The following is a 111,535-nucleotide window of genomic DNA, read 5'->3' as shown; positions in this document are numbered from 1 at the left end:
GGGGATCAGCTTCGATGGAAGGACCGCATCGTCGAAACCGTGCCGCTTCCATTGCCGGGCCAGAACGGCGCGGTCTGCATCGGGATGGGTGGTGACGAGAACGATCTGGTCATCGCCCGTAGTGCCTCTCAGCGCGACGGCGGCATGAATCGAATTCGGCCATATGGCCTCCGCAGCCTCCTCGACCAGCGCAAGCGAGACGGTCGTGCCGCCTATGACGGCAAGTCGGCCTGCACGTCCAAGCGTGGTCAGATAGCCTTCGCGATCGACCGAGACGATATCGCCCGTGTCGAACCAGCCATCCGTCGCCATGGCTTCATCCGCAGAAAGATAGCGAATTGCAATGTTCGGGCCGGCGATCTTCAGTCTGCCGCCCAACTCGAAGCCGTCGATCGGCTCGATGCGCATCCGCATCCCCGGCAACAGGCGACCGACCGTGCCCGCCCGGCCATGAGTGATCGAGTTGACTGCAACGACGGGCGATGCCTCGGTCAGCCCATAGCCTTCCATGATCGTCTTGCCGAAACGGTCGGCCCAAAGCTGGCGGGTGGCCGCGCGCAGGCGCTCGCCGCCGGAGACGATCAGGCGCAAACTGTCGAAATCATTGGTCTGTGCCGCTTTTGCATAGGCCGCGAGCAGGGCATCGGTGGCGAACAGGATTGTCGGATGCCGGGTTCCCGCAACCTGCGGGATCTGGCGCGTGTGCAGCGGCGAGGGATAGGCGAGCGCGCGCACGCCCTTCATCAACGGCAGTATAAGGCCGACCGTCAGTCCGAGCGCCGTATGGAGCGGCAGCACTGAGAGGATCGTGTCGCTGCGCGAAAGCACCAGCCGGGCCTCGATCTGCGCGGCATTGGCGATCAGATTGGCGTGGCTGAGGACGACGCCGCGCTGGCCGTTCGCCGTCTGCTTGAAGAGCACGACCGCGGCATCGTCCGCCTGGCGGGGCAGGCGTCGCGCGCGCCAGGCGATCCAGCCCAGAACCCGCTCGGACATCGTCACCGAGCTTTCCAGATCCTCGACATAGACGATGCGCCCGCCGGCAGCCGCGATGGCTTCGATGTCGCCGGCCAGCCGTGCTTTCTCGACATGGGCGCGCGATGTGACGACGATTCGGATCGTGCCGTCGCGCACGAGGTCGACCGGACCGACGCCCGCACCCATCATCGCGACCACCCGACCGGCGGACTGGAGCGCGAGGAACGTCGCGATGCTCTGCGCTGCGTTGGGCAGGAGAAGTCCGACAATGTCGCCGCTGGTGCCGATCTCGACAAGCTTGCCCGACAGGATTCTCGCTTTGGCGAACAGCGCGCGATAGACGAGTTTTTCGCCGGCGACATCCTCGGCGATCACGCGGCCGGGACCGTAGAGGAGCGCTGCGCTGCGCACTGCATGGAAAATGGTCTTCGGCCGCCCCTGGCTGAAGAAGCGTGCTTCCGCGACGCGGTCGAACAGGGCGTTCGACGTGGTGATGCCGACCGGCCCGGCGTCCTCGACCAGTTCGCCGATGGTGCGGGCCGGGAGTGCCATGATGCGCAGTTTCGGCAGAAGCTGGCGCGGCGTCTTGGCGGCGGGCTCGTAGGCGCCAGGCAGATGGCTCGATCCGCGAATATAGATCGGCACGACTTTGGCGTCGGCCGAAACCGCGATCTTGGCGACTGCCCGGTAGAGCCGGAAGCTCTTGACGTCCGGTTCGGCGTCGAAGGGAAAATAGACGGCGAGCCGGCCATTTCCCTTGAGGCGGCGGGTCAGCCGGCGATTGACGAAGACATGCTGCGCCTTGAAGGCGATCGTGCGCGCAAGTTCGCGCCATGGTTCGAGCCACATCGCACGCGACGACGCCTCGTCGAGGATATGCAGCGTGTCGTTGGGCAGGACCGACAGCATCAAGGCCGGGTCGAGGCGCGACTGGTGCGATATCGCGTAGATGACCGGGCCCGGCGTCTGCGCCGCGCGCAATGACGAATCATCGATCCGGAAGACAAGCTTCAGCGGCGCGTAAAGCAGCGCCTGGTGTATCGATATCCCCTGCCGATGCGACAGCCAGAGCGCAAATGCCGCCCATAGCGCCAGGACACCGGCGATGATCAAAACGGTCTGGAGCATTGCCGCACCTCCAACCTCTCGAGGCCAAGCGGCTCTTGTCGGCCGTTGGCGCGGAGGGTAGCCGAATGGCAGTCCACGTCAATCCGGATGCCGGCCCGCTTGTTCCGCTGGCAGCCTGACCGATGGGCAGTTAGCATTGAGAACATATTGGGAGATAGTCATGGATTCGACGGAACTGAAGACCTTGCAGGCGCCGCTCAAGGCCCGCTACAAGGACGATGCCAAGGCTGCCATCGTCACGCTGAAGGCCAGAGGCACGCTCGACGACCAGTCGATCGCCTGCAAGGTGGACACGGGGAGGGCGCTCGAAATGGCCGGCCTTCATCCCGCGACCGGCGGCTCGGGCGCCGAATTGTGCTCCGGCGACATGCTGCTCGAAGCACTCGTCGCCTGCGCCGGCGTCACGCTGAAGGCCGTCGCGACCGCACTCGAATTCCGGCTCGGCGATGCGAGGGTCGAAGCCGAAGGCGATCTCGATTTTCGCGGCACGCTCGGCGTTGCGAAGGACGCGCCGGTCGGCTTCCAGTCGATCCGTCTCAATTTCCATCTCGATACCGATGAACCGCAGGAGCGCATCGACGCGCTGTTGAAGCTGACCGAGCGCTACTGCGTCGTCTTCCAGACCATCAACACGAAACCGGAACTGACTGTCACCGCAGCCTAATCGAGGAAGCGGTTCTCGCGCACGGAGAACAGCCGCCCTGTCTCGCTGATCTTTGGTGAAACCGTCGCCGCGATCCGCGCGGCGATCTCGGAGGGGTGCGGGATGCTCGTCGGGTCCTCGCCGGGCATGGCGAGCGCGCGATGCGCGGTGCGCGTCGGGCCGGGGTCGACGAGATTGACGCGCAGCGCCGAGTTCTGCGTCTCCAGCGCCCAGCTTCGCACCATCGCCTCGACGGCGGCCTTGGACGCTGCGAACGGGCCCCAATAGGCGCGCGGATGCACCGCGAGGTCGGATGTCATCGCGATGGCACGGCCGGCATCGGATTTTCTCAGGAGCGGATCGACCGAACGGATGAGCCGCCATGTGCCGGTGACGTTCGTCGCCATCACCTTGTCGAACACCTTCGCCTCGACATGGCCGATCGGCGCGATGATGCCGAGAATGCCCGCATTGGCGACGAGGATGTCGAGTTTGCCCCAGCGATCGAAGATCGCGCCGCCGAGCCGGTCGATGCCGGACATGTCCATCAGGTCGAGCGGGACGAGCGTCGCCTGTCCGCCGGCCGCCTGGATTTCGTTGTCGAGTTCTTCGAGCCCGCCCACCGTGCGGGCGACCGCGATCACATGCGCGCCGGCCGCCGCCAGTTCCTTGGCGACATGATAGCCAATGCCGCGCGAGGCGCCGGTCACGAGCGCGACGCGCCCTTGAAGGTCGAGCTTTTCCGTCATTTTGTCCGTCTGTTATTGCCCGTTGTTCGCAAGCAGCGAGAGCGTGCGAACATTGTCGACGCCGTCGAGATCGGTCAGGCGCGTCGGGTATTGCGTGGTAAAGCAGGCGTCGCAGAATTGCGGCTGCTCGTTGTCGCGGGCAGGCTCGCCCACCGCGCGGTAAAGCCCGTCGATCGACAGGAAGCCGAGCGAATCGACCCGGATGAACTCAGCCATTTCCTCCACCGACATGCGGCTGGCGAGGAGCTTGGCCGTTTCCGGCGTGTCGACGCCGTAGAAGCAGGAGGCGCGCGTCGGTGGCGAGGCGATGCGCATGTGGACCTCGCGCGCGCCCGCATCGCGCACCATCTGCACGATTTTCTGGCTGGTCGTCCCGCGCACGATGGAATCGTCGACCAGCACGACGCGCTTGCCCTCGATCATGCGCCGGTTGGCATTGTGCTTCAGCTTGACGCCCATGTGGCGGATCGAGTCGGATGGCTGGATGAAGGTGCGGCCGACATAGTGGTTGCGGATGATGCCGAGCTCGAAGGGAAGCTTGGCCTCCTGCGCGAAGCCGATGGCGGCCGGCGTACCCGAATCGGGCACAGGCACGACGATATCGGCCTCGACCGGGCTTTCGCGCGCCAGTTCCGCGCCGATCTGCTTGCGCACGTCATAGACGTTGCGCCCCTCGACCGAGGAATCCGGCCGGGCGAAATAGACATATTCGAAGACGCAGAAGCGCGGCTTTACCTGTTCGAACGGGAAGAAACTTTCGAGCCCCTTGGTCGTCACGACGACCATCTCGCCGGGCTTGAGGTCGCGGACGAAACGCGCTCCCATGATGTCGAGCGCGCAGGTCTCCGACGCGAAGATATAGGCGCCGTCGAGGTCCCCGAGCACGAGAGGGCGGATGCCGAGCGGGTCGCGGCAACCGATCATCTTCTTCGAGGTCAGCGCGACCAGCGAGAAGGCGCCTTCGAGCTGGCGCGCCGCTTCGATGAAGCGCGCATTGGTATCGCGTTCCTTCGAGGTCGCGATCAGGTGCAGGATGGTTTCGGTGTCGGAGGTCGACGAGAAGATCGAGCCTTCCTTTTGTAGCCGGCGCTGCACGGTCATCGCATTGGTGATGTTGCCATTATGCGCGACGGCAAGCCCGCCATCGGCGAGTTCGGCGAAGAAGGGCTGCACGTTGCGCAGGCCCGAGCCGCCGGTCGTCGCATAGCGCGTATGGCCGATGGCGCGCGAGCCTTGCAGGCGGTCGATCACCGACTGCTTGGTGAAGGTGTCGCCGATCAGCCCGATATGGCGTTCGACATGGAACTGCGAGCCGTCATAGGAGACGATGCCCGCGGCTTCCTGCCCGCGATGCTGGAGCGCGTGCAGACCGAGCGTCACGATGGCCGACGCGTCCTGACGGCCGAAAATGCCGAAGACGCCGCATTCGTCGTGAAAGCGGTCGTCGCCCCCGGAGGAGAACGGGGTATCGTCTGCGTCTGCCATGGCGTCTCGCCTTTCAGAACGAAGGGAAGCGGCGCCAAAAGGCGCCGCGCGATCATCTAGTTGCCGGCCGGCGGCGGAGCCTCGTCGTCGCTCGAGCCGAGCCGGTCGATCAGCGAATTTTCGGGATCGTCCGGCAACACGCCCTCGAGCCAGGTGCCGATGCCTTCGAGCAGCGGCCGCGACTTGGCCTCGGCGACCCAGCCCGGCTGGTTGGAGCCAACGAGCCACGAGAAGAACAGGAAAGCGACGGCGACGACGAGAATACCACGCGCCGCGCCATAGACGAAGCCGAGCGTGCGGTCGAGCGCGCCGACGCGGCTGTCGATGATGAAATCCGCCACCTTCATCGTGATCACGGTGACGATGATCAGCGCGATGAAAAAGACGATGGCCGCTGCGGCGAACAGCGCGAGCTGCGCATTGTCGATATAGGGCGCGACATAGGGCACCAGGATCGGATGGAAGTAGAATGCCGCCGCCGCAGCCGCCACCCAGGACGCGATTGACAGCACTTCGCGCGAGAAGCCGCGGACCATGGCGAGCATCGCCGAAACGAGGGTGAAGCCGACGAGAATTCCGTCCAGCAGCGTAATCGGCATTGAAGCTCCGTTCACCTTCCGGCGGCTCTGCCTGCCGGCTCGTTCCTAATCCTGGCCGTCGTCCTGCGGCTTGCGCCTGCCGGCGATGCGCACGACGAGATCGGCGAGCTGCGAAAGTTGCGTGAAACGCCCGTCCGCTCCCTTGCTCGCCTCTTCGCTCGTCTGCGGCATGACTGCCTGAGCAAAGCCCAGCTTTTCGGCTTCCTTGAGGCGCTGCTGCGCGTGCGCGACAGGCCGGATCGCCCCCGAAAGGCTGATTTCGCCGAAATAGACGCAATCGGCAGGCAGGGCAAGTCCGGTGAGCGATGAAACGAGCGCGGCGGCAACCGCGAGGTCGGCCGCCGGCTCCGTAATGCGATAGCCGCCCGCGACGTTGAGATAGACGTCATGCTGGGCAAACCTGACGCCGCAATGCGCTTCCAGCACCGCGAGGATCATCGACAGGCGCGAATTGTCCCACCCTACCACGGCCCGGCGCGGCGTGCCGAGCGGCGAGGGGGCGACGAGCGCCTGGATTTCCACCAGAACCGGCCGCGTTCCCTCGATGCCGGCAAAGACGGCGGCGCCCGGCGCCTTGGTCGAGCGCTCGCCGAGAAACAATTCGGACGGGTTGGAAACCTCGCGCAGTCCCTTGTCGGACATCTCGAAGACGCCGATCTCGTCGGTCGGACCGAAACGGTTCTTCACGGTGCGCAGGATGCGGTAGTGGTGTCCGCCTTCGCCTTCGAAATAGAGGACGCCGTCGACCATGTGCTCGACGACGCGCGGCCCAGCGATCTGGCCATCCTTGGTGACGTGACCGACCAGCACGATCGCGCAACCTGTCGACTTGGCGTAGCGGATCATCGCCTGTGCCGCTGCGCGCACCTGCGTCACCGTGCCGGGCGCCGAATCGGCAAGGTCGGTCCACAATGTCTGGATCGAATCGAGAATGACGAGGTCGGGCCGTTTGCCTTCGGAGATCGTCGCGAGAATGTCCTCGACATTGGTTTCGGCGGCAAGTTCGACGCTGGTGTCGGCCGCGTGAAGCCGTTGCGCGCGCAGCCGGATCTGCGCCACCGCCTCTTCGCCCGAGACATAGACGATGCGATGGCCCCGACGCGCGAGCGCAGCCGCGGCCTGCGTCAGAAGCGTCGACTTGCCGATGCCCGGATCGCCACCGACGAGCAGCGCCGACCCACGCACGAACCCGCCACCCGTCGCCCGGTCGAGTTCGTCGATGCCGGTCGAAATGCGCGGCGCTTCCTCGATCTCGCCCGAAAGCGTCGTCAGCGCGACGATCCGGCCCTTGCGCGAGGAGCGCAGCGAGCCCGGTCCCGCGCCGATGCCTGAATTGGAACCTTCCTCGACGAGTGTGTTCCACTCGCCGCACGCATCGCACTTGCCTGCCCAGCGCGTATGGACGGTGCCGCAATTCTGGCAGATGAACTGGGTGCGGGATTTAGCCATGCGTACGGGCTCCATGCACCACCCGCCGCAAATACCGCCCTCCAAGCGACGTCAGCAATTCATATGCAATCGTCCCGGCCGCACTTGCCGCATAGTCGATCGAAACATTCGGCCCGAAAAGCTCGATCCAGTCGCCATGCCCGACTGCGCCGGGGCCGAGATCTGTCACGTCGAACAGGGTCAAATCCATCGTCACCCGCCCCAGGATCGGCACGCGCCGCCCGGCGATGAAGCCCTGACCGCCGGATGGCCGCGCATCGCGCAGTGGCACCCCCGAACCGGACAGCGCGCGATGCAGCCCGTCCGCATAACCGACCGCTGCAACCGCAATGATCGTATCGCGCGTCAGCGTCACCGCACCGCCATAGCTGACCGTCTCGCCGGCTTTCGCCTCGCGCACCTGCACGATCCGCGCCTCGACGCTGGCGACAGGCTGCATCGGGTTCGCGAGTCCTGCCTGCGGTGCGCCGCCATAAAGCGCGATGCCGGGCCGCACGATATCGAAGGCGTAATCGCGCGAAAGAAACGTGCCGGCGGAATTGGCAAGGCTTGATGCAACACCTTTGAAAAGTCGCTCAACCGACTGGAATGACTCAAGCTGTTGCGCGTTGGCCGGTGATGCGGGATCGTCGGCCGATGACAGATGGCTCATCACCAGACGGGGAGTCAGCGCCCGCGTCAGCTTGTTCTCGTGGAAAAACCGGGTGACCTGGTGGCCGGTCAGGCCAAGCCGGTTCATGCCGGTGTCGACATGCAGCGCGCAAGGGCGCGGCTCGGCCGGCGCGTCCCAGCCATAGGCTTCCCAAAGTGAAACATCCGCCTCGTCGTTGAGGACCGGGATCAGCCGCGCCTCGCGATAGGCTTGCGCCGCGTGCGGCTCGAACAGGCCGGCGAGGACGTAGATGTCGGCCTCCGGCAGGAGCTTGCGCAGCGCCATCCCTTCCTGTGGCAGCGCAACGAAAAAGACGCGGCAACCCTCGGCCCAGAGCACCGGCGCGACCACGTCGATGCCGAGCCCATAGGCGTTAGCCTTGACGATTCCGGCAACACGCGCAGGCCGTGCCTTCGCTGCGAGAAGGCGGTAGTTCGCCGCCAGAGCCTCGACGTCGATCGATAGCCGGCCGCCGCAGATGCGCGGATCGATCTCGGACGGGTTCGCTGCGAAGAACGCCAACTATTCGAACCGCTCGGGCAGGTGATGCTCCTCGGCGAGGTCGGCAAAGCGGGTGAATTCGCCGACGAAGGAGAGCGAGACGGTGCCTGTCGGGCCGTGACGCTGCTTGGCGATGATCACTTCGGCCTTGCCGCGAACCTCGTTCAGCTTCGTCTCCCATTCCTGATGCTCGAGCGTGTTGCGCTCGGGCTCCTTGTTCTTGAGGTAATATTCGTCGCGATAGACGAACAGCACCACGTCCGCATCCTGCTCGATCGAGCCCGATTCGCGAAGGTCGGAAAGCTGGGGCCGCTTGTCGTCGCGGCTTTCGACCTGACGCGAGAGCTGGGAAAGCGCGATGATCGGGACGTTGAGTTCCTTGGCCAGAGACTTCAGCCCGGTCGTGATCTCGGTGATTTCCTGCACGCGGTTCTGCGCCGACGCCTTCGACGAGCCCTGCATGAGTTGGACATAGTCGATGACGAGCACGTCGAGCCCGCGCTGGCGCTTCAGTCGCCGGGCGCGTGCGGAAAGCTGGGCGATCGAGATGCCGCCGGTCGCGTCGATGAAGAGAGGGATTTTTTGGAGCGTCTGCGTGCAGCCGACGAGCTTCTCGAAATCCGCTTCGGTCAGGTCGCCGCGCCGGATTTTGGAAGAGGGCACCTCGGCCTGCTCGGAAATGATACGCGTCGCAAGCTGCTCGGCCGACATTTCGAGCGAGAAGAAGCCGATCACGCCACCATTCTTCGCCTTGAACGAACCGTCCGCCTGCGGCTCAGGCTCATAGGCATGGGCGATGTTGAAGGCGATGTTGGTGGCGAGCGACGTCTTGCCCATACCGGGACGACCGGCGAGGATGATCAGGTCCGACGGTTGAAGCCCGCCCATCTTCGAATCCAGGTCGCGCAGTCCGGTCGAGACGCCCGACAGATGTCCGTCGCGCTGGTAGGCGGCGGCGGCCATGTCGATCGCGGTCTTGACCGCATCGGAAAAGCTTTCAAAGCCGCCATCGTAGCGTCCGGTTTCCGCCAGTTCGAACAGGCGCCGCTCTGCATCCTCGATCTGCGCGGCCGGCGACATGTCGACCGGCGCGTCATAGGCGATGTTGACCATGTCCTCGCCGACCGTGATCAGCGCGCGGCGCGTGGCAAGGTCGTAGATCGCGCGGCCGTAGTCTGCGGCGTTGATGACGTTGACGGCTTCGGCGGCCAGCCGCGCCAGATAGTGCGAGACGGTCATCTCGCCGACCTTCTCCTCGGCCGGCAGGAAAGTCTTCAACGTCACCGGATTGGCCATCTTGCCCATTCGGATCAGTTCACCCGCGACCTCGAAGATCTTGCGGTGCAGCGGCTCGTGGAAATGCTGCGCCTTCAGGAAGTCCGAGACCCGGTAAAAGGCATCGTTGTTGACGAGGATCGCGCCGAGCAGCGCCTGTTCCGCCTCGATATTGTTCGGGGCTTCGCGATAGAGCGGGGTCTCGACGGCTGCGAGTTTACGGGCGGCTTCGGCCATTCCATGTCCATCTGTCGGATGCGCCGGACGGGACGAGAAACGTGAATCGCGGCTGGGTGAAGAGTGTCTAGCGCGACTGCCCGAGCGGACCAACGGCGAATCGCAAGATCAACATTACTTCACAGCCATGATGCGGCAAAACATGATCGGTGATTGACTCGTGCAAGCCTGCAACACGCAACCAAAGTCTCAGGCTTTCCGGCGTCGGCGCTGCTTCGGGCGGGTGGGTTCGTGCGCCAGCAAGCGCTCGACCTCGACCATATAATCGCGGGTCAGCGGCAGCGTGTCGTTGCGCCTGGCGAGCTGGATCTGGAATACCATCAGATCCTGCCAACGGAACGCACCCTCGGACGCGGCAAGGTAGAATTCCCACATCCGGCAGAAGCGCTCGTCATAGAGCGCCTTGGCGCGCTCCCTGTTGGCGGCGAACCGCTCCCGCCAGTGCCGGATGGTCTCGGCATAATGGAGCCGCAGGATTTCGACGTCCGTCACCATCAGCCCCGAGCGCTCGATCGAGGGCAGAACCTCAGATAGTGCCGGGATATAGCCGCCGGGAAAGATGTGTTTGCGGATGAAGGGTGCCGTTGCTGCCGGCGGGCCGGACCGGCCGATCGCGTGCAGCACCATCACGCCGTCGGGTTTCAAGAGCTTTGCGCAGGTGTCAAAGAACGCGCGGTAATGATTGACGCCGACATGTTCGAACATGCCGACGGAGACGATCCGGTCAAACCTCTCCTGAAGGCTGCGATAGTCGCGGATTTCGAAATGGACGTGACGGTCGAGCCCGAGCCGGTGCGCGCGATCGGTCGCTACCTTGTGCTGCTCGTCCGACAGCGTGACGCCGAGGACGTTCGCCTCGAATTCCTGTGCCAGATAGATGCCGAGCCCGCCCCAGCCCGAACCGATGTCGAGCACGCTCAGGCCCGGCCGCATGGCGAGCTTGGCCGCCAGATGCCGCTTCTTGGCAAGCTGCGCCTCGTCGAGCGTCATGTCCGGCCGCTCGAAATAGGCGCAGGAATACTGCATGTCCGCGTCGAGGAAGAGCCGGTAGAGCTCGCCCGACAGATCGTAGTGATGCCTGACATTGGCCCGTGAGCGCGGGGCCGGGTTCCACTGGTGGAGGCGCTTGGCCAGTCGCCGCCCCGTCCCTGCCGCCTTCAGCGTCGCGAGCTTGGTATAGGCGACGTCGAGATTGGCGTAGGAAAGCCGCACGAAGTCTAGAAGGTCGCCTTCGACGAAATCGAGGTCGCCGGCCATGTAGGCTTCGGGCACGGCAAGCGACGGGTTGAGGGAGATGGCGCGTTCCGCAAGACGCGTGCGGATCGCGATCTGGATCGGCGTTCCCGAGCCGTCACCGAACCGGTGTTGCTCGCCACGCGCATCCGTTACGAGCAGGTTTCCGGTTCTGACGAGCCGGCGCCCGAGACGTTTCAGCAACCAGAACATCGCAGGACCAAGAGGTTCGACACGATTTTTCTACCGTAAGGGAAGAATGGTCGAATTTGAAGTCCGCGAATCGGTCCAGAAACGCGAAACGCCCGAACCAGGGGTCCGGGCGTTCCTGAATTCCGCGAGAAATGCGGGAGCTTAGCGCTCCTCGCCCTCGTTGCCGGCAGCTTCTTCGCCGTCGTCTTCGTAATCCGCTTCCGGATCGAAAAAGGCGTCGGGGCGGGCGTTCTCGTTGATGTCGTCGCCATAGATGGCTTCGGCCGAATCGAGCGTCTCGCCGCGGGCCTGACGCTCGGCCTCATCGGCGGAACGCGCGATGTTGAGCGTGATCGTCACTTCGACTTCCGGGTGGAGCGCGATGGCGACGTTGGTCAGGCCGATGGTCTTGATCGGCTGGTTCAACTCGACCTGGTTGCGGCCCACCGAGAAGCCCTCGGCGGTCACGATCTCCGAGATGTCGCGCGTCGAGACCGAACCGTAGAGCTGGCCGGTTTCGCCAGCCGAACGAACGACCACGAAGGTCTTGCCGTCGAGCTGGTCGGCGATCTTCTGGGCTTCGTTCTTGCGCTCCAGGTTGCGGGCTTCGAGCTGGGCGCGCTGGCCTTCGAACTTCTTCTTGTTGGCTTCGTTGGCGCGCAGCGCCTTGCCCTGCGGCAGAAGGAAGTTGCGGGCGAACCCGGCCTTCACCTTCACGGTCTCGCCCATCTGGCCGAGCTTGGAAATGCGTTCAAGCAGGATGACGTCCATGTCACTGTCCTTGTCTTCGCGCCGGTCGTCCGGCGGGCAGGAACAGGAAGGAAGAGCCGCGAGCGGCATCTTCGGGCGCTGTCCTGCCGGTTGGCAGTTAGGAGCGGCTGGCTCCAACTCGGAAATTCTCGTCTCGCGTCATGCCGAACATGACGGGAGGGGTGTCGGAGGCGGCAGGCCGCCTCCGACGAAGATGCTTACTTCACCACGTAGGGCAGGAGGCCCAGGAAGCGGGCGCGCTTGATCGCCTTGGCGAGTTCGCGCTGCTTCTTCTGGCTGACGGCCGTGATGCGGGACGGAACGATCTTGCCGCGCTCGGAAATGTAGCGTTGCAGGAGCTTGACGTCCTTGTAGTCGATCTTCGGCGCGTTGGCGCCGGAGAACGGACAGGTCTTGCGGCGGCGGTGGAACGGCCGGCGCGTCGGGATCTGGTTGATGTCGACCATTATGCGCCAGCTCCTTCAGCCTGGTTTTCGCGCGGACGGCGCGGGCCGCGATCGTCGCGGTCGCCCCCACGATCACTGCGCGGGCCACGGTCGCGGTCGCCGCCGAAACGGTCGCCGCGCGGACCGCGGTCGCCGCGATCGCCACGGTCGTCGCGCTTCTGCATCATCGCGGACGGGCCTTCCTCATGTGCCTCGACCTTGATGGTCATGAAGCGCAGGACGTCTTCCGACAGGCCCATCTGGCGTTCCATCTCCTGGATGGCGGCCGCCGGGGCGGTGATGTCCATCAGGGTGTAGTACGCCTTGCGGTTCTTGTTGATGCGGTAGGTGAGGGACTTGAGTCCCCAGTTCTCGATCCGGCCGACCGAACCTTCATGCGCTTCGATGACACCCTTGTACTGTTCGACGAGGGCATCGACCTGCTGCGCGGAGAGATCCTGGCGGGCAAGAAATACGTGTTCGTAAAGTGCCATGTATCCTTAGCCTTTCTTCGTTTCCCTGCGCGGCGCCAGCGGCTAAAGCCTCATCAACTTCTCTCACCCGCGAGGCGGGAAGAAAGGCTGTGGTCGAGACGGTCGAGAGCGGAGACACGGGAGGCCGAAGGCACCTGGCCTTCATTCATGTGCAATTTTCATCGAGAAACGCGCATGGCCCTCCGTTCAGCCCCCAGCTAGGACCGGCAGAGTGCGGCTCATATACACCATCTTCGCCGCGATGCAATGCTCAGGCACCGACGAGAGGCGATTTGCCCGCCAGCCTTGACTTTCCGGCCCCGCCTGCGCCACACGCTTTGCCACGTAGACGGACCGGACGACCAGAGGAGACGCGCCGTGGCGATTGCATTCACCTTTCCCGGACAGGGCAGCCAGTCGGTCGGCATGGGCAAGGACCTTGGCGACGCCTTTCCCGAGGCACGCGCGGTCTTCGACGAGGTCGATGCGGCGCTCGGTGAAAAGTTCTCCACCCTCATGTGGGAAGGGCCGGAGGAAAAGCTGACCCTGACCGCCAACGCCCAGCCGGCGCTGATGGCTGTGTCGATGGCGGCCATCCGCGCCATGGAAGCGCGCGGCTTCGACATGAAGTCGAAGGTCGCCTATGTCGCCGGCCATTCGCTCGGTGAATATTCGGCGCTGTGCGCGGCCGGCATGTTCTCGGTCGCAGACACCGCCCGCCTCTTGCGCACGCGCGGCAATGCCATGCAGGCGGCCGTGCCGGTCGGCGAGGGCGCCATGGCGGCGATCATCGGGCTGGAACAGGATGTCGTGCAGGCGGCCTGCGAGGAAGCCGGTTCAAAGGGCATCTGCCAGATCGCCAACGACAATGGCGGCGGCCAGTTCGTCATTTCCGGCTCGAAGGAAGCCGTCACCGAAGCCGCGCGCATCGCCACCGAAAAAGGCGCCAAGCGTGCGCTGATGCTGCCCGTTTCCGCCCCGTTCCACTCGGCCCTGATGTCGCCTGCCGCTGATGCGATGCGCGTCGCACTCGGCACGGTGGAGAAGAAGGCGCCCGTCGTGCCGGTCCTTGCCAACGTCACCGTCTCGCCGCTCACCGATCCCGATGAGATCGTCGACAGCCTCGTCGCGCAGGTCACCGGCCAGGTGCGCTGGCGCGAGACGATCGAATGGTTCGGCGCGAACGGCCTGACCACACTCTATGAAGTAGGCACCGGCAAAGTCCTCTCCGGGCTTGCCCGCCGCATTAACCGCGACCTGACCCCGGTGTCGATCACGACGCCGCAGGATATCGAGACCGCGCTCGCCAATCTGGCCTGACACATCCGAAAGGAAGCCAAATGTTCGACTTGACTGGAAAGAAGGCGCTCGTCACAGGCGCGACCGGCGGCATCGGCGAGGCGGTCGCCCGCGCCCTGCACAAGGCCGGCGCGATTGTCGGCATCCACGGCACGCGGGTCGAGAAGCTCGAGGCTTTGGCGGGCGAACTTGGCGATCGCGTCAAGGTTTTCCCGGCCAACCTGTCGGACCGCGACGCCGTCAAGGAACTCGGCAAGAAGGCCGAAGCCGAGCTCGAAGGCGTCGACATCCTCGTCAACAATGCCGGTATCACGCGCGACGGCCTCTTCGTGCGCATGTCGGACGAGGACTGGGATTCCGTGCTCGACGTCAATCTCGGCGCCGTCTTCCGTTTGACGCGTGAACTGACGCATCCGATGATGCGCCGCCGTTCTGGACGCATCATCAACATCACCTCCGTCGTCGGCGTGACCGGCAATCCCGGCCAGGCCAACTACTGCGCCTCCAAGGCCGGGCTGATCGGCTTTTCCAAGTCGCTGGCGCAGGAGATCGCGACGCGAAACGTCACCGTCAACTGCGTGGCCCCCGGCTTCATCGAATCGGCCATGACCGAAAAGCTGAACGACAAGCAGCGCGAGGCGATCATGGGCGCGATCCCGATGAAGAAGATGGGCAGGGGCGACGACATCGCGGCTGCCGTCATCTACCTGGCATCGGACGCCGGCGGCTACGTCACCGGCCAGACCCTGCACGTCAATGGCGGCATGGCGATGATCTGATTGCGGCAGCATCAATTCGGCTATCAACGGAAAAGCGCAGCCTTTCGCCTTGGAACCGGCCCGGAAGTCGTGTAATCGGGCCGCAATTGCCGTCCGCAGGGGGCAATGCAACCTCGTTCCCCAGAACAACGGAACAGTCTGCCGCCGCCGGATTTGAAGGCATCTTAAAGCTTGATTAGCCGCTATCGGGCGGCTAACGAAGACCGAACACCATACGCAAACCACAAACTCGAGGGTTTTTCGAAATGAGCGATACCGCAGAACGGGTCAAGAAGATCGTCGTCGAGCACCTGGGCGTCGAAGCCGACAAGGTCACCGAAGGCGCGAGCTTCATCGACGATCTGGGCGCAGACAGCCTGGACACGGTCGAACTCGTCATGGCCTTCGAGGAAGAATTCGGCGTCGAGATTCCCGACGATGCCGCCGAGACGATCCTGACGGTCGGCGATGCCGTCAAGTTCATCGAGAAGGCCACCGCCTGATCCGATTGCCGCGCAGCGGGCGCATGTTCACGATTTTGAGGGAGGACGGCCAATGAGACGCGTCGTCGTCACGGGCCTTGGCCTTCTGTCGCCATTCGGCGTCGGTGTTGAACATGGCTGGAAAGAGCTTCTTTCCGGCAAGAGCGCTGCGCGGCCCATCGACCAGTTCGAGACGAGCGATCTTCCCTGCAAGATCGCCATGCCGATCCCGCGCGACATGTCGCAGGAGGGCGCCTTCGATCCTGACGCGTTCATGGAGCCGAAGGAGCAGCGCAAGGTCGGCGACTTCATCCTCTACGGCGTCGCCGCGGCCGAACTCGCACTTGCCGATTCCGGCTGGAAACCGACCAGCACCGAGGACCAGAACGCCACCGGCGTCATGATCGGCTCGGGCATCGGCGGCATCGAGGGCATCGCGGAGAACGCGCTGATCCTGCACGAGCGCGGCCCGCGCCGCATCTCGCCCTTCTTCATTCCCGGCAACATCATCAACCTGGTCTCCGGCCAGGTGTCGATCCGCCACGGTCTCAAGGGGCCGAACCATGCGGTCGTGACCGCCTGCTCGACCGGTGCGCACGCCATCGGCGACGCGGCCCGCCTGATCGCCTTCGGCGACGCGGAGGTGATGCTGGCCGGCGGCGCGGAATCGCCGATCACCCGGCTTTCCATCGCCGGCTTCTCGGCCTGCAAGGCGCTTTCCACCGATTTCAACGACACGCCGCAAAAGGCTTCGCGCCCCTATGACACGGACCGTGACGGTTTCGTCATGGGCGAGGGCGCCGGCGTGGTCGTCCTGGAAGAACTCGAACACGCCAGGGCCCGCGGCGCCAAAATCTATGCCGAGATCGTCGGCTATGGCCTGTCGGGCGACGCCTATCACATCACCGCCCCCTCGGAAGACGGCGACGGCGCGTTCCGCTGCATGGCAATGGCGCTGAAGCGCGCCGGCCTGAAGCCATCCGATGTCGACTACATCAACGCCCACGGCACCTCGACCATGGCCGACACAATCGAGCTTGGTGCGGTCGAGCGTCTCGTCGGGGACGCGGCGTCGAAGATTTCGATGTCGTCCACCAAGTCGTCGATCGGCCATCTGCTCGGCGCGGCCGGCGCGGCCGAGGCGATCTTCTCAATTCTCGCCATCCGCGACAACATCGCCCCGGGGACGCTCAATCTCGACAATCCGTCGAAGGCAACGGAAATCGATCTCGTTCCGCACAAGCCGCGCGAGCGCGAGATCAATGTCGCCCTGTCGAATTCCTTCGGTTTCGGCGGCACCAACGCGTCGCTCGTCTTTCAGCGTTACAACGGCTGATCGCCTTCGGTCGGCCGTTCCGCCCGCGCAAAGATTTTGCCATATTGGCCGCTACCTTGCGTGGCGATTCCATTGCATCCGAGAGTTAGAGGCCAGATGACCACTGATCCTGCAGGCGGGAACCAGCCCGGCCAGCCGCCCATGCAATCGCGGCCCATTGTTGCGAAGTCGCGAAGCGAGGCACTGCGGTCGCAGGCCGGCACGCCCCCGCCCGCACGCTCGCGCCGCTCGCGCAGCCAGTTCGTCATCTTCATGAACTTCGTCATGTCCTGCATCGTCTTCGCAACGCTGGCGGCAGGCGCTGCGGTCTATTACGGCAAGGTGCAATTCGAGGGCCAGGGACCGTCGACGACGACACAGACCGTCCTCATCCGCCCGAACACCGGCACGGCCGAGATTGCCTCCACTCTCGAGCGCCAGGGGCTCATCTCGGATGCCCGTATCTTCCGCCTCGGCCTTCGCGCCTATGGCAGCGATGCGAATTTACGTGCCGGCGAATATGAAGTGAAGGCAGGCGCTTCCATGTACGAGATCATGGAACTCCTGAAGAGCGGCCGCTCGGTCCTGCACGCGCTGACCATTCCCGAGGGCTTCACCGTCCATCAGGCTTTCGCGCGAATCGCCGCAATGGAGGAACTGGAAGGCGAGATGCCGTCCGAACTGCCGCCGGAAGGCTCGATCGCCGCCGACACCATCCGCTTCACCCGCGGCATGAACCGTCAGGACCTGATCGACCGCCTTTCGGCCGATCAGCAGCGCATGATCGAAGAGATCTGGGCCCGCCGGGACGACGACCTGCCGATCGACACGATCGAGGAATTCGTCACCCTCGCCTCGATCGTCGAGAAGGAAACCGGCCGCGCCGACGAGCGCCCGCACGTCGCCTCCGTCTTCATCAACCGGCTCAACCAGGGAATGCGCCTCCAGTCGGACCCGACCTTCCTCTATGGCATCTTCGGCGGCGAGGGTAAGCCGGCCGACCGGCCGATCTATCGCTCCGACATCGAGAGCGACACGCCCTACAACACCTATCGCATCGCCGGCCTGCCGCCCGCGCCGATCGCCATACCCGGCCGGGCGTCTCTGGAGGCGGTCGCCAACCCGTCGCAGACGGACGATCTCTATTTCGTCGCCGACGGCACCGGCGGTCACGCCTTCGCGCAGACGTTGGACGAGCACAACCGCAATGTCGCCCGCTGGCGCCAGATCGAGCGCGAGCGCCGTGAAGCGGGTGCCGCGCCGACCGATGAAGATGCCGTTCTTGCGGACGAGATCGTGGAAGACGAATAGCCGGCGCGAATTGGGAGCGTGATGACAATCGAGAGCATGACGGGCTTTGCCCGCGCATCGGCTCAGGCCGGCGACGACCGGATCGTCTGGGAACTGAAATCGGTCAACGGCAAGGGGCTCGATGCGCGCCTGCGCCTGCCGCCGGGCTTCGAGAGCATAGAGCAGCCTGCGCGCCAGGCTTTGCAGAAGACTTTCCAGCGCGGCAACATCTATGCAAATCTTTCTGTGGCCCGCCTATCCGCGGCACCGGCTGCCGTAACCGTCAATGAAACCCTGCTCGTCGAGCTTGCCACGCTGGCCCAGCGCCTGGAGCACGATTTCGGCGTCGCCCCAGCGCGGGCGGACGGCCTCCTGGCCTTGCGCGGCGTGATCGAGATGCAGGAGAGCATTCTCGATGACGACGCGCGCGCCGCCCGCGACGCGGCCATTCTCATCGTCCTCGACGAGGCGCTTGCCGGGCTGACCGCGGCGCGGCGCGAGGAAGGGCGGGCGCTGAAGACGATCATGCTCGGCCAGATCGACCGCATCGAAAGCCTGACCGAGCGCGCCGCGGCAGATCCCTCCCGCGACCCCGCCGCGATCCGTTTGCGCCTTGCCGAGCAGGTCCGGCTGCTGCTTGAGACAGGTGCGCCGCTCGACGAGACACGGCTGAATGCCGAAGCCGCCTATCTCGCCACCAAGGCCGACATCCGCGAGGAGATCGACCGCCTGCGCACGCACATCGCCTCGGCGCGTACGCTTCTGGCCGGCGGCGGGGCGGTCGGGCGGCGGCTCGACTTCCTTTCGCAGGAATTTAACCGGGAATCGAATACGTTGTGCTCCAAGTCGAACGCGGCGGCCATCACCGCGATCGGGCTGGAACTGAAGGCGGTCATCGACCAGTTCCGCGAACAGGTCCAGAATCTGGAGTAGGAATGCAAAACGAACTCCCGTCTGCCGCCATTCGCCGGCGCGGCTTGATGCTCGTCATCTCTTCGCCTTCCGGCGCGGGCAAGTCGACCATCGCGCGCAATCTTCTCGAAAGCGACCAGGGTTTCCAGCTTTCGGTCAGCGTGACCACCCGTCCGCGCCGCCCCAGCGAGATCGACGGCGTCCACTATCATTTCCGCACCAAGCGCGAATTCGACCTGTTACGCGACAACGACGCCTTGCTCGAATGGGCCGAGGTTCACGGCAATTTCTATGCGACCCCGCGTGAGCCAGCCGAAGAGGCGATGGCCGCCGGCCGCGACATGTTGTTCGACATCGACTGGCAGGGTGCCCAGCAGCTACGCGAGAAGATGCGCGGCGACATCGTTTCCATCTTCATCCTGCCGCCGTCGATGCGCGAACTCAAATCGCGGCTGACGCGCCGCGCCGAGGACAATGCCGACGTCATCGAGGCACGGCTGAAGAATGCCCGCGTCGAGATCGAACACTGGCGTGAATATGACTATGTCGTCGTCAATGACGACCTTGACCGCGCCTTCCATGCCGTCGAGGCGATCGTCAGGGCCGAACGTCTGCGCCGCGACCGGCGTCCGGGGCTGTTCGAGTTCGTGTCCGGCCTTCTGGACGAGAAAATCTGAACGGTCAGTCGCAGTTGATCTGCCATGATACGCCGAAGCGGTCGCTCACCCAGGCAAAGCGTTTCGAAAAGCCGTAATCGCCGGCTGGCATCATCTCGGCGCCGCCGTCCTTCAACCTGTCCGCCAGCGCCGTCACTTCGTCCTCGCTTCCGCACTGGACGAAAAACGAGAAGGACGGCGTGAAGCCGAAGGCGTGCCGCACGAAGCTGTCGCTCGCAAGGACCTTCTGCCCGGCGATGGTGAACTCGGCGCGATGGATCGTGCCTTCGGGACCGGGTGAGCCTGGACCGTAGAGGTCGAGCCGTTCGACGGTCATTGCGGGAAAGACGTTACGGTAGAAATCCAGCGCGGCTGCGCCGTGGCCGTCCTGGAACATCAGGAAGGGATGAACGGTCTTCACGGTCATGAGAACCTCCTTCGCCGGAAAAGTTCAGAGAGCCTGTGCGATCGCGACGAATTCGGCAACCGACAATGTCTCGGCGCGCCGCGTCGGCTCGATTCCAACCGCGTCCAGCAGTTTTTCGCCGCCGAGCGGCTTCAGGCTCTGACGCAGCATCTTGCGGCGCTGTCCGAAGGCGAATTCCGTGACCTTCGAGAGTTTGGCGCCATCGACTGGCAGGGGATTTTCGCGCGGAACCAGATGAACCACCGCGGACGTCACCTTCGGCGGCGGCGTGAAAGCCTGCGGCGGCAGGTCGAACAGGATGTCGGCATGGCTGCGCCAGCCGGCGAGGACGGCGAGGCGGCCATAGGCATCGTCGTCCGGCGTCGCCACGATGCGCTGCGCGACCTCCTTCTGGAACATCAGAGTCAGCGACGTCCAGTAGGGCGGCCACGGCTCGGCCGAGAGCCAGCGGACCAGAAGCTCGGTGCCGATATTGTAGGGAAGATTGGCGACGATCCGCACACCCTCGCTGCCTTGCGCCAGAGCGGCGAAGTCGGTCGTCAGCGCGTCCCCCGAGATGACCGAGAGCTGGCCGGGATAATGCGCCGACACCTCTTCGAGCGCGGCGAGGCACCGCTCGTCGCGTTCGATCGCGATCACGCGCCTGGCACCGTTCAAGAGCAGCGCGCGCGTCAGCCCGCCGGGGCCGGGGCCGACCTCGATGACCGTCGCGTTGGTCAGGTCGCCGGCGCCGCGCGCAACCTTGGAAGTGATGTTGAGGTCGAGCAGGAAGTTCTGACCGAGCGACTTCCTGGCGCGCAGTTCGTGCCGCGCGATCACCTCGCGCAGCGGCGGCAGGCCGTCGATGCTCATGCGCGCAGGCTCATGCGGTCGGCCATGTCGATCGCCGCGAGCAGGCTGTCGGGGCGCGCAATGCCTTTACCCGCGATGTCGAAGGCGGTGCCGTGGTCGGGCGAGGTGCGCACGAAGGGAAGGCCGAGCGTGACGTTGACCGTTTCGTCGAAAGCCAGCGCCTTGGCCGGGATCAGCGCCTGATCGTGATACATGCAGATCGCCACGTCGTAGCTTTCCCGCGCCCGTGCATGGAACATGGTATCGGCGGGCAGGGGGCCGAAAGCGTCGATGCCTTCGCCGTTCAGATCCTCGATCGCCGGGCCGATCGTCTCGATCTCCTCGCGCCCCATCGCGCCGCCTTCGCCGGCATGGGGGTTGAGGCCCGAAACGGCAAGCCGCGGCCGCTTGATGTCGAAACGGGAGACGAGGTCGGCGGCGACAACCCGGCAGGTGGAAACGATCAGATCCCGCGTCAATGCGGCCGGAACCTCTGCGAGCGGAATGTGGATGGTGACGGGGACGGCGCGGACAGCCGGTCCGGCGAGCATCATGACGGGCTGGACGACGTGCCCGTAGCGGGCTGCGGCGAGATGGCCCAGATATTCGGTATGGCCGGGAAAGCGAAAACCGGCTTCGTAGAGCGGCCTCTTGGAAATCGGCGCCGTGACTATGGCGCGGGCGTCAGCGTTGGACACGAGCTCGACGGCGCGGTCGATGGCCTCGATGACGCCTGCGGCATTCGCCCGGTCCGGCGTTCCCGGCCGATCGACCAGACGGTTGAGGAGCGGGATGACCGGCAGTGCATCGGCGAAGAGAACGCCGTGCTTCATTCCATCAGCCACAGCGATCTCGACTTCGATCCCGAGCAGGCGCGCGCGATTGCGGAGAAGTTGCGGATCGGCGATCACGCCGAACGGCGTCACCGGCCGCTCATGTCGCGCGTTCCAGGCTTTGAGGATCAGTTCCGGTCCGATCCCGGACGGATCGCCGCAAGTGATGACCAGAGGTGCCGGCAAGACGACCTTTCAGCGACGCGAGGCGCCGGCGCTTGTTCTATCTCTGGACGATCTGCGCGCGTTCGCGAAGCTCGGCCGTATACTTCTTGCTCAGATCGTCGGAATCCGCGCTGTTGCCGAGGTTTTCCGCTTCGAAGACGGCCTGCGCGACCGTGTCGTCGGAGACCTGGCGCGCGCTGCAGATGCCGATAAACTCGACGCCGCGGTCGGTGTCACGCACGACCGTTGCATTTCCGGCAGTAGTCGACTTGATCGGGTCGGCCCATTCTGGGGGAAGCTGCGGCTCGAGAACGCGACCGAGATCGCGTACGGTCACGTCGATGAGGCCCTTGGCGAACTGGACGGTCGAATCGCAACCCTGAAACCGTGCGCGCATCGCTTCGGCCTCGCGTCGGCGTGTGGCAAGGCGCGCGCCGCGCTCTGCCGCCGGCACGACGAAGATCACCTGTTGCAGCATGTATTCGGTCGCCACGGGCTTTTCGCCGCCCTGCTGCAACATGCGCTGAACCGCGTCCTGCTCGCTGACGCGGCTGCCCTGGTCATGGCGCGCGCGTGCGGCGAGAGCCTGGCTCCAGCCCATCTGAGAGCGAATGAATTCGAGGAAATGCTGCTTCGTCACGCCCGTCTGCGACATGACCTGGTCCATCTGGGCGATGGACATGTTGTTGGAACTGGCGAAGCGCTGGTATGCCTGTGCCACGTCGTCGTCGGAGATGTTGATATTGAGGCGGCGGACCTCGTTGCGCCGCAGGGCCTGCTCGATCAGTTCGTCCGCCGCCGCTTGCTGGCCACCGCCGCGACGCTGCAACTGAAGGAAGGCGGCACGTCGCTGGATGTCGTAGCTCGTGATCGGCGTGTTGTTGACGACGTAGCGCACTTCGCTCGTCTGCGCGAATGCCGGTGCGGGTAGGACCGCGCAGCCGAGGGCGATTGCGATGCTGGCCGAGAGCAGCAATGTCTTCATGCGTCTAGCCTCCTGATCCGGGGTGCAAGCCTTTTGCGAATGGCAAGCCCCTGAAGTGCATCTTGGGCAAAACGATGTCAACGGCACACGCGTCGACCCGCAATGGTCAAAACGTCCTCGTGTCGGTACTGCTGGTGGTTCGGCCGAAATCGCCCAGCGTGCGCAACGAGATGTTGATGCCGAAGTCGCGCGAGAGAACTTCATTGTTGATGTTGCCGCGCGTTTCCGATGCCGTGAAATTGATCCCGAAGCAATCGTCGTCATAGGCGAAGCCGATGCCGCGCTGGACCATGTTGCTCGTGTTGAGGTCGAAGGTGGCGTTGCCGAAGACGCGCCAGTATTCGTGAACCTGCGCCGACCCGCCGACTCGCACTTCGTGACGATCATCGGTGAAACCGTAATCGGGCTGGGCATCGATGAAGGAATATTGCGTCGAGAGCGAAACGGCCGGCGTCGCATAGCTCGCCGCGACATCGGTGCGGCGCACTTCCAGATTGTCCTTGTCGAGCCGCGCCCCGGCTGCCAGCGACACGCCGACGGGTGTGCTCAGTCCGACCATTCCGACATAGTCGGAAACGTCGTCTTCGAGGCCGGAATAGGCGCCGGCATAGACCAGATCGGGCGAAGCGTAGGAGTTCGCGCCGGCCAGATGATAGGACTGGCCGAAGATCGCGCTGGCCCCCCAGCCGCCGCCGAGATCGCCTGTATAACGAATGCCGACATTGGCGCGGGTGCCGCCCTCGATTCGGTCGTAGCCGGAAAACTTGTCCCGCTCGAACAGGGTCGTCGCGTCGAAGACCAGGCTCTGCGCGTCTTCGTTCGGAATGCCCAGACTGCCGCCATAAGGCTCGTCGGGGCGAGCGAAGACCTGTGCCATCGGCTCGAAGACATGCGTCGAACTCGATGTCGAGAAGAGAACCGGCCAACGCGCTTCGAGCCCGGCAGTCGCCATGGAGCGGTAATAGGCCGAGCGAATGTCCGCGGCCACGCCCTGAGCGTTGGCAACATTCGCAATACCTTCGGCGGACAAGGCTCCGTCGCCGAAATGCACGCCGATCGCGTCCTGGCGCGCATGGAGCGAGGGCGTGATCAAAAGCCCGCCGCCGGTGATGAACGTCCGCTTCCATTCCGCTTCGGCGGTCAGTCGTCCGGAGCCGCCGTCGAGCCCGCGGCCGGTCGGCGACGGTGATTGCCTCGCGAAACCGCGACCATCGAAACGGTCGCGCCAAAGGGCCTGGCTGTTGACGTCGATCGTCAGTTCGCCACCGGCGATGGGTCCATCGGGTGTCAGGCTGTAATCGAAGGAGGGCAGGACGAAGGGTTGCAGCGGGGAAGCGGCACCAACGTTGCGTGTGCCGTCCGCATTGAAGTCGAGAACCGCTTCCTGCTTCGTGAAGTGATATGCGCGCAGGTCGAAGAAATTGCGCCCGTCGAGTCCCGTCAGATAGACCTGCGAGATCTGGTCGTAGGCGTTTGCCTGTTCGATATTGTAGGTATAGCCGAAATTCTTGTCGGTCTGGGCCATCACGTCCCAGCCGAACCTCCAGCGCGGATTGATCGTGAAATCGCCGCGCGAGGCGATGAGCCCGCGCCCGGTCTCCTGCGCATCGACCGTGCCGGCGCCGAATGCATCCGGGTCGCGCTGCGAGATGCCGGCAATGCGCAGATTGTATTGGCCATTGTCGAAGCGCTGGCGCCACTCCGCCTGGCCAAGGAAACCCTGCTGGGTGTAGCCGCCGGCCGTTACCGTCAGGTCATAGGTTGGCGAGAGCGCGAAATAATAGGGTATGTTGAGGAAGCTGCCGAGATTTTCCGAATTTCCGAAGGTCGGGAAGAGGAAACCGCTCTTGCGCTCCACCGTCGGGTCGGCGATTTCGAAGGCGGGCACCCATGCCAGGGGAACGCCGAGAAATTCGAACCGCGCGCGCTCGAAGCGGACGGTCTTCGTCTCGCCGTTCCAGATGATCTTCTGCGCCTTGATGTTCCAGACCGGCGGCTTGTCGGGATTTTCCTCGCACGGCTCGCACGCCGTATAAACGCCGCGCTCGAATTCCGTCACCGCGCCGCCGCGCCGTTCCGCGCTGTCGGCGCCGAAATAGACGCGTTCCGCCGTCTCGACCCTGAGCGTGCGCACGAAGGCGTCGGCGAAATCGTCGGTCACGTCGATCTCGTCGGACTGGAACCGCGTGCCGTCCGGGTCGATGATCTCGACGCCGCCGCTGGCGATCAGCCGCGAGGTCGCCCGATCATAGGTGACGCGCTGGGCGACGAGGCGGTTGCCGGCATATTCGATCTGGACGGAGCCGACGGCGGTGATGCGATTGCGGTCGTTGTCATAGACCAGCGTATCGGCTTCCAGCAGCATGTCGGCATTGGGATCGGTCTGGGCGGAAAGGTCGATGCTCTGCGCGATGACGGGCTGCATCGCGACGATCGAGCCGGTCGCGGCGAGCACGCCGGCGAGCGTCGTCGCTCCCAGAAGACGCCGGGTTCTGACTGCTCTGCTGAGGCCGGAAAGCACGCCCCTCACTAACCGTCCTCTCTGTATAGCAAGAAAGTCACTCCGAAAAAGCCGGCGACGACGACCGGCAACCAGGCGGCGGCGACGGGCGGCACGAATCCGGCGCTCCCGAACGCCTTCACCAGAACCGTCACGACATAAAGCAGAAAGCCTGCCATGACGCCACCCAGAATCATGGCCGATGACTGCCCCATTCTGGCAAACCGCATCGACACCGTCGCGGCGATCAGCGTCATCGCGACGAGCAGTGCCGGCATGGCCAGCATCGAGTGCATGTGCATGGCGAAATTGTTCGCCGGCAGCCCGAAGGAACGGGCCGCGGCGATCTTGCGCGGCAGTTGGAAGATCGGGATCGTCTCGGGGCTGGCCAGCCGCTCGAGCACGAATTCCGGCGTCAGATTCGTTGGGACCGAAACCGCTTCCATCAGTTCCGGCGGATTGCCGCGCGTGGTGCGCCGGGCGTTTTGAAGCTGCCATTCGCCTTCCCGCAGAAAGGCGCGCTCGGCATCGAGGCGCGCGATCGCGTCGGTGTCCGGTCCTACGGTGATGAAGGTCGCGTTGACGAGTTGCAGCCCTTCGTCGAGAACGCCCGCGGCGCCGATATAGGTTTCGGTTTCGCCCACGCGTTGCTTGATCCACGGCGCCTCGCCGCCGGCCGCAGGCGTGCTGTTGCCTCCGCGGATATTCGCTTCGAGGAATTGGGTGCGTTCATATCCGAAGGAAGCGATGGGATTGAGGACGAAAAGCGCCGCCAGACCGAACAGGAGCGCGCCGATGCAGATCGGCAGCAGGAACTGCCAGGCCGAGATGCCGGCGGCACGCGCAACGACCAGTTCATATTTCCGGTTGAGCGAGATCAGCGTGGCGATGCCGGAGACGAGCGCGATGAAGGGCACGGCCTGCTGCATGATGAAAGGCGTCTGGAGCCCGGCGAATGTCACGCCCCACCACAGCGAATAGTCGGGTAGGTCACCGACCCGGCGCGAGATCTCGGTGAAATTCACGATGAAGATCAGCCCGAAGATGCCGGTGAAGAACCAGAATGTGATGACGAGATAGCGCCTCATGAAATAGGCGCCGAGTGTGCGCCCGATCATGGCTTGCCCTCCGGGGCGGACCGGCGACGCAGGAACGGTTCGACGGCGCGCCGCGCCCAGAACTCCTGAATCCGCTCGGTCCAGCGGGTCGGAATTTCAAGCCGCTTGTTGGTGGCGATCACCCAGATGCACACGGCCATTGCGATCAGCGGAACGGCATACATGGCGGCGATGAATGCGGGACTGTCCGCTGCCGCATTGCCCACGATGAAGCCTTCCCACCGGATGAACAGCGCGATCAGCATCGTGGTGATCAGCGGATGGATGCGCGATTCACGGAACGAGCGCGAATCGCCGGCAACGGCAAGACCGACCAGCGCGAAGACCAGCGGATAGATCCAGTCGGTCAGGCGGCGATGCAGTTCTGCGGCAAAGGCCAGCGGCGCATTCTGGTAGACGGGATCGGCCGGATCGGGGTTCATCAGGAATCCGAGCGTGCGGTCCTTCGGCAGATAGTTGATCTGCGATGTCGCAGGCGCAAACTCTGCCAGGTCGAACGCGTAGGACTGGTAGCGGATGATCGAGACGTTTCCGGTCTTGTTGCGCCGGTGGACGACCCCGTCCTGCATGACCAGAACGTGCTCGCCGTCGAGTTGGACCGTCGCGCCGGTATCGGCGTAGTAGATCAGTTCGGTTGCCTCTTCGCGCGTGTCGGAGAGGAAGATGCCGGCAAAGCGCCCGTCCGGCAGACGCTCGCTGATCTGGATGACGAGGCCGTCGTCGATGGTCTGGAACGTGCCTTCCTGGACGACCGAGGTGATGAGATCGGCCCGTGCTTCCGAGACGAGCGCGCGCAGCCTCTCGCGCGCGAAGGGCTCGACGCCATTCTCGATCGCGAAGGAAGCGATCGAGGCGATGGCGGCGATCAGGAGGATCGGCCGAACGACGGTCGTCTTCGGGCTGCCGGATGCGGTGATCACGATCAGCTCCGAATCGGTGTTCATCGCGCTGAGCGTCTGCGCGACCGCGATGCCGAGCGCGAACGGGATTACGATCGGAATGACCGCGGGCAGGACCAGCGCGGCGATTTCGAAGAAAGTTGCGGCCGATTGCCCGCTGCTGGTCACGATATTGATGCGGGTCAGGACCTGGGTCGTCCAGACGATGGCGAGAACCCAAAGCAGCGTCACCGCGAAGATCGCGAAGGTGCGCCGCATGATGTAGGTTTCGAGCACTCTCATGCAGGCTGAATGATCCGTTCAATGGGGCAAGTCTGCGGCGGGAGATGCTGCCGCTGCGTCGCCCCCTGGGGCTTCGCTCGATCGTGGACCATACAATCCGTTACCTTGGCAAACAAATGCCAAACACGCATGGTTAACGATTGATTGACTGCTTCTTTCCGCGCCGGCCCGGACTTCCGTCCTTGAAATGCGGTGCCCTATTCTCTACCGCAAAGGCAACGGCCTCAGATTTTTCCACCCGAAGGATACCCAATGTCTCCACGTCCCGTCATCAGCTTCGCCAAGCCGTCATTGCAGTCCGAGGGCGTTCTGGTGCTCTTGAGCGGCGAGGAAACCGGCCTGGCCGGCTCTGCGGGAAGCCACGATCCGCAAGGAATTCTTGCGCGTGCGATCGACGTCGCGTCCTTCAAGGGCAAGATGGGTGGCTCGGTCGATATTCTCGCGCCGCACGGCACCACGCTCGACCGGCTCGTGGTCCTGGGTGTCGGCAAGCCGGCAGCGCTCGACGAGCAGGGTTGGCTCAAGATCGGCGGCGCTGTGCAGGCAGCGGCCCGCAAGGCGAAGAAGGTGACGGTCGTCGTGGACGTGGCCGGAGCGGAGGCGAGTGCGACCGACGCCGCGCAGCTTGCGATGGGCATCCTTTTGCGCGCCTACACATTCGACAAGTACAAGACCCGCAAGGACGAGGCCAATGGCGAAAGCGAAAAAGAGACCGCCTTCGTCATCACCTGTGCCGATCATCCGGCAGCGAAGAAGAAGTTTGCCGAGCTGGAGGGCATCGCCGGCGGCGTGCTCCTGGCCCGCGACCTCGTCAATGAACCCGCCAACATTCTCGGCCCGGTCGAGTTCGCTGCCAAGGCCAAGGAACTCGAATCCCTTGGCGTCGAGGTAGAGATTCTCGAAGACGCGGACATGAAGAAGCTCGGCATGGGCGCGCTTCTCGGCGTCGCCCAGGGCTCCGAACGCCCTGCGCGCCTCGTCGTTATGAAATGGAACGGCGGCAAGGCCAAGGAAAAGCCCGTCGCTTTCGTCGGCAAGGGCGTGGTGTTCGATTCGGGCGGCATCTCGATCAAGCCGGCCGCCGGCATGGAGGACATGAAGGGCGACATGGGCGGAGCAGCTGCCGTGACCGGCCTGATGCACGCGCTCGCCGCCCGCAAGGCCAAGGCGAATGTCGTCGGCATCATCGGCCTCGTCGAGAACATGCTCGACGGCAAGGCGCAGCGCCCCGGCGATATCGTCACCTCGATGTCGGGCCAGACGATCGAGGTGCTGAATACCGATGCGGAAGGCCGGCTCGTGCTCGCGGATGCCCTCTGGTACTGCAACGACCGGTTCGAGCCGCGTTTCATGGTCAATCTGGCGACGCTGACCGGCGCGATCCTGATCGCGCTCGGCCAGCATCATGCCGGCCTGTTCTCCAACAATGACGAGCTTGCCGGTCGCCTGTTCGAGGCCGGGCAGGCGACGGGCGAACGCGTCTGGCGGATGCCGATGGGCCCCGATTACGACAAGCTGATCGACTCGAAGAATGCCGACATGAAGAATATCGGCGGTCGTCATGCCGGTGCGATCACCGCCGCGCAGTTCCTTCAGCGTTTCGTCAAGGAAACGCCCTGGGCGCATCTCGACGTCGCGGGAACGGCGATGGGCTCGCCCACCAACGAGATCAGCCAGACCTGGGCATCGGGCTATGGCGTGCGCCTTCTCGACCGTCTCGTCCGTGACCACTACGAAGGCTGAGGCGCGCTTGACGGAAATCCTCTTCTATCACCTGACCGAATCGACGCTTGAGGAGGCGCTTCCGGCACTTCTCGAAAAATCGGTCGAGCGGGGATGGAAAGCCGTCGTCCAGGCGGGAAGCGAGGAGCGCCGCGATGCGCTCGACGCGGCCCTGTGGACCTTTCGCGACGACTCGTTCCTGGCCCACGCCACGGACGCCGAGCCCCATGCGCCGGAAAATCCCGTTCTCCTCACGACCGGACCGCAAAACGGGAATGACGCGCAGATACGCTTTCTGGTCGATGGCGCCGACGCGCCCGACCTCGCCGGATACGAGCGCGCGGTTTTCATGTTCGACGGGCATGACGAGGAGCAGCTTCGCAAGGCGCGCGAGAGCTGGAAGCGACTGCGGCAAGAAAGCCACACCGTCACCTATTGGCAGCAATCGGCGGATCGGCGCTGGGAACGCAAGGCCTGATCAAGAGTTCTGGCGTCCATGAATAGAACTTTATCAGCCCTTTTTCTTATTGCATCAGGCGTCTTGGTTGCCGGTTGCGGTAGCGAAGCGCCGATCGCGCAAACGGCCGAGGCCGCTGCGCCTGTTGTGGAGACGAAACCGGGCGTCGGCCACATATATGGCCGCTGGGCTCTTGATCCGGCATTCTGCTCGGCTGATGGGGCAAGCCGCGTGATCACCATCGGCGAAGCCCAACTCACGTCACGCAACTATTCCTGCGCCATGACGACGCCCGAGGTGAACGGGGAGGGATGGCTGGTCACGCTCGAATGCACCGGCGAGAACGACGTCACGGAGCGCGTGCGTTTCGTCCCTGACGAGGAAAAACTCAAGCTGAACTATATCGACCGCACCGAACGCAATGACGAGCGGCTGGTGCGCTGCCCGTAGTCGATCAGGCTGCGAGCGCTTCCTCATACTCGCTGGACAGGGAAAGCCACGTCTCCTCGTGCCTGTCGAGGGCGGCGACATTGTCGGAACGCTCCTTCGCAAGCTTGGCCGCCTTGCCAGGATCGCGTTCGTAAAGAGACGGGGCTGCAAGTTCGGCGTCGAGGGCTTCTATGCGTTTGCGCGTGCGCTCGATCAGCCCTTCCGTTGCCTTGATCTGTTTGGCAAGCGGCTCGAGTGCCGCACGCCTTTGTGCGGCCTCACGTCGTTTGTCGGCCTTCGACGCCCTGTCCGATTCGCGCTTTTCGCGCCGGTCGGACGCGCCACCCGTCACGAGTTGGCGGTAGTCGGCCATGTCGCCGTCGAAGGGGCCGACCTGCCCGTCCTTGACGAGCCAGAGCCGATCGGCGGACGCTTCGATCAGATGCCGGTCATGGCTGATCACCATGACCGCGCCGGAGTATTCGTTGAGCGCGTGGATCAGCGCCTCGCGGCTGTCGATGTCGAGATGGTTGGTCGGCTCGTCGAGGATGAGCAGGTTCGGGCCGTCAAAGGCGGCGATGCCCATCAGGAGCCGGGCCTTCTCACCGCCTGACAGATCCTTGGCGGGCGTCAGCATCTTTTCCGTCACGAGCCCCATTTGCGCGACGCGCGCGCGCACCTTCGCCTCGGGCGCATCCGGCATCAGGCGGCGAACATGCTCGATGGCGTTTTCCTCCGGCCGCAGATCGTCGAGCTGGTGCTGGGCAAAGATCGCGACCTTGAGGCCGGGTGCGATGGTCATCGTACCGGTATCGAGTTGCAGCCGGCCCGAGAGCAGCTTGGCGAAGGTCGACTTGCCGTTGCCGTTGGCCCCGAGGAGTGCGATGCGATCGTCGTCGTCGATCCGCAGAGACATGCGCGACAGGACCGGCTTGCCCGGCGCATAGCCGACCGAGCCGCCCGAGATGGCGATGATCGGCGCCGCGACGGTCTTTGCCGGCTCGGTGAACGTGAATGGCCTTACGCTCTCGCCCATGAAGCTGTCGATCGGCTTCAGCTTCTCCAGCGCCTTCAGCCGTGACTGCGCCTGGCGCGCCTTCGACGCCTTGTAGCGGAAGCGCTCGACGAAGGCTTCCATATGCTTGCGGTGTGCTTCCTGCTTGACGCGCGACTTTTCCTGCAATTCGGCCTGCTCGGCATATTGACGCGCGAACTGGTCGTAGCCGCCGCGCCAGAAGGTCAGCTTCTTGTTCTCCAGATGCACGATGGAACTGACCGCGCGGTTGAGAAGGTCGCGGTCGTGGCTGATCAGCAGCACCGTGTGCGGGTAGCGCGACAGGTAGTTCTCGAGCCAGAGCGTTCCTTCGAGATCGAGATAGTTGGTCGGCTCGTCGAGGAGCAGAAGGTCCGGCTCGGCGAACAGTACCGAGGCGAGCGCCACGCGCATCCGCCAGCCGCCGGAAAAGGACGATGCCGGGCGTCGTTGCGCCGCCTCGTCGAAGCCGAGGCCGGCAAGGATGGTCGCGGCGCGTGCTTCGGCCGAGTGGGCGTCGATGTCGGCAAGCCGCATCTGGATTTCCGCGATCCGGTGCGCATCCTGCGCGCTCTCTGCCTCGTGAAGCAGGGCGGCGCGTTCCGTGTCGGCCTTGAGCACGATCGAGATCAGCGATTCTTCCGTGCCCGGGGCCTCCTGGGCCACCTGGCCGATCCGCGTGTTCCTCGGCAGGTTGATCGAACCGCCTTCGGTCGGCAATTCGCCGGTGATCGCCTTGAACAGCGTCGTCTTGCCGGTGCCGTTGCGACCAACGAGGCCGGCCTTGGCGCCTGCGGGAAGGGAGAGCGTGGCATGGTCGATCAGGAGCCGACCGGCGATGCGCAGCGAGATGTCGTCGAGAACCAGCATAATGCTGCGCTGTTTGGACCGCCGTCGCATTGCGCGCAAGAGGGAGGCGCATTGGAGAGCTAGATCGCAAGGAGCGATGACGATGCGATCACGAATGTGTTATTCTTCGCTTCGTCAAGAGGACTAAATATTCAAAGAGGGGACAATTGCAATGCCACAGGTTTCGCAACTCTTCTTCAAGGCCGCAATTCTGTTTCTTTTGCTCGGCATCGGCATGGGACTGCAAATGTCGATCTCCGGCAATCACAATGTCATCGGCGCACATGCGCATACCAACCTTCTGGGCTGGGTGACGAGCGCGCTTTTCGGTACATATTATGCGCTGAACAAGGAGAAGGCGGCGCAACGCCTCGCCATGATCCAGTTCGGCGTCTACACCCTCGGCGTCGTGATCATGGTGCCGTCGCTCTATCTGCTGTTGCAGGGCAATGCCGGCGCCGAACCGTTCGTGGCGATCTCGTCGCTGATCGCGTTTCTCGGGGTTGCGATCTTCGCCTTCATCGTCTTCGCACCGGCGCCCGCGCGCGAAATGCCGCGGGGTCCCCTGGCTGTGAACTGAAAACGAAGGGCGCCGGTTCGAACCGGCGCCCCGAATGTGACGGCACGTCAGAGCGCGCCATCTATCGCGTCGCCGTCTGCACCAGACCGCAAAGATCGACGAGACTGCGATCATAGACGCCGGGAGAGGCCAGAACGTCGACGCAACGGCGGCTGAGACGCGAAAGTTCGGCCGAGTTCATGCCGGCGAGGCCGGGCGCGATGCTGCTCGTTTCAGTGTCGTCGATACCAGGGCCCATGCCTCCGCCGGAGCCGCCGCCAGCCATGCCGCCTCCGCCATTGCCGCCGCCTCCGGTGCCACCGCCACCGCCGATCCCGACGCCGACCCCGACATCGATCCCGCTGCCACCGCCGATTCCGACCCCTACACCGGCATTGACGCCGCCAGAACCGCCAATGCTGGCGCCAACACCCGCATCGACGCCCGTGCCACCGCCGACACTCGCGCCAGCGCCGACGCCGACACCATCCGCTCCGCCAACGCTGGCACCGACTCCGGCATCGACGCCGGAACCACCGCCAACGGATGCGCCTGCGCCGACGCCCACGCCGTCCGCCCCGCCGACGCTGGCGCCAGCCCCGACGCCGACGCCATCACTGCCGACCGACGCGCCGACGCCTGCGTCGACCCCGCCGATGCCGACACCGATGCCAGCGCCGATCTGCGCATGGGCGACGCTTGCGAGAGCCAGAGCGCTGCCGGTTGCGAGCGCCAGTGTGATCTTCCTGAAGTTGAAGTTCATCGTCTTCTCCTCTTCCCATCGTTGCGATCGGGCAGGATGCCGATCCTGCAAAGATACGGATGACCAAAGGGAAAGTTGCCGAAATCACAGTAATTTCAAAATAAAAATATAGTATGTGATCAATTTGCTATGTATAAATCAAAATATATGGAATTTATACTGAATATTGTCTCGACATGGGAAGAATGCGCGCTTCACCCGAAATGAACGCGCGCTAAACGAGTATTGATGCAACTATGGCTTGCTTGTGCGTTGGATAGCTCAATGGTCGACGGAAAATTCCGAATTTTGACGCGGCATCTCGTCAGGCAAAAATGCGGCCCCCTTCGGAGCGCTGGAAATAGGCGAGATCGAGCGCTGGAGCTTCGCCCGAAAGCCGCGTCAGGGCTGCGTGCGCCTGGCCGCGATGGTGGGTCTGGTGGTTGAAGAAATGCGCAAGCGCCGGCGCAAGGCGTTGCGAGATCGTGCGCATGTCGGTTGCCGTGGTGTAGGAAAAGCGTCCGCCCAGATCGTCTTCGCTCAGGTCGGCCACATAGCGCAAAATGCGCTCGTCCTCGGCTTCGCGCGCATCCCACAGCGGGCCGATCTCGCGAAAGAGGATTGTGTCGAGCTGTTTCGCAGCCGCCCCTTGCCCGGTGAACCGCTTCATCCAGATGCGGTCGGCGACGAGAACGTGGTTGAGCGTGCCGCCGAGCGAGGTGAATGCAAGCCCCAGATCGATCCACAATGCATCCGGCTCCAACTTCGCCGCTGCCTCGTAGACAAGCCGGTTGGCCCAGGCATTATAGGCGGCGAACATGGAGAAATGCTGCTTCATCGGGTTTTCATTCGTCGTGGGTGCGGGCATAGATTTGCGCAACGCTTATACGCCGGAGAGGACCGACAGCAATGACCGTTCTGCTTTATGATCTCGTCGGGTCCGACCCGAGCCGCCCCTTCAGCCCGCATTGCTGGAAGGTCGCCTTCGCTCTCGCGCACAAGGGCGTTTCGTTCGAGCGGGTGCCGACGCCCTTCACGGCGGTTGCCGGCGTCGAGAACGGCAGGCACAAGACGGTGCCCGTCATCCGCGAAGGTGAGCGCACGGTGGGCGATTCCTTCGACATCGCGCTCGATCTCGAACGCCGCTATCCCGACCGGGCAACCTTGTTCGGCGGTCCGGGCGGCGAGGCGGCCGCGCGCTTCATCGAGCGCTGGGCGCTGCTCACCCTTCATCCCTATCTCGCGCAGGCCGCGCTCATGGACATCCACGACCGGCTCTCGCCGGACGATCAGGCGCATTTCCGCAAGACGCGCGAGGCGCGGTTCGGCAAGCGGCTGGAAGACGTTCCGCTGACGCGCGACGAGCGCCGCCCCGCCTTCCGCGCGGGCCTGGAGCCGCTGCGCGCGACCTTGTCGTTCCAGCCCTTTCTCGGCGGCGATGGACCGCTCTTTGCCGATTACATCGTGGCGGGCGCGTTCCAGTGGGTGCGGGTGATCTCCGACTACGAGTTCCTCGCCGCGGACGATCCGGTCCGCGCCTGGCTCGACCGCTGCCTCGACCTGCATGATGGCCTTGGGCGTTCGGTTCCCGCGGCCGCATAGGCTGCCGCCGGGTCTTCACATCGCGGGGCGAGATCGCTATAGACGCGCATCCAATCACTCCCCCAAAGAATTGAGGAAGACCCGACATGGCGATCGAACGCACCTTTTCCATGATCAAGCCGGACGCGACGAAGCGCAACCTGACCGGCGCCATCACCAAGATGCTTGAAGATGCCGGTCTGCGCGTCGTCGCTTCGCGCCGCGTCTGGATGAGCCGCCGCGAGGCCGAAGGCTTCTACGCCGTCCACAAGGATCGCCCCTTCTTCGGCGAACTCGTCGATGGCATGACGTCCGGCCCGACGGTCGTGCAGGTTCTGGAAGGCGAGGGCGCCATCCTGAAGAACCGCGAGATCATGGGCGCGACCAATCCGGCCAATGCCGACGAAGGCACGATCCGCAAGGTCCATGCGCTGTCGATCGGCGAGAATTCGGTCCACGGTTCGGATGCGCCCGAGACGGCGGCCCAGGAGATTCGCTACTGGTTCTCCGACACCGAGATCGTCGGCTGATTCGATTTCGGCGTCGACGCGTCGAAATGCTGTTCTTCGAGAAAAGCCGCCGCTCGCGCAGCGGCTTTTCTCATGCGCGGAGCCGCGCGTCGTTGGCTTGTGACTGTTCGCGCATCTGAGCGCCCACCGCCTGCAATTGGCTCACGTCGAGAATGCCGACGCCGTTTCCGCCCGCCGCCTTGATGTCGTACATGGCCTGATCGGCCTGCTTGAGAAGCGTGTCGACGGATCTCTCGGTGCCGTCGAAGATGGCGACGCCGACGCTCGCCGATGCCTGATGCTCGATGGCGCCGATCTGGAAAGGTCGTGCCATTTCGGCGACCATGTGCTCGGCAAGGGCAAGGGCGTCCGTGATCGCGAGCCTGCGATCGACGGCGTGCGCGGGCAAGAGGGCGACGAATTCGTCTCCGCCGATCCGCGCCACCGAGCCTGCGTCCCCGACTGTCGCCATCAGACGGTCGGCGACCTGCTTCAGATAGCGGTCGCCCGTCTCGTGGCCGTGACGGTCGTTCAGCCCCTTGAAATTGTCGAGGTCGACATAGATCAGGGCACCGCAATTGCCGTCGCGGCGGCAGGCGTTGAGCGCCTTTCGCGTGTCGTAGATCAGCGCGCGGCGATTTGCCAGATCGGTCAGCGGGTCGCGGTAGGCGAGGCGGCGGATTTCCATTTCCTGCGCCTTTCGCAGCGAAATGTCGGTGACGTAGCCGTGCCACATGATGCCGTCTGCAACGGCTTCCGGCGTCGCCAGAACGCGCAGCCACCGAACCGTCTCGCCACGCCTGATCCGGAATTCGTGCTCCCAGGGGCGGCCGCCCTTGCGGGCGCGGTGAAAGCTTTCCATGAAGCGTGGCCGATCCTTTTCGAGCACGATCTCGAAGAAGCGCTGCGGCGAGGGATAGCCGCCCTCCAAAGACATGCCGGTCATGGAAGCGAACCCGGCCGAAATATAGGCGACGTCGAAACTGCCGTCATGTCGGCGTTGGAACTGGAACAGGCCGCCGGGCAGGTGGCTGGTCAGCTTTGTGAAGCGTTCCTCGACCTTCAGACGCTGCATCGTCTCGGTCACGTCCCGCACCGTGCCTTCATAGCAAAGCGGAGCGCCCGTCCGTCGATGGCGGATCAGGCGTGCGGATTCGGAAATCCAGATGCGTTCGCCCGTTCGGTGACGATAGGCTTCGGAAACGAAGTCGGTGACGATGCCGTCGCGAAAGAGAATTTCGCGGAACTGAGCGCCGCGCGTCGGGTCGACATAGCATTCCACAGAAGGTTGGGGCGAAGCGGTCATGACGGCTTGCGCCGTGCCATAGCCTTGCAGCCGCGCCATGGCCGTGTTGGTGCGAATGTGGGTGCCGTCCGGAAGCGCCCGATAGACGCCTTCGGCGAGATTCTCGAACAGAAAGCGGCTTCGCGCAAGCTCGTCGGCGGCTGCGGCATGTCGGCGGTGAAAATAGACGGAGCCGGCGATCGAAGCTGCGACGACGGCGAGCATCGCTCCGTCGAGCCAGCCATGAATTTCCGCTATCGTCTCAAGCATCGCCACCCGCCCGCCATTGATGGAATCGAACTTAGCGGGTCGTGACTACCAAATGCCTAATGAAGCCATCCCGGCCCGTCGAGAGCCGGGGAACAGTCACCAGCGCGCGGCAGTGTCGTCGTCGCCATCCTTGGCTTCGACCCAGCCGCCCGATGTGCCATCTGCCAGATGCTCCTTCTTCCAGAAGGGCGCGCTGGTCTTGAGAAAATCCATCAGGAAGGAGGCGGCATCGAATGCCGCCTGGCGATGAGCCGAAGCGGCCACCACGAGAACGATGTCGTCGCCGGGCTTCAGCTTGCCGTGGCGGTGGATCGCGGTCAGGCTGGTGACAGGCCAGCGTTCGGCAGCTTGCGCCGCGATGCGGCCGATTTCCGCCTCGGCCATTCCGGGATAATGTTCGAGTTCGAGCGCCGCGATGCGGCCGCTCTCGTCACGGCACACGCCGCTGAAGGTCACGATGGCGCCGACATGCCCGCCCGCCGCCTTTGCCGCCTCGATCTCGGCCGAGATGTCGTAAGGCTCGGCCTGAACGAGGACGCGGATGACACAGGCGCCGCTCACCTCCTCACCCTCCTGTCATAGGCGGAAAAAGGGCGATCTCGCGTGCGCCGCCGATCGGCTCGCCATGGGCGACATGCTCCTGGTTCACCGCCACGCGGATCACTTTCGGGTCTTGCAAAGCCTCGGCATAGCCGTCGCCTCGCTTACGCAGCCAGTGAAGAAGGTCGCCCGCCGTCTTCACCTCCGCCGGCAGGTCGATGTCTTCTTCGGCGACGCCGATTCGCTCGCGCACCCAGGCGAAATAGATCAGTTTCATGCTCAATCCTCGATGACGTGCTTCAGGCCGGCGCGGAAATAGTCGTAGCCGGTGTAAAGCGTGAGCACGGCTGCGATCCAGAGCAGCGTCAGGCCCATCTCGGTCGTATAGGGCAGAACCTTGTCGCCGGCGGGGCCGGCAAGAAGAAAGCCGATCGCGACGAGCTGGATCGTCGTCTTCCATTTGGCAAGCTGCGTGACGGGCACCGAAACCTTGAGCGCGGCGAGATATTCGCGCAGGCCCGAGACCAGGATCTCGCGGCACAGGATGATGATCGCGGCCCACAAAGACCATTCGCCGATCGTCTTTTCGGCAGTCAGGAGAAGGAGGGCGGCGGCGACGAGCAACTTGTCGGCGATCGGATCGAGCATCCGTCCGATATTCGACGTCTGGTCCCAGATGCGGGCCAGATAGCCGTCTAGGAAATCGGTCAGACTCGCCACGAAGAAGATCGTGACGGCGGTCCACCGCCAGAAGTCGGTTGCCTGCTGGCGGTGGTCCGGCACGAAGCACAGGACGACGAGCGGTACCGCCGCGATGCGCGCATAGGTCAGGATGTTCGGAATGTTGAAGGCGCGATTGGACATGAAATCCTGTCGTTTACTCTGGAGCGTCGGACCTGCACCGTCCGGGCTGCGTGCAAGTTCGCGGGACGGGTGGGGCAAGTCAAGCCGATAGGGTGATCGACCGTCACCCCTTTTCGTGGAAATGATCGTAGATCGTCTTGGCGACGGCGGCCGAGATACCGGAGACCGACATCAGGTCCTCGACGCCCGCACGGCTCACCGCCTTTGCCGTGCCGAAATGGTGGAGCAGGGCGCGCTTGCGCCCTGGCCCGATCCCGGCGATCTCGTCCAGCGGGTTGCGCACCATCTCCTTCTTGCGCCGCGCCCGGTGCGAACCGATCGCGAAGCGGTGGGCCTCGTCGCGCAGGCGCTGGACGAAGTAGAGGACGGGATCGCGGATCGGCAGGGAAAATGCGTCCCGGCCGGGAATGAAGAAACGCTCGCGGCCGGCATCGCGATCGACCCCTTTTGCGACGCCGATCGTCGTGACGGCGTCCTGTATGCCCAGATCGCCGAGGATCTTGCGCACGGCCGAAAGCTGCCCCTGTCCGCCGTCGATCAGCAGGAGATCCGGCCATGCCGGAAATTCGTCGCCGTCGTCCTGGGTTGCGGGACTGGGAATTCCACTCTCCTTGATCAGCCGCGAAAAGCGCCGCTCCATCACCTCGCGCATCATGCCGAAATCGTCGCCGGGCGTGATCTCGGTCGAGCGAATGTTGAACTTGCGGTATTGGTTCTTCACGAAACCTTCCGGCCCGGCCACGATCATCGCGCCGACCGCATTCGTTCCCATGATGTGCGAGTTGTCGAAGACTTCGATCCGGCGCGGCGGTCTTTCAAGGCCGAACGCCTCGGCGAGCCCCTGCAACAGCCGCGCCTGCGACGACGTTTCGGCCAGCCGCCGCCCCAGCCCCTGTCTGGCATTTTGCAGCGCGTGGTCGGTCAGATCCTTCTTTTCGCCGCGCTGCGGCACCATCACCGTGATCTTGCGTCCCGCCTTCGTTGCGAGCGCCTCGGCGAGCAATTGCTGTTCCTCGACCGGCTGCGAGAGCAGGATCGTGCGCGGGATCGGCTTGTCGTCGTAGAATTGCGCCAGGAACGCCCCGAGCACTTCGGCCGCCTCGATCGAGGAATCGGCCTTGGGGAAATAGGCGCGGTTGCCCCAGTTCTGCCCGGTGCGGAAGAAGAACACCTCGATGCAGTTCTGGCCGCCTTCCTGATGGATGGCGAAGACGTCGGCCTCGTCCGTCGATTGCGTGTTGATCCCCTGATGGCTCTGGACATGGCTGAGCGCCGACAGACGGTCGCGATAGATCGCCGCCCGCTCGAAATCGAGTTCGGCCGAGGCATCCTGCATCGCTTTCGAGATTTCCGCCACGATCTTTGACGACTTCCCCGACAGGAACGCCTTCGCCTCGTCGACGAGTTCGTCATAGTCGGGCTGCGAGACCTCGTTGGTGCAGGGGCCGGAGCAGCGCTTGATCTGGTAGAGAAGGCAGGGCCGCGTCCGGCTCTCGAAGACCGAATCCGTGCAGGTGCGCAACAGGAAGGCGCGTTGCAGAGAATTGATGGTGCGCCCGACCGCGCCCGCCGAGGCGAACGGCCCGAAATAGTCGCCCTTTTTCGACCGCGCGCCGCGATGCTTGAAGATGCCCGGCGAGCGATGATCGCGGCTCAGCAGGATATAGGGAAACGACTTGTCGTCCCGCATCAACACATTGAAGCGCGGGCGCAAGCGCTTGATCAGGTTGGCTTCGAGCAGCAGCGCCTCGATCTCGGTGCGGGTGACGACGAACTCCATATGCGCCGTCTCGCGCACCATCCGGCCGATCCGGTCGGTGTGGCCCTTGCCTTGCGCATAGTTCGTCACGCGCTTCTTGAGACTACGCGCCTTGCCGACATAGAGCACGTCGCCGGCCGCGTTGATCATGCGGTAGACGCCCGGTGCGTTCGGCAGGCGCTTGACCAGCGTCTGGATCACGTCGATGCCGGTCTTGCCTTCCGCGTCGCCGCGGTCGCCATCCCATTCGATGCCGAGATCGGTGCTGGCCGCCTGCGGCTCGGCTTCGGTTTCCTCGTCCTCGTCGTCGCCATTCGGCATGTAGCCGGCGACGTCGCCTCTGGAGCGCTCGGCCCGCTTCAGGGCGGTCGTGCCTTTTTCCGGGGTCGGCGGCTTCATTCGGCCACCCCCGCGACATCGGGCGTCTCCCACGCCAGATGCTGGCCGCCGTCGAGCGCGATCATCTGGCCGGTGACCGAAGGGGCTTGCCAGAGCCAGCGGATCGTCCGGCCGAATTCGGCCAGGTCCGGCCCGCGTTTCAGCAGGAGTGCATCGACCTGGCGCTGGAAGTCGGCGTCGTCCTGCCGGGCATTGGCAAGGGTCGGGCCGGGTCCGATCGCGTTGACGCGGATCGCCGGGGCAAGTGCCTGCGCCAGCGTGCGCGTCGCTGTCCAGAGCGCGGATTTGGAAAGCGTATAGGAGAAGAACTTCGGCGTCGGCCGCCACACCCGTTGGTCGATCATGTTGACCACGAGCCCGTCGCTTCCCACCGGCAGGCGTTCGGCCATCATCCGCGCGAGCATGGCAGGGGCTTCGAGGTGGATCGCGAAATGGCGGTCCCACGCCCCCCATTCGAAATAGGTGGCACCGTCATCCTCGAAGATCGAGGCATTGTTGACGAGCAGCGAAACCGGCCCGAGCTTCGCTTCTGCCGTTTCGATCAACCCCGCGAACGCCTTCCGGTCGGTGAGGTCGGCCTGCACCACCGCGCATGTCGCGCCCGTTCGCGCAAGCTCTTCCGCCAGTCGGTCGGCCGCATCGTGTGAGCCGTTGCAGTGGATCGCCACTGCAAAGCCATGCGCGGCGAGGTCTTCGACGATCGCCTTGCCGATGCGCTGCGCGCCGCCCGTGACGAGTGCGACTGGGGGCGCCGCTTTGAGATTGGTCTGCATCATCCGTTCGTCTGCCGGGAAGGGAGCACCAGATATAGGCGGCGAAGGATAAAACCAGAAGACCGCAGCGGGCTTTTCCCATGACGATGCTGCCAAGGGCGACAGCCATGCTCGGTGTCGACATTCGGACCGACTCGAATTGGAGCGAGAAGAAATGCAACCCCGGAAACCGGTCGGGGTGCTCTTGCTCCTGTTTTATTTATGGTATAGTAAACAGTGGGTTACCAGGGGCCGGTGGCGTTAGTGTGACATGAATGCAACGTCACATTGCAGCCATATTGCAGCCGGGGAATGACCCTTTTTCAGTTTGGGTTCAGCCGCATTTCGACACGATCTTCGCCTCGGTCGACGCAGGGAACCATTTGCCTCCCGTGAAGGTTTCAGCGTCTGTCTCGAAGTCGGGAACCGCGTATTGGTTCTCGCGGCTAAGGAGTTAAAAGAATGAATAATCGTTTCTATCGCCCCGCTGCTCTCGCTCTCGGCGTTGCCATGCTTGCTTCGGCGCCGGCTCTTGCTGCCGACGTTGTCTATCAGGAGCCGCCGGCACCGGCAGCCCCGATGGAATTTGCTCCGGTCAACACCTGGTCCGGCCCTTATGCCGGTGTGAGCCTCGGCTACGGCTTCAACGGTAAGACCCGCAACCGCGCCAATGGCGACACGGCCGAGACCGAAGGCTGGATGGGCGGTGCGTTCGGTGGTTTCAACCAGCAGAACGGCTCGTTCGTCTATGGTGCTGAAGCCGACATCAACTACTCCGATGTCGACGGTCAGGCTGCGGGCTTCAACTCGCGCACCACGGTCGACGGTTCGCTTCGCGGCCGCGCCGGTGTCACCGTCACCGAAGACATTCTGCTCTACGGTACGGCTGGTCTTGCCGCTGAACGTCAGCGCATCACCGACAACCTGGGCAACCGCGACACCAACGTCGCGCTCGGCTACACCGCCGGCGCCGGCGTCGATGCCAAGCTGACCGATCAGGTCTTCGGCCGTCTCGAGTACCGTTACACGGACTACGGCAAGAAGGACTATTCGCTTCCGGGTCTCGGCACGACCGAGATCGACTCCAAGAACCACCGCGTTTCGGTCGGTCTTGGTGTGAAGTTCTAATTCAGTCTCCGATTGAATGCGGAAAGGCCGGCGCTTTTGCCGGCCTTTTTGTTTGCGCTATTTCGGAAGTTCGGCGGCAATTTCGGGAAAGCGTTCGTCGAACCTCTTGGCCCATCGGGTCAGCTTGGCGCGCCCGCGCTCCCACTGGCCGTCGAAGCGCAGTGCGAGATATCCGAGCGTCGCGCGCAGCGCGATATGCCCGCCCGTGATCTTCTTCGTCAGCTTTGGCGGGTTCTCGTTGAGTTCGTCGAGCGCCCGCGTCGCTTTCGACCATTGCCGCTCGAGCCAGGGCAGATGGATTTTCTCCTCCGGGCGAAACCGGCGTTCGTAGACATGGGCAAGCAGGCAATCGCAGATGCCGTCGGCGATCGCCTCCAGCCGCTCGGCTTCGAGCCGCTTTGCGGCGTTGCGCGGATAGAGCGTGTTGCCGGTCTCTCGACCGATGAACTGCATGATGACACGGCTGTCGTGAATGCCCGCGCCCTCATCGGTGATAAGGCAGGGAATCTTGCCGAGCGGGTTGGCCTTCAGCAGAATTTCGGGGTCGGCATTCGTATCGACCGTTTCGGAAACGAGCGCATATCCCGTATGGACGGCAGCCATGCGGACTTTGGCGCTATAGGGCGAAGCGGGCGAATAAAGCAGTCTCGGCATTCATGAACCTCCATGCGATCGGTTGCCGACAAGCTATGCGAGCAATGCCGGGTGGGCAATCACATCTCGTTCATGGAGCCGGGAGACGAAGGTCGTTCTGGCGGCAGGAGCGTTGGGCGACCTCGGGGCAGGGGCGAAACTCGAGATCCGTGGTCATGCAGATGCGCACTTCACGCAAAAGCCCGCCGGCGCATGTCACCGCCAGACCATCCGCCGGCAGGCCGCCATTGGCTTCGAGAAAGGCCGTGCGCACCGAAGATGCGGAAAGACGGCGCTGCTCCAATGCGGGCAGGTTCACTTCGCCGAAAGCCGCGCGGGTCGTCTCGAAATAGGCATCGGGGGAAAGACCGGTGCATGTGCCGTGCTTGCGCCATTGATGACGGATCAATCCGTCGGAAGGGATGATGTCCGAGATGGCTTCGATTTCGGAGCGTGACGGGTTGCGCGCATCGTCATCGCAAAATTCCGGCCAGCCCTGCTCGAATTGGGGCCAGAGGCCATGAACGACGAAGCCGAGTTCGCGATCTGCATCGCATTGCTGAGAATCGGCATTGCCACCCTCCGCCGCGCAATAGCTTGGCGACCAGGAGAGCGACAGGACGTAGAAGTCGAATGTCGTTGCGCGCTTTACGTCCGGCTCGGCGCCGCAGCCGGCCAGAAAAAGGCCGACGCCAAGAAGTCCGATGAACGGAACGTTCAAATCGGGTTTAACGAAGGACGCGGCAATTGCCGCCATAGACCTTCCAGCGATCGAATCCGAGGACGCAGAATTCGACATTGCTGCCGATCGAGGCGAAGCCCATCGGATGCTCGATCAGATACCAGACGTCGCGCATATGGCCGTTGGTCAGGTGGACATTGGCGATACAGTAGCGGCGCTCGATCGGCCAGTCGGGACGCGACGGCAGGTAGCGGTTCTCGCGGATCTGGCGAAATTCGACGATGTCGACCATCGGCAGGTTTGGCACGTTGCGCACCTGATAGGCGAACTTCTTGCTGATCGCACCGAGCACCTTGTCGTTTCCGCAGACGCCCGGATCGGTCGCATAGACGCCGCGAACCATGTCGGCTGCTGCCGCCTGATGCGTCATGCCGCCGGCAAGGATCGAAAGTGCCGTGAAGAAGGCGGCGCCGGCGCGGCGAAACGAAATGGCCATGGAAAGTCTCCCGAAGGCGGTCGATGAGTCGGCAATGTCCGCCACCGCCGCATTTCGGTCAAGATGGCGCTCGCTCGCCCGCGAGCCATTCTGCCCGCCATGTTGCGTCTTTGCCATTGCCAAGCAATCGCGCGAGCACGGGAAGCACGGTCTTCATCTCGGCTTCGAGCGGGTAGGGCGGGTTCACGACGACGAGCCCGGTGCCGTCGAGCCGCTCCGGCAGGCTCGGCGCGCGGATGTCGAGCGACAGGTCGAGGATCTTGGCGATGCCCGCCTCGCGAAGCGCCTCACGGAAGGCGGCGACCGCCTTTCGATTCTTCACCGGATACCAAAGAAGATAGGTCCCGCCCGGCCAGCGCCTATGCGCCTTGACCAGTCCGTCGATAAGCCGATCGAACTCGCCCTCGCGCTCGAAGGGCGGGTCGACGATGACGATGCCGCGCTTTTCCTTCGGTGGCAGATGCGCGCCGAGCGCCAGCCAGCCGTCGAGTTCGATGACGCGGGTCTGGAAGTCGCCGGCAAAATGCATCTTCAGCGTTTCGGCGTCGGCCGGATGGAGTTCGATCGCCGTCAGCCTGTCCTGATTGCGAAGGAGGTGGCGCGAGATTGCGGGCGATCCGGGATAGGCGGTCAGGCCACCGGCGCGGTTTGCCGCGCGGACGGCGTCGAGATAAGGCGCGATCAGTTCGGCCGCGTCATCGGGCAGATTGGCATCGAGCAGCCGGCCGATCCCATCCTTCCACTCGCCCGTCTTCTGCGCTTCCTCGGATGAAAGATCATAGACGCCGATCCCGGCATGGGTGTCGATCACCCGGAACGCGCCGGGCTTGCGCTTCAGGTAGTCGATGGAGCGGGCAAGAATGATGTGCTTGACCACATCGGCGAAATTGCCGGCATGATAGATGTGGCGGTAGTTCACGTTTCGGTCCGATCGATCGCGTCGAGGCGCATGGTGGATCAATTCTTTTGTCGGGTTCACGACCTACACGCTCGGACCGAATTGGGCTAGGTTCCGCTGATGAACCAGCACGCACCGATCCGCATCGGCCATTCGGCCTGTCCGCATGACTGCCCGTCCACCTGCGCGCTCGACGTGGAGGTCGTCGATGGCAAGGTCGGCCGCCTCCACGGCGCGAAGGACAACAGCTACACGGCCGGCGTGATCTGCGCCAAGGTCGCGCGCTACGCAGAGCGCATCCACCACCCCGACCGGCTCCTGAAGCCGCTCGTTCGCGCGGGCGCCAAAGGCGAGGGCAAATGGAAGGAGGCGAGCTGGGACGCGGCGCTCGACCTGATCGCCGAGAAGTTCGAGGTGGCGGAAGCGAGACATGGTTCGGAAACCGTCTGGCCTTATTATTATGCCGGCACGATGGGCCTCGTTCAGCGCGACGGCATCCACCGGCTGCGCCACGCGAAGAAGTATTCCGGCTTCTTCGACACGATCTGCACCAATCTCGCCTGGACCGGCTGGGTCATGGGCGCGGGCGCCCTGGCGGGCGTCGATCCGCGCGAGATGGCGAAGTCGGATTGCGTGGTGATCTGGGGCACCAACGCCGTGGTCACGCAGGTCAATGTGATGACCCATGCGGTGAGAGCACGCAAGGAACGCGGCGCGAAGATCGTCGTCATCGACGTCTACGACAACGCCACGATGAAGCAGGCCGACCTGGCGCTGATCCTCAGGCCCGGCACCGATGGCGCGCTCGCCTGCGCGGTCATGCACGTCCTCTTCCGCGACGGCTTCGTCGACCGTGCCTATCTCGAAAAATACACCGACGATCCGAAGGGGCTCGAGGCGCATCTGGCGTCGAAGACCCCCGACTGGGCGGCATCGATCACCGGCCTTTCGGTCGCCGAGATCGAAACCTTCGCCCGCCTCGTCGGCGAGACGAAGCGGACCTTCTTCCGCCTCGGCTACGGCTTCACCCGCAGCCGGAACGGCGCTGCCAACATGCACGCCGCGCTTTCCATTCCGGCGGTCACCGGCGCCTGGCAATATGAGGGGGGCGGGGCGTTCCATTCCAATTCGGATATCTTCAAGCTCGACAAGACGGAGTTGGAGGGCCGCCGCTTCCTCGACCCGAGGATCCGCCATCTCGACCAGTCCCGCATCGGCCCGATCCTGACCAACGACCCCTCCGCGCTCAACGGCGGCCCGCCTGTCAGCGCGATGCTGATCCAGAACACCAACCCGGCCAATGTCGCGCCCGAGCAGAGGCTCGTGAAGCAGGGGTTCCTGCGCGACGACCTCTTCACCGCCGTCCACGAGCATTTCATGACCGACACGGCGATGCTCGCCGACGTCGTCATCCCCGCCACCATGTTCCTCGAGCATGACGACATCTATCGCGGCGGCGGCCAGAGCCACATCATCCTTGGCCCGAAGGTCGTCGATGCGCCGGAAGGACCGAAGACCAACCATTTCGTCATCGAGGAACTGGCAAAGCGCCTCGGCGTCGCCGACCTGCCGGGCTTCGGCCTGACCGAGCGCCAGCACATCGACAGGATGCTCGAAAAGCGCGGCCTCGGCACCTTCGAAACCTTCTCCGAGGAACGCTGGTCGGACATGCAGCCGGACTTCGAAACGGCTCATTTTTTGAACGGATTCGGCCATTCCGGCGGGAAATTCCGGTTCAAACCGGACTGGATCGCGACGGTTTCGCCGAATAAACCGCCGAAATCGGTCGGTTTGCAGGGAAATTGGGCCGGTTTGCCGGTGTTTCCGGACCATGTCGAGCTGATCGAGAGCGCCGATCCGGCCCATCCGTTCCGCTTGGCGACCTCACCGGCGCGGTCCTTTTTGAACTCGTCCTTCACCGAAATGCCGACCTCTCGCAAGAAGGAGGGTCGGCCCGAACTGATGCTGCATCCAGATGATGCCGCCTCCCTCGGCATCGCCGATGGCGACCGCATCGAGATCGGTAACGCTCGCGGCGAAGTCGTTCTGAACGCGAAGTTTTTCGACGGCGTGAAGCGCGGCGTGGTAATCGCGGAAGGCATCTGGCCGAACGGCTCGCACGAGCGCGGCGAGGGCATCAACGTCCTCACCGGCTCCGACGCCGCCGCCCCCTATGGCGGCGCTGCCTTCCACGACACCAAAGTGTGGCTCCGCCCGGCGCCGTAGCTAAGGTGTAAACCGAGCCAGCAATTCGAGATCGGCTTCGCCATCATGTCCGACCGAGGGCGATAGGATGCGTTCGCGCTCGCTCGATGCGCCGAGATGGTCGAAGGCGACGCGGTTGCCGACGAGTTGGGCGCGTCCGGATGCGACGAGGTCGAGCGCCATCGGATAAAGCTGGTGCTCGGCGGCGAGAACGCGGCGCGTCAGGCTGTCCTCGTTGTCGTCGGGCGAGACGGGAACGGCAGCCTGCGCGATGATCGGCCCCCCATCCATCTCGGCGGTCACGAAATGGACCGTGCAGCCATGGATGCGCAGGCCGCCGTCGAGCGCGCGCCTGTGGGTATCGAGACCTTTGAAGAGCGGCAGGAGGGAGGGGTGGATGTTGACCATCCGGCCCTTCCAGCCCTCGACGAAATCGGCCGAGAGAAGCCGCATGTAGCCCGCGAGCGCGACGAGCTCGACGTTCCAGCGCTTGAGCTGCGCGTCGATGGCCGCTTCATGCGCCGCCTTGTCGGAAAAGTCGTTGCGCGGTATCGCCCGTGCTTCGATGTCGAGCGCGGCAGCGTGATTGAGCCCGGTCGCCTCCGGCTTGTCTGAGATGACGCCGACGATCTCATAGGTCGAGCGTGGTCCGCTAGCCGCCTCTGCCAGCGTCTTCATGTTCGAGCCGCGCCCGGAGATGAGGGCGGCGACGCGTTTTTTCGTGATGCTCATAGGTCGAGATGTCCACGATAGACGACGCCTGTCTCGCGTCGGGGCACGATGCGGCCGATGGTCATGACGTGTTCGCCTTCCTGTTGAAGGACGGCGGCGACCTGTGCCGCCTGTCCGGACGCGACGACGAGGATCATGCCGACGCCGCAATTGAAGGTGCGCTTCATCTCGACGGGCGCGACGCCGCCGGTTTTGGCAAGCCAGGAGAAGACGGCGGGAACTTCGATCGCGTCGAGGTCGAGTTCGGCGGCGAAATCCTTCGGCAGCACGCGCGGGATGTTTTCGGGAAAGCCGCCGCCGGTGATGTGGGCCAGCGCCTTGATGCCGTGGGTGGAGCGGATCGCGGCGAGGATCGGCTTGACGTAGATGCGCGTCGGCTCGAGCAACGCTTCGCCGAGCGTGCGGCTCTTGTCGAACGGTGCTTTCGCATCCCAGTCGAGGCCGGACAGTCCGACGATCTTGCGGACGAGCGAATAGCCGTTGGAATGGACGCCCGAGGAGGCGAGGCCGAGAATGACGTCGCCTTCGACGATGTCGTCGGTCGGCAGCAACTGGCCGCGTTCGGCAGCGCCCACCGCGAAGCCTGCGAGATCGTAGTCGCCGTCGCGATACATGCCGGGCATTTCCGCCGTCTCGCCGCCGATCAGCGCGCAGCCAGCCTGCCGACAACCATCGGCGATGCCCGAGACGATGGCCGCGCCCTGGTCGGGATCGAGCTTGCCGGTCGCGAAATAATCGAGGAAGAACAGCGGTTCGGCGCCCTGCACGACGAGGTCGTTGACGCACATGGCGACGAGGTCGATGCCGACCGTGTCGTGGATGCCGGCGTCGATGGCGACCTTGAGCTTCGTGCCGACGCCGTCATTCGCGGCAACGAGGATTGGATCGGTGAAGCCCGCGGCCTTCAGGTCGAACAGACCGCCGAAGCCGCCGATCTCGCCATCGGCGCCTGGCCGCCGCGTCGAGCGCACCATCGGCTTGATCTTCTCCACCAGCGCATTGCCGGCATCGATGTCGACGCCGGCCTGCGCATAGGTGAGCCCGTTCTTCTGGTCGCTCATTTGCGAAACTCCGCTCCGGAACGGCTCGTGCGATGGGCTGCGCGGATGCCGTCCAAATTTCGAATGCCCGTGCCCGCTCTTGGCACGAAGCACGCCTCTCCCGCAAGGCGAAGGCGCGCTTGCCCGCCACTTGACCACCGCAACCGAGCGCGCCTATGTCGTGAGCCTGCCCGACCAGCGGATGACGACGCGCATGACGACGGAAACGCCAACGCCTGCCACCACGCCCGCCACGGTGCAGTCGCGAATGTCGCTGCGCCGTCCGGCCATGTTCTGGGCGGCTGCGGTCGCCGTCTTCGTCCTGTTCCTCTATATCTTCTCCTCCGTTCTGCTGCCGTTCTTCGCCGGCATGATCCTTGCCTATTTCCTCGATCCGGTGGCCGACTGGCTGGAGCGGCGCGGCCTGTCGCGCATCTGGGCGACGGTGCTGATCCTGATCTCCTTCCTGCTTCTGCTGATCGTCGGGCTTGCGGTTCTCGTTCCCGTCCTCGCCAGCCAGCTTGCCGGCTTCATCGAGCGCGTGCCGGACTATTTCGCGCGGTTGCAGTCGCTCGTCACATCGTTCGATTTCGACTGGCTGTCGTCGCGCATCGGCATGGAGCCGGGCGGACTGGAAGAGGGCATCGGTTCCATCTTTTCCGAGGGGTCCGGGGTGGTCGCGGCGCTGCTCGCGTCGATCTGGAGCGGCGGCCGCGCGGTCGTCGACATTGTCGGCCTGCTCGTCGTGACCCCGGTGGTCGCCTTCTACATGCTTCTCGACTGGGACAAGATGGTCGCCCGCGTCGACCAGCTCGTGCCGCGAAACAATGTCGAGACCGTGCGCCAGATCGCCCGCGACATCGACGCGTCGGTGGCCGGATTCGTGCGCGGACAGGGCACGCTCTGCCTGATCCTGGGGGCCATGTATGCGGTCGGCCTGACGATCGTCGGCCTGAATTTCGGCCTTCTGATCGGCATGTTCGCCGGCCTCATCTCCTTCATCCCTTATGTGGGGTCGATGGTCGGCCTCGTGCTCTCGGTCGGCGTCGCCTTCGTCCAGTTCTGGCCCGAATGGCACATGGTCGCGCTGGTGGCGGCGATCTTCTTCGGCGGCCAGTTCATCGAAGGCAACATTCTCCAGCCCAATCTCGTCGGCAAGAGCGTCGGCCTGCATCCGGTCTGGCTGATGTTCGCGCTCTTCGCCTTCGGCTATCTGTTCGGCTTCGTCGGCCTTCTGATCGCAGTTCCGGCGGCGGCGGCCGTTGCCGTTCTGGTCCGCTTCGCGATCGGCCGCTACGAGGCATCTCCGCTTTACAGCGGCGGACAAAAGCCGCTCGACCGGGTCTGATCGCGTGACGCTTGCGCCCCGACGACCCCTCCAGATTCCGCTCGATCTCGCGCATCGGCCGGCGAGGAGCCGCGACGACCTCGTGCCGGGCGCGTCGATCCGGTCCGCGCTGCATCTGATCGATTCCTATCCCGACTGGCCGGCTCCGGTCGTGGTGATCGTCGGCCCGCGCGGGGCCGGAAAGACGCATCTGGCCGCCGCCTGGCAGGAAATGACCGGCGCCGCCTCGCTCTCCATCGCAGGCATCGGCGCCGAGGCGCTCGACTGGGCCGAGCGCGGGCCCATCCTGGTCGACGATGCGGATCGGGCTCCAATCGACGAGACCGGCCTGTTCCACCTGATCAACGCGGTGCGTGCGTCCGGTAGGCATCTCCTGATGACGGCGGCGACGCGCCCGGTCTCCTGGCCGATCGGTCTTGCGGACCTCGTCTCGCGACTGCGCGCAGCTTCCATCGTCGAGATCGGTGCGCCGGACGACATGCTTCTTGCCGGCGTTCTGACCAAGCTTTTCGCCGACCGTCAGGTCGATGTCGATCCTGCCGTCATCCAGTATGTCGTCAAGCGCATGGAGCGGTCGTTCGAAAGTGCGAATGCCGTCGTCGAGCGTCTCGACGCGGCCGCGCTGGCGCGCAAGTCGCGCATTACGCGCGCGCTTGCCGCGGAGTTGCTGGGAGAGCGATGAACCGTTCTTTCGGGCGTCGGAGGGCACGCTTCGAGCCGCCGATCCTGTTGCGCGCGGGCGATTTTCGAATACTCTGTGGATATGACCATGGAGGCGACAATGCCGCTGCATCGCAAGGCGGAAGAAGCAGGGATCATTTCCCCTGCCGAACTGGCATTGCTGTCCCGCGTTTTCGACGCGACCGAGCGGTCCGGCGAAAACGAGAGCGACCGTGAGGCGCGCGCCTCGCGCATCCTTGGCTATTATCTGGCGGGCATCGACGACGAGGACGAGTTGAAGACGCTCGCCCGTCAGGCTTTGCAGCGGTGAAGTGGCGATCCCGGCAGGATTCGAACCTGCGACCATCGGCTTAGAAGGCCGGTGCTCTATCCAACTGAGCTACGGGACCTGAAACGGCGAACGGCTCAGTGCGTCCAGGGAATCTTGCGATCGTAGCGAAAATTCTCGGCATAGGAAATCTGCCGGCGGCGCGCGTCCTTCGGTTCCTGAACGCGGAAGGCGATGCCGTTGCGCCGGGCATAGGCGACGGCTTCTTCCTGGGTCTCGAAGGTCAAGCGGATCTGGCTCTTCATGTCGCCCGACGAGGTGTAGCCCATCAGCGGATCGATCTTGCGCGGCTGCTCGGGGTCGAATTCGAGAACCCAGAAGCCGGTCTTGGCCTTGCCGGACTGCATGGCCGTCTTGGCGGGGCTGAAGATGCGTGCGGACATCGATTGGTCTCCGTTCTGGCCGCATGGTCGGAGCGGCAGGATTCGAACCTGCGACCCTCTGGTCCCAAACCAGATGCGCTACCAGGCTGCGCTACGCTCCGTGACCTTGCGAGGCCTTGCGCCGTATAGAGTTCGCCCATCCTGGGCGCAACCCTGAAAATTGGAAGAGGGGGACGAACGGCACCTTGTGGCGCCAACGGGAACCAAGAGTCCCATGCAAAGTGCCACGGATCGCATCAGTTCGTCGCGTTTTTGGCCGCTGCATTGGGCTGGTCGCGCTCTTCCAACACGCCATAGCCCTTTCCGAAGAGCATTTCTCCGGCAAAGCCGTCACATGCGCAACGCTATCTGCGAACATGCGGCAACGTCGCTGCGACATGGTTTGAGGGCCCGTCGTCAGAGCATTGGCCTAAATATTTTCCTTGACTAATCTTCCTACCGTCGGCTGCATGAAGCTTGCGTATGGAGAGGCATTGATGACAGGGGATAACGCGTGCCCGATTTGTGGGCAAAAGGCAATACTGGCTTTCAAAGACATGAGGGACAGGCAATATGATGCGGCGCCTACAGCCACATATTACCGGTGTCTTAGGGGAGATTGTCAGCACCTTTTTGTTTCTCCGCCTACTCGGGAAGAAGATCTTTTGTCTCTGTACGCGTCATATTCCACACATGCCGACTCGCCCATTTTCCCGAAAAGCATGAGGGCACGCGTCTATCAAAGCCTGACTGTAGTCTTCGGATTGCCTGACCGGCTAGGCAGTCAGATTGATCGATGGCGCTTGATGGACATGCAAGGTCGGTCGGGAAGCGTTCTGGATGTCGGCTGCGGCTCCGGCAATCTCCTGAAGGAACTGCAGAAAACAAAGTCTGGCCGGAACGTCGGCATTGATTTTGACCCCAAGGCGATTGAGGCCGCGAAATCAAACGGCATTGACGCCCGCGTTTCAACGATTGAAGAAGTGTCCGATGGTCCCTACGACAATCTTCTTTTGAACCATGTGATCGAACATGTTCCCGATCCGCTTGCTTTCTTGAAAACGGCGTATGAAAAAATCAAATGCGGAGGCGTGGCCATCATTCGGACGCCCAATTCGAACAGCCGCCTGGCAAGGCGATTTGGCGATAATTGGCGAGGCTTGGAGCCGCCAAGGCATCTCAATATTTTCACCGTCCCGTCATTACGTGCGGTGGCCAAACGAGCAGGATTTGAAGTTGAGGAAATCACGTCTGCGAACGCGATGCTGCAAGGCATCTATTTCGAAAGTGCAAGACTCAAAGCGGCGTCGGGCGGCTCGGGCCGACGAGGCACCTTCCATTCGCTAATTGCGAAGTTGGCCTTTCCTGGCGTGGTTTTGATGTCCTCTCTTGCGCGTAAGAAAGATGATGAGTGCGGCGAAGAGGTCGTTGCCATCCTTCGGCGTCCATGAAATTACCGCATCAGCGCTGAAAATGGGGGGCTCGCTTCGGCAAGCCTTTTTTGGAAGGGAATACCGATGGACAGAACCGCTCCCGCCGGAGCGGCGATTCTGCTCGACTTCGTTCTGGAGATCGAAGTCGGTACGGAAGGCCGCGAAGGATATAACATCATCTACGGGCACAACGGCTCGCTGTCTCTTCGGAAATCGCGGGTCGCTTTTTGCGTTTAATACACCGCTCGCGCTAAAAAAGCCACGCAATCTACCGGTAATGACGTGTGATACTGTTCTAAGTGATTGGATTGTCGATGTTTTGGAGGTGGGCCCACCTTTTCCAAACCAGGCTGCGCTACGCTCCGACGATCACTGCGGACGCAGCCTGCCTAGTGTGTCGGCAGGCCATTCGCAAGGGGAAATACGACAATGCGCGGGATTCTCAAGCCTTCAGCGCCGCGAACCCCGCTTCGATGTCGGCCTTGACGTCGGCAACGTCCTCGAGACCGATCTGTAGGCGCAGGACGGGGCCGGGATAGTCGACCCTCGAGACCGTTCGGTCCGAAAGGTTGACATGGACGGCAAGGCTTTCATAGCCGCCCCAGGAATAGCCGAGGCCGAAGATCTTCAACGCATCGAGAAAGGCGTGCGCTTCACGCTCGCCGCCCGATCTAAGGACGATCGAGAAGATGCCGCTGGATCCCGAGAAGTCGCGTTTCCAGATGGCGTGGTCGGGATGGCTTTCGAGCGCCGGATGCAGCACCTGCGCGACCTCGTCGCGGGTTTCCAGCCAGCGGGCAAGCTCCAGCGCGCTCTGCTGGTGGCGTTCGAGCCGCACGCCCATGGTGCGCAGGCCGCGCAGCACCTGGTAAACGTCGTCCGGCGCCGAGCACACGCCCATGGTCAGATACGTGTCCCAAAGCTGTTCCCAGCAGTCCGCGTTGGCAGAGACGGTGCCGAGCAGGACGTCCGAATGGCCGGCCGGATACTTCGTCGCGGCGTGAATGGAGATGTCGACGCCATGGTCGAGAGGCTTGAAATAGAGCGGCGTCGCCCAGGTGTTGTCCATCATCACGATCGCGCCGCCGGCATGGGCGGCTTTCGCGATCGCGGGAATGTCCTGCATTTCGAATGTGTTGGAGCCGGGCGCTTCGGTGAAGACGACCTTCGTGTTCGGCTTCATCAGCTTCGCGATGCCGGCGCCGATGCGCGGCGCATAATATTCGACCTCGATGCCGAGGCGCTTCAGCATCGTGTCGGCGAAGCGGCGCGTCGGATTGTAGATCGAATCGACGATCAGCACATGGTCGCCGGCCGACAGGAAGGCGAGGAGCGGCATCGTCACCGCCGCCAGCCCCGAGGGAACCAGGATGGTGCCTGCCGCGCCTTCGAGTTCGTCGATGGCGTGGCAGAGCGCGTCCGAAGTCGGCGTGCCGCGGGTTCCGTAGGTATATTTCTGATTGCGCGAGGCCATGGTCGCGGCATCGGGGAAGAGAACGGTCGACGCATGAACGACCGGCGGATTGACGAAGCCGAAATAATCGCGCGGGTTGTGCCCGCCGTGGGCGAGACGGGTGTTGATGCCCTGCCGGGGCGTGTCGTTCGTCATGCTTTTCCACCGTTGGATTTCAAGTCTTGATTGGATCGATGCGAGCCTGCCCGATCCGGTGCAGCGCAGCAAGGCTGCTCAACCGCTGGGCAGGGATCCGGGCCGGGGCGACGTTGGGGAAGATGGCCGAATGATGGCAGGCCGATAGGTCCACTGGCGCTTTCAGGCTTGACCCAGCAAAATTTATGGCCTTCGATGGCCGCTGTGAATGGGAGACGGGGCAGGGGCAGGTGTCGCCTCAAATCAAGACGGCGCATGTGGCCGCTCCAGCGGCTTCCGGACAAAAACAAGACGGAGCATAAGGAACATGCTTCGAAAACAAGAGGGTAAGTGGGCAATGAACAAGTTTATGGTGGGAATTCTCGGTGGTGCGGTGATGGCGCTCGGCGCATCGACCGCTTCGGCTGCGACCCTCGACGACGTCAAGGCGAAGGGTTTCGTGCAGTGCGGCGTTCACACCGGCCTGGCCGGATTTGCCGCCCCCGATGATGCCGGCGAGTGGACCGGCTTCGACGTCGACATGTGCCGCGCCGTTGCCGCTGCCGTCTTCGGCGACGCCGATTCCGTGCAGTACACGCCGACCAATGCGACCGAACGCTTCACCGCGCTGCAGTCGGGCGAAATCGACCTGCTCGCACGCAACACGACCTGGACGCTGACGCGCGACACGACGCTCGGCCTGACCTTCGCCGGCGTGAACTATTATGACGGCCAGGGTTTCATGATCAACCAGACCGCGCTGCCGGACATCAACTCCGCGCTCCAGCTTTCGGGCGCGGCGATCTGCGTGCAGTCCGGCACGACGACCGAACTCAACCTGGCCGATTATTTCGCCGCCAACAACATGGAATACAACCCGGTCGTCTTCCAGGGCTTCGAAGAGACCAACGCCGCCTATGAGGCTGGCCGCTGCGACGCCTACACGACCGATGCCTCGGGCCTCTACGCGCTTCGCCTGACGCTCGCCAACCCGGACGAGCACGTCGTTCTGCCGGAGATCATCTCCAAGGAGCCGCTCGGACCTGCCGTTCGCCAGGGCGATGAGCAGTGGTTCAACATCGTCAAGTGGACTCTTTTCGCAATGGTTCAGGCCGAGGAACTCGGCATTACGTCCGAGAACCTCGAAGAGATGCTCTCTTCGGAGAGCCCGGAAGTGCGTCGCGTGCTCGGTCTGGAAGACGAGTCGACCATCGGTCAGGGCCTTGGCCTCGAGAACGACTGGGTCCAGGCCATCGTTCGTGAAGTCGGCAATTACGGCGAAGTCTTCGACCGCAACATCGGCACCGGCAGCCCGCTTGCCATCGCGCGTGGACTGAATGCCCTTTGGACCGACGGCGGTCTGCAGTACGCACCGCCGCTGCGCTAAGCAGGTTCGGACTGGTTTCGGGAGGCGGATTCCGCCTCCCGTTCTCTTTGGCGCGGAGGGAAAATGGCTTCGCAGATGAGTGTGCGCGGCGAAGAGCCCGCACGGGTGTCCTGGGTGAACGATCCCAAGACGCGCGGCATCGTCTTTCAGGTTGTCGTCGCGGTTGCGCTGATCGGCTTCATCTACTGGATCATCGGCAACACGGCGGAAAACCTGCGGCGCGCGAACATCGCTTCGGGATTCGGTTTCCTCAACGGGCGCAGCGGCTTCGATTTGAGCCAGACGCTGATTCCGTATTCGTCGAACTCGACCTTCATGCGGGCCATCATCGTCGGCCTCCTGAACACGCTTCTCGTGGCCGTCACCGGCATCATCACGGCCACCATCGTCGGCTTTCTCATCGGCATCGGACGCCTTTCCGGAAACTGGCTGATCGCGCGGATCTGCACGGTCTATGTCGAGATCTTCCGCAATCTGCCGCCGCTCCTGGTCATCTTCTTCTGGTATGTCGGCGTGCTTTCGGTGCTGCCTGGACCGCGCCAGTCGGTCGAGCTTCCGCTCGGTGGCATGATCAACAATCGCGGTCTCTATCTGCCGCGACTCCTGACCGAACCCGGCTTCTGGCTCGTGCCCGCCGCGTTCGTGCTGGGCATCGTTCTGACCATCTTCTTCATCCGCTGGGGACGCCGTCGCCAGATGGCTACCGGACAGGTGTTTCCGGGCTTTCGCGTCGGTCTCGGTCTGATCCTCGGGCTGCCGATCCTCGCCTTCGTCGTTTCGGGAATGCCCGCAACGCTCGAATATCCTGAAATGGCCGGCTTCAACATCCGCGGCGGCCAGGTCGTCCTGCCGGAGTTCCTGTCGCTTTATCTCGCCCTCTCGCTCTACACGGCCTCGTTCATCGCCGAAATCGTACGCGCTGGCGTCCTCGGCGTGGCCAAAGGCCAGTCCGAAGCGGCCTATTCGCTCGGGCTTTCACCGCGCCGCACGCTGCGTCTCGTCGTGGTGCCGCAGGCGATGCGGATCATCATCCCGCCGCTGACGAGCCAGTATCTGAACCTGACCAAGAACTCGTCGCTGGCGATCGCGGTCGGCTATGCGGATTTGGTTGCGATCGGCCAGACGACCATGAATCAGACGGGTCAGGCCATCGAGGTCGTGGCGATCTGGATCGTCGTCTATCTCGGTCTCAGTCTCATCACCTCGGCATTCATGAACTGGTACAACGCCAAGATGGCGTTGGTGGAGAGGTAGGACCATGCAGGAACACGACCTTTCCTATGTTCGCATGGAGATGGTGAACGCCCAGAACGCGCCCGAGCGCGAGAAGGGCGTCACCCGCTGGCTGCGCAAGAACCTGTTCGCTACGCCGGTCGACGGGCTGCTGACGTTGATCGGACTCCTGATCGTCGCCTATGCGCTGCCCAACATCGTCCGCTGGGCCTTTATCGATGCGGCCTGGATCGGGCCCGACCGTTCGGTCTGTTCGACCCAGTCGCAGGGCGGCATCCAGCCGGACGGCTGGTCGGGCGCCTGCTGGGCCTTCGTCAACGCCAAGTTCTCGCAGTTCATGTACGGGCGCTATCCGGTTTTCGAACGTTGGCGCGTCGACCTGACGGCGGTGATGTTCATCGCGCTTCTGGTGCCGCTCCTGATCCCGCGCATTCCCTACAAGGCGCTGAACGCCGTCATGTTCTTCGGCGTCTTCCCGGTCGTCGCCTATTTCCTGCTCGTTGGCGGCAATTTCGGCCTGAACCGCGTCCAGACCTCGCTCTGGGGCGGCCTGCTGGTCACGATGGTTCTTTCCTTCGTCGCCATCTCGGTATCGCTGCCCTTCGGCATCCTTCTGGCGCTTGGCCGACGATCCAGGCTGCCGGTGATCAAGATGATCTGCGTCGTCTTCATCGAGACGATCCGCGGCGTGCCGCTGATCAGCGTCTTGTTCATGGCGAGCGTCATGCTGCCGCTCTTCATGCCCGCCGGCACGACGTTCGACCGCTTCCTGCGCGCCGTCGTCGGTCTGTCGATCTTCGCCTCCGCCTATATGGCCGAAGTCGTTCGCGGCGGCCTTCAGGCGATTCCGAAGGGCCAGTATGAGGGCGCGTCCTCGCTCGGCCTCGGCTATTGGCAGTCGATGGGTCTGATCGTGCTTCCGCAGGCGCTGAAGCTGGTGATTCCGGGCATCGTGAATACCTTCATCGGGCTCTTCAAGGACACCAGCCTCGTCTACATCGTCGGCATGTTCGACCTTCTGGCAATCGTTCGCCAGAACTTCTCGGATGCGAACTGGGCCTCGCCGCAGACGCCGAAATCCGGCCTGATATTCGCCGGACTGATCTTCTGGGCGTTCTGCTTCGCGATGTCGCGCTATTCGATCTACATGGAACGCCGGCTCGACACCGGCCACAGAAAATAAGGCCAAGGGGAACCGACATGGCTACTCAAGACGCCGTCATGGCAAGCGACCGCCCGCTCGACCGTTCGAAGATGCAGATCTCGGATACCGACGTTGCGATCGAGATCATCGGGATGCACAAATGGTATGGCGACTTCCATGTGCTGCGTGACATCGACCTGAAGGTCATGCGCGGCGAGCGGATCGTGGTGTGCGGGCCTTCCGGTTCGGGCAAGTCGACCATGATCCGCTGCATCAACCGGCTGGAAGAGCATCAGAAAGGCAAGATCATCGTCGACGGGATCGAACTGACCAATGATCTGAAGAAGATCGACGAAGTGCGCCGCGAAGTCGGCATGGTGTTCCAGCATTTCAATCTCTTCCCGCACCTGACGATCCTCGAGAATTGCACGCTCGCGCCGATCTGGGTGCGCAAGATGCCGAAGAAGCAGGCCGATGAAGTCGCGATGCACTATCTGGAGCGCGTCAAGATTCCCGAACAGGCGCACAAATATCCGGGCCAGCTTTCGGGCGGCCAGCAGCAGCGCGTCGCCATCGCGCGCTCCTTGTGCATGAACCCGCGCATCATGCTGTTCGACGAACCGACCTCCGCGCTCGACCCGGAAATGATCAAGGAAGTGCTGGAGACTATGGTCGGTCTCGCCGAGGAAGGCATGACCATGATCTGCGTCACGCACGAGATGGGTTTTGCGCGTCAGGTCGCCAACCGCGTCATCTTCATGGATCAGGGGCAGATCGTCGAGCAGAACGTGCCGGAGAAGTTCTTCGACAATCCGCAGCACGAGCGCACGAAGCTGTTCCTGAGTCAGATCCTCCACTGATCATGGCACCGCGAGGCCGCCAGTCGCGGCTGCTTCGCGGCCTCCTGGCAATCCTTGTTGCGGCTGGTTTGGCGGTCGTTCTGGGTGCAGTCGTGCCGCGCCCGCTCGTCGCGGAAAATGACGCGGGATCGGCGCGGCAGGTGCTGCTGGTCGCCAATGCGATCCATACCGACATCGCCTTTCCGGCCGACCCGGACATTCTCGACCGGTTCGGCTTCCTGGCCGAGGACGGCCTGCCGCTCGACGCGCCGGAACTTGCCTGGCTGGTGATCGGCTGGGGTGGCCGCGCCTTTTATCTCGAGACACCGACCTGGGCCGATCTGAAGCCCGTTCCGCTGGCAAGGGCGTTGACGCTGGATCGGGCGGTAATCCATGCGGCGCTGGGCGGGGCGATCGCGCTGCCGATGGAGGGCGTCGTCGTGCTCGACGTCGACGACCGCGAACTCGGCGCGATGATCGACGAGGTTCTCGAAACGCTCGTCCGCGATAGCCAGGGCCGGCCGGAGGTCATTGCGGATGCCGGCTATGGCGAGTTCGATCGGTTCTATGAGGCGCGGGGCTGGTTCAACGTGCTCATCGGCTGCAATCTGTGGACGAGCCGCGTGCTGCGCGAGGGCGGGTTCCGGACCGGCTGGTGGAATCCGCTGCCGGTCAGCCTGCTCTGGTCCGTTCGGACTCACAACGCGCTGGCGTCGTGACCGTAAAGCCAGTCGAAATCGGCGGCCAGCCGTTGCGGGTCGCGTGTCTTGAGCGCCAGGTTCCGGGCGATCGCAATCGGACCGGCTGCGTGCCAGACGAAGCGGTTGAAGCGTGCGCGCCCGGCGACGCGTGAAAGGCGTGGGCGACGCACGGCCTCATAGCGGGCGAGAGCCGACGCAATGTCTGATGAAGCGATCAGAGCGGCGGCGAGCGCAGCGCCGTCCTCGATCGCCATCGCCGCGCCCTGTGCGGCGTAAGGCGTCATCGCATGAGCGGCATCGCCGACGAGGAATCCGCTCGCGTCGCCCCATTTGCCGGATGGTTCGACGGCATAGAGCGGCCAGCGCGTCCAGCCGCCCACGCCTGAAAGCAGATCACGCAAAGCGCCTGATCGGTCGTTCGGTAGCGGCGCCATGTCGGCCACGCCTTGCGACCAGCCCTCCGCGCCGGCCTTGCCCGGCATGATCGCGACCAGATTGATCGCCTGCCCCTGCCGGACCGGATAGGCAACGAGGTGGAAGGAGGGGGCGAGGAGCGCGCTGACGTTTGTCGGCGACAATTGGGCGGCAAGGTCGGCGAAGGCGGAATGGCCGGCTTCGACCAGCGCCCGCCAGGCGACATGGCCGCTGAAACTGGCTGGCGAGGCGCCGGGGATGCGGGCGCGCATCGTGGACCAGACGCCATCGGCGCCGATGGTCAGATCGGCATTTGTCGAGGGATCGATTTCCGACCCGAAACGGATATTTATCTGCGGTTCCCGCAAAGCCGCATCAAGCAATATGCGTTGCAGGTCGCCTCGATGGATGACGAGATAGGGCGCGCCCCAGCGCCTCGCTGCGAAATCGCCGAGCGTGACGGAGGCGAGCGGCTTCAGGTTGCGCGCATCGCGAAGCTCGATCGCTTCGGGTGCGACGGATGCCGCTTGAAGCGCGGGCAGCAGACCCAGCCGATCGAGAAGCCGGGTCGCGTTGGGGGAAAGTTGCAGTCCGGCACCGACAGGTTCGAGGCTCAGCGCCCGTTCCGCGACGTCGACCTCGAAGCCCGCGCGGGCGAGGAAGAGCGCTGTCGTCAGGCCGGCAATGCCGGCGCCTGCGATCTGGACGCGCCAGCTCACCTCAGGCGGCGTTCTCGTGATAGGCCGCGCCCGCCGGCACGCTCTCGCTGGCCTTCAGGCTCGCATTGAAGCGATAGAGCGTGGAGCAGTAGGGGCAGACCTTTTCGTCGTCGTCGCCCATGTCGAGAAAGACATGCGGATGGTCGTAGGGCGGGTTCGCGCCGACGCACATGAATTCCCTGACGCCGATCTCGATGACCGGATGGCCCTCGTCGTTCTGGAAATGGGGAATTGCGTGGCCGGCCATGACGGACTCCGAAGATCGTAATATTCAGCTTGAGCGTTTGCAGCATCGGTCCTGCCATTGCAAGATGCGTGATATGAAACTGTCGCAAAAGGCTGGCAGGAACGGGCATGGGGCGCGATGGTCGCGACATGCGGGAGCCGGGTGATCAGATGAACGAGATGAAGCCAGTCGAACGCAGCTTTGCAAGCCCGGTGGCAAAGCTCGTCAAGTCGCCGGACGACAATCCGGACCGCTTCGTCAATCGTGAATTTTCCTGGCTCCAGTTCAATCGCCGGGTGCTGGACGAGTCCCACAATCCCAGCCATCCGCTTCTGGAGCGGCTGCGCTTTCTGTCGATTTCGGCGACCAATCTCGATGAGTTTTTCATGGTGCGCGTGGCCGGCCTCGCGGGGCAGGTTCGCGCCGGCATCGCCATCAAGAGCCCGGATGGGCGCACGCCCGAGGAACAGCTCGAACAGATTCTGCTCGAAGTCTCGAGCCTTCAGGAAGACCAGCAGAAGAGCTTTTCGCTGCTCGCCGAACTCCTGCGCAAGGAGGGGGTCGAGATCGTCCGTACCGCGCCCTTGTCGAAGGAGGACAAGGCGTGGCTGGAGGATCATTTCCTCGAGGCGATCTATCCGGTGCTGACGCCGCTATCGGTCGATCCGGCGCATCCGTTCCCGTTCATCCCCAATCTCGGCTTCTCGATGGCGCTGCAACTGCGCCATCGCAAGGAGGGCGAGGAGATGTCGGCGCTGCTGCGCCTGCCGGTGGCGCTCAACCGCTTCATCCGCCTGCCCGACAAGCGCAAGCACACGCGGTTCATTGCGCTGGAGGACGTGGTCGAGCTCTTCATCGGCCGGCTCTTTCCCGGTTACGAGGTCAAGGGATCAGGCACGTTCCGCATCATCCGCGACAGCGATATCGAGGTGGAAGAAGAGGCCGAGGACCTTGTTCGCCTGTTCGAGACCGCGCTGAAGCGGCGGCGGCGCGGGCAGGTGATCCGCATCGAGTTCGACGACGAGATGCCCGCCGCGCTGCGCGACTTCGTCGCCTCGCAGTTGAATGTCGGCGCCTCGCGCATCAGCGTCCTGTCCGGGCCGCTCGCGATCAGCCAGATTTCGGAGATCGTGTCGCTGCCGCGCGAGGATCTGAAGTTCCAACCCTTCAATCCGCGCTTTCCCGAACGCATCCGCGAGCATGGCGGCGATTGCTTCGCGGCGATCCGAGAAAAGGACATCGTCGTCCACCACCCGTATGAATCCTTCGATGTCGTCGTCCAGTTCCTGCGCCAGGCGGCACTTGACCCGGACGTCGTCGCGATCAAGCAGACGCTCTACCGCACCTCGAACGACAGCCCGATCGTGCGGGCGCTGATCGACGCCTCGGAGGCCGGCAAGTCGGTGACGGCGCTGGTCGAGCTCAAGGCGCGGTTCGACGAGGAAGCCAACATCCGCTGGGCGCGCGATCTCGAACGCGCGGGCGTTCAGGTCGTCTTCGGGTTCCTGGAACTGAAGACCCACGCCAAGATGTCGCTCGTCGTGCGCCGCGAGGACGGCAGGCTGCGCAACTATGTCCACCTCGGCACCGGTAATTACCACCCGATCACCGCGCGCATCTATACGGACCTGTCCTATTTCACCTGCGAGCCGCAGATCGCACGCGACGTGGCGCAGGTGTTCAATTTCATCACCGGCTATGCCGAGCCGACCGACCAGATGAAGCTCGCCATCTCGCCCTTCACGCTGCGCCAGCGCCTCATCGGCCACATCCGCGCCGAGATCGACTTCGCCAATAAGGGAAAGCCGGCGCAGATCTGGCTGAAGATGAATTCGCTGGTCGACCCAGTCGTCATCGATGCGCTCTACGAGGCGAGCCGCGCCGGCGTCGAGATCGACATCGTGGTGCGCGGCATCTGCTGCCTGCGCCCCCAGGTGCCGGGTCTGTCGGACAACATCCGCGCCAAGTCGATCGTCGGCCGCTTCCTGGAGCACAGCCGCATCTACTGCTTCGGCAACGGCCACGGCCTGCCGTCGGATGAGGCGATCGTCTACATCGCGTCGGCAGACATCATGCCGCGCAATCTCGATCGGCGCGTCGAAACCATGGTGCAGATCACCAACCCGACCGTGCATGAACAGGTTCTCGGCCAGATCATGCTCGGAAACCTGATGGACAACCGGCAAAGTTTCGAAGTATTGCCGGACGGCACCTCGCGGCGGATGACGCCGGAGGAGGGGGAAGAACCGTTCAACGCGCAGGAATATTTCATGACGAACCCGTCTCTGTCCGGTCGCGGAAATGCCCTGAAGTCCCATGCGCCCAAACGGATCGCGCGCCATCGCCGCAAGAAGCATGACTAAGGCCGCATGATTGCCACCTCCCAGGGCCGGTTGCAGGACCGGCGTCCGCTGTCGATCATCGACATCGGCTCGAACTCCATCCGTCTCGTCATCTATGAGGGCATCGCGCGCTCGCCGACCGTTCTCTTCAACGAGAAGATGCTGGCGGGCCTTGGCCGCGGCATCGTGACGACCGGCAAGCTCGACCCGGATGGCGTGCGCCGCGCGGTCGAGGAATTCGGCCGCTTCCGCGCGCTCTCGGAGCAGGCCGGCGCCGAAAGCCTTCATGTCATCGCCACGGCCGCCGCGCGCGAGGCCGAGAACGGACCCGATTTCATCTCGCGTGCGGAAGACATTCTCGGCACGAAGATCAAGGTCCTGACCGGCCGGCAGGAAGCCTACTATTCCGCGCTCGGCATCATATCGGGCTTTCATCCGGCCGACGGGATCGCCGGCGATCTCGGCGGCGGCAGCCTGGAACTCGTCGACGTCAGGGGCGAGGCGATCGGCGACGGCATCACCCTGCCGCTCGGCGGCTTGCGCCTTCAGGAAATGGCGCAGAATTCGCCGACGGCCGCGACTCGCATCGCGCGCACCGAATTGATCCGCGCCCAGCTTCTGCGCGCCGGGCAGGGGCGCACCTTCTACTGCGTCGGCGGCACCTGGCGAAACCTTGCCCGCCTGCACATGCTGGTCAACGGCTATCGCCTCAACGTCATGCATCACTACGAGATGCCGATGGAGGGACTGTCCGATTTCCTGAAGCAGGTCGCGTCCGGCGAACTCGACAAGGTCAAGGGCATCGACCGGATTTCCAAGAACCGCCGCGCGCTCCTGCCTTATGGCGCGACGACACTGCTCGAAGTGATGCGCTCGATGAAGCCTGAAAAGGTCGTGGTTTCCGCGCTCGGCGTGCGTGAAGGCTATCTCTATTCGCTGCTGTCAGACGAGGAAAAGCAGAAGGACCCGCTGATCTCGGCCGCCGAAGAACTGGCGATCCTGCGCGCTCGCTCGGTCACTCATTCGCGCGAACTCGCCGAATGGACGGGGACAAGCTTTCGCGCCTTCGGCATCGAGGAGAGCGAGGCGGATTCGCGCTACCGGCAGGCGGCTTGCCTTCTGGCGGATATCGGCTGGCGCGCCCACCCCGAATATCGCGGAACGCAATCGCTCAACATCATCGCCCACGCCTCGTTCATCGGCGTCGACCACCCCGGCCGCGCCTTCATCGCGCTGGCGAACCTTTTCCGGCACGAAGGCGTGTTCGAGGATGCGGTCTCGCCGGAAATGCGGGCGCTCGCGACGCCGCATTATGTCGAGCGCGCGCGCATTCTCGGCGCGCTCCTGCGGGTGGTCTATCTCCTATCGGCATCGATGCCGGGTATCATTCCGAAACTGAGCTGGCGCACGAAGCCGGACGGAACGATCTGTCTGGTGGTTCCGGCCGATTATCGCGGACTGATGGGCGAGCGCCCCGCCGGCCGCATGGCGCAACTCGCGAAGGTGCTCGGCCGTCCAATGGAACTGGTGGTCGAGGATCAGTAGTTATTCGGCCGCGGCGATATCGAACTCGACGATCCGGCGCTTTTCAAACTTCAGCCCGACCTCGCCGCGCACGAGTTGCAGCGCGCGTTCGCCGAAGACTTCGCGGCGCCAGCCCGAAAGAGCAGGAACGGTTGCATTTTCGCCTTCGCCGGCGATCTTTTCCAGATCGTCGCCCGAGGCCAGCACCTTGGGCGCGACGCCTTCCTTTTCGGCGATCAGCTTCAGAAGAACCTTCAACAACTCGACGGCCGCGCCCGATCCTTCCGGCTGATGGACCTGTTTGGGCATCTTCGGAAGCTGCTCCTTGGGCAGGTCCAGCGCCTGATTGACGATTTCGAGCAGCGCGGCGGCAGTCGACGAGCGCTCCCAGCCCTTAGGCGTCGAGCGAAGCCGCCCCAGTGCCTGGCTGTCGCGCGGTCCCTGTTGGGCGATCTCGTAGATGGCGTCGTCCTTGACGACGCGCTGACGCGGAACGTCGCGCTCGCGCGCCTCGCGGTCGCGCCACGCGGCGAGTGCCTGCACGATCGCCAGCTCCTGCGGCTTGCGCACGCGCATCTTCAGCCGCTTCCAGGCATCGTCCGGGTGCGGGTCGTAGGTCTCGCGCGCGGTGAGGACGTCCATTTCCTCTGTCAGCCAGTGGGCGCGGTCCTCGCGCTCGAGTTCGGTGCGCAGATATTCGTAGACTTCGATCAGATAGGTAACGTCGGCCAGCGCATATTCGAGCTGCTTGTGGGAAAGCGGGCGATGACGCCAGTCGGTGAAGCGCGACGACTTGTCGAGCCGTGTGCCGGTAACCTTCTGGACGAGCTGGTCGTAGGAGACGCTGTCGCCGAAGCCGCAGACCATGGCCGCGACCTGCGTGTCGAAGACGGGATGGGGGATCATGTCGCCGAGATGGAAGACGATCTCGATGTCCTGCCTTGCGGCATGGAAGACCTTCGTCACCTTCTCGTTCGCCATCAGGCGGAAGAATGGGGCAAGGTCGATGTTTTTTGCGAGCGGGTCGACGAGGGCGGTCACGCCGGGCGCGGCCATCTGGATCAGGCACAGGATCGGCCAGAAGGTCGTCTCGCGAATGAATTCGGTGTCGACGGTGACGAAGCTCGACTGTTCGAGCTTTGCGATGACGGCTTCGAGTTCGGCCTGATCCTGAATGAGATGCATGTCTTGCTTGGCTATCCTGTCCTTTGCTTCTCATTCACAGCCGATCAACCGAACGTCAACCGAATTCTCGGCACCCGATCACTTTGGACGGTCCGCCTTGCCGGGCTTGTGTGCGAGCTTGGCGAAGAAGGGCGAGGTGCGCAAAAGCGCGGTGAAGCGGCCGCGCTCGGTGCGCGGCGGGGCGGCGCGCACCCGCATCCGGTAGAGCGTGACGCAGATGAAGAGCGCATAGACGCCGACGAGATAGAAAAAGAGCGCCGAATTGCCGAACTGCGTCAGCAGCGCCGAGGAGGCGAGAGGCCCGATCACGGCACCGATGGCGTAGAAGAACATCAATGCAGCCGCGACCTTCACATAGCCGCCTTCTCCCGCATTGTCGTTTCCGTGCGCGGCGGCCAGTGAATAGATCGGCATGGCGAAGGCTGAGAATATCAGGATCAGCGCGAAATGGATGAGGCTGCCCGAATCCGTCGCCATCGCGAGCGCGAGCGCCGCCACCATTGCGGCGGCCGAAGTCAGGAGCAGCGTCTTGCGTCGGTCCCAGCGGTCGGACAGCGCGCCGAGTGGATATTGCAGCACGACGCCGCCGATGACGCCCAATGAGATGAAGGTCGCGATCTCGCCGACACTCATGCCGATCGACTGCGCATAGAGCGGGCCGACGAGGCGAAAGGCGCTGTTGGCAAGTCCGGCGACGGCCGAGCCGATGCAGGCGAGCGGCGAGATCAGCCAGACGCTCTTCAGGTCGAGCTTCAGTTCGACCGGCGGCTTGGGATTGGAGCGGTCGCCGAGCGAAACCGGCACCAGCGACAGCGTGATCATGATCGCCATCACGCCGAAGATCGTGAAGCCTTGCGTGCCGAAGAGCGGGATCATGAATTGCGAGAGCGTCGTGCCGACGAGGTCGATGACGCGGTAGACGGCTGTGGCGCGTCCGCGCGCGTCGTTGCCGACGCTGGAATTGATCCAGCTTTCCATCACGGTGAAGAGGCCGGCGAAACAGAAGCCGATGATGAAGCGAACCACGATCCAGAGGATCGGGTCGACGAAGAGAACGAGCGTCAGCGTGCCGCTGGCGGCAAGGGCGGCGAGCGCGGCGAAGCAGCGGATGTGGCCGACCGCGCGCAGCATTTGCGTGATCGTCATGCAGCCGAGGAAGAAACCGGCGAAATAGGCAGCGCCGATGACGCCGATCAGCCCGGTCGAAAAGCCTTCCTCCTGCCCGCGCAGTGCGATCAGCGTGCCTTGCAGGCCGTTGCCGGCGAGCAGGATGCCGGCGGCGAGCAGGAGAGGAAGGAGAGGGCGGATGGAAGTCATGAAAATCCAGGCCGGGTCGAACCTTCATGGCATGGTCGGATGGGCGCGGCCATAAGCCAGGTCCGCAAAGAAGTGATCCAAACGATCTTCTCGGCCGCCCCCCGCAGGCTCGATCCCCATTCCAAGGCAAGCTTGACCGGCCAACCAACCTTGACAAAAGTGGCACTGCGTGCGCTTGTCGCGCCGATTTTCGAGGTGCCTCGGGCGCCTTTTGCCGCTACCCAATTCGGAAGAACTGACATGCACGCCTATCGCAGCCACACTTGCGCGCAACTTCGAAAGAGCGACGTCGGCGCGAATGTGCGCCTGTCCGGTTGGGTGCATCGCGTGCGCGACCATGGCGGGCTGCTGTTCATCGACCTGCGCGACCATTACGGCCTGACGCAGATCGTCGCCGACCCCGATTCGCCCTGCTTCAAGGTCGCCGAAACGGTGCGCGGCGAATGGGTGATCCGCGTCGATGGCGAGGTCAAGGCGCGCATGGACGAGACCGTCAATGCAAACCTGCCGACCGGCGAGATCGAAATCTTCGCGCGCGACATGGAAGTCCTGTCGAAAGCGAAGGAACTGCCGCTGCCGGTCTTCGGCGAGCCGGACTATCCCGAGGAGATCCGCCTCAAATACCGCTTTCTCGACCTGCGCCGCGAGACGCTTCACCGCAACATTGTCCAGCGCACGAAGATCATTGCCGAGATGCGTGCGCGGATGGCGGATGCCGGCTTCACCGAATATTCGACGCCGATCCTCACAGCCTCGTCGCCCGAAGGCGCACGCGACTTCCTGGTGCCCTCGCGTTTGCATGAAGGCACGTTTTACGCGCTGCCGCAGGCGCCGCAGATCTACAAGCAGTTGATCATGGTGTCGGGCTTCGACCGCTATTTCCAGATCGCGCCCTGCTTCCGCGACGAAGACCCGCGCGCCGACCGCCTGCCGGGCGAGTTCTACCAGCTCGATCTCGAAATGAGCTTCGTCGAGCAGGAAGACGTGCTCTCCACGATGGAGCCGGTGCTGCGGCAGGTGTTCGAGACCTTCGCTGGCGGCAAGCCGGTGACGCAGAAATTCCCGCGCATCGCCTATGACGAAGCCATGCGCAAATACGGTTCCGACAAGCCCGACCTGCGCAACCCGATCGTCATGGAAGAGGTCTCCGACCATTTCCGCGGCTCGGGTTTCAAGGTGTTCGCGAACATCCTCGCCAACGACCCGAAGGCCGAGATCTGGGCGATTCCGGCGAAGACCGGCGGCAGCCGAGCCTTCTGCGACCGGATGAACTCCTGGGCGCAGGGCGAGGGCCAGCCGGGGCTGGGATACATCTTCTGGCGCAAGGAAGGCGAGAAGCTCGAAGGCGCCGGTCCGCTCGCCAAGAATATCGGCGAGGAGCGGACCGAGGCAATTCGCCAGCAACTCGGCCTCGAGGATGGCGATGCCTGCTTCTTCGTCGCGGGCGATCCAAAGAAGTTCGTGTCCTTCGCAGGCGCCGCGCGCACGAGGGCGGGCGAGGAACTGAATCTCGTCGACCGCGACCGCTTCGAACTGTGCTGGATCGTCGATTTCCCGTTCTTCGAATGGAACGAGGACGAGAAGAAGATCGACTTCGCGCACAACCCGTTCTCGATGCCGCAGGGCGGCATGGAGGGCCTCCAGGGCGACGACCCGCTGGCGCTGAAGGCGTTCCAGTACGACATGGTCTGCAACGGCTTCGAGATCGCGTCGGGCGGCATCCGCAACCATCTGCCCGAGACCATGGTCAAGGCGTTCGAGATGGTGGGCCTCAGCCGAGAGACGGTCGAGGAGCGCTTCGGCGGGCTCTACCGCGCCTTCCAGTACGGCGCGCCGCCGCATGGCGGTATGGCTGCGGGCATCGACCGCATCGTGATGCTTCTGGTCGGCGCCAAGAATTTGCGGGAAGTCACCATGTTCCCGATGAACCAGCAGGCGCAGGATTTGCTGATGAACGCGCCTTCGGCGGCAACGCCGCAGCAATTGCGCGAACTGCATCTGCGTGTAGCGCCGACGGCGAAGAAGGACGGCTGACGGATGGCAGCGGGCGGCATGACCGAACAGCGTCGCCCGCGCATACTTCTGACGGGATTTTCTGTCTTCCCGGGCGCTCCGGTCAACCCGACCGAAGCTCTGGTGGGAAGCCTGCGCGAGGCGCCTCTCGCTATCGATTCCGATCTGAAGACTGCGGTGCTGTCCGTCGAATACGACACGATTGCCGCCCAGCTTGCCGCGCTATGTGCCGATTTCCAGCCGGACATCGCGCTGCATTTCGGGCTCGCGCGCGAATGCAGGGGGTTTCGGCTCGAACGCATCGCGCGCAACACCAATGCCAAGGCGCGACCCGACAATCTCGGCAACATGCCGGTGGCGGCTGCGATCTGCGCTGGACCCGAGACGCTCGCTTCGACCCTGCCGCTGATGGAGATCGAACGACGCCTCGCCGCAGCCGGTCTGCCGGTCGAGTGGTCGGACGATGCCGGCGGCTATCTGTGCAACACGGTCTTCACCCTCTCGGCGGCGCACGCCTGCGAGGGCTTGAAGCCCACGATGGCCGGTTTCATCCACGTTCCGCCGCTCTATACGGATGCCTCGGCGACCGGTGCGACCATGTTGCTCTCCGATCTGCGCCGCGGTGCGGACATCATCGTGTCGGCGGCGGTCGACGCATGGAGCGGATCATGATGCGACGTGCATTCCTTGCGCTGGCGCTGTTCGCCGCCGCCATTTCTGGAACTGCGGCAAATTGGGAGGCCGTCGAACGTGTGGAGCCCTATTCCATATCGGGCACGACCGGCATCGAGCTTTACCAGTCGATCGGCGCGAACGGGCCGAAGATCGGCATCGGCCGCGCCATCGCCTATACGAATTTCGACCTGAAGTGGTCACGCGACTATCAGCCTCAGCCGGACGGGTCCTGCGTGCTGGTGACGGCGCGCCCGCATCTGATCATCACCTATGCCCTTCCAAAGCCGTCGAGCAGCCTGTCGCCTGCGATGCAGCGCAACTGGGACCGGTTCATCGAGGGCATCCGTGCACATGAACGGGTGCATGGCGAGGACATCAAGGAGATGGTCCGCGCCATCGAAGCCTATTCGGTCGGTTTGCGCGCGCCGGCCGATCCCGGCTGCCAGAAGGTGCGGCAGAAACTCCAGGCCCGGCTCGGCGAGCTTTCGCAGGCGCAGCGCCAGAAAAGCCGCGATTTCGACCGGGTCGAGATGAGCAATGGCGGCAACATCCACCAGCTCATCCTGACCCTCGTCAACGACTGACTTCCCTCGACGCCTATTCGTTCGCCGTCACGGTCAGGTTCAATTGCTGGACCAGCGCATCGGGCGAGGCCATGCCGGCGGCAAGCAGCATCGCAAAGGGAACCGGGTTCGCCGGCGCGGCGCGGATCGTCAAGGATTGCGGATCGTCGAGGAACTGCGACAGCGCGGCGGTCACCATCTGCGAAAGCTGCGGTGCGTTGATGCCGGCCATCATGAAGGGCAGCACGGCCTTGGTCTGGTTGGCGACGTCGGCAGCCGAAATGCCCTGATCCTCGGCGGCGAATTCGAGCACTTTCGTCGTCAGCGAAGAATCGTCGAAGCTGATTTCGAGCCCGTGCAGATTGAGCTGTTGCATGAGGCCGAGCATCGCCAGCCCCTGCCGCGACTGTTCGGCCTCCGAACTCGCGGCCATGCGCTCCGAGGTCTCGCGCAGCGCCTTGATGAAGGCCGGCGTATAGCCGCTGACGTCGAATGCGATGCCGAGCGTGCCCGCATCGTCGACGATGAAATCGTATTGCGAAAGCTTCAGCCGGCCGTCGCCCGCAGCCCAGCTTCCTACAAAGGCCATGCTGCCGGTGACCTGCTCATAGCCGAGCCGCGCCAGGACTTCCGTGTGCTTGGGATCGTCGGTTACCGTCAAATCCGTCGAGAAGCTGTCGGCGCCGCCGGTGAAGGAAAGTTCGCCGTCGCCCTCGGGCGGCGTGACCTCGACATTGAGATTGTCGAGGGTGAAGACCTCGCGCCCTTCGGTTTCAAGCCGGGCAGATCCGAGTGCCGCCCGCTCGTAGAAGAAGATCTCGGCACCCGCGACATCCACCCCTTCGTTGGGCAGGAAGACCTCCTCCATGACGAGATCGGTCAGTGAAAGCGTGCCGCCGGCCTCGGTCGCGGTATAGGTCGGCATGGCGATGCTGCCGACGCGATAGCCGCCCTCGGCATCAGTGATCCCCGTCAGTTCGATGTCGCCGATCGGCTGCGCCTGTCCGTCCGAAGTGACGGTGACGCCGGTCAGCGTCGCATCGGACCCGAATATGTCGGCCGCGGCCCAGTCGAGCGTGATGCCCTGGTCCTGCATCAGAACCTTCATCCGCGCCAGAGCGGCGTCGATGTCCTGCGCCCAGGCGCCCGAAAGCGTGGTCGCGGCAAATGCGGCGGCGAGCGCCAGTGTCTTCATTTTCGTCGCAACGATTTGCATCGGTGGCACCTCGATATCCGTGTTGCCGCGAGAATGAGCGCAGACGCGGCGAAAACGCAAATGATGTTTCTGTGGCGCAATTTCATGGGGCGGCGCTTTTCGGTGGATTGACAAGCGGTGTGACGGCGCGCGGCCTTGCTGCGTATCCCCCGGGTGGTTAAGCGATAACCATGGGAAAAAGCCTTTTGCCGCCTGGCGCCGGAGACGGCGATCATATCGAGCCGGTCGACCTGAAGAAGGCGCTCGAGGAGCGCTATCTGGCCTATGCGCTCTCCACCATCATGCACCGCGCGCTGCCCGACGTGCGCGACGGTCTGAAGCCGGTTCATCGGCGCATCGTCCATGCCATGCGGCTCCTGCGGCTGAACCCCGAGCAGGGCTTCGCCAAATGCGCCCGCATCGTCGGCGAGGTGATGGGCAAGTTCCATCCGCATGGCGATCAGTCGATCTACGACGCGCTCGTGCGCCTCGCCCAGTCCTTCTCGGTGCGCTATCCGCTCGTCGACGGGCAGGGCAATTTCGGCAATATCGACGGCGATAACGCCGCCGCCATGCGCTACACCGAAGCGCGCATGACCGAGGTGACGACCGAGCTTCTGGCCGGCATCACCGAGGATGCGGTCGATTTCCGCCCGACCTACAATGAGGAGGACGAGGAGCCGGTCGTCCTGCCGGGCGCGTTTCCGAACTTGCTCGCCAACGGCTCTTCGGGGATCGCCGTCGGCATGGCGACGTCCGTGCCGCCGCATAATCTGGCTGAACTCTGCAAGGCCGCGCTGCATCTGATCGATCATCCCGACGCCGAGGTCGAGGACCTTCTGACCCGCGAGCCGCATCCGACCGACCCGGACGAGAACATGGTGCGCGGGCCGGATTTTCCGACAGGCGGCATCATCGTCGACGATTTCGACATGATCGCGCAAGCCTACAAGACCGGGCGCGGCTCGTTCCGCGTGCGGGCCAGATGGGAGCAGGAAGACCAGGGCAGGGGCACCTACCAGATCGTCGTCACCGAGATTCCCTATGGTGTCCAGAAGGCGCGGCTGGTCGAGAAGATCGCCGAGCTGCTGCTCGCCCGCAAGCTGCCGCTGCTCGACGACGTGCGCGACGAGAGCGCGGAGGACATCCGCCTCGTCCTCGTGCCGAAAAGCCGGCTGGTCGATCCGGCGCTCTTGATGGAATCGGTGTTCAAGCTGACCGAGCTCGAAAGCCGCTTCCCGCTCAACATGAACGTTTTGACGCGCGGCAAGGTGCCGAACGTTCTCTCGCTCAAGGGCGTGCTGGTCGAGTGGCTGGAGCACCGCAAGGAAGTTCTGATCCGCCGCTCGCGCCACCGGCTGGCGGAGATCGAGCGGCGGCTGGAAATCCTCGGCGGCCTGCTGATCGCCTATCTCAACATCGACGAGGTGATCCGCATCATCCGTGAGGAGGACGAGCCCAAGAAGGTGATGATCGCCCGCTGGGACCTGACGGACACCCAGGCCGAAGCCATCCTCAACATGCGCCTGCGCAATCTGCGCAAGCTGGAGGAGTTCGAGATTCGCAAGGAGCACGACGCGCTGACCGCCGAAAAGGCGCAGATCGAGGCGCTTCTGGCATCGGATGCGAAGCAGTGGAAGACGATCCGCTGGGAAGTCGAGAAGATCCGCGACAAGTTCGGCTCGCACACGGATCTCGGCCGTCGCCGCACCCAGTTCGCCGACGCGCCCGAGCACGATGTCGGCGACATCCATCATGCGATGATCGAAAAGGAACCGGTCACGGTCGTCGTGTCCGAAAAGGGCTGGCTGCGCGCGATGAAAGGCCATATGGCCGATTTCTCGGCGCTGACCTTCAAGGAGGGCGACAAGCTGAAGCTCGCCTTCCATGCGCAGACGACCGACAAGATCATCGTCTTCACGACCGGCGGCAAGTTCTACACGCTCGGCGCGGACCGGCTGCCGGGCGGGCGCGGCCATGGCGAGCCGATCCGCATCATGGTCGACATGGAAAACGATCAGGACATCCTGACCGCCTTCGTCCACGACCCGCAGCGCCGGCTGCTGCTCGTCAGCCGCGAGGGCTACGGCTTCACTGTCCCGGAAGCCGAAGTCGTCGCCAACACGCGCAAGGGCAGGCAGGTGATGAACGTCAAGACGCCCAGCGAGGCGCGGCTTTGCCTCGCCGTCTCGGGCGATCATCTCGCGATCGTCGGCGAGAACCGCAAGATGCTGGTCTTCCCGCTGGCCGAGGTGCCCGAGATGACTCGCGGCAAGGGCGTGCGCCTCCAGCGCTACAAGGATGGCGGCGTGTCGGATGCCAAGACATTCGCGATGGAAGCGGGGCTGACCTGGATGGATTCGGCCGGCCGCGCCTTCACCCGCAGCCAGGCCGAACTGATCGAGTGGATCGGCAACCGCGCGACGGCCGGCCGCATGGTGCCGAAGGGCTTCCCGCGAACCGGCAGGTTCTAGGAACGATCGTTGCGCCCTTGCGTTGGCACTCATCGACCAAACCAAGGAGCACTCGATGAAAATCCAGCTTGCCGCCGCCAGTCTCTTGATCGCCGCCGGCCTTTCAGCACCGGCATTCGCGCAGCCGGCACAAGGCTCGATGCCACTTTCCGAGATCCTCGCAACGATCGAGGCCGAAGATGGCTTCGGTTATTTCGATGACATCGAATGGGACAGCGACGGCTACTGGGAGATCGAGTACTACCGCGCAGATGGTGCCAAGGTCGATGTCGACATCGACCCCGCGACGGGACATCCTCGATAAAGCCATCGCAACTCTCGAGCGTTAGAATCGAAAAGGGCGCTGCGCGGCGCCCTTTTTCCTATGCGTCGTGTTTAGGCTTCTTTTTCTTCTTGAAGCCTTCCGGGCGCTTTTCGAATTTCGGCTTGCCCGGCTTTCTCGACCAATCCTTCTTTTCCGATTTGTGATCGTTCTTCTGTCCGCGATGCGCCGGCTTGGCGTCACGCGCGAAATCGGGCGTGCCGTCGACCCGGCGCACGCGGATGCCGCGTTCCAGATCGCCCTTCTTGCCGATCAGCGTCGCGAAGCGGTCGGCGGAGCCGGCGGCGATCTCGACGAAGGTTTCCTCCGGCATCATCTTGATCGCGCCGATGTCCTTCTTGGTCAAATTGCCGTTGCGGCACAGCATCGGGATCAGCCAGCGCGGCTCGGCATTCTGCTTGCGTCCGATGGAAAGCGAGAACCAGACGGCCTCGCCGAAGGGTTCGCGTTCCCTGGCGGCCTTGCGCTCCTCGACGAAACCGACATCCATCAGGTCTTCCGGCGCAGAGCGCCCAGCCCGATAGGCGCGCACATAGGCGGCGGCGACCTGTTCGGCGCCGTGCTTTTCCAGGATCTGCCGCACGAACTCCTTGACATCCTCGGTGACCGATTCCGAAAGCGCGGGGTCCGCAAGCAGGCGCTCGTCGTCGCGCTGCACGACCTCCTCGGCGGTCGGCGGCTTGCCCCATTGCGCGGTGATGCCCGCGCCCCCAAGCAAACGGCTCGCGCGCTTGCCGGCCTTGTTCGGCACGATCAGCACGCTCATGCCCTTGCGACCCGCGCGGCCTGTGCGGCCCGAGCGATGCAGCAGCGTCTCGCGGTTTGTCGGCAGGTCGGCATGGACGACAAGTTCGAGGTTCGGCAGGTCGATGCCGCGCGCGGCGACATCGGTGGCGATGCAGGCCTGCGCGCGCCCGTCGCGCATGGCTTGCAGCGCATGGGTACGCTCGTTCTGGCTGAGTTCGCCGGACAGCGCGACGACCGAGAAGCCGCGATTGTTGAAGCGGGCTGTCATGTGATTTACGGCAGCGCGCGTTGCGCAAAAGACCAGCGCATTGGTCGGCTCGTAATAGCGCAGCACGTTGATGATCGCGTTCTCGCGGTCGGCGTCGGCAACGGTGAGGGCGCGGTATTCGATGTCGCCATGCTGGCGCGTCTCGGCTGCGGTCGAGATGCGCACGGCATTGCGCTGGTAGTTCTTGGCAAGTTCGGCGATCGGCTTCGACACCGTGGCCGAAAACATCAGCGTGCGTCGCTCGTCGGGTGCGGCTTCGAGAATGAATTCGAGGTCTTCGCGGAAGCCGAGATCGAGCATTTCGTCAGCCTCGTCGAGCACGACGGCGCGGATGTCGTCGAGTTGGAGCGAGCCGCGCGTGATGTGATCGCGCAGGCGCCCTGGCGTGCCGACGACGATCTGCGCGCCGCGTTCGAGCGTGCGGCGTTCCGAGCGCATGTCCATGCCGCCGACGCAGGAGGCGACGATGGCGCCGGTCTCGGCATAGAGCCATTCGAGTTCACGCTTGACCTGCAAGGCGAGTTCGCGCGTCGGCGCGATGGCGAGCGCCAGCGGGGCGGCGGCATGGCCGAACCGGTCCTTGTCGCCGAGCAAGGTCGGTGCGAGCGCGAGACCGAAGGCAACCGTCTTGCCGGAGCCGGTCTGTGCTGAGACGAGCGCGTCGGCATCGCCGAGTTCGGAGCCGGTCACGGCCTTCTGCACCGGAGTCAGGGAGGAATAGCCGCGCTTTTCCAGTGCGGCGGCAAGCGGAGGCAAGATGCCTTCGAATTCGGTCATCGGTCGTCTTTCGGGAGTGGACGCGCGGGCGCAACGGACGCGGCGCTGAATTTTGCGCCTTCCTAACCGGCTTTGCCGCAAATGTATAGGAGCGACTATTCAGCCGCGAAAAGCTGCGCCCGCGTGATCTGGACGAAACCCCGGTCGCCGGCCCTGACGACGACTTCCGGCGCGACGTCGAATTCGAGCGGGTCGCCGGCATCGGTTACTGCAATCACGCGACGCGAATCCGGCCGGTCGAGCACGCGCTCGACGGAAGCGGGAATGCCGCCGCCCGTCGCCGACCAGGCGAGGTCGCTCGGGCGCAGATAGGCGTCCGCCTTGCCGTCGGCGAGCGCGGGTGCGGCGATCGACGCGCCGCCGAGATCGGCCATGCCGTTGGCGACGGATGCACCGAGGCGGTTTGTGTCGCCAAGAAAACGCATCACGAAGGACGAGTTCGGGCTGCGCGTGACCTGTTCAGGTGTGCCCTGCTGCACGATCCGGCCTTCGTCGAGGATGACCACGCGGTCGGCAAGGTCGAGCGCCTCTTCCTGGTCGTGAGTGACGAAAAGCGTGGTGATGCCGAGTTCGGAGTGGATCTCACGCAGCCAGCGGCGCAATTCGCGCCGCACATTGGCGTCGAGCGCGCCGAACGGCTCGTCGAGCAGAAGAACTTTCGGGTCGACCGCGAGCGCGCGCGCAAGCGCGACGCGCTGGCGCTGGCCGCCGGAAATCTGGTTCGGAAACCTGCCCTGCAACCCGTCGAGCTTGACAAGGCGCAGGAGTTCGCCGACGCGCGCCTCGATTTCGGCCTTCGAACGCTTGTTCTTGGAGACCTTCATGCCGAAGGCGATGTTCTCGCCGACCGTCATATGCGGAAAGAGCGCATAGTGCTGGAAGACGAAGCCGACCCCGCGCCTGGCGACCGGAATGTCGGTCGCGTCTTCCTCGCCGAAGAAAATGTGGCCTTCGTCCGCATATTCGAGGCCGGCGACCATGCGCAGGATGGTCGTCTTACCCGAGCCGGAAGGACCGAGAAGCGCTACGAGCTCGCCGCTTTCGATTTCGAGCGAGACGCCGCGCACGGCGCGAAATGTCTGGAAGGTCTTGGCGACGTTCTTCAGGGCGATCTTCATGGCTTGGCCTCGACGATGGGGGCGGCAAGTGCGGGACGCGAGCGCCGTCCCGCGCCTTGCCGCTCGAGCAGAACCTTGGCGATGATGGTCACGACGGCAAGCAGCGCAAGGATGGAAGCGGCCGCGAAGGCGCCGACGGAATTGTAGTCGTGATAGAGCAGTTCGATGTGCAGCGGCAGCGTGTTGGTCTGGCCGCGAATGTTGCCCGAGACGACCGAGACCGCCCCGAACTCGCCCATGACGCGGGCATTGCACAGCACCACGCCATACAGCAGCGCCCATTTGATATTGGGCAGCGTGACGGAAAAGAAGGTGCGCCAGCCCGATGCGCCGAGCGAGGTGGCCGCTTCTTCGAGGTCGCGTCCCTGCGCCTGCATCAGCGGGATCAGTTCACGGGCGACGAAAGGCGCGGTGACGAACATCGAGGCAAGCATAATGCCGGGCAGGGCGAAGAGAATGCGGATGTCGGCGGATTGCAGCGCCGGACCGAACAGCCCTTGCAGTCCGTAGACGAAGAGATAGGCGACCCCGGCGACGATCGGCGAGATCGAGAAGGGGATCTCGATGATGACGATCAGGAATCGCCGGCCCCGGAAATCGTGTTTCGTCACGGCCCAGGCAGCCGCGACGCCGAAGATGGTGTTGACCGGAACGGCGATCAGTGCGGTGGCGACGGTGAGGAAAATTGCGTGGCGCGTATCGGGATGGGCGATGGTCGCGCCGAAATAGCCGACGCCCATCGAAAAAGCCTGAACGCCGATGACGACCAGTGGGGCCAGAATGAGAAGCGCGCCGGTGATCAGGACGAGGCCGATCAACGTGCGGCGGATGGCTGGAGCATCGCCGACGCGCGGCGGACGGCCGGTTGCATGGTGCATGGTCAGGTCCTCGCCGTGTAGCGCAGGGCGCGGGCCTGCATGAGGTTGGTCACGGCGAGCATGACGAAGGCGGTGATCAGCATGACGGATGCGATCGCGGCGGCGGCCTGATAGTCGTATTCCTCCAGCCGGATGAAGGCGAGAAGCGCGGTGATCTCGGTCGAGAAGGGCTGGTTTCCGGCGATGAAGATGATCGCACCGAACTCGCCGAGGCTGCGCGCGAAGGCGAGCGAGGTGCCGGCCAGAAGCGCCGGCCAGAGGATCGGCAGGATCACGCGCCAGAAAATCGAAACATCGCTGCCGCCGAGCGATTGCGCCGCTTCCTCCAATGCCGGATCAAGGTCTTCGAGAACGGGCTGCACGGTGCGCACGATGAAGGGCAGGCTGGTGAACGCCATCGCGATCACGATGCCGATGGGCGTATAGGCGACGCGGATGCCTGCCTCCAGAAGCGGGCCGCCGAACCAGCCATTGGGCGCGAAGAGGGTCGTCAGCGCGATGCCGGCGACGGCGGTCGGCAAGGCGAAGGGCAAATCGACGATGGCATCGACCAGCCTGCGTCCGGGAAAGGAATAGCGCACCAGTACCCAGGCGAGCGCGAGGCCGAAGACGAGATTGAAGAGCGTTGCCGCAAGGGCGGACAAGACGGTGACGCGATAGCTCGCCACCGCCCGTTCCGACGAGATGATGTTCCAATAGGCTTCCGGCCCGAGGCTCGCAGCCTTGAAGACGAGTGCGCCCAGCGGCAGGGCGATGATGAGACCGACATAAAAGAGCGTGATGCCGAGGGACAGCGGCAGTCCGGGGATGATGCGGCGGCGGGTCATGATGTGGTTCCGTCCGACAAAGCCGCGTGCGTTCCTTCGCGCCCCTTTCTGGCCTGCCAATCTTGGGCAGATTTACCATCTCCTCCGCGAAATGGGAGATGCCAAATCTGCCCAAGATTGGCACGCCAGAGGGGGGCAACGTAAAACGCCACGATTTCATCATCCATCAAACGAAATCCGACGGACCAGGGTCCGTCGGATGGGTAGTCACTGAGCAGCGGATCAACGCTGGCCGTAAAGTTGATCGAGGATCGCGCCGGAGGCGAAATGTTCTTCCTGCACCTTGTCCCAGCCGCCGAACACGTCCTCGACGGTGACGAGGCGAACTTCGGGGTAGTTTTCGGCGAATTCGGGCGCGACCGTCTCGTTCTCGATGCGGTGCCCATGCTCGGCGGCGATGCGCTGGCCTTCGTCGGTGTAAAGGAAGTCAAGATAAGCCTTGGCGAGTTCACCCGAACCACGGCGCTCGGCGACGCGATCGACGATGGCGACTGGGAATTCGGCCAAAAGGCTGACCGACGGCGTGATGAGATCATACTGATCCTCGCCGAACTCGCGCGCGATGGCCTTCGTCTCCGCCTCGAACGTAATCAGCACGTCGCCGATCTGGCGCTCGACGAAGGTCGTCGTCGCGGCGCGCCCGCCGGTGTCGAACACTGGAACGTTGTCGAAGATGGCCTTCACGAACTCTTGCACCTTGGCTGCGTCGCCCTCGAACGCTTCAAGCGCATAGGCATAGGCGGCCAGATAGGTGTAGCGCGCATTGCCGGAGGTCTTCGGGTTCGGGAAGATCACCTGTACATCCTCGCGCACCAGATCATCCCAATCCTCGATGCCCTTCGGATTGCCTTCGCGCACGAGGAAGGACGGCAGAGAATAGAAGGGCGAGGACTGGTTGGGGAACTCGCTCTGCCAATCCTCGGAAACGAAACCGTTCTGGACGAGGAAGTCGATATCCGTAACCTGGTTGAAGGTAACGACGTCGGCCTCGAGCCCCTCGGTGATGGCGCGCGCCTGGCGGGAGGTGCCGCCATGTGACTGGTCGACGGCGACGTCCTGCCCGGTCGCCTCCTTGTGGGCGGGGATGAACGCGTCGTTGACCGCCGCGAACAATTCGCGCGCGATGTCGTAGGAGGCGTTGAGGAGCGAGGTCGGCTGCTGCGCATGGGCAGGCGCACCGAAAAGGAGGGCGGCGGCGACGCCGGCGAGCAAGAGGCGCTTCATTGAAATTTTTCCTCGTCACAATGGCGGATGATTGGAAGAGGAATCTAGCGTCCGCGGTGACGGCCATGAAGGCAGTGCAAGACATGCAATCTGATTGTTGAAGCAATCCATTCCAAAAGGCGGGGCATCCGGGAACGGAATTCCTTCCTATCAGTCGATGCCGCCCGCCGGACCTGTCACGCCACGCTTTCCGGTCGTGCGGTTGCGACTCGACGAGGGAGTTGTGGATTGCGCGACCCTGACACCCGCAGCCGGGCGCTAGGATGCTAGAAAGGCGACCCTGATCGGAGATTTGCATTGAAAGTCGGCATCGATATGGGCAAGGGCGCGCACGGCGCGCCGGCCATGATGGATCTGGAGGAACTGCTCGCCACGCGTTTGCTCGTGCAGGGCAATTCCGGTTCGGGCAAGTCGCATCTCCTGCGCCGCCTGCTCGAACAGAGCGCGCCCTGGGTGCAGCAGTGCATCATCGATCCCGAGGGCGACTTCGTCACCCTGGCCGACAGGTTCGGCCATGTCGTCGTCGATGCCGCGCGCACCGAGGCAGAACTGGTGCGCATTGCCGGCCGCATCCGCCAGCACCGGGTCTCTGTGGTGGTCAATCTCGAAGGGCTCGATGCGGACCAGCAGATGAAGGCCGCGGCAGCCTTTCTCAACGGTATGTTCGATGCCGAGCGCGAGCATTGGTATCCGGTTCTCGTGGTGGTCGACGAAGCGCAACTCTTTGCGCCGGCGGCTGCCGGTGAGGTTTCGGATGAGGCGCGCCGGGTCTCGCTCGGCGCCATGACGAACCTGATGTGCCGTGGCAGAAAGCGCGGTCTTGCGGGTGTCATCGCCACGCAGCGCCTCGCAAAACTCGCCAAGAACGTCGCCGCCGAGGCGTCGAACTTCCTGATGGGCCGCACCTTCCTCGACATCGACATGGCGCGCGCGGCTGACCTGCTAGGTATGGACAGGCGGCAGGCGGAGCAGTTCCGCGATTTGCAGCGCGGCTCCTTCGTTGCGCTCGGCCCCGCCGTCTCGCGCCGGCCGATGCCGGTGACGATCGGGACGGTGGAGACCTCGGCGCGTTCCGTCAGCCCCACGCTGATGCCGCTGCCCGAAGCGACCGGCAAGGCGCGCGACCTGATCTTCCAGCCGGGACCGGAAGAGACGAGGGCGCCCGCGCGGCGGCCCCCGCCGGCGCCCACGCCGACGGCCGATATTTTGGAGCAGTTGTCGCGACCCCGCGAGATTGCCGAAGAGCCGGTGCAAGCCCATTTTCCGGAGATCGACAAGGTGGAGCGTGAACGGTTGCTCAACCTCGTCATGCGCGAAATCGCCGACGATCCGGAACTGCCGTTCCGAACGGTGGCGGTGCTTTATCAGGATTTCCTCGTGCGCTGCCGCATCCGGCGCGTGCCGGGCAGCCCCGCCGACCTGCCCGAATTCAAGCGCCGGCTGGCGATCGCCAGAACCGGCATCTGCGAGGAAACGGCAGCGACTGAAGCATGGCGCATCGCGCTCGATCTGTCGAAGGATCTGGCCGAGGACATCCAGCCGATCTTCCTGATCATTGCCCTTGCCGCCGTCGAGGGCCGGCCATGCCCGAGCAATGCGGCGCTGGCGCGTGCCTATGGCAGCCATTCGGCAAACCGCGCGCGGCGCCTGCTCACCTATTTCGAGGAACGCGACCTGATCGTGGTCCGCACGGACCTGACCGGCAAGCGCATCGTCGTCTTTCCCGACCTTGGATGCGAAACGGCGCCCGACCAGCCGGAGCGGCCCGGCGAGGAGATCGTGCCGCGGCAGGCGGCAGAGTAGGCAAGCCTATGCGACGCGCTCCCAGCCCTGCGGCCCCAGATGTTCCTGCGGCTTGAAGCGGACCTTGTAGCCCATCTTGCGCGAGCCGTTGACCCAGTAGCCCAGATAGACGTGCGGCAGGCCCAGCGCCCTGGCCCGCTGGATGTGGTCGAGGATCATGAAGGTGCCGAGCGAGCGGTCCTCCATGTCGGGGTGGAAGAAAGAATAGACCATCGAAAGGCCATCTCCCATCCTGTCGCACAGCGAGACGGCGATGAGTTCGCCATGGCCCTTGCCGGTGATGAAACTGTCGGGACCGCGCCGGCGATATTCGATCACCCTTGTGTCGACATGGGTGTCCTCGACCATCATCGCATAATCGAGCACGGTCATGTCGGACATGCCGCCGCGCTTGTGGCGGGCATCAAGATAGGTGCGAAAAAGGGAATATTGCTCGCTCGACGGTTCGGCCTTGTGCTCGGCGCCGATGAGGTCCGCGTTGCGCGCCGACACGCGCTTCATGTTCTTCGTCGGCTGGAACTCGTTGGCGAGAATGCGCACTGAAACACAGGCACGGCAGGTCTCGCAGGCCGGCCGGTAGGCGATGTTCTGCGACCGGCGAAAGCCGCCTTGCGTGAGAAGATCGTTCAACTCGTGCGCCTTGTCTCCGACCAGATGGGTGAACACCTTTCGCTCGAACTCGCCCTCGATATAGGGACAGGGCGAGGGCGCCGTCAGGAAGAATTGCGGTGACTGCTTGGGCTGATGCGTCATTGACCGTCGAGTCGGAATGGATTGCCGCGATCAGGATATGAAATCCCCAGTCGCGTCCGTTGGCAAGCCGCGCGACATCAAGTTCCGCTTAACGGTCGGTTCGCGCGACGACAGTACCGAGAAGAAGATCGTGGACGGCCCGCTTGCGGTCGAGGAAAAGCGTCGCCAGCAGGATGAACGGCGTCAGGATGACGTTGCCAGCCCAGAAAAGCACCGAATGCAGAACCGCGAGCGGCCCGTCGACACGCCCGCCGTCGAGTCGCTCGAGCCGGATGTTCATCATGCGCATTCCGACGGTCGCCTGTGAAGGGCTGCCCAGTGTCCACCAGACATAACCGAGCGCGACGACCGGAAACAGGATGCCGTAGAGCATCCATCCGAGACCCAGCGTGATGACGCCCAACAGGCCAATGACGATGGCCGGCACGATCATCAGCAGCCCGACGATCAGATAATCGATGCAGAAGGAAAGAATGCGACGCGTGCGCACGCCTTCATAGACGCGTGCATCGTCGAGGCGGTCGTTGAGAATCTCGCCGTCGTGAATGGGCCCGGTCGATGAGGTCGTGTTCATTTTCGTTTCCTTGCCTGTCGGGTCCAAGATGGGATCGCGCAACCGTGATCGCAAGTCGAACGGTTCATTCAAATTTTATCGATCTGATCGAAGGATAAGGAAAGCAGCCCGGCCAAGAGTGGATCAACCCTTGAGGATTTGCGCCACGCGCGGCGCGAAATAGGTCAGGATGCCGTCGCAGCCCGCCCGTTTGAAGGAAAGCAGGCTTTCCATCATGGCGCGCTCGCCGTCGATCCAGCCATTGGCGGCGGCGGCCTCGATCATCGAGTACTCGCCCGAAACCTGATACGCGAATGTCGGCAATGAGAATTCATCCTTCAACTGTCGGATGATGTCGAGATAGGGCATTCCGGGCTTGACCATGATCATGTCCGCCCCCTCGAGCACGTCCTGCCCGGTTTCGCGGATCGCCTCGGCTGCATTGGCCGGATCGAGATAATAGGTTTTCTTGTCGCCCTTCAGGAGGCCGCTGGTGCCGATCGCCTCGCGATAGGGACCGTAGAAGGCCGACGAGAACTTGGTCGCGTAGGACATGATCGCCACGTCCTGATAACCCGCCGCGTCGAGCGCATCGCGCACCGCGCCGATCCGCCCGTCCATCATGTCCGACGGCGCAATGATATCGGCACCCGCCTCCGCCTGCACCACGGACGCGGCGGCGACCTGCGCCACCGTCTCGTCATTGACGATGATCCCGTCGCGCAGGATGCCGTCATGGCCGTGGCTGGTGAAAGGGTCGAGAGCCGCATCCGTGATGATCCCGATCTCCGGCACGGACAGCTTGATTGCGCGCGTGACGCGGTTGATCAGATTGTCGGGGTCGAGAATGTGCGAGCCGGTCTGGTCGCGCAGGCCGATATCGATATTGGGGAAGATCGCGAGCGCGGGAATGCCAAGCTGCGCGGCGCGCTCGGCTTCCTCGACCGCGACATCGACGGAAAACCGCTCGACGCCGGGCATGGAGGGGAGGGGATCGCGGCGCCTCTCGCCATCTACCACGAAGATCGGCCAGATCAGGTCGTCGACCGTCAGGCTCGTTTCCTGAACCATGCGCCGCGACCAGTCCGTCCTGCGCATCCGGCGCAGGCGACGGCTGCCGGTGATTTCATCGACCGTGCGCAAGGTGGTGGCAACCGGCCGGGTGATCTTGTTCATGATGGCGTCTCCTGATAGCGCGGGGTGTATCATGGGCCGAATGCGGGTCCAACCCGTCTGGCCACCAAGCCCGTTGCAACATCTGAAAGTCGCCGAACCGTGATCCAGTCCTCTCCTTCGGTCCTGCCGCCCCTGTCGGCCTCCGAAACGATGTTCGAGACGTTCCTGCGGGCGGTTGCGGCGCTTTGCGCCGGGCTCGGTCTTCTCTACTGGATCAGACTGCTCGGCTTCTATGACGGACTGACCTGGCGGTTCGACCTGATGCCGGTCCACTGGCAGGTTGCGGCCGTCTGCCTGGCGGTGCTTTATCCTTTCGCGGCGAGCGGGCTGTGGATGCTGGCTTCCTGGGGCCCGGTAATCTGGTTCGTGTGCGCGCTGTCCGAAACGGTGATGTATGCGGGCTTTCCCGAGCTTTACGGGCGCCGCGACCTCGTGCTCGTCGTCCATGCGCTGACGGCTGTGATCTATGCCGGCTTCCGGCTCCACCGCTGGGCCAGACGCCGCAGAGAGGAAAAATGAACCTTTCGGTCTAACCGCAGCTTAACCCTGAAATCCGGCAGTTCCCGGTAAGCTCATGTTAAGCCTGCGGTTTAAGTCGAATTTTAGATGCATTCGGTAGGGTCGTGCCCAAGGTGAGATCAAAAACAAAGTCACCGGCGTTTAACGAGAGGCACGACCATGATCAATTCGCGTACGACGTCGAAGAACGTCCAGATGAACGAAGAGCGCGGCGATTCCATCCGCTCGCTCTACCTTGAATCTCTTCAACTCGTCGAGCGGTTGCACCGCCGTCTTCTTGACGTCATCAAGGACGAGTTCGACCGCAACGGCCGCAGCGACATCAATGCCATCCAGGCGCTGCTGCTCTTCAACATCGGGTCTTCGGAACTGACCGCCGGCGAACTGCGCTCGCGCGGCTACTATCTGGGCTCGAACGTTTCCTACAATCTCAAGAAGCTCGTCGACCTCGACTTCATCAATCACCAGCGCTCACGCATCGACCGCCGCTCGGTCCGCGTCAGCCTGACGCCCAAGGGACGCGAGATCGCCGATCTGGTCGGCGCGCTCTATGACCGTCACATCGGCTCGATCGAGAAGGTCGGCGGCATCGGCCAGGACGAGTTCCAGCAGATGAACAAGGCGTTGCAGCGCCTCGACCGCTTCTGGAACGACACAATCGCCTACCGCATGTAAGGGAAAGGCGCGCCTCTCGATCACCGCCGACGCATCGGACCCGCCTCCATCATGGCGGCCGATGCGCGGCGGGCACGGAGCGCTCCGCACGCCGGTTTGCCGGTGTCGTCATTATGCAACAGCCACCACCCGAGTGATCGATCGTCACGAAGCCGCCATATTGGAATGTGACCGGACGTCATCCGGTATTTCGGCCGAAACCATGATGGTCGGGATTGGTGGCGTTTCGTTAAGGTTAACCCGCTAGTCTCGTCCTTCGCAGTGCGCGTGCTTGCGCCGTCATTTCTTGAAGCGTCGGGACAGAACATGAAAACCAGCCGCAGAACCTTTCTCACCGGTGCGTCCGCCCTTGCGGCAGCCGCCGTGTCGCAAAGCGCCCATGCGCAGAACGTGATCGATTCGATCCTGAATTCGAACCGCCGCGGCTGGGGTGACCAGTTCGACGCCCAGGTCTCCGATGGCGGGCAGGTCGCGACCACCCGTCCGATCTTCAGCCCCGACACGCTCGTCTATTTGCAGGATGCCATCGTCCGTTATCAGGACATCGCCGCGCGCGGCGGCTGGCCGATGGTTCCCGATCAGAAGAAATTGCAACTCGGCGTCGTCGACCCGGACGTGGACGTTCTGCGCCAGCGCCTGATGATCTCGGGCGATCTGTCCGAGCGGGCAGGGATGTCACCGGCCTTCGATTCATATGTCGATGCGGCCTTGAAGCGCTTTCAGAACCGCCATGGCATTCCGGCCGACGGCGTTACCGGCCCTTACACCTATCGCTCGCTCAACGCGTCGGCGCAGGTCCGTCTCGGCCAACTCGAGCGAAATCTCGGCCGCCTCAGCGAGAAGGTCGGAACGACAGCCAACCGCTACGTGATGGTCAACATCCCGGCCGCCGAGATCGAGGCTGTCGAGAATGGCCGTGTCGTGAGCCGTCACGTCGCAGTGGTCGGCAAGATCGATCGCCAGACGCCGATCCTGGACTCAAACATTCACCAGATCATCGTCAATCCGTACTGGAACGCGCCGGAATCGATTGTCCGCCGCGACATCATTCCGCTGATGCGCCAGAACCCCAACTATCTGGCCGAAAACGGCATCCGCATTCTCGGCCCCAATGGCGAGGTCGATCCGCTGACGATCAACTGGCAGACGGAAGAGGCCGCCAAGCTGCGCTTCCGCCAGGACCCCGGCCGCATCAACGCCATGGCGTCCGTCAAGATCGACTTCCATAACCCGCACGCCGTCTATATGCACGACACGCCGCAGCAGAGCCTGTTCGCCAATCAGGAGCGTTTCCATTCCTCGGGCTGCGTGCGCGTGCAAAACGTGCGCGACCTCGTCACCTGGATCCTGCGCGAGACGCCGGGCTGGGATCGCAACCGCTTCGAGCAGACGATCATCAACGATGCCGACGTGGCCGTGGCCGTGACCAATCCGGTGCCCGTCCATTTCAGCTACGTGTCGGCCTGGTCGACCAGCGACGGCGTCGTCCAGTTCCGGGACGACATCTATGCGCTCGACGGCTCGTCGGAGTTGCAGATTTCGACCGCGACCTGATCGCACCCGATTGAATTTGATGAAAGGCCGTCCCCTGGGCGGTCTTTCTTTTTGCCGCATTGCTGCGGTCGCTTTCGGGCACTTAATATTCGCGAATCGGACGTGGCCCGGGCTGCGATAGTGTGATATTCGCGCCGCTCCACGGATTACCGTCACACGCCAGAAGGGTCGATCTGCCATGGCCACCGCGACTGCCGCCTCCGCCCAGCCGAACGCGTTTTTCACCCAGTCCCTCGCCGACCGCGACCCCGAAATCTTCGGCGCGATCGAGAAGGAACTTGGTCGCCAGCGTCACGAGATCGAGTTGATCGCCTCGGAAAACATCGTCAGCCGCGCCGTGTTGGAGGCGCAGGGCTCGATCATGACAAACAAGTATGCCGAAGGCTATCCGGGCAAGCGCTACTATGGCGGCTGCCAGTTCGTCGACATCGCCGAGGAACTGGCGATCGAGCGGGCCAAGAAGCTGTTCGATTGCAATTTCGCCAATGTGCAGCCCAATTCCGGCTCGCAGATGAACCAGGCGGTGTTCCTCGCCCTGCTCCAGCCGGGCGACACCTTCATGGGCCTCGACCTGAATTCGGGTGGTCACCTGACCCATGGCTCGCCGGTCAACATGTCCGGCAAATGGTTCAACGTCGTCTCCTATGGCGTGCGCGAGGACGATCATCTGATCGACATGGACGAGGTCGAACGTCTCGCGCATGAGACGAAGCCGAAGCTGATCGTCGCCGGCGGCACCGCCTATTCGCGCATCTGGGACTGGAAGCGGTTCCGCGAGATCGCTGACGCGGTCGGCGCCTTTTTGATGGTCGACATGGCGCATATCGCCGGTCTCGTTGCCGGCGGCGTCCACCCGTCGCCACTGCCGCACGCCCATGTCGTGACGACCACCACGCACAAGTCGCTGCGCGGCCCGCGCGGCGGCATGATCCTGTCCAATGACGAGGCAATCGCCAGGAAGATGAACTCGGCCGTCTTTCCGGGCCTCCAGGGCGGCCCGCTGATGCACGTCATTGCCGCCAAGGCCGTCGCTTTCGGCGAGGCGTTGCAGCCCGAGTTCAAGACCTATGCAAGGGACGTGGTGGCGAATGCCAAGGCGCTTGCCGCCAGCCTGAAGGAAACCGGGCTCGACATCGTTTCGGGCGGCACCGACAACCACTCGATGCTGGTCGACCTTCGCCCGAAGAATGCGACCGGCAAGCGCGCGGAAGCTGCGCTTGGCCGCGCCAACATCACCTGCAACAAGAACGGCATTCCCTTCGACCCGGAAAAGCCGTTCGTCACCTCCGGCATCCGGCTCGGCACGCCAGCCGGCACGACGCGCGGCTTCGGCGTCGCCGAATTCGGCGAGATCGGCAAGCTGATCGCCGAGGTCATGGACGGGCTGAAGACCGCCAATTCCGACGAGGGCAATGCCGCCGTCGAGGCGGAGGTGAAGAAAAAGGTTGTCGCGCTGACCGAGCGCTTCCCGATCTACCCGTATCTGGGCTAAACGCTGGGCAGCATCCAATCCCTTGAAGGAGCGAAATGCGCTGCCCTTATTGCCAGTCTGAAGATACGCAAGTGAAGGATTCCCGGCCTGCCGAAGACGGGCAGGCCATTCGCCGCCGGCGCGTCTGCCCGGTCTGCGGCGGGCGCTTCACCACCTTCGAACGCGTGCAACTCCGCGATCTCGTCGTCGTTAAGCGGTCGGGCCGCAAGGTCGCGTTCGACCGCGACAAGCTGATGCGCTCGGTCGAGATCGCGCTTCGCAAGCGCAATGTCGAGCCGGAACGGATCGAGCGTGCCGTCACAGGCATCGTGCGCCAGCTCGAAAGCTCGGGCGAGACGGAAATTCCGTCCGACGAGATCGGCCGGCTCGTCATGGACGCGCTCAAGTCGATCGATGACGTCGCCTATGTGCGCTTTGCGTCGGTGTACAAGAACTTCCGCGAGGCGCGCGACTTCCACGATCTACTCGGTGAATTGAAGGGCGACGAGGACGCCGCGCGCGAATGAGCGTGGGCGATACGGATCGCCGGTTCATGGCTGCCGCCATCCGCCTCGCGCGCCGCAATCTTGGCCTGACCTCGACCAACCCTTCGGTCGGAACGCTGATCGTGCGTGACGATGGCGCGGGACCGCGGATCGTCGGGCGCGGGATCACCGCGATTGGCGGCAGGCCCCATGCCGAGGCCGAGGCGTTGGCCGAAGCGGGAGACCGCGCGCGCGGGGCCACGGCCTATGTCACGCTCGAACCATGCGCTCATCATGGTCGCACGCCGCCCTGCGCCGAGGCGCTCGTTCGCGCCGGGATCGCGCGCGTGGTCGGCGCGGCCGCCGACCCCGATCCGCGGGTTTCCGGCAAGGGCTATGCCATTCTGGAAGCCGGTGAAATCGACGTGGCGACCGGCGTCCTGGCAAATGGCGCATCGGACATGCTCAGTGGCTATCTGACTCGATCCGTGAAAAAGCGCCCGGAAGTGACTTTGAAACTTGCGGTTTCGTCCGACGGCATGATCGGATGCAAAGGCGAGGGGCAGGTAGCGATCACTGGCCCGGTCTCGCGCCGGCAGGTTCATCGCATCCGCGCCGAAAGCGATGCCATCCTCGTCGGCATCGGAACCGCTCAGGCCGACGACCCCGAACTCACCTGCCGCCTGCCGGGGCTGGAAAGGCGCTCGCCGATCCGGATCATTCTCGACCGCGATGCGCGGCTTTCACCCACGTCGAAACTCGCCGCCAGTGCGCGCGATACGCCGGTTCTTCTGGCAACGGCGATCGACGCCGATCCCGGCCGTCGCGCCACGCTCGAAGGGCTCGGCGTCGGCTTCATCGCCTGCGAGGAGCATGAGGGCCGGATCGCCCTGCCGGAGTTTCTGGAGGATCTGGCTGCGCGGGGCGTATTGACGCTGCTCGTCGAGGGCGGCGCCGAAACCGCACGGCATTTCCTTGCCGAAGGATTGGTGGACAGGCTGGTGCTCTTCGTCGGACTTCAGGCAATCGGAGACGGCGGCATCGCATCGCCGGTCGATCCCGCCGCGATTCCCAACGGCTTCCGTCTTCTCCGCCGCGATGTGTTCGGCGCCGACGTTTGCTTCGAATATGTAAGGACCGACGGATGTTCACTGGAATCGTGACCGATATCGGCGAAATCGCGGCCATCGCGCCGCTCGATCAGGGCATCCGCCTGCGCATCCGCACGATCTACGATCCCGCGACGATTGCGATCGGCGCATCGATCGCCTGCGCGGGCGTGTGCCTGACTGTCGTCGCTCTGCCGGAAGCGGACGCAAACGAGCGATGGTTCGAGGTCGAGGCGTGGGAAGAGGCGCTGCGGCTGACGACGGCCGGCAACTGGCAGGTCGGCTCGCGCCTCAACCTCGAACGCGCGCTGAAGATCGGCGACGAACTCGGTGGGCATATCGTGTCCGGCCATGTCGACGGCATGGCCGAGATCGTCGAGCGCATCGACGAGGGCGACGCGGTGCGTTTTCGCCTCCGCGCGCCGCACGCATTGTCCAAATTCATCGCACCGAAGGGCTCCGTCGCGCTCGACGGCACGTCGCTGACCGTCAACGGCGTCGATGGCGACCTCTTCGACGTCCTTCTCATCCACCACTCGCTCGGTGTCACGACTTGGGGCGCACGGCAGGCAGGCGACCGGGTGAATCTGGAAGTTGACACCATGGCCCGCTATGCCGCGCGTTTGATGGAGGCGCGCGATCGATGAGCGTGATCGACAACGAACGCACCAAGCTTCTGGCGAATGCGCTCGATCGCGCGTCCACGGCCTGCTTTACGGTCGGCGTGGCAACGCCGCTGGCGGGGTATCTCTATGGTGTGATAAGCTTTGCGGCACCGGTCGGCTATTGGCTTGCTCTCATGGCCGCGGGTTGGCTTGGCATCGCGACTGCACTACATTTTTGGGCAAGGCGCTTCTAAAGAGATTGAAGCCATGAGCTTTTCCGATCCGATGTTCTGGTTCACATCGTTGGGCCTGCCCGCGATCATCGCGGTTGGCGCCTATATCGCCGTGCGCCTGCACGAGCGTTCACTGAAGCGCTGACCAGCCGACTTTCTGCAAACCTTTGCCTTGCGAACTCCGTCGGATCGGCCTAAGTCACCGGGCCAATCCCGGAGACATTAATGCCCCATCAGGAACCCCTCAAAGTTCTGATCGTCGAAGCGCGCTTCTATGACGATCTGGCCGACGCGCTCCTCGACGGCGCCAAGGCCGCGCTCGATGCCGCCGGCGCAAGCTATGATGTCGTGACGGTGCCCGGAGCACTCGAAATTCCCGCCGTGATATCCTTCGCGCTCGACGGCGCGGATGCGGGCGGAGCGGACTACGACGCCTTCGTCGCGCTTGGTTGCGTGATCCGTGGCGAGACCTATCATTTCGACATCGTGGCGAATGAATCCTGCCGTGCCCTGATGGATCTTTCGGTCAATGAATCGCTGGCGATCGGGAATGGCATCCTGACCGTCGAGAACGATGACCAGGCCTGGGTGCGCGCGCGGCGGAACGAAGGCGACAAGGGCGGGTTCGCCGCTCGTGCTGCCTTGACGATGATCGAGACGCGCAAGCGTCTTGCAGAGGTGGCCGGATGAGCGAGGCCGACGAACGCCCCACCAAGCCGCCTGTCCGGCAAGCCAACAAGCGCGGCGCGGCCAGGCTCGCCGCCGTGCAGGCGCTCTACCAGATGGACGTTGCCGGCACCGGGCTTCTCGAGATTTCGGCCGAGTACGAAGCCTATCGGCTCGGCAAGGAAGTCGACGGGGCGACCTATCGCGAGGCGGATGCACAATGGTTCCGTGCGATCCTGTCGGGCGTGGTCGAGGACCAGAAGACGATCGATCCGGTGATCCGGCAGGCGCTGACCGATGACTGGCCGCTGTCGCGACTGGATTCGACATTGCGGGCGATCCTGCGCGCCGGCGTCTACGAACTGATGAAGCGCGCCGACGTGCCCGTCGCGGTGATCGTCACCGAATATGTCGACATCGCCAAAGCCTTCTATACCGAGGAGGAGCCCAAGCTCGTCAACGCTGTGCTCGACCGTGTCGCGCGCCGGCTGCGCAACGAGGGCAGGGGCGGCACGCCGAAGGCATGATGACGACATCGACCCGCGATGCGCGACGAACGGCGATCGTCCTCGCCGCCGCGCAGGCCATTGTGGGATCGGCCGCGCCGATCGCGATTTCCGTCGGCGGCCTCGCCGGCTTCTATCTCCTCGACGCCGACAAGAGCCTGGCGACCGCGCCCGTCACCGGTTTCACCATCGGCGTCGCGCTTGGCGCCATTCCTGCCGCGCTCGTCCTGAAAAGGCTTGGTCTGCGGCTGGGTTTCATGACCGGCACCGGCATGACCGCTGCTGGTGGCCTCGTCGCGACCCTTGCTCTTTTCGCACAGAATTTCTGGCTCTTCGCGGCCGGTCTCGCACTGATCGGCGTCGGCAACGCCTTCGTCCAGCAGTTCCGCTTCGCCGCTGCCGAGTCGGCACCTGCGCAATTCAAGGCGAAGGCGATTTCCTTCGTCCTGGCCGGCGGCGTGCTCACGGCGATCATCGGTCCTCAGATCGTCATTTTCACCCGCGAGTTGATGGCGCCGGTGATGTTTGCCGGCACGTTCGCCTCCGTGCTGGGCATTGCGGCCGTCGGGGCGCTGATCCTCTCGGCCTTGCCTCGGCGCCAGCCCGAAACCGATGTCTCGACCGTTTCGCAAATGCCCGCTCGCCCGCTCGGCGAGATCGTCAGGCAGCCGAAATATGCGGTCGGGCTTCTCTGCGGTGTCGGCACCTACGCGCTGATGAGCTTCGTGATGACCGGCGCGCCGCTCGCCATGGTCGGCTGCGGATTTTCCACCGACCAGGCGATGCTCGGCATTTCCTGGCATGTGATGGCGATGTATGCGCCGAGCTTTTTCACCGGCAGGCTGATCGCACGTTTCGGCAAGGAGACCATCGTCGCGGTGGGCCTTGTCCTGCTTCTCGCCTGCGCCGTCGTCGCCCTGTCGGGCATCGCGCTGTGGCAGTTCTGGATGGCGCTCGTCCTTCTCGGTATCGGCTGGAACTTCGGCTTCATCGGCGCGACGGCTATGGTCGCCGAAACCTATCATCCGGCTGAAAAGGGTCGCGCGCTCGGCTTCCATGATTTCGTTCTGTTCTCGACGGTCGCCTTCGCCTCCTTCATGTCGGGCCTCGTCTACAACCTTGCCGGCTGGGACATGCTGAACTGGATCATCTTTCCGGTTGGCTTGGCGTGCCTGACATCGCTCGGGCTTCTGGTGGTGCGTGGACACCGTCACGTCGCCGCCGCGCGCTGACCCAGCGGCAGAATATCTCCTTGATGTGTGCGGAATCCTTCGCATAAGCTGCCGGCGAATGCCGGATGACGAGCGATTCCGGCTTCGTTCACAATGCCCGGGGAGGGGTTCTGCCGGGCGAGAATCAAGGAAAAATCGGCAATGACCATGCTTTTCGTCGTCATCGCCTGCGGCTTGCTGTCCATCGTCTACGCGATCTGGGCCACCCAGTCGGTCCTCGCGGCCGACCAGGGCAATGCACGTATGCAGGAGATTGCGGGCGCGATCCGGGAGGGCGCGCAGGCCTATCTCACTCGCCAGTACACAACCATCGCGCTCGTCGGCGTCGTGGTTTTTCTCATCACATGGTGGCTCCTGGGCGTCACCGCAGCGATCGGCTTCCTGATCGGCGCCGTGCTTTCGGGCGTTGCCGGCTTCATCGGAATGCACGTCTCGGTCCGCGCCAATGTGCGCACGGCGCAGGCCGCGTCGAACAGCCTGTCGGCCGGCCTCGACATCGCCTTCAAGGCCGGTGCGATCACCGGAATGCTGGTGGCCGGCCTCGCCCTTCTGGCGGTCTCGGTCTATTACTGGGTCCTGATCGGACCGATGGGGGCTGCCCCCTCGGACCGCGTCGTCATCGACGCGCTCGTCGCGCTCGGCTTCGGCGCTTCGCTGATCTCGATCTTCGCGCGTCTGGGCGGCGGCATCTTTACCAAGGGTGCGGATGTCGGCGGCGACCTGGTCGGCAAGGTGGAAGCGGGCATTCCCGAGGACGATCCGCGCAATCCGGCAACGATCGCTGACAATGTCGGCGATAATGTCGGCGACTGCGCGGGCATGGCGGCCGATCTGTTCGAGACCTACGCCGTGACCGTGGTCGCGACGATGGTGCTCGCGGCGATCTTCTTCCTCGGCTCCGATCTTCTCGGCTCGGTCATGGTCTATCCGCTGGCGATATGCGGCGCCTGTATCATCACCTCGATCATCGGCACCTTCTTCGTCAAGCTGGGCGCCAATGCCTCGATCATGGGCGCTCTCTATCGCGGCCTGATCGTCACCGGCCTGCTGACCGTCGTCGGCATCGGCGCGGCAACCTCGCTCACCATCGGCTGGGGTTCGATCGGTGTCGTCAACGGCGTCGACATCACCGGCACCAGCCTCTTCATCTGCGGCGTGATCGGCCTCGTGGTGACGGCGCTGATCGTGGTGATCACCGAATATTATACCGGCACCAACAAGCGCCCGGTGAATTCGATCGCGCAGGCGTCGGTGACCGGCCACGGCACCAACGTCATCCAGGGCCTCGCAGTCTCGCTCGAATCGACGGCGCTGCCGGCGATCGTCATCATCGGCGGCATTCTCTCGACATTCCAGCTTGGCGGTCTCTTCGGCACGGCGATCGCGGTGACGACCATGCTCGGTCTTGCCGGCATGATCGTCGCGCTCGACGCGTTCGGGCCGGTGACCGACAATGCCGGCGGCATCGCTGAAATGGCGGGGCTTCCGCCTGAAGTGCGCCAGTCGACCGACGCGCTCGATGCGGTCGGCAACACGACCAAGGCGGTGACCAAGGGCTATGCGATCGGCTCTGCCGGCCTTGGCGCGCTGGTCCTTTTCGCGGCCTATTCCTACGATCTGGAATATTTCATCGCAAACCCGGACCAATATCCGTATTTCGCCGGCATGGAGGACGTGTCCTTCTCGCTGTCGAATCCGTATGTCGTGGCCGGGCTGCTCTTTGGCGGCCTCATCCCCTATCTCTTCGGCGGTATCGCCATGACGGCCGTCGGCCGTGCGGCGGGCTCCATCGTGGAGGAAGTGCGCCGTCAGTTCCGTGAGAATGCAGGCATCATGCAGGGAACGGTGAAGCCGGACTATGCGAGGGCGGTCGATCTCCTGACGAAAGCGGCGATCAAGGAGATGATCATTCCCTCTCTCCTGCCGGTGTTGGCGCCGATCGTCGTCTATTTCGGCATCCTGCTCGTCTCGGGTTCGAAGGCAGCTGCGTTCGCCGCACTTGGCGCCACGCTTCTGGGCGTGATCGTCAACGGCCTGTTCGTCGCCATTTCGATGACGTCGGGCGGCGGTGCCTGGGACAACGCGAAGAAATCGTTCGAGGACGGTTTCATCGACAAGGACGGCACCCGGCATCTCAAGGGCTCGGATGCGCACAAGGCATCCGTGACAGGCGATACGGTCGGCGATCCCTACAAGGATACCGCCGGCCCGGCCGTCAATCCGGCGATCAAGATCACCAACATCATGGCGCTCCTGCTTCTGGCAGTGCTTGCACACGGCTGACGATCGTCACGCAAGAAGGGCCGCGGTATCGCTACCGCGGCCCTTTTTGATTTCTCTATGATTTTAGAAGCTGGCCGAGCCTCGCCCGGCACCCGTGCCGATCGGCGTACCGCCGACGACGCCGGTTACGAGCTGCTGGATGAAGCTCGTGTCGCTCCCGGCCGTAGGCGTGGTGCGCGAGATGAAGTCGAAGACGCGCCCGTCCTGCAATCCGTAATTGGCGATGTTCGACACGCGCCCGTCATCGCCGAAATAGATCGCCAGAATGCGGCGGTCGACCACGCGCGGGTTCTGGAACGCGACGTTCCGGACCGCCGTCTGCGAGATGTAGTAATAGGTCTCGTTGTCGAAGGTGGCCGTGGTCGTGGGCGTCCCGAGCGCCAGCATCACCTGCTCGCGGCTCGACCCGACGGGTACCAGTTGGAGCATCTGCTCGTCGACGACATAGCCTTGCTGGAAGGTCTGGCGCGGATTGAGGTCGCCGGAAACCGAGGAGCACCCGGCAGCTCCGCCTGCAAGCAGGAGGGCCACACCCGTAGCGATCAGCCGCGCACGTCTCTTGAAATTCCGTCCTTGCAACGACAACTCCATGACTTGGTCAGGCGCGCCTTGCGCCTGCGGGCAAAAGCGGTAAACCAGCTTGCGCGCCGATGCAACACGGCCGGCACTGAAACCGCCAGAAGGAGCCCTTCGGGAATGTTCAAGCGACTGTTCGGCGGACGCCGGAACGAGAACGCTGCCATCGTCCACAGCATTTATGGACAAATCGTGGCGGCGGCGCGCCAGCCGGTTTTCTATGCCGAGTGGAGCGTGCCCGACACGCCGCTTGGACGCTACGAGATGATGGCTCTGCACATGTTCCTGTTCCTGCATCGCACACGCGGCGAGGACGGCCCGATCCAGGATGTCGCTCAGGATGTCACCGACGAGTTCTTCAAGGATGTCGACCATTCACTGCGCGAATTGGGCATCGGCGATGTGGGCGTCCCCAAGCGCATGAAGAAACTCGCCAAGATGTTCTATGGCCGTGCCGATTCCTACGGCAAGGCGCTGGCGGCGGAGGATCGCGAGGCACTGGCGCAGGCGCTCTATCGCAACGTCTTCCCCGGCGGCACGGACTGGCATGAAGCCCAGGCGATGGCCAACTACGTGTTGGCCTGCGCGCGCGATCTGGCCGCCCAGCCGGCAGCGTCGATCATCGCCGGCAATGTCACTTACTTGCCGGCCATGCAGGCGTTTCCCGCAGAAGGAGATTCGGCATGAGCGCTGAAAAAAGCCCGATTTCCTTCGAGGCGAGCATCCTGCGACTGCCGGCAAAGGGAATGCCCGTGTCCATCGAGGCCGACGAGCAGCAGCGGCGCGCACTGGCCGATACGCACCATCTGGTCGAGGTGAAAGCCTTTCGGGCCAGCCTCCTGGTCGAAAACTGGAAGCGCGACGGGGTCAAGGTCACCGGCCGGGTGAAGGCGCAGATCGTCCAGTCCTGCATCGTCTCTCTCGAACCGCTCGATGCCGGCGTCGACGCAGAGTTTCAGGCATTGTTCGTTCCTGAAGGCTCGAAGCTCTTGCGTCCCGATGCGATCGAGGGGGGTGAAATGATTCTCGATGCCGAGGGTGAAGACGGCCCCGAACCGTTCTCGGGTGATGCGATCGATGTCGGCCAACTCGCCGAAGAGTTTTTCGCGCTCGGGATCGACCCCTATCCGCGCAAGGCCGGCGTGGCGCCGGTCGCACCGATGACGGATGCCGATGCCGATCGTGGACCGCTCTACGAGCAGTTGAAGGCATTGAAGCGCGGCGGTTGAGGCGTGGATGAGCGCGAAAGCCAGTTGTTTGCCGGGACGAAACCGTTATTTTCGCCGCACTTTGCTGAAATGCCGCCCGAAAATGGGCCAACGAAAGACGATTGCCGCGTGATACGCATTTCCATCGACGCCATGGGGGGAGACCATGGCCCTTCGACGACGCTGCCGGGACTGGCGCGCGTGGCCGAGCGCCGCCCCGATGCCCGGTTCCTGATCTATGGCCGCGAGGACGAGGTTCGGCCGGTCCTCGCCAGATTGCCGAAGCTCGAGGTCGTGTCCGAATTCCACCATTGCGAAATCTCGGTTCGCATGGACGACAAGCCGAGCCAGGCGCTGCGCCAGGGCCGCTGGAAATCGTCGATGTGGAAGGCGATCGAGGCGGTCAAGAACGGCGATGCCGATGTCTGCATCTCGGCCGGCAACACCGGCGCGTTGATGGCGATGTCGAAATTCTGCTTGCGCACCATGGCGAGCATCGAGCGTCCCGCCATCGCCGCGATCTGGCCGACGGTGCGCGGCGAGAGCGTCGTGCTTGATGTCGGCGCCACCATTGGCGCCGATGCGCATCAACTGATCGACTTCGCGATTCTCGGCTCGGCGATGGCGCGCGCGCTGTTCGACATCGAACGGCCGTCGGTCGGCCTTCTCAATGTCGGCGTCGAGGAGGTCAAGGGCCAGGAAGAGGTCAAGGAGGCCGGCCGCATCCTGCGCGAGGTCGGGCTGAAATCGCTCGACTACCACGGCTTCGTCGAGGGCGACGATCTGGGCAAGGGCACGGTCGACGTGGTGGTGACGGAAGGCTTCGCCGGCAACATTGCCTTGAAGACGGCCGAAGGCACCGCCAGGCAGATCGCGCAATATCTGCGCGAGGCCATGTCGCGCAGCTTCCTGTCCAAGATGGGTTACGTGCTCGCCAAGGGCGCCTTCGATTTCCTGCGCGAGAAGATGGACGTGCGCAAGATCAATGGCGGCGTGTTCCTCGGCCTCAACGGGATCGTGGTGAAGAGCCATGGCGGCACGGATGACGAGGGCTTCGCCGCCGCCGTCGAACTCGGCTACGACATGGCCAAGGGCAGGCTCAGAGAGCGCATCGAGGCGGAACTCCAACAATTCCATGGGCGTCTGCGCCCGCGCAGCGGTGACGACGACTTGATCGTTGCGGCAGGAAAGTGAGATTTTGACGATGATAAGATCGGTCGTGCGCTCCGTCGGCAAATCCCTGCCGCGCCGCGTGATGAAGAATACGGATTTCGAGGGCGTGCTGGAAACGTCCGATGCCTGGATCGTCCAGCGGACGGGCATCACGCAGCGCTATATCGCCGCTGACGACGAGACGACGGCATCGCTCGGCGAGGCGGCGGCCCGCGCGGCGCTCGATGCCGCCGGCCTGACGATCGACGACATCGACCTGATCGTGCTCGCGACCTCGACGCCCAACAACACCTTTCCGGCAAGCGCGGTCGAGATCCAGGAGCGGCTGGGGATGCGCCACGGCTTCGCCTTCGACATGCAGGCGGTGTGCTCGGGCTTCGTCTACGCGATCAATACGGCCGATCTGCACATTCGCGGCGGCATGGTCAAACGCGCCATCGTCATCGGCTCGGAAACCTTCTCCCGCATCCTCGATTGGCAGGACCGCGGGACATGCGTGCTGTTCGGCGACGGCGCCGGCGCGGTGATCCTGGAAGCGGCGGAAGGTGAGGGCACGATCGCAGACCGCGGCATCCTCGCCGCCAGCCTGCGTTCCGACGGCTCGCACCGCGAAAAGCTCTATGTCGATGGCGGCCCGTCGACGACAGGTACCGTCGGCCACCTGCGCATGGAAGGCCGCGAAGTCTTCAAGCACGCCGTCGGCATGATCACGGACGTCGTCGAATCCGTCTTCGCGCAGGCCGATATCACGGCGGAGGACCTCGACTGGTTCGTGCCGCACCAGGCCAACAAGCGCATCATCGATGCATCGGCCAAGAAGCTCGGCATCGCCGAGGACAAGGTCGTCATCACCGTCGACCAGCATGGCAACACGTCCGCCGCCTCCGTGCCGCTCGCACTTTGCGAGGGCGTCGACACGGGCCGGATCAAAGCGGGGGATCTCGTCCTCCTCGAGGCCATGGGGGGCGGCTTTACCTGGGGCGCGGTGCTGGTGCGCTGGTAAAGGCACATCTGCCCTGAGATAAACCAAGCGGGGTCAATGGGTTCTTGACCTCGACAATCCAATTTCCTAACGTCGCCTGTGTTTGAAAATTCTCCTGTTTTTTCAGAATGGTTGGACGACCGATGGGGGGGAAGACTTTAACGCGTGCCGATCTCGCCGAGACTGTCTACCGGCAGGTCGGGCTTTCGCGCACCGAATCCGCGCAACTCGTCGAGATGGTTCTCGATGAAATCTGCGATGCGATCGTCCGCGGCGAGATGGTGAAACTGTCGTCATTCGCGACCTTCCAGGTCCGTTCGAAAAACGAGCGTGTCGGCCGCAACCCGAAGACAGGCGAGGAGGTGCCGATCCTGCCGCGCCGCGTGATGACCTTCAAGGCGTCGAACGTGTTGAAGCAGCGCATCCTCGACAATCACCGCGCCCTCGCAAATCCGGTCAAGGAAGCCAAATTCGCCAAGGGCTGAGGCATATCGGTCATGGTGTCAAAATCAGGGGGCAAGGCTTTCCCGCACTTGAATACGCCCTTCTAAGGGTCTGTAATACTGGCGAATCGCGAGCCCTGAAAGCGAGCACGCCATGGAAAAGTCGCCCGACGCATTCCGTACGATCAGCGAGGTCGCCGACGACCTCGACCTGCCGCAGCATGTTCTGCGTTTCTGGGAGACGCGCTTCTCGCAGATCAAGCCGATGAAGCGCGGCGGCGGCCGGCGCTATTATCGCCCGCAGGATGTCGAACTGATCAAGGGCATCCGGCACATGCTCTACGACCAGGGTTATACGATCAAGGGCGTGCAGAAGCTCCTGCGCGACAATGGCAACCAGTTCGTCATTGCGATCGGCAATGGCGACATGGCTGCGGTCGAGGCCATCACCCAGCGCAAGCAGCAGGAGGCCGAAGCCATCCATGCCGCGCCCGAGGGCGATGGCGACGACGAGATGATCCTCGGTCAGGCCAAGGCGAAGCCGGCACGCCGGTTTTTCGGGCTCGGTCGCGGCGAGGAAGAAGGGCCGGTTGCCGCAGACGGCGAGCGTTTGTCGCGCGACAACCGCGCCCTGCTTCAGGAGGCGCTTTTCGACCTTCTCGAATGCAAGCGCCTGCTCGATCAGGTGCGCTGAAACGGGTGTGAAAACAGTGGAACCAAGCCATTGCGCCGCCGTTTGTTAGGCAAACGCATGGCGAATGGAAGGACCACGCATGTCATATTCGATCTTCGGCGGCCGACGTTCCTGGGATGACGATCTCGAACGGCGCATTTCGCATCTGAGCAAGGAACTGTCCGTCCTCAGCCGGCAGGCGCGCAAGCGCGGATCCCATTTCTATGACGACACGCGCGAAACGGCGTCCGACGCCTATGACGACATTGCCGATCGCATCCACGACTGGATGCCGGTGGTCAGGAAGCAGGCGCGCTACGCCGAGCAGACCGCGCGCGAGCATCCGGCGCTCGTCCTCGCGGGACTGGCGGTGGTGGGGCTTGCGGCTGCGGCACTGCTGCGCCGGTAGCTTACCGAAACGTGCAGACGAGGGGGCTGGCTTTGGCCGGCCCTTTTTCTCGTCCAGATGAACGTCAGGGATGAAGGGAAATGGTCGGAGCGGCGGGATTCGAACCCACGACCCCTTGACCCCCAGTTAGGGAAAATAGCGTTCCGGCTCGTTCGTGGTCGCTCCGCGTCGGTCGTATCTTCTTGAAACCCAAGGCATTGAGCAATATCGTCGGTCCCGTTAGCGCCGCGTCGTTCCGATTTGGTGCTTATTATGTGCTTATTTCGGGGCGGAGATGACCAAAATCACTAAGAAGCTGATCGAGGCGCAGCAGCCGGTCGAGAAGCCATTTTTCATTTGGGATGCTGGCGATGGAGCACTCAAGGGCTTCGGGCTTGTGATCAATCCCACCGGCCGGAAGAACTTCGTCGCGCAGTTCCGCATCGGCGCGGGAAGAGCCGCAAAAACGAAGCGCGTCACCATCGGCGCTTTCCCAGCCTGGACGGTTGAGCAGGCGCGGGAGCGCGCCCGCGCGCTGATCCGAGAAGGGGATGATGGTATCGACAGGCAGGCGCTCGACGCCGAGCAGGAGCGCCGTGTGGCGGCGCGAGCCGCCGCAGAGGACCTTGCCCGCCGGCAGAGGCGTGATCTCCAGCTTCGCCGCGTCGCCGCGCGCTATATGCGGGAGCATGTCAGGCTCAAGCGGAAGCCCAACACGATCGAATTCTACAGGCACGTCATCGCGGCGCACATACTGCCGGCGCTCGGCAAAATGGATATCCGCGAAATCAGCAGGCAAGACGTGGGGCGGCTTCATGCGCGCCTCGCTTCGAAACCGGCCATGGCGAACCGGGTCGTGGCAGTTTTGGGTGCGATCTATGGATGGGCCGAAGCGATTGAGCTTTGTTCCGAGGGATTGCGCCGGCCGACCTACAAAGTCGAAAAGTATCGCGAGAACGTCAAGGAGCGCTTTCTTTCGATCGAGGAACTCCAGCGCTTGGGCGACGCGATCCGCCGGGCCGAAACGACCGGCATTCCGTGGGAGCCGAAGCCCGAGGGGAAAATGAAACATGCGCCGCGCCCCGAGAACCGGCTTGTCCGAATTGATGGCGAAGCCGCTGCTGCGCTTCGCCTCCTAATCTTTACGGGGGCGCGTCTTCGCGAAATCCTGCGCCTTGAGTGGAAGTTCATCGACCTCGATCGCGGTCTCCTTCGGCTCCCTGACAGCAAGACTGGGCCGCGAACCATCATCCTCAATTCGGCTGCACGGGCCGTCCTCGTCGGCATGAAGCCGCGTGGCCCGTTCGTGTTCCCCGGTGAGAGCCTTGACGGAAAGCAGCAACCGCGAACTGACCTCAAGCGCCCCTGGCGGCTTGTGAAGTCCGCCGCCGGGCTTGATGATCTCCGCATTCACGATTTGCGCCATTCTTTCGCATCGGTGGGCGCAGCCGATGGGCTTGGGCTTGTGATCGTCGGCAAGCTGCTCGGCCACAAGCAGGCAAGCACGACCGAACGATATGCGCATCTCGACAATGATCCGCTTCGAAAGGCTTCGGACGCGATCGCGGGAAAGATCGCGGCAGCGATGGGCGAGGAACCGGCTGCGGGTTCAGCCGAGATTATTCCCATCGAGAGGCGAGCCCGATGACCATCGATCGGTTCTTTCTCGACACAGTGCCGCGGCTTGACGGCGAAGACATCCGAGAACTTGCCGGGCCCCTCGGCCTTGAGATCACGCATCGCCTGCGACAAGAATTGGAGCAGCGGATCGAATGGGCCGCTCGCAACCTTGTCGCGTTCTTTCAAGAGCCCGACCCGGAACAAGAGAAGCGAGCAGATCGTGACCGCCTCGAAGAATTCCGGCTGATTGCAGCCGATCCCGCTCGGTCACTTGAAAGGTCGGCGTTCAGCGAAGGCGCGAAGTCAGCACGTCGATTGTTGGCTCATATCGCCACAGCGAAGAATATTGATGCGGACACACGGCGCGGTGCTGCGGCGGTTGGCGATCACGCCGCGAACTTGCTCGCCAACTTCGAGCGCGGAAGGGTCGACACAACCTTCCGTCTAGGCATCGCGACGCTGTTCGAAGATATCGTTTGCACCCTTGGCGCTGTCGCTCCGGAAGCGCTTGCTGGATGGCCCTCCAACATGGACGATGCAAGTTGCCCGGCAACGGATTTTGCGATGACTTTCGTGCAAATTGTCCATGAACGAACACTGACGCGCCTGCCTGCGCCATCTCCACGCGGTCAAAAGTGGCTGGCAAGCCTGCTAAACAAGAGCCATCGTTCCCTTCTTGACGGACTTCGCGAAGCGCGACGAATGGAGGCCGATTTTGATCGGTTTATAGCCGCCTCATCACGGATAGGCGGCGAATTATAGCGTTTGCGCCGAAAAGCGCCGCCCTAGCCGACCTGGAACGACCACGCCAAACTCCGCTCATTGATCGCAGTGGAGAAGGCAAATGACCATCGATCTCGAAGCTCTCAATCAGCTTGAACTGATGACCCCGCGGGAGGCGGCGATTTACCTCCGGTCGAGCACCTCGACCCTCGCAAAGTACCGCATGTCGGGCCGCGGCCCGAAGTTCATCCGCCACTCAAACCGCAAGACGCTCTACCGTCGCGCCGATCTCGATGCTTGGCTCCAGGCTGCGACCTGCTCGAATACGGGGCAGGCCGCATAATGCGGCCCGCCTTTCATCACATCGGTCGCCTCTTGGCCGCGCTCATCGTCATCGGCGCAATCGCTTGGCTCTCGGGCCTCGACGGCCGCGACAGCGACTTTCTTCTTTTGGGAGGCGCACCGTGACAGAAGGATCAAACCGGCTCCCAGCGCTCGCTGATATAGCGAACGCTGCGCATGGGCATACTGAAATGGCTCTGCGCTCCGCTGCGGAAGCGGCGCGCGAAGCGGGAATAGCTTTGCTTGAGGCTAGATCGCTATTGCCGCACGGGCAGTGGGCTGGGTGGCTCAAATCCAACTTCAAAGGCACCGCTAGAACTGCGCAGCGCTACATGCGCGTAGCCAAGAATTGGCCCACGATCGAAGAAAAAGCGACAAGCATGTCGCATTTGAGCGTCAATGAGGCCCTGCATCTGCTCAACGGCCGTGATGAACTCGCTGCGGCCCTTGTACTCCAAGCGGAACTCGATGCCGTCCGAGATGAATTGGAATTCCTCAACTCCACGATCGACAGCGCAAGCGTCGAGGGCCTCCAATTCATCATCGCCCGGACACAGGAGCTATTCGAGATTGTGGTTGGCCTCAAGTCCACGGCCATCAAGGAAGCCGGCCGTCTTGCTTGTCAGATGGAGGCCCGGTCATGAGAAATGCAAAAGCGCCGTGGTTTCGCCTCCGCGGCGACCAGTGGAAGGCGGACACGCGAGGCCTGAATTCGGCAGAAAAAGGCATTTACATCGATCTGCTGGTCGAAATGCACGATCGGGAAGAGCCCCTTTCGGACACGTGGCTTGAGCAGGTCCGCAGCCTGACGCGGGTGCGGGCCAAGACCTTTTATGACGCCATCGATCGGATCGTCGTCCTCGGACTTTTCGCCCGGATCGATGGTGGCCTTTGGTGTGACTTCATGGCCGGGGAGATCGAGCAGCGCGGCAAGCGATCGGCTCATGCGCGTCAAAACTCGGAGAAATCTCGTCAAAAGTCGGTACAAAGTTCGGAAATTAAGCGGGAAAAAACGCAAGAAAATCAATCCGCGGTGTCTGCTATAGAGACCGAGACGAAGACGTATAAGGGAGCGCCTACAGGCGCTCCCAAAGATACGGACACGCTCGGCATAAAGGAAGCAGACGCAGATACCGAGCAGGCCTCGGCTTACGCCGGCCTGCCCGGCCTGTCGGACGACTTCGAGCCTGATCACAAGCCTTCCGAACCAGATATCAGCAACATGCCCTCGCGCTTCTCGGTCATCCCTGTGCCCGTCGAAACCGATGATCTCTTGGATGAAGACCACGACGACCTTCTCGAAGAATTGGACAGGAGGGAGCGCCATGTCGCGTGACGATCAGCTTGAGCTTTTCACCGATCGGCCGGAACTGACGATCGTTCCGCAGGCGGCACGTCCCAAGCGGCAACCCGCCGCCCGCGGCGAGCGCTCGCCAAAGTCGGCTTCGGTCTTCATCTTCCCCCTGGCCGCGCACCAAAATGTCGAGAAAGTCGCGTCCCTGATGCGTGGCTCGCGAAACACGGCAGATCGGGACGCGATCCTCAAGCAGCACCTGCGGCGCGTGTCCGATATGCGTGTCAACGCGGGGCTCGCCCCGCATCTTGTGAAGGCAGACGTAGCATCGTATCGCGCCGCGATCTGGCGCGCCTACTGGTCGCCGCCTCTAGAGGGCGCGCGATGAAAGTCCTCATCCCCACCATTCCTGCGCGCGGCATTTGCCGAAACGCCGCAGCCGCGCTGCGTAGCGCGAAGGAGATTTCATGTCCAAAGCTCTGACTTCGACCCTTATCGTACGCCTTCTCGACCGTATCTCCGGGCCAGCGAAAGGGGCGCAGCGCTCGATCCGCGGGATCGGAGAAGCAGCCGATCAGGCCAACCGCCGCTCCGGGGTTATGGCCGGCCAGGCGCAGGGCTATTTCCACGGCTTGCAAAGCAGCATGGGCCGTGTCCAGCGCGCGGCTGTGGGCGCGTCGATCGGTGTCTCGGCCCCGCTGATGATGATCGGCCGCGTCGGCGCGGAAGGGGCCTACAATTACGCGAAGGTCGGCAACGCGGTCGAAGCGGTCGGTCTTCTGACGGAAGAGCAAAGGAAGGGCATCGAGGCCTACTCGAAAGAGTTGAACGCCTCCTTCCCCTTCACGAATTCGCAAATCCTCGGCGCGGCCGAGGAACTGCTCAAGGCTGGCTTGACCTACGAGCAGACGATGGGCTCGCTCGCCGGCACCTTGCAGCTTTCGCAGGCCGGCGACCTCGGGACCGGGCTTGCGACCGATATCGCGACGAACGTCATGACCGCGATGCGGCTCCCGATGGAGACGAGCGAGCAGGTCGAGAAATCGCTACAGCGCGTCAACGATACGCTCGCCTATGCTGCCACGCGGTCGAACATGACTGTGGAGGATATGGGCCAGACCATGAAGTACGTCGCCCCCATGGCGGCAGGCCTCGGCATGGAGCTTGAGGAAGTCGCCGGCATGGCGATGATCATGGCAAATAACGGCATCAAGGGCTCCGAAGCCGGCGTCGCGCTGCGCTCGGCCCTTGTCCGCATGGTCAAGCCGGTGAAGCCGATGGTGGCCGCGCTCGGGCGGCTCAACGTCAACCTCAACGACTTCATCCACCTTGGCCGCGAGATCGAGGCAGGCGACGTAATCGAAAGCCTGATGGCGCAGGGCGTCAACGCGAGCGAATTCGAGGATCAGATCAACGACCTCCTGAACGACGACATCCTCGCCCAGGCCCCGGCGCGGATGATCGAGCGGATCACCGACACGATTGCGCAGGGCCTCGGGGCTGACAGCATCATCGACAGGGATAGCCTCGCCGATAGCATTTCGGCGGCACTCGTCGGCTCTGCCGAGCGCGTCGATCTCATCGGTTTCATCAACGAGCTTCGGCGCAAGGGCGCGACGGCCGGCGATATGAGCCACGTCTTCGATACTCGGCAGGGCTCGCGCATCGCCACCAATCTTGCGGGCGACATGGATGCGGCGGTAGCGGCGATCCTGAAGAATGCTCCGAATGCTGCGGCGAAGATGGCGGAAGCGCGGATGAAGGGGATCGTTGGCTCGGTCGCCCGGTGGAATGCTGCTTGGGAGAACGCCTTCATCGCAATTGCCGAGAGCGGCGTCATGGACACCATCGCCAGTTCGATGGACAAGCTGTCGGGGGCGGTGACCCGGCTTGGTGAGACCAACCCGGTGATGCTCCGCTTCGGGACGTATGCCCTCGGCGCGCTTGCTGTGGTCGGCCCGCTCGGCTTTGCCCTGGGCGGCGTCGGCTCGGCGATCAGCCTGATCGGCGGCATCGGCGGCATTGCCGTAGGCGTCATCAAGGGCGTCGCCGTGTGGGGTGGTCGCGCCGCTACATCATCGATCGCCTTGCAAAGTTCGCTCGCTGCGATGAGCGGGGCCAAATACGGCAACCTCGCCAAGGCCGGCACCGCTTTCGCGGCTATCGGCCGTGCAATCCCCGGCGTTTCGTTGCTTGCGGGCGCGGCCTCGGGCATCGGCGCGGCTGTGGCCGCGCTGACAGCACCCGCCTGGGGTATGATTGCCCTCGGCGTCGCGGCGGTTGGCGCAGCCGGGTATTTCCTTTGGAAGCATTGGGACGCTGTCTCGTCGGTCATCGGAGGCTTCGGCGAGCGGCTGGCCTACGAGTTTGCGCCAGCCCTGGAAAAAGTACAGCCGCTGCTCGATAAGCTCGCGCCTGTTGGCCGGGCGATCGGCGATGCATTCGCATTTGCTCGCGACAAGGTGGGTGGGCTGTTCGATTGGCTCGGCTCGCTCTTTCAGCGGGAGAGCCTTTCCGATGCCGACAAGCGCTCCTGGCGGCTGATGGGGAATGCGATGGCGGACAGCTTGATCGAGGGCGTGAAACTTGGCTTCCTCAATTGGGTCGGCGTCCTGACCTTCATTCCGCGGAAAATCGCCGAGACCGTGCGGGGCATCGATTTCTCGACGCTGATCAGCGAATTCGGGCAGGCCGGATCAGATGCGATCGACGCGATGCTCGCCGGCTTGAAAGGCGCGGCAAGTCGTATTCTCGATTGGGTTTCGACCCTCGGATCGCAGATCGCGGCGCGGATATCGTCCTCGATCTCGGGCGCACTCGGCCGGGCAGGGTCTTGGCTCGGCCTGGGCGGGGCTAAGGCCCCGGCCAACGTCAACAGCCCGACGCCGCGCGCAAGGGGCGGTCCTGTCCATCGCGGCGGGACATATCTCGTCGGCGAGGAAGGCCCGGAAATCAGGACTGACCTCGGCAACGGCAGGATCATTCCGAACCGCGAAACGATGGACATGCTTCGGCATTCGGGCAGGTCGTCGGCAGTGTCGTCGGGTGGTTCGGCCGCGCAGGGGTCGGTTTCTATCGCCATCGACATGAAGAACATGGTGGTCAACGGGGTACGCGATACGAATAGGTTCATCGATGAGATTGAACATGAACTCGACCGGCGTATTCGCTCTCGCATCCGCAGCATCCATGCAGACTGGTAGGAGGGAGCGATGCGTTTCGATCTTCGATCCCCGATCAACCGCGACGACATCCACATCAACACTGTCGTCTTGCGGAAGCCGACGCTGGCCGATCGCATTGCGCTTGCCAAGGGTTTTGCCGGTATCGAGCCAACGGAAGACGCCAAACAGGGCCGCGAGATGGCCGTCGCCATGGTCGCGCGGCTCTGCGATCTGCCGCCCGCCGCTGTCCGCTCCATGGCGATCGGCGACTTCAGGCTGATCACGGAAGCTGCGATTGCCGCCCTGGAAGGGGGTAACTCCAATGCGTGAGTATGATCGGACCCATGTCTTGCGCCGGCCAGTTGATGACGGCGATCGCGTCGTCCATGGGTGCATTGTCCGCCCAGCAAACCTGGCCGGCGTAGGCAAAGGAAACCCTGCCGTGCATCGCATCCTGCGGCAGCACGGCCCTTACGGATACCCCAACCTTGCAGCCGCTCGGGAACTGATATCGGCGTCATCGGGACTATCGCCGATGGTCGTACTGGCGCTGTCTAACAGCGATCGGCGGAAGCTTTACACGCGATGTCATTGCGCGACGTTTGCAGGAGGTTCCCATGCCGACCGCACCTGATCTTTTCGATCACGTCGATCGCGCCGCCATTCGCGCAGCCCTAGCAGATGCGCGTGGGCTCCGTGAACACGCCGGGCGCGTCGTGGCCTCGCTCGAAGCCGTCCTGGGAGAGCGGGACGAAGACCTGTCGCGTCTCGATCCAGCCGAAGACCTTGTGACGCTCCAACAGGCGGGCGGCATCCTGAAGAAGGGCGAAGAGGCGATGCGAAAGTGGATCGAGCGCCATCCCGAAAAGGCCGTCCGCATCGGGGGGCGCATCCACGTTAAGAAATCGGCGCTGATCCAGCCGTATCGGTAAAAAGCGTCCGGTTTCATCGTCTCGCATCGAAGCCGGCGCGCGGGCATCCTTCAATCAGCAAAGGAGCCCGCCATGCCTGCCAACTGGCCCGATTTCGAACTCCCCGAGCATCGTCCTCTTAACGACCTTGCGCAGCTTGGTCTCGATCCGCTGCCCCCGAAATGTCAGCCGAAAATCGATGCTCTGATCGATCGGCGGGATGATGCTCATGCCGCATATCGGTCGGCTTCCGACACGATGATGGAGGCAAGGCACAATTTCGGGCTTATCTCCAACCGGCGGCGCTATGCGGAGATCGATGCCCCGAACCAAAAACTTCGCCCGGAAGACGCAGAACGTCTGGATGCTGAAGTTGCGTCGGCGAAGGCCGGTCTCGATAAGGCCAAGGCCCGCGTTGATGCGGCCAGCGAGCGGACGAGCAGTTTTGCGTTCTTGGACCGTTCGCTTCAATGGCTTGCTGATGCCCGCGCTGCCAGGCAGCGCTTGAAGCCTGCGGCGGCACCTGCACCGAAGGGCAAAGACTTCCGGCAGGAAGTCGATCGTCTGCGGACGGAGATCGCCGCTGTTGATGACGCCTGGACCGCCACTGCGACTGCGCCGCGGCCGACCAAGGCGGCAATTGACGTCTTGCACGAAGAGATCGATGCGGTTGCCGCGCGGGGCGCGCCCCGCTTCGATATGCGTCGTCGTTCCGGCCCGCCGCTCGCGTTTGCCGATCAGTTTTACATCCGTCTGCGGCAATCGAACCCCGACAGCGGGTACGGGCTTCAAGCGCACGGTGGCGGCGCAGAATTCCTGGTTTGGATGATGCGCGATGAAATCAAGGCTCGGCTCGGCGCGATGATCGATCAGGCCGATGTCGTCGGCGCGCTGACCGACGAAGAGCAGGAGCAGCGCTTTCGCGAATTGAGCGCCCGCCGCCTCGGACTTGAGCGCCTGGAAGAGGCGACGATCGTCGCCGCTGAAGCGGAGGGCATGTTCATCACCCGCCGCGATGACGCCGATCCTCGGGCTATTCTCGAAGTCGCGGAAGCGTAGGCAAGCCGCGCAGCCGGGGCGACGTGTCGAGCCGTCTCCCCGGCTCCCGTTCAATCAGGAGGTTCCCCATGATCAGTAGAGACGAACACATCGCCGCTGTCGCAGCGGCACAGCAAGAGGGCGCAACCGAAGCCAGGACGCGGATCAGGGCGATCTTGACCTGCGAAGCCGCCAAGGGCCGCGAGCCCATGGCTCGCTCGCTGGCATTGGAAACATCGATGCCCGCCGAAGACGCGGAGAGGGTGCTGGCGGCCATGCCCTGCACGGCTGGGGTGGCGCAATGAGCAGCGAGTTCCGCACGATATTTCGGCCCGTTGGCGACATGCTCGTCAAGACCGCGGTCCCCGCATGGTGGAAGCTTGGCCCCGGCGACATCGCCTGCGGCCCTGACGGCTTGC

Annotated in this window: 114 protein-coding genes, 2 tRNA genes and 1 pseudogene (1 of these 117 cut by a window edge); 65 read left to right on the top strand and 52 right to left on the bottom strand. The window is 63.7% G+C overall.

Going from position 1 to position 111,535, the window contains the following annotated elements; translation table 11 throughout:
* Window positions 1-2,106, bottom strand: partial view of an AMP-binding protein gene (locus PZ895_RS11965; RefSeq protein ID WP_275839215.1) — the 5' portion only. The gene continues 96 nt to the left of window position 1, outside the view; the window shows 2,106 of its 2,202 coding nt (coding positions 1-2,106); the start codon lies at window positions 2,104-2,106; its stop codon lies beyond the left edge, outside the window.
* A gap of 160 nt (window positions 2,107-2,266) precedes the next feature.
* Between PZ895_RS11965 and PZ895_RS11960 the strand changes: the two genes are divergently transcribed.
* Window positions 2,267-2,770: an OsmC family protein gene (locus PZ895_RS11960; protein WP_275839214.1), complete on the top strand. Its 504-nt coding sequence runs from the start codon at window positions 2,267-2,269 to the stop codon at window positions 2,768-2,770.
* On the opposite strand, the gene PZ895_RS11955 is transcribed toward PZ895_RS11960, so the two are convergent.
* The 10 genes from PZ895_RS11955 to rpsF form a co-directional block, all read right to left on the bottom strand.
* Window positions 2,767-3,498, bottom strand: coding sequence for an SDR family NAD(P)-dependent oxidoreductase (locus PZ895_RS11955; protein ID WP_275839213.1), 732 nt, complete (start codon window positions 3,496-3,498; stop codon window positions 2,767-2,769). The genes PZ895_RS11960 and PZ895_RS11955 overlap by 4 nt on opposite strands.
* Window positions 3,499-3,510: 12 nt before the next feature.
* Window positions 3,511-4,983, bottom strand: a complete 1,473-nt coding sequence (gene purF / locus PZ895_RS11950) for an amidophosphoribosyltransferase (protein WP_275839212.1) — start codon at window positions 4,981-4,983, stop codon at window positions 3,511-3,513.
* A 56-nt stretch (window positions 4,984-5,039) separates the two neighbouring features.
* Window positions 5,040-5,582: a CvpA family protein gene (locus PZ895_RS11945; protein ID WP_275839211.1), complete on the bottom strand. Its 543-nt coding sequence runs from the start codon at window positions 5,580-5,582 to the stop codon at window positions 5,040-5,042.
* A 45-nt stretch (window positions 5,583-5,627) separates the two neighbouring features.
* Window positions 5,628-7,031, bottom strand: a complete 1,404-nt coding sequence (gene radA / locus PZ895_RS11940) for a DNA repair protein RadA (RefSeq protein WP_275839210.1) — start codon at window positions 7,029-7,031, stop codon at window positions 5,628-5,630.
* Complete coding sequence (gene alr, locus PZ895_RS11935; protein ID WP_275839209.1) at window positions 7,024-8,205, bottom strand: alanine racemase; 1,182 nt, start codon at window positions 8,203-8,205, stop codon at window positions 7,024-7,026. Before alr ends, radA begins: the two co-directional genes overlap by 8 nt.
* The gene (locus PZ895_RS11930; protein WP_275839208.1) at window positions 8,206-9,696 is read right to left on the bottom strand and encodes a replicative DNA helicase; all 1,491 of its coding nucleotides are present in this window, start codon (window positions 9,694-9,696) and stop codon (window positions 8,206-8,208) included. It lies immediately after the preceding gene.
* A gap of 189 nt (window positions 9,697-9,885) precedes the next feature.
* Window positions 9,886-11,142, bottom strand: a complete 1,257-nt coding sequence (locus tag PZ895_RS11925) for a cyclopropane-fatty-acyl-phospholipid synthase family protein (RefSeq protein WP_275839207.1) — start codon at window positions 11,140-11,142, stop codon at window positions 9,886-9,888.
* Between the two features lie 141 nt (window positions 11,143-11,283).
* Window positions 11,284-11,892 carry a 50S ribosomal protein L9 gene (gene rplI / locus PZ895_RS11920; RefSeq protein WP_275839206.1) on the bottom strand — a complete coding sequence of 203 codons (609 nt, stop codon included), beginning with the start codon at window positions 11,890-11,892 and terminating at the stop codon, window positions 11,284-11,286.
* 197 nt (window positions 11,893-12,089) lie between these two features.
* A complete protein-coding gene (gene rpsR, locus PZ895_RS11915; protein WP_002963610.1) occupies window positions 12,090-12,338 on the bottom strand; it encodes a 30S ribosomal protein S18 in 249 nt (82 codons plus the stop codon).
* Window positions 12,338-12,811, bottom strand: a complete 474-nt coding sequence (rpsF, locus tag PZ895_RS11910; protein ID WP_275839205.1) for a 30S ribosomal protein S6 — start codon at window positions 12,809-12,811, stop codon at window positions 12,338-12,340. The genes rpsR and rpsF overlap by 1 nt, the downstream gene beginning before the upstream one ends.
* Window positions 12,812-13,168: 357 nt before the next feature.
* On the opposite strand from rpsF, the gene fabD reads away from it, so the two are divergent.
* From fabD to gmk, 7 genes are all read left to right on the top strand, one after another.
* Window positions 13,169-14,110 carry an ACP S-malonyltransferase gene (gene fabD, locus PZ895_RS11905; RefSeq protein ID WP_275839204.1) on the top strand — a complete coding sequence of 314 codons (942 nt, stop codon included), beginning with the start codon at window positions 13,169-13,171 and terminating at the stop codon, window positions 14,108-14,110.
* Window positions 14,111-14,130: 20 nt separating this feature from the next.
* Window positions 14,131-14,868: a 3-oxoacyl-[acyl-carrier-protein] reductase gene (fabG, locus tag PZ895_RS11900; RefSeq protein WP_275839203.1), complete on the top strand. Its 738-nt coding sequence runs from the start codon at window positions 14,131-14,133 to the stop codon at window positions 14,866-14,868.
* 245 nt (window positions 14,869-15,113) lie between these two features.
* Window positions 15,114-15,350 (top strand): acyl carrier protein, encoded by a 237-nt coding sequence (locus PZ895_RS11895; RefSeq protein ID WP_024586204.1) that lies wholly within the window; start codon window positions 15,114-15,116, stop codon window positions 15,348-15,350.
* A 52-nt stretch (window positions 15,351-15,402) separates the two neighbouring features.
* Complete coding sequence (gene fabF / locus PZ895_RS11890; RefSeq protein ID WP_275839202.1) at window positions 15,403-16,665, top strand: beta-ketoacyl-ACP synthase II; 1,263 nt, start codon at window positions 15,403-15,405, stop codon at window positions 16,663-16,665.
* A 96-nt stretch (window positions 16,666-16,761) separates the two neighbouring features.
* Window positions 16,762-17,955, top strand: a complete 1,194-nt coding sequence (mltG, locus tag PZ895_RS11885; RefSeq protein WP_275839201.1) for an endolytic transglycosylase MltG — start codon at window positions 16,762-16,764, stop codon at window positions 17,953-17,955.
* A gap of 21 nt (window positions 17,956-17,976) precedes the next feature.
* A complete protein-coding gene (locus tag PZ895_RS11880) occupies window positions 17,977-18,867 on the top strand; it encodes a YicC/YloC family endoribonuclease (RefSeq protein ID WP_275839200.1) in 891 nt (296 codons plus the stop codon).
* A 2-nt stretch (window positions 18,868-18,869) separates the two neighbouring features.
* On the top strand, window positions 18,870-19,523 hold the full coding sequence (gmk, locus tag PZ895_RS11875) for a guanylate kinase (protein ID WP_275839199.1): 654 nt from the start codon (window positions 18,870-18,872) through the stop codon (window positions 19,521-19,523).
* 4 nt (window positions 19,524-19,527) lie between these two features.
* On the opposite strand, the gene PZ895_RS11870 is transcribed toward gmk, so the two are convergent.
* From PZ895_RS11870 to lptF, 7 genes are all read right to left on the bottom strand, one after another.
* Window positions 19,528-19,929 (bottom strand): VOC family protein, encoded by a 402-nt coding sequence (locus tag PZ895_RS11870; RefSeq protein WP_275839198.1) that lies wholly within the window; start codon window positions 19,927-19,929, stop codon window positions 19,528-19,530.
* Window positions 19,930-19,953: 24 nt separating this feature from the next.
* Window positions 19,954-20,781, bottom strand: coding sequence for a 16S rRNA (adenine(1518)-N(6)/adenine(1519)-N(6))-dimethyltransferase RsmA (gene rsmA, locus PZ895_RS11865; protein WP_275839197.1), 828 nt, complete (start codon window positions 20,779-20,781; stop codon window positions 19,954-19,956).
* A complete protein-coding gene (gene pdxA / locus PZ895_RS11860; protein WP_275839196.1) occupies window positions 20,778-21,779 on the bottom strand; it encodes a 4-hydroxythreonine-4-phosphate dehydrogenase PdxA in 1,002 nt (333 codons plus the stop codon). Before pdxA ends, rsmA begins: the two co-directional genes overlap by 4 nt.
* A gap of 37 nt (window positions 21,780-21,816) precedes the next feature.
* Entirely contained in the window at window positions 21,817-22,743 is a 927-nt protein-coding gene (locus PZ895_RS11855) for a peptidylprolyl isomerase (protein ID WP_275839195.1), read from the bottom strand.
* Between the two features lie 106 nt (window positions 22,744-22,849).
* On the bottom strand, window positions 22,850-25,273 hold the full coding sequence (locus tag PZ895_RS11850) for an LPS-assembly protein LptD (protein ID WP_345803527.1): 2,424 nt from the start codon (window positions 25,271-25,273) through the stop codon (window positions 22,850-22,852).
* Entirely contained in the window at window positions 25,273-26,361 is a 1,089-nt protein-coding gene (gene lptG, locus PZ895_RS11845) for an LPS export ABC transporter permease LptG (protein WP_275839194.1), read from the bottom strand. The genes PZ895_RS11850 and lptG overlap by 1 nt, the downstream gene beginning before the upstream one ends.
* Entirely contained in the window at window positions 26,358-27,542 is a 1,185-nt protein-coding gene (gene lptF, locus PZ895_RS11840) for an LPS export ABC transporter permease LptF (protein WP_275839193.1), read from the bottom strand. Before lptF ends, lptG begins: the two co-directional genes overlap by 4 nt.
* A 252-nt stretch (window positions 27,543-27,794) precedes the next feature.
* On the opposite strand from lptF, the gene PZ895_RS11835 reads away from it, so the two are divergent.
* The 3 genes from PZ895_RS11835 (at window position 27,795) to PZ895_RS11825 (ending at window position 30,171) form a co-directional block, all read left to right on the top strand.
* Entirely contained in the window at window positions 27,795-29,285 is a 1,491-nt protein-coding gene (locus PZ895_RS11835; protein WP_275839192.1) for a leucyl aminopeptidase, read from the top strand.
* 7 nt (window positions 29,286-29,292) lie between these two features.
* Window positions 29,293-29,742: a DNA polymerase III subunit chi gene (locus tag PZ895_RS11830; RefSeq protein WP_275839191.1), complete on the top strand. Its 450-nt coding sequence runs from the start codon at window positions 29,293-29,295 to the stop codon at window positions 29,740-29,742.
* Between the two features lie 210 nt (window positions 29,743-29,952).
* A complete protein-coding gene (locus PZ895_RS11825; RefSeq protein ID WP_275839190.1) occupies window positions 29,953-30,171 on the top strand; it encodes a hypothetical protein in 219 nt (72 codons plus the stop codon).
* Window positions 30,172-30,175: 4 nt separating this feature from the next.
* Here the strand turns inward: PZ895_RS11825 and PZ895_RS11820 are convergent, their stop codons facing one another.
* Entirely contained in the window at window positions 30,176-32,053 is a 1,878-nt protein-coding gene (locus PZ895_RS11820; protein ID WP_275839189.1) for an ABC-F family ATP-binding cassette domain-containing protein, read from the bottom strand.
* 151 nt (window positions 32,054-32,204) lie between these two features.
* Between PZ895_RS11820 and PZ895_RS11815 the strand changes: the two genes are divergently transcribed.
* Window positions 32,205-32,612: a hypothetical protein gene (locus tag PZ895_RS11815; RefSeq protein ID WP_275839188.1), complete on the top strand. Its 408-nt coding sequence runs from the start codon at window positions 32,205-32,207 to the stop codon at window positions 32,610-32,612.
* A gap of 61 nt (window positions 32,613-32,673) precedes the next feature.
* Here PZ895_RS11815 and PZ895_RS11810 read toward each other — a convergent pair whose 3' ends face one another.
* Complete coding sequence (locus PZ895_RS11810; protein WP_275839187.1) at window positions 32,674-33,354, bottom strand: hypothetical protein; 681 nt, start codon at window positions 33,352-33,354, stop codon at window positions 32,674-32,676.
* A 304-nt stretch (window positions 33,355-33,658) separates the two neighbouring features.
* A complete protein-coding gene (locus tag PZ895_RS11805) occupies window positions 33,659-34,171 on the bottom strand; it encodes a DinB family protein (protein WP_275839186.1) in 513 nt (170 codons plus the stop codon).
* Between the two features lie 71 nt (window positions 34,172-34,242).
* Between PZ895_RS11805 and PZ895_RS11800 the strand changes: the two genes are divergently transcribed.
* Window positions 34,243-34,935, top strand: a complete 693-nt coding sequence (locus PZ895_RS11800; protein ID WP_275839185.1) for a glutathione S-transferase family protein — start codon at window positions 34,243-34,245, stop codon at window positions 34,933-34,935.
* An 86-nt stretch (window positions 34,936-35,021) separates the two neighbouring features.
* On the top strand, window positions 35,022-35,444 hold the full coding sequence (ndk, locus tag PZ895_RS11795; protein WP_275839184.1) for a nucleoside-diphosphate kinase: 423 nt from the start codon (window positions 35,022-35,024) through the stop codon (window positions 35,442-35,444).
* Window positions 35,445-35,514: 70 nt separating this feature from the next.
* Here the strand turns inward: ndk and PZ895_RS11790 are convergent, their stop codons facing one another.
* The 6 genes from PZ895_RS11790 to PZ895_RS11765 all read right to left on the bottom strand — a co-directional run bounded on the left by PZ895_RS11790 (window position 35,515) and on the right by PZ895_RS11765 (window position 41,316).
* Window positions 35,515-36,978 (bottom strand): diguanylate cyclase, encoded by a 1,464-nt coding sequence (locus PZ895_RS11790; RefSeq protein WP_275839183.1) that lies wholly within the window; start codon window positions 36,976-36,978, stop codon window positions 35,515-35,517.
* A gap of 96 nt (window positions 36,979-37,074) precedes the next feature.
* Window positions 37,075-37,539, bottom strand: a complete 465-nt coding sequence (locus PZ895_RS11785) for a molybdenum cofactor biosynthesis protein MoaE (protein WP_275839182.1) — start codon at window positions 37,537-37,539, stop codon at window positions 37,075-37,077.
* A gap of 4 nt (window positions 37,540-37,543) precedes the next feature.
* Window positions 37,544-37,795, bottom strand: a complete 252-nt coding sequence (gene moaD, locus PZ895_RS11780; protein WP_275839181.1) for a molybdopterin converting factor subunit 1 — start codon at window positions 37,793-37,795, stop codon at window positions 37,544-37,546.
* A 2-nt stretch (window positions 37,796-37,797) separates the two neighbouring features.
* Window positions 37,798-38,382, bottom strand: a complete 585-nt coding sequence (pgsA, locus tag PZ895_RS11775) for a CDP-diacylglycerol--glycerol-3-phosphate 3-phosphatidyltransferase (protein ID WP_275839180.1) — start codon at window positions 38,380-38,382, stop codon at window positions 37,798-37,800.
* Between the two features lie 103 nt (window positions 38,383-38,485).
* Window positions 38,486-40,540: an excinuclease ABC subunit UvrC gene (gene uvrC / locus PZ895_RS11770; RefSeq protein ID WP_275839179.1), complete on the bottom strand. Its 2,055-nt coding sequence runs from the start codon at window positions 40,538-40,540 to the stop codon at window positions 38,486-38,488.
* Window positions 40,537-41,316 (bottom strand): SDR family oxidoreductase, encoded by a 780-nt coding sequence (locus tag PZ895_RS11765; RefSeq protein ID WP_275839178.1) that lies wholly within the window; start codon window positions 41,314-41,316, stop codon window positions 40,537-40,539. The genes uvrC and PZ895_RS11765 overlap by 4 nt, the downstream gene beginning before the upstream one ends.
* A 438-nt stretch (window positions 41,317-41,754) precedes the next feature.
* On the opposite strand from PZ895_RS11765, the gene PZ895_RS11760 reads away from it, so the two are divergent.
* A complete protein-coding gene (locus PZ895_RS11760) occupies window positions 41,755-42,420 on the top strand; it encodes an outer membrane protein (RefSeq protein ID WP_275839177.1) in 666 nt (221 codons plus the stop codon).
* Window positions 42,421-42,477: 57 nt separating this feature from the next.
* Here PZ895_RS11760 and PZ895_RS11755 read toward each other — a convergent pair whose 3' ends face one another.
* The 4 genes from PZ895_RS11755 to PZ895_RS11740 all read right to left on the bottom strand — a co-directional run bounded on the left by PZ895_RS11755 (window position 42,478) and on the right by PZ895_RS11740 (window position 45,150).
* A complete protein-coding gene (locus tag PZ895_RS11755; RefSeq protein WP_275839176.1) occupies window positions 42,478-43,074 on the bottom strand; it encodes a glutathione S-transferase family protein in 597 nt (198 codons plus the stop codon).
* A 70-nt stretch (window positions 43,075-43,144) separates the two neighbouring features.
* Window positions 43,145-43,810, bottom strand: coding sequence for a ribonuclease T2 (locus tag PZ895_RS11750; protein WP_275839175.1), 666 nt, complete (start codon window positions 43,808-43,810; stop codon window positions 43,145-43,147).
* On the bottom strand, window positions 43,782-44,231 hold the full coding sequence (locus PZ895_RS11745; RefSeq protein WP_275839174.1) for a hypothetical protein: 450 nt from the start codon (window positions 44,229-44,231) through the stop codon (window positions 43,782-43,784). The genes PZ895_RS11750 and PZ895_RS11745 overlap by 29 nt, the downstream gene beginning before the upstream one ends.
* Before the next feature lie 58 nt (window positions 44,232-44,289).
* Window positions 44,290-45,150, bottom strand: coding sequence for a 23S rRNA (adenine(2030)-N(6))-methyltransferase RlmJ (locus PZ895_RS11740; RefSeq protein ID WP_275839173.1), 861 nt, complete (start codon window positions 45,148-45,150; stop codon window positions 44,290-44,292).
* Window positions 45,151-45,249: 99 nt separating this feature from the next.
* Between PZ895_RS11740 and PZ895_RS11735 the strand changes: the two genes are divergently transcribed.
* Window positions 45,250-47,355 carry a molybdopterin oxidoreductase family protein gene (locus PZ895_RS11735; protein ID WP_275839172.1) on the top strand — a complete coding sequence of 702 codons (2,106 nt, stop codon included), beginning with the start codon at window positions 45,250-45,252 and terminating at the stop codon, window positions 47,353-47,355.
* On the opposite strand, the gene purN is transcribed toward PZ895_RS11735, so the two are convergent.
* Window positions 47,356-48,066: a phosphoribosylglycinamide formyltransferase gene (purN, locus tag PZ895_RS11730; RefSeq protein WP_275839171.1), complete on the bottom strand. Its 711-nt coding sequence runs from the start codon at window positions 48,064-48,066 to the stop codon at window positions 47,356-47,358.
* A complete protein-coding gene (gene purM / locus PZ895_RS11725) occupies window positions 48,063-49,127 on the bottom strand; it encodes a phosphoribosylformylglycinamidine cyclo-ligase (protein WP_275839170.1) in 1,065 nt (354 codons plus the stop codon). Before purM ends, purN begins: the two co-directional genes overlap by 4 nt.
* 247 nt (window positions 49,128-49,374) lie before the next feature.
* On the opposite strand from purM, the gene PZ895_RS11720 reads away from it, so the two are divergent.
* From PZ895_RS11720 to PZ895_RS11710, 3 genes are all read left to right on the top strand, one after another.
* Entirely contained in the window at window positions 49,375-50,454 is a 1,080-nt protein-coding gene (locus tag PZ895_RS11720; protein WP_275839254.1) for an AI-2E family transporter, read from the top strand.
* Between the two features lie 4 nt (window positions 50,455-50,458).
* On the top strand, window positions 50,459-51,136 hold the full coding sequence (gene hdaA, locus PZ895_RS11715; RefSeq protein WP_275839169.1) for a DnaA regulatory inactivator HdaA: 678 nt from the start codon (window positions 50,459-50,461) through the stop codon (window positions 51,134-51,136).
* A 99-nt stretch (window positions 51,137-51,235) separates the two neighbouring features.
* A complete protein-coding gene (locus tag PZ895_RS11710; RefSeq protein ID WP_275839168.1) occupies window positions 51,236-51,445 on the top strand; it encodes a hypothetical protein in 210 nt (69 codons plus the stop codon).
* A 2-nt stretch (window positions 51,446-51,447) separates the two neighbouring features.
* Here the strand turns inward: PZ895_RS11710 and PZ895_RS11705 are convergent.
* From PZ895_RS11705 to PZ895_RS11695, 3 genes are all read right to left on the bottom strand, one after another.
* Window positions 51,448-51,524, bottom strand: a tRNA-Arg gene (locus PZ895_RS11705).
* 16 nt (window positions 51,525-51,540) lie between these two features.
* Entirely contained in the window at window positions 51,541-51,846 is a 306-nt protein-coding gene (locus tag PZ895_RS11700) for an ETC complex I subunit (protein WP_275839167.1), read from the bottom strand.
* Between the two features lie 24 nt (window positions 51,847-51,870).
* Window positions 51,871-51,947 (bottom strand) — tRNA-Pro (locus tag PZ895_RS11695).
* Window positions 51,948-52,547: 600 nt separating this feature from the next.
* Between PZ895_RS11695 and PZ895_RS11690 the strand changes: the two genes are divergently transcribed.
* Both PZ895_RS11690 and PZ895_RS11685 read left to right on the top strand, forming a co-directional pair.
* Window positions 52,548-53,276 (top strand): class I SAM-dependent methyltransferase, encoded by a 729-nt coding sequence (locus PZ895_RS11690; RefSeq protein ID WP_275839166.1) that lies wholly within the window; start codon window positions 52,548-52,550, stop codon window positions 53,274-53,276.
* Between the two features lie 66 nt (window positions 53,277-53,342).
* Window positions 53,343-53,495, top strand: coding sequence for a hypothetical protein (locus PZ895_RS11685; protein ID WP_275839258.1), 153 nt, complete (start codon window positions 53,343-53,345; stop codon window positions 53,493-53,495).
* 205 nt (window positions 53,496-53,700) lie between these two features.
* Here the strand turns inward: PZ895_RS11685 and PZ895_RS11680 are convergent, their stop codons facing one another.
* A complete protein-coding gene (locus PZ895_RS11680) occupies window positions 53,701-54,867 on the bottom strand; it encodes a cystathionine beta-lyase (protein ID WP_275839165.1) in 1,167 nt (388 codons plus the stop codon).
* A gap of 337 nt (window positions 54,868-55,204) precedes the next feature.
* On the opposite strand from PZ895_RS11680, the gene PZ895_RS11675 reads away from it, so the two are divergent.
* The 5 genes from PZ895_RS11675 (at window position 55,205) to PZ895_RS11655 (ending at window position 60,168) form a co-directional block, all read left to right on the top strand.
* Window positions 55,205-56,233 carry an amino acid ABC transporter substrate-binding protein gene (locus PZ895_RS11675; RefSeq protein WP_275839164.1) on the top strand — a complete coding sequence of 343 codons (1,029 nt, stop codon included), beginning with the start codon at window positions 55,205-55,207 and terminating at the stop codon, window positions 56,231-56,233.
* 63 nt (window positions 56,234-56,296) lie between these two features.
* Complete coding sequence (locus PZ895_RS11670) at window positions 56,297-57,487, top strand: amino acid ABC transporter permease (protein ID WP_275839163.1); 1,191 nt, start codon at window positions 56,297-56,299, stop codon at window positions 57,485-57,487.
* A gap of 4 nt (window positions 57,488-57,491) precedes the next feature.
* Window positions 57,492-58,649 (top strand): amino acid ABC transporter permease, encoded by a 1,158-nt coding sequence (locus PZ895_RS11665; RefSeq protein ID WP_275839162.1) that lies wholly within the window; start codon window positions 57,492-57,494, stop codon window positions 58,647-58,649.
* A 17-nt stretch (window positions 58,650-58,666) separates the two neighbouring features.
* Complete coding sequence (locus tag PZ895_RS11660) at window positions 58,667-59,470, top strand: amino acid ABC transporter ATP-binding protein (protein ID WP_275839161.1); 804 nt, start codon at window positions 58,667-58,669, stop codon at window positions 59,468-59,470.
* A gap of 2 nt (window positions 59,471-59,472) precedes the next feature.
* Complete coding sequence (locus PZ895_RS11655; protein ID WP_275839160.1) at window positions 59,473-60,168, top strand: TIGR02117 family protein; 696 nt, start codon at window positions 59,473-59,475, stop codon at window positions 60,166-60,168.
* On the opposite strand, the gene PZ895_RS11650 is transcribed toward PZ895_RS11655, so the two are convergent.
* Both PZ895_RS11650 and PZ895_RS11645 read right to left on the bottom strand, forming a co-directional pair.
* Entirely contained in the window at window positions 60,147-61,283 is a 1,137-nt protein-coding gene (locus PZ895_RS11650) for an FAD-dependent monooxygenase (protein WP_275839159.1), read from the bottom strand. The two genes, PZ895_RS11655 and PZ895_RS11650, sit on opposite strands and share 22 nt — an antisense overlap.
* 1 nt (window position 61,284) lies before the next feature.
* A complete protein-coding gene (locus PZ895_RS11645) occupies window positions 61,285-61,530 on the bottom strand; it encodes a zinc-finger domain-containing protein (protein WP_275839158.1) in 246 nt (81 codons plus the stop codon).
* 149 nt (window positions 61,531-61,679) lie between these two features.
* Between PZ895_RS11645 and PZ895_RS11640 the strand changes: the two genes are divergently transcribed.
* Window positions 61,680-63,872: an RNA degradosome polyphosphate kinase gene (locus PZ895_RS11640; protein ID WP_275839253.1), complete on the top strand. Its 2,193-nt coding sequence runs from the start codon at window positions 61,680-61,682 to the stop codon at window positions 63,870-63,872.
* A 6-nt stretch (window positions 63,873-63,878) separates the two neighbouring features.
* Window positions 63,879-65,396, top strand: coding sequence for an exopolyphosphatase (ppx, locus tag PZ895_RS11635; RefSeq protein ID WP_275839157.1), 1,518 nt, complete (start codon window positions 63,879-63,881; stop codon window positions 65,394-65,396).
* On the opposite strand, the gene rnd is transcribed toward ppx, so the two are convergent.
* Together rnd and PZ895_RS11625 are read right to left on the bottom strand one after the other, a co-directional pair.
* Window positions 65,397-66,560 carry a ribonuclease D gene (gene rnd, locus PZ895_RS11630; RefSeq protein ID WP_275839156.1) on the bottom strand — a complete coding sequence of 388 codons (1,164 nt, stop codon included), beginning with the start codon at window positions 66,558-66,560 and terminating at the stop codon, window positions 65,397-65,399.
* 78 nt (window positions 66,561-66,638) lie between these two features.
* Entirely contained in the window at window positions 66,639-67,877 is a 1,239-nt protein-coding gene (locus tag PZ895_RS11625; RefSeq protein WP_275839155.1) for an MFS transporter, read from the bottom strand.
* Between the two features lie 240 nt (window positions 67,878-68,117).
* On the opposite strand from PZ895_RS11625, the gene aspS reads away from it, so the two are divergent.
* The 3 genes from aspS to PZ895_RS11610 are packed head-to-tail and all read left to right on the top strand — an operon-like array spanning window position 68,118 to window position 71,149.
* Window positions 68,118-69,911 (top strand): aspartate--tRNA ligase, encoded by a 1,794-nt coding sequence (aspS, locus tag PZ895_RS11620; protein WP_275839154.1) that lies wholly within the window; start codon window positions 68,118-68,120, stop codon window positions 69,909-69,911.
* 18 nt (window positions 69,912-69,929) lie between these two features.
* On the top strand, window positions 69,930-70,562 hold the full coding sequence (locus tag PZ895_RS11615) for a pyroglutamyl-peptidase I (RefSeq protein WP_275839153.1): 633 nt from the start codon (window positions 69,930-69,932) through the stop codon (window positions 70,560-70,562).
* Entirely contained in the window at window positions 70,562-71,149 is a 588-nt protein-coding gene (locus PZ895_RS11610) for a DUF922 domain-containing protein (RefSeq protein ID WP_275839252.1), read from the top strand. Before PZ895_RS11615 ends, PZ895_RS11610 begins: the two co-directional genes overlap by 1 nt.
* A 13-nt stretch (window positions 71,150-71,162) precedes the next feature.
* Here PZ895_RS11610 and PZ895_RS11605 read toward each other — a convergent pair whose 3' ends face one another.
* Window positions 71,163-72,344, bottom strand: coding sequence for a hypothetical protein (locus tag PZ895_RS11605; protein WP_275839152.1), 1,182 nt, complete (start codon window positions 72,342-72,344; stop codon window positions 71,163-71,165).
* Between the two features lie 170 nt (window positions 72,345-72,514).
* On the opposite strand from PZ895_RS11605, the gene parC reads away from it, so the two are divergent.
* On the top strand, window positions 72,515-74,797 hold the full coding sequence (gene parC, locus PZ895_RS11600) for a DNA topoisomerase IV subunit A (RefSeq protein ID WP_275839151.1): 2,283 nt from the start codon (window positions 72,515-72,517) through the stop codon (window positions 74,795-74,797).
* A 22-nt stretch (window positions 74,798-74,819) separates the two neighbouring features.
* Complete coding sequence (locus PZ895_RS11595; RefSeq protein WP_275839150.1) at window positions 74,820-75,101, top strand: PepSY domain-containing protein; 282 nt, start codon at window positions 74,820-74,822, stop codon at window positions 75,099-75,101.
* Window positions 75,102-75,159: 58 nt separating this feature from the next.
* On the opposite strand, the gene PZ895_RS11590 is transcribed toward PZ895_RS11595, so the two are convergent.
* From PZ895_RS11590 to PZ895_RS11570, 5 genes are all read right to left on the bottom strand, one after another.
* A complete protein-coding gene (locus PZ895_RS11590; protein ID WP_275839149.1) occupies window positions 75,160-76,911 on the bottom strand; it encodes a DEAD/DEAH box helicase in 1,752 nt (583 codons plus the stop codon).
* Between the two features lie 95 nt (window positions 76,912-77,006).
* Window positions 77,007-78,029 (bottom strand): sulfate/molybdate ABC transporter ATP-binding protein, encoded by a 1,023-nt coding sequence (locus PZ895_RS11585; RefSeq protein WP_275839148.1) that lies wholly within the window; start codon window positions 78,027-78,029, stop codon window positions 77,007-77,009.
* Entirely contained in the window at window positions 78,026-78,907 is an 882-nt protein-coding gene (gene cysW, locus PZ895_RS11580) for a sulfate ABC transporter permease subunit CysW (protein ID WP_275839147.1), read from the bottom strand. The genes PZ895_RS11585 and cysW overlap by 4 nt, the downstream gene beginning before the upstream one ends.
* Before the next feature lie 2 nt (window positions 78,908-78,909).
* Window positions 78,910-79,734, bottom strand: coding sequence for a sulfate ABC transporter permease subunit CysT (gene cysT / locus PZ895_RS11575; RefSeq protein ID WP_275839146.1), 825 nt, complete (start codon window positions 79,732-79,734; stop codon window positions 78,910-78,912).
* Window positions 79,735-79,956: 222 nt separating this feature from the next.
* Window positions 79,957-80,958: a sulfate ABC transporter substrate-binding protein gene (locus tag PZ895_RS11570; RefSeq protein ID WP_275839145.1), complete on the bottom strand. Its 1,002-nt coding sequence runs from the start codon at window positions 80,956-80,958 to the stop codon at window positions 79,957-79,959.
* A gap of 315 nt (window positions 80,959-81,273) precedes the next feature.
* Between PZ895_RS11570 and PZ895_RS11565 the strand changes: the two genes are divergently transcribed.
* On the top strand, window positions 81,274-82,761 hold the full coding sequence (locus tag PZ895_RS11565; protein ID WP_275839251.1) for an ATP-binding protein: 1,488 nt from the start codon (window positions 81,274-81,276) through the stop codon (window positions 82,759-82,761).
* Between the two features lie 6 nt (window positions 82,762-82,767).
* Here PZ895_RS11565 and PZ895_RS11560 read toward each other — a convergent pair whose 3' ends face one another.
* The 3 genes from PZ895_RS11560 to hemB all read right to left on the bottom strand — a co-directional run bounded on the left by PZ895_RS11560 (window position 82,768) and on the right by hemB (window position 85,243).
* Window positions 82,768-83,514: an arginyltransferase gene (locus PZ895_RS11560; protein WP_275839144.1), complete on the bottom strand. Its 747-nt coding sequence runs from the start codon at window positions 83,512-83,514 to the stop codon at window positions 82,768-82,770.
* A gap of 88 nt (window positions 83,515-83,602) precedes the next feature.
* Window positions 83,603-84,088 (bottom strand): RDD family protein, encoded by a 486-nt coding sequence (locus PZ895_RS11555; RefSeq protein WP_275839143.1) that lies wholly within the window; start codon window positions 84,086-84,088, stop codon window positions 83,603-83,605.
* Window positions 84,089-84,211: 123 nt separating this feature from the next.
* Window positions 84,212-85,243, bottom strand: coding sequence for a porphobilinogen synthase (gene hemB / locus PZ895_RS11550; RefSeq protein ID WP_275839142.1), 1,032 nt, complete (start codon window positions 85,241-85,243; stop codon window positions 84,212-84,214).
* 99 nt (window positions 85,244-85,342) lie between these two features.
* Between hemB and PZ895_RS11545 the strand changes: the two genes are divergently transcribed.
* The 11 genes from PZ895_RS11545 (at window position 85,343) to PZ895_RS11495 (ending at window position 94,298) form a co-directional block, all read left to right on the top strand.
* The gene (locus PZ895_RS11545) at window positions 85,343-85,762 is read left to right on the top strand and encodes a DUF6163 family protein (protein WP_275839141.1); all 420 of its coding nucleotides are present in this window, start codon (window positions 85,343-85,345) and stop codon (window positions 85,760-85,762) included.
* A gap of 159 nt (window positions 85,763-85,921) precedes the next feature.
* Window positions 85,922-86,437 (top strand): MarR family winged helix-turn-helix transcriptional regulator, encoded by a 516-nt coding sequence (locus tag PZ895_RS11540; RefSeq protein ID WP_275839140.1) that lies wholly within the window; start codon window positions 85,922-85,924, stop codon window positions 86,435-86,437.
* A 306-nt stretch (window positions 86,438-86,743) separates the two neighbouring features.
* Window positions 86,744-87,991, top strand: coding sequence for a L,D-transpeptidase family protein (locus PZ895_RS11535; RefSeq protein WP_275839139.1), 1,248 nt, complete (start codon window positions 86,744-86,746; stop codon window positions 87,989-87,991).
* A 178-nt stretch (window positions 87,992-88,169) separates the two neighbouring features.
* Window positions 88,170-89,483 (top strand): serine hydroxymethyltransferase, encoded by a 1,314-nt coding sequence (glyA, locus tag PZ895_RS11530; RefSeq protein ID WP_275839138.1) that lies wholly within the window; start codon window positions 88,170-88,172, stop codon window positions 89,481-89,483.
* Window positions 89,484-89,518: 35 nt separating this feature from the next.
* Window positions 89,519-89,989, top strand: coding sequence for a transcriptional regulator NrdR (gene nrdR, locus PZ895_RS11525; RefSeq protein ID WP_275839137.1), 471 nt, complete (start codon window positions 89,519-89,521; stop codon window positions 89,987-89,989).
* Window positions 89,986-91,110 (top strand): bifunctional diaminohydroxyphosphoribosylaminopyrimidine deaminase/5-amino-6-(5-phosphoribosylamino)uracil reductase RibD, encoded by a 1,125-nt coding sequence (gene ribD, locus PZ895_RS11520; RefSeq protein ID WP_275839136.1) that lies wholly within the window; start codon window positions 89,986-89,988, stop codon window positions 91,108-91,110. Before nrdR ends, ribD begins: the two co-directional genes overlap by 4 nt.
* Window positions 91,092-91,703, top strand: a complete 612-nt coding sequence (locus PZ895_RS11515; protein ID WP_275839135.1) for a riboflavin synthase — start codon at window positions 91,092-91,094, stop codon at window positions 91,701-91,703. The genes ribD and PZ895_RS11515 overlap by 19 nt, the downstream gene beginning before the upstream one ends.
* A complete protein-coding gene (locus tag PZ895_RS11510) occupies window positions 91,700-91,915 on the top strand; it encodes a hypothetical protein (protein WP_275839134.1) in 216 nt (71 codons plus the stop codon). The genes PZ895_RS11515 and PZ895_RS11510 overlap by 4 nt, the downstream gene beginning before the upstream one ends.
* 204 nt (window positions 91,916-92,119) lie before the next feature.
* Window positions 92,120-92,584, top strand: a complete 465-nt coding sequence (locus tag PZ895_RS11505; RefSeq protein WP_275839133.1) for a 6,7-dimethyl-8-ribityllumazine synthase — start codon at window positions 92,120-92,122, stop codon at window positions 92,582-92,584.
* Window positions 92,581-93,087 carry a transcription antitermination factor NusB gene (gene nusB, locus PZ895_RS11500; RefSeq protein WP_275839132.1) on the top strand — a complete coding sequence of 169 codons (507 nt, stop codon included), beginning with the start codon at window positions 92,581-92,583 and terminating at the stop codon, window positions 93,085-93,087. Before PZ895_RS11505 ends, nusB begins: the two co-directional genes overlap by 4 nt.
* Window positions 93,087-94,298 carry an MFS transporter gene (locus tag PZ895_RS11495; protein WP_275839250.1) on the top strand — a complete coding sequence of 404 codons (1,212 nt, stop codon included), beginning with the start codon at window positions 93,087-93,089 and terminating at the stop codon, window positions 94,296-94,298. Before nusB ends, PZ895_RS11495 begins: the two co-directional genes overlap by 1 nt.
* On the opposite strand, the gene PZ895_RS11490 is transcribed toward PZ895_RS11495, so the two are convergent.
* Entirely contained in the window at window positions 94,277-94,447 is a 171-nt protein-coding gene (locus tag PZ895_RS11490) for a hypothetical protein (RefSeq protein ID WP_275839131.1), read from the bottom strand. The genes PZ895_RS11495 and PZ895_RS11490 overlap by 22 nt on opposite strands.
* Here PZ895_RS11490 and PZ895_RS11485 point away from each other — a divergent pair.
* Complete coding sequence (locus PZ895_RS11485; RefSeq protein WP_275839130.1) at window positions 94,440-96,581, top strand: sodium-translocating pyrophosphatase; 2,142 nt, start codon at window positions 94,440-94,442, stop codon at window positions 96,579-96,581. The genes PZ895_RS11490 and PZ895_RS11485 overlap by 8 nt on opposite strands.
* Window positions 96,582-96,644: 63 nt before the next feature.
* Here PZ895_RS11485 and PZ895_RS11480 read toward each other — a convergent pair whose 3' ends face one another.
* Window positions 96,645-97,172, bottom strand: coding sequence for an outer membrane protein assembly factor BamE (locus tag PZ895_RS11480; protein WP_275839129.1), 528 nt, complete (start codon window positions 97,170-97,172; stop codon window positions 96,645-96,647).
* A gap of 105 nt (window positions 97,173-97,277) precedes the next feature.
* Between PZ895_RS11480 and PZ895_RS11475 the strand changes: the two genes are divergently transcribed.
* The 19 genes and pseudogenes from PZ895_RS11475 to PZ895_RS11385 all read left to right on the top strand — a co-directional run bounded on the left by PZ895_RS11475 (window position 97,278) and on the right by PZ895_RS11385 (window position 111,421).
* The gene (locus tag PZ895_RS11475) at window positions 97,278-97,844 is read left to right on the top strand and encodes a ubiquinol-cytochrome C chaperone family protein (protein WP_275839128.1); all 567 of its coding nucleotides are present in this window, start codon (window positions 97,278-97,280) and stop codon (window positions 97,842-97,844) included.
* Window positions 97,841-98,386 (top strand): DUF177 domain-containing protein, encoded by a 546-nt coding sequence (locus tag PZ895_RS11470; RefSeq protein WP_275839127.1) that lies wholly within the window; start codon window positions 97,841-97,843, stop codon window positions 98,384-98,386. Before PZ895_RS11475 ends, PZ895_RS11470 begins: the two co-directional genes overlap by 4 nt.
* Window positions 98,387-98,494: 108 nt before the next feature.
* Window positions 98,495-99,559 carry a phosphate acyltransferase PlsX gene (gene plsX, locus PZ895_RS11465; RefSeq protein WP_275839126.1) on the top strand — a complete coding sequence of 355 codons (1,065 nt, stop codon included), beginning with the start codon at window positions 98,495-98,497 and terminating at the stop codon, window positions 99,557-99,559.
* Between the two features lie 10 nt (window positions 99,560-99,569).
* Entirely contained in the window at window positions 99,570-100,541 is a 972-nt protein-coding gene (locus PZ895_RS11460; RefSeq protein ID WP_275839249.1) for a beta-ketoacyl-ACP synthase III, read from the top strand.
* 122 nt (window positions 100,542-100,663) lie between these two features.
* A complete protein-coding gene (locus PZ895_RS11455) occupies window positions 100,664-101,005 on the top strand; it encodes an integration host factor subunit alpha (protein ID WP_275839125.1) in 342 nt (113 codons plus the stop codon).
* 112 nt (window positions 101,006-101,117) lie between these two features.
* Window positions 101,118-101,657, top strand: a complete 540-nt coding sequence (locus PZ895_RS11450) for a MerR family transcriptional regulator (RefSeq protein WP_275839124.1) — start codon at window positions 101,118-101,120, stop codon at window positions 101,655-101,657.
* A 79-nt stretch (window positions 101,658-101,736) separates the two neighbouring features.
* Window positions 101,737-102,045, top strand: a complete 309-nt coding sequence (locus PZ895_RS11445) for a hypothetical protein (protein ID WP_275839123.1) — start codon at window positions 101,737-101,739, stop codon at window positions 102,043-102,045.
* Between the two features lie 274 nt (window positions 102,046-102,319).
* Window positions 102,320-102,781, top strand: a pseudogene (locus tag PZ895_RS11440) (Arm DNA-binding domain-containing protein); the annotation flags it as partial.
* A gap of 84 nt (window positions 102,782-102,865) precedes the next feature.
* Window positions 102,866-103,672 (top strand): site-specific integrase, encoded by an 807-nt coding sequence (locus tag PZ895_RS11435; RefSeq protein WP_275839248.1) that lies wholly within the window; start codon window positions 102,866-102,868, stop codon window positions 103,670-103,672.
* Window positions 103,669-104,406: a hypothetical protein gene (locus PZ895_RS11430; protein WP_275839122.1), complete on the top strand. Its 738-nt coding sequence runs from the start codon at window positions 103,669-103,671 to the stop codon at window positions 104,404-104,406. The genes PZ895_RS11435 and PZ895_RS11430 overlap by 4 nt, the downstream gene beginning before the upstream one ends.
* An 82-nt stretch (window positions 104,407-104,488) precedes the next feature.
* Entirely contained in the window at window positions 104,489-104,710 is a 222-nt protein-coding gene (locus tag PZ895_RS11425; protein WP_275839121.1) for a helix-turn-helix domain-containing protein, read from the top strand.
* A gap of 190 nt (window positions 104,711-104,900) precedes the next feature.
* Window positions 104,901-105,353 carry a DUF3102 domain-containing protein gene (locus PZ895_RS11420; RefSeq protein ID WP_275839120.1) on the top strand — a complete coding sequence of 151 codons (453 nt, stop codon included), beginning with the start codon at window positions 104,901-104,903 and terminating at the stop codon, window positions 105,351-105,353.
* Window positions 105,350-106,045: a DUF1376 domain-containing protein gene (locus PZ895_RS11415; protein ID WP_275839119.1), complete on the top strand. Its 696-nt coding sequence runs from the start codon at window positions 105,350-105,352 to the stop codon at window positions 106,043-106,045. Before PZ895_RS11420 ends, PZ895_RS11415 begins: the two co-directional genes overlap by 4 nt.
* Window positions 106,035-106,391: a DUF6074 family protein gene (locus PZ895_RS11410; protein ID WP_275839118.1), complete on the top strand. Its 357-nt coding sequence runs from the start codon at window positions 106,035-106,037 to the stop codon at window positions 106,389-106,391. Before PZ895_RS11415 ends, PZ895_RS11410 begins: the two co-directional genes overlap by 11 nt.
* A 79-nt stretch (window positions 106,392-106,470) precedes the next feature.
* Complete coding sequence (locus tag PZ895_RS11405) at window positions 106,471-109,206, top strand: phage tail tape measure protein (protein ID WP_275839117.1); 2,736 nt, start codon at window positions 106,471-106,473, stop codon at window positions 109,204-109,206.
* 9 nt (window positions 109,207-109,215) lie between these two features.
* On the top strand, window positions 109,216-109,497 hold the full coding sequence (locus PZ895_RS11400) for a phage tail assembly protein (RefSeq protein WP_275839116.1): 282 nt from the start codon (window positions 109,216-109,218) through the stop codon (window positions 109,495-109,497).
* 287 nt (window positions 109,498-109,784) lie between these two features.
* On the top strand, window positions 109,785-110,099 hold the full coding sequence (locus PZ895_RS11395) for a hypothetical protein (RefSeq protein ID WP_275839115.1): 315 nt from the start codon (window positions 109,785-109,787) through the stop codon (window positions 110,097-110,099).
* Between the two features lie 72 nt (window positions 110,100-110,171).
* Window positions 110,172-111,137 (top strand): hypothetical protein, encoded by a 966-nt coding sequence (locus PZ895_RS11390; protein WP_275839114.1) that lies wholly within the window; start codon window positions 110,172-110,174, stop codon window positions 111,135-111,137.
* A gap of 68 nt (window positions 111,138-111,205) precedes the next feature.
* Window positions 111,206-111,421 carry a hypothetical protein gene (locus PZ895_RS11385; protein WP_275839113.1) on the top strand — a complete coding sequence of 72 codons (216 nt, stop codon included), beginning with the start codon at window positions 111,206-111,208 and terminating at the stop codon, window positions 111,419-111,421.
* Window positions 111,422-111,535: the final 114 nt, after the last annotated feature.

Source organism: Mesorhizobium sp. YIM 152430 (assembly GCF_029210365.1).
Classification (GTDB): Bacteria; Pseudomonadota; Alphaproteobacteria; order Rhizobiales; family Rhizobiaceae; genus Aliihoeflea.
Note: the sequence above shows the minus strand (reverse complement) of the source record. Positions and strands in the feature narration are given on the sequence as shown.

Bases quoted from the DNA above. Each gene is read 5' to 3' on its own strand.
- PZ895_RS11960 (WP_275839214.1), top strand. From the start codon at position 2,267: ATGGATTCGACGGAACTGAAGACCTTGCAGGCGCCGCTCAAGGCCCGC.
- PZ895_RS11955 (WP_275839213.1), bottom strand. From the start codon at position 3,498: ATGACGGAAAAGCTCGACCTTCAAGGGCGCGTCGCGCTCGTGACCGGC.
- purF (WP_275839212.1), bottom strand. From the start codon at position 4,983: ATGGCAGACGCAGACGATACCCCGTTCTCCTCCGGGGGCGACGACCGC.
- PZ895_RS11945 (WP_275839211.1), bottom strand. From the start codon at position 5,582: ATGCCGATTACGCTGCTGGACGGAATTCTCGTCGGCTTCACCCTCGTT.
- radA (WP_275839210.1), bottom strand. From the start codon at position 7,031: ATGGCTAAATCCCGCACCCAGTTCATCTGCCAGAATTGCGGCACCGTC.
- PZ895_RS11930 (WP_275839208.1), bottom strand. From the start codon at position 9,696: ATGGCCGAAGCCGCCCGTAAACTCGCAGCCGTCGAGACCCCGCTCTAT.
- PZ895_RS11925 (WP_275839207.1), bottom strand. From the start codon at position 11,142: ATGTTCTGGTTGCTGAAACGTCTCGGGCGCCGGCTCGTCAGAACCGGA.
- rplI (WP_275839206.1), bottom strand. From the start codon at position 11,892: ATGGACGTCATCCTGCTTGAACGCATTTCCAAGCTCGGCCAGATGGGC.
- rpsR (WP_002963610.1), bottom strand. From the start codon at position 12,338: ATGGTCGACATCAACCAGATCCCGACGCGCCGGCCGTTCCACCGCCGC.
- rpsF (WP_275839205.1), bottom strand. From the start codon at position 12,811: ATGGCACTTTACGAACACGTATTTCTTGCCCGCCAGGATCTCTCCGCG.
- fabG (WP_275839203.1), top strand. From the start codon at position 14,131: ATGTTCGACTTGACTGGAAAGAAGGCGCTCGTCACAGGCGCGACCGGC.
- PZ895_RS11895 (WP_024586204.1), top strand. From the start codon at position 15,114: ATGAGCGATACCGCAGAACGGGTCAAGAAGATCGTCGTCGAGCACCTG.
- fabF (WP_275839202.1), top strand. From the start codon at position 15,403: ATGAGACGCGTCGTCGTCACGGGCCTTGGCCTTCTGTCGCCATTCGGC.
- mltG (WP_275839201.1), top strand. From the start codon at position 16,762: ATGACCACTGATCCTGCAGGCGGGAACCAGCCCGGCCAGCCGCCCATG.
- PZ895_RS11880 (WP_275839200.1), top strand. From the start codon at position 17,977: ATGACAATCGAGAGCATGACGGGCTTTGCCCGCGCATCGGCTCAGGCC.
- gmk (WP_275839199.1), top strand. From the start codon at position 18,870: ATGCAAAACGAACTCCCGTCTGCCGCCATTCGCCGGCGCGGCTTGATG.
- PZ895_RS11870 (WP_275839198.1), bottom strand. From the start codon at position 19,929: ATGACCGTGAAGACCGTTCATCCCTTCCTGATGTTCCAGGACGGCCAC.
- rsmA (WP_275839197.1), bottom strand. From the start codon at position 20,781: ATGAGCATCGACGGCCTGCCGCCGCTGCGCGAGGTGATCGCGCGGCAC.
- PZ895_RS11855 (WP_275839195.1), bottom strand. From the start codon at position 22,743: ATGAAGACATTGCTGCTCTCGGCCAGCATCGCAATCGCCCTCGGCTGC.
- lptG (WP_275839194.1), bottom strand. From the start codon at position 26,361: ATGATCGGGCGCACACTCGGCGCCTATTTCATGAGGCGCTATCTCGTC.
- lptF (WP_275839193.1), bottom strand. From the start codon at position 27,542: ATGAGAGTGCTCGAAACCTACATCATGCGGCGCACCTTCGCGATCTTC.
- PZ895_RS11835 (WP_275839192.1), top strand. From the start codon at position 27,795: ATGTCTCCACGTCCCGTCATCAGCTTCGCCAAGCCGTCATTGCAGTCC.
- PZ895_RS11820 (WP_275839189.1), bottom strand. From the start codon at position 32,053: ATGCTGGTTCTCGACGACATCTCGCTGCGCATCGCCGGTCGGCTCCTG.
- PZ895_RS11815 (WP_275839188.1), top strand. From the start codon at position 32,205: ATGCCACAGGTTTCGCAACTCTTCTTCAAGGCCGCAATTCTGTTTCTT.
- PZ895_RS11810 (WP_275839187.1), bottom strand. From the start codon at position 33,354: ATGAACTTCAACTTCAGGAAGATCACACTGGCGCTCGCAACCGGCAGC.
- PZ895_RS11805 (WP_275839186.1), bottom strand. From the start codon at position 34,171: ATGAAGCAGCATTTCTCCATGTTCGCCGCCTATAATGCCTGGGCCAAC.
- PZ895_RS11800 (WP_275839185.1), top strand. From the start codon at position 34,243: ATGACCGTTCTGCTTTATGATCTCGTCGGGTCCGACCCGAGCCGCCCC.
- ndk (WP_275839184.1), top strand. From the start codon at position 35,022: ATGGCGATCGAACGCACCTTTTCCATGATCAAGCCGGACGCGACGAAG.
- PZ895_RS11790 (WP_275839183.1), bottom strand. From the start codon at position 36,978: ATGCTTGAGACGATAGCGGAAATTCATGGCTGGCTCGACGGAGCGATG.
- moaD (WP_275839181.1), bottom strand. From the start codon at position 37,795: ATGAAACTGATCTATTTCGCCTGGGTGCGCGAGCGAATCGGCGTCGCC.
- pgsA (WP_275839180.1), bottom strand. From the start codon at position 38,382: ATGTCCAATCGCGCCTTCAACATTCCGAACATCCTGACCTATGCGCGC.
- uvrC (WP_275839179.1), bottom strand. From the start codon at position 40,540: ATGAAGCCGCCGACCCCGGAAAAAGGCACGACCGCCCTGAAGCGGGCC.
- PZ895_RS11765 (WP_275839178.1), bottom strand. From the start codon at position 41,316: ATGATGCAGACCAATCTCAAAGCGGCGCCCCCAGTCGCACTCGTCACG.
- PZ895_RS11760 (WP_275839177.1), top strand. From the start codon at position 41,755: ATGAATAATCGTTTCTATCGCCCCGCTGCTCTCGCTCTCGGCGTTGCC.
- PZ895_RS11755 (WP_275839176.1), bottom strand. From the start codon at position 43,074: ATGCCGAGACTGCTTTATTCGCCCGCTTCGCCCTATAGCGCCAAAGTC.
- PZ895_RS11750 (WP_275839175.1), bottom strand. From the start codon at position 43,810: ATGGCGGCAATTGCCGCGTCCTTCGTTAAACCCGATTTGAACGTTCCG.
- PZ895_RS11745 (WP_275839174.1), bottom strand. From the start codon at position 44,231: ATGGCCATTTCGTTTCGCCGCGCCGGCGCCGCCTTCTTCACGGCACTT.
- PZ895_RS11735 (WP_275839172.1), top strand. From the start codon at position 45,250: ATGAACCAGCACGCACCGATCCGCATCGGCCATTCGGCCTGTCCGCAT.
- purN (WP_275839171.1), bottom strand. From the start codon at position 48,066: ATGAGCATCACGAAAAAACGCGTCGCCGCCCTCATCTCCGGGCGCGGC.
- purM (WP_275839170.1), bottom strand. From the start codon at position 49,127: ATGAGCGACCAGAAGAACGGGCTCACCTATGCGCAGGCCGGCGTCGAC.
- PZ895_RS11720 (WP_275839254.1), top strand. From the start codon at position 49,375: ATGTCGCTGCGCCGTCCGGCCATGTTCTGGGCGGCTGCGGTCGCCGTC.
- PZ895_RS11710 (WP_275839168.1), top strand. From the start codon at position 51,236: ATGCCGCTGCATCGCAAGGCGGAAGAAGCAGGGATCATTTCCCCTGCC.
- PZ895_RS11700 (WP_275839167.1), bottom strand. From the start codon at position 51,846: ATGTCCGCACGCATCTTCAGCCCCGCCAAGACGGCCATGCAGTCCGGC.
- PZ895_RS11690 (WP_275839166.1), top strand. From the start codon at position 52,548: ATGAGGGCACGCGTCTATCAAAGCCTGACTGTAGTCTTCGGATTGCCT.
- PZ895_RS11685 (WP_275839258.1), top strand. From the start codon at position 53,343: ATGGACAGAACCGCTCCCGCCGGAGCGGCGATTCTGCTCGACTTCGTT.
- PZ895_RS11680 (WP_275839165.1), bottom strand. From the start codon at position 54,867: ATGACGAACGACACGCCCCGGCAGGGCATCAACACCCGTCTCGCCCAC.
- PZ895_RS11675 (WP_275839164.1), top strand. From the start codon at position 55,205: ATGAACAAGTTTATGGTGGGAATTCTCGGTGGTGCGGTGATGGCGCTC.
- PZ895_RS11670 (WP_275839163.1), top strand. From the start codon at position 56,297: ATGGCTTCGCAGATGAGTGTGCGCGGCGAAGAGCCCGCACGGGTGTCC.
- PZ895_RS11665 (WP_275839162.1), top strand. From the start codon at position 57,492: ATGCAGGAACACGACCTTTCCTATGTTCGCATGGAGATGGTGAACGCC.
- PZ895_RS11660 (WP_275839161.1), top strand. From the start codon at position 58,667: ATGGCTACTCAAGACGCCGTCATGGCAAGCGACCGCCCGCTCGACCGT.
- PZ895_RS11655 (WP_275839160.1), top strand. From the start codon at position 59,473: ATGGCACCGCGAGGCCGCCAGTCGCGGCTGCTTCGCGGCCTCCTGGCA.
- PZ895_RS11645 (WP_275839158.1), bottom strand. From the start codon at position 61,530: ATGGCCGGCCACGCAATTCCCCATTTCCAGAACGACGAGGGCCATCCG.
- PZ895_RS11640 (WP_275839253.1), top strand. From the start codon at position 61,680: ATGAACGAGATGAAGCCAGTCGAACGCAGCTTTGCAAGCCCGGTGGCA.
- ppx (WP_275839157.1), top strand. From the start codon at position 63,879: ATGATTGCCACCTCCCAGGGCCGGTTGCAGGACCGGCGTCCGCTGTCG.
- rnd (WP_275839156.1), bottom strand. From the start codon at position 66,560: ATGCATCTCATTCAGGATCAGGCCGAACTCGAAGCCGTCATCGCAAAG.
- PZ895_RS11625 (WP_275839155.1), bottom strand. From the start codon at position 67,877: ATGACTTCCATCCGCCCTCTCCTTCCTCTCCTGCTCGCCGCCGGCATC.
- aspS (WP_275839154.1), top strand. From the start codon at position 68,118: ATGCACGCCTATCGCAGCCACACTTGCGCGCAACTTCGAAAGAGCGAC.
- PZ895_RS11615 (WP_275839153.1), top strand. From the start codon at position 69,930: ATGACCGAACAGCGTCGCCCGCGCATACTTCTGACGGGATTTTCTGTC.
- PZ895_RS11610 (WP_275839252.1), top strand. From the start codon at position 70,562: ATGCGACGTGCATTCCTTGCGCTGGCGCTGTTCGCCGCCGCCATTTCT.
- PZ895_RS11605 (WP_275839152.1), bottom strand. From the start codon at position 72,344: ATGCAAATCGTTGCGACGAAAATGAAGACACTGGCGCTCGCCGCCGCA.
- parC (WP_275839151.1), top strand. From the start codon at position 72,515: ATGGGAAAAAGCCTTTTGCCGCCTGGCGCCGGAGACGGCGATCATATC.
- PZ895_RS11590 (WP_275839149.1), bottom strand. From the start codon at position 76,911: ATGACCGAATTCGAAGGCATCTTGCCTCCGCTTGCCGCCGCACTGGAA.
- PZ895_RS11585 (WP_275839148.1), bottom strand. From the start codon at position 78,029: ATGAAGATCGCCCTGAAGAACGTCGCCAAGACCTTCCAGACATTTCGC.
- cysW (WP_275839147.1), bottom strand. From the start codon at position 78,907: ATGCACCATGCAACCGGCCGTCCGCCGCGCGTCGGCGATGCTCCAGCC.
- cysT (WP_275839146.1), bottom strand. From the start codon at position 79,734: ATGACCCGCCGCCGCATCATCCCCGGACTGCCGCTGTCCCTCGGCATC.
- PZ895_RS11570 (WP_275839145.1), bottom strand. From the start codon at position 80,958: ATGAAGCGCCTCTTGCTCGCCGGCGTCGCCGCCGCCCTCCTTTTCGGT.
- PZ895_RS11565 (WP_275839251.1), top strand. From the start codon at position 81,274: ATGGGCAAGGGCGCGCACGGCGCGCCGGCCATGATGGATCTGGAGGAA.
- PZ895_RS11560 (WP_275839144.1), bottom strand. From the start codon at position 83,514: ATGACGCATCAGCCCAAGCAGTCACCGCAATTCTTCCTGACGGCGCCC.
- PZ895_RS11555 (WP_275839143.1), bottom strand. From the start codon at position 84,088: ATGAACACGACCTCATCGACCGGGCCCATTCACGACGGCGAGATTCTC.
- hemB (WP_275839142.1), bottom strand. From the start codon at position 85,243: ATGAACAAGATCACCCGGCCGGTTGCCACCACCTTGCGCACGGTCGAT.
- PZ895_RS11540 (WP_275839140.1), top strand. From the start codon at position 85,922: ATGATCAATTCGCGTACGACGTCGAAGAACGTCCAGATGAACGAAGAG.
- PZ895_RS11535 (WP_275839139.1), top strand. From the start codon at position 86,744: ATGAAAACCAGCCGCAGAACCTTTCTCACCGGTGCGTCCGCCCTTGCG.
- glyA (WP_275839138.1), top strand. From the start codon at position 88,170: ATGGCCACCGCGACTGCCGCCTCCGCCCAGCCGAACGCGTTTTTCACC.
- nrdR (WP_275839137.1), top strand. From the start codon at position 89,519: ATGCGCTGCCCTTATTGCCAGTCTGAAGATACGCAAGTGAAGGATTCC.
- ribD (WP_275839136.1), top strand. From the start codon at position 89,986: ATGAGCGTGGGCGATACGGATCGCCGGTTCATGGCTGCCGCCATCCGC.
- PZ895_RS11515 (WP_275839135.1), top strand. From the start codon at position 91,092: ATGTTCACTGGAATCGTGACCGATATCGGCGAAATCGCGGCCATCGCG.
- PZ895_RS11510 (WP_275839134.1), top strand. From the start codon at position 91,700: ATGAGCGTGATCGACAACGAACGCACCAAGCTTCTGGCGAATGCGCTC.
- PZ895_RS11505 (WP_275839133.1), top strand. From the start codon at position 92,120: ATGCCCCATCAGGAACCCCTCAAAGTTCTGATCGTCGAAGCGCGCTTC.
- nusB (WP_275839132.1), top strand. From the start codon at position 92,581: ATGAGCGAGGCCGACGAACGCCCCACCAAGCCGCCTGTCCGGCAAGCC.
- PZ895_RS11495 (WP_275839250.1), top strand. From the start codon at position 93,087: ATGACGACATCGACCCGCGATGCGCGACGAACGGCGATCGTCCTCGCC.
- PZ895_RS11485 (WP_275839130.1), top strand. From the start codon at position 94,440: ATGACCATGCTTTTCGTCGTCATCGCCTGCGGCTTGCTGTCCATCGTC.
- PZ895_RS11490 (WP_275839131.1), bottom strand. From the start codon at position 94,447: ATGGTCATTGCCGATTTTTCCTTGATTCTCGCCCGGCAGAACCCCTCC.
- PZ895_RS11480 (WP_275839129.1), bottom strand. From the start codon at position 97,172: ATGGAGTTGTCGTTGCAAGGACGGAATTTCAAGAGACGTGCGCGGCTG.
- PZ895_RS11475 (WP_275839128.1), top strand. From the start codon at position 97,278: ATGTTCAAGCGACTGTTCGGCGGACGCCGGAACGAGAACGCTGCCATC.
- PZ895_RS11470 (WP_275839127.1), top strand. From the start codon at position 97,841: ATGAGCGCTGAAAAAAGCCCGATTTCCTTCGAGGCGAGCATCCTGCGA.
- PZ895_RS11460 (WP_275839249.1), top strand. From the start codon at position 99,570: ATGATAAGATCGGTCGTGCGCTCCGTCGGCAAATCCCTGCCGCGCCGC.
- PZ895_RS11455 (WP_275839125.1), top strand. From the start codon at position 100,664: ATGGGGGGGAAGACTTTAACGCGTGCCGATCTCGCCGAGACTGTCTAC.
- PZ895_RS11450 (WP_275839124.1), top strand. From the start codon at position 101,118: ATGGAAAAGTCGCCCGACGCATTCCGTACGATCAGCGAGGTCGCCGAC.
- PZ895_RS11445 (WP_275839123.1), top strand. From the start codon at position 101,737: ATGTCATATTCGATCTTCGGCGGCCGACGTTCCTGGGATGACGATCTC.
- PZ895_RS11435 (WP_275839248.1), top strand. From the start codon at position 102,866: ATGGCGAACCGGGTCGTGGCAGTTTTGGGTGCGATCTATGGATGGGCC.
- PZ895_RS11430 (WP_275839122.1), top strand. From the start codon at position 103,669: ATGACCATCGATCGGTTCTTTCTCGACACAGTGCCGCGGCTTGACGGC.
- PZ895_RS11425 (WP_275839121.1), top strand. From the start codon at position 104,489: ATGACCATCGATCTCGAAGCTCTCAATCAGCTTGAACTGATGACCCCG.
- PZ895_RS11420 (WP_275839120.1), top strand. From the start codon at position 104,901: ATGGCTCTGCGCTCCGCTGCGGAAGCGGCGCGCGAAGCGGGAATAGCT.
- PZ895_RS11415 (WP_275839119.1), top strand. From the start codon at position 105,350: ATGAGAAATGCAAAAGCGCCGTGGTTTCGCCTCCGCGGCGACCAGTGG.
- PZ895_RS11410 (WP_275839118.1), top strand. From the start codon at position 106,035: ATGTCGCGTGACGATCAGCTTGAGCTTTTCACCGATCGGCCGGAACTG.
- PZ895_RS11405 (WP_275839117.1), top strand. From the start codon at position 106,471: ATGTCCAAAGCTCTGACTTCGACCCTTATCGTACGCCTTCTCGACCGT.
- PZ895_RS11400 (WP_275839116.1), top strand. From the start codon at position 109,216: ATGCGTTTCGATCTTCGATCCCCGATCAACCGCGACGACATCCACATC.
- PZ895_RS11395 (WP_275839115.1), top strand. From the start codon at position 109,785: ATGCCGACCGCACCTGATCTTTTCGATCACGTCGATCGCGCCGCCATT.
- PZ895_RS11390 (WP_275839114.1), top strand. From the start codon at position 110,172: ATGCCTGCCAACTGGCCCGATTTCGAACTCCCCGAGCATCGTCCTCTT.
- PZ895_RS11385 (WP_275839113.1), top strand. From the start codon at position 111,206: ATGATCAGTAGAGACGAACACATCGCCGCTGTCGCAGCGGCACAGCAA.